This window comes from Chryseobacterium sp. WX, assembly GCF_029542485.1.
Classification (GTDB): domain Bacteria; phylum Bacteroidota; class Bacteroidia; order Flavobacteriales; family Weeksellaceae; genus Chryseobacterium; species Chryseobacterium cucumeris.
Genome location: NZ_CP120710.1, coordinates 1095759 through 1211101 on the forward strand (window position 1 = coordinate 1095759; position 115343 = coordinate 1211101).

Genomic DNA, 115343 nt, shown 5'->3' on the forward strand with positions numbered 1-115343 from the left:
GGAGTCATTAAAACAAATTGCTCAAAAGGCATTCGATTATCTTAAGACACATTCGGCTTTTGATACGGTTGCTTATGCCGTTTCATTACTTGAAGATGATCCTTTATACAATGCAGGAATCGGTTCTCAGATCCAGAGTGATGGTGTTATCCGTATGAGTGCTGCCATTATGAACGGAAATACTCAGAAACTCAGTGGTGTGATTAATATTCAAAATGTACAGAACCCTATTTTTGTGGCTAAAGATCTTATCAATGAAGACGATAGGGTTTTAGGAGGAAATGGTGCTAAAATTTATGCTACGGAAAATGGTTTTGAAAGTTTTTCTACAGAAATTCCCCAGAGAAGAAAAGAATACGAAGCCAAACTGGCCAATGGAGGGAAAGGAACTGTAGGCTGTGTAGCGATTGACCGGGAAGGAAAACTAGCTGTTGCCACGTCTACTGGAGGAAAAGGTTTTGAAATCCCCGGGAGAATTTCGGATTCTGCCACTGTAGCTGGAAATTATGCCAATGCTTTTTGTGCAGTAAGCTGTACCGGTGTAGGTGAAGATATTGTCAGTAATGCTACTGCAGCAAAAATTGTAACGAGAGTTACCGATGGAATGAGCCTTCAACAGGCTTTCAGTAGGACATTTGATGAACTTGCAGTCATTGATGGGTTTGCAGGAGCCATCGCAATTGATAAAGAGGGAAATATATATCATCAGGATTCCTATCCTACTATGGTTTTCGCCAGTTTTGATGGTGAAAAACTTGAAGTCTTTTCCTAAATTTAACATTTATTTATAAGTCCATTTATTTTTTTGGCACGTATTTTACATTATTCATAACAACAAATTTTAATATTAATACTTAAAAAAATAGAAATCATGGGAAACAAGACAAAAGGCTTATTAGCTTTACTAGGATTAGGTGCATTAGCTTACTGGAAATATAAGAATTCAAGCCCTGAAGATCAACAAGCGGTAAAAGATAAGATCAATACAGCTAAAGATAATCTTAACAAATGGGGAAATGACCTTAAGAGCAAAGCAAATGATGTTGCTTCCCAGGTTCAGAATAAAGTAGACGAAGTAAAGACAAAAGCTGAGGATTCCCTAAGCTAATCAACACAGAGCAGTTTTTTTAACATTCATATATAGGAAAAAAGTCATCGTAGTAATACTTCGGTGACTTTTTATTGTAATGCAACCCTGAATGTTTTATTTTTTCTGTGCTATAAGCGCATATACAAGAGGTATTTTATTTCCGAACTGCGGTATTCTCCATTTTCCTGTTTCAAATTCTTCTACATGTCTGAAACAAGGATATGGAGACCAGTCAAATTCCCGAAAAACATTCAGTTGTAAATCTTTTTTTATTAAATTATCGAGAACTTCTGCTAAGGAGTGGTTCCACATGACATATTCCTGCACGATAGGTGCAGACTGATCTGCATAAGTACCTTCATAGGTTTCTACAATCGGTTTCTCATTGAAATAATTGTAAGCGACTTTTGTAAAGTCGTCATCAAACATCCAGACAACAGGGTGAAATTCTGCCATAATGAATTTACCTTCCGGTTTTAAGAAATGATTGATAATTCCAGCCCATTTTTCAAGATCGGGAAGCCATCCAATTGTACCGTAGCTTGTATACACAATATCAAATTTCTGATCCAGAACGTTCGGCAAATTATATACGTCTGAACATATAAATTCTGTATCTGTACTACATTTCTGTGCGAGCTCTCTGGCTGTATCAATCGCTTTATCAGAAAGGTCAATGCCGTTCACATTTGCTCCCATTCTTGACATGGAAATAGAATCCTGTCCGAAATGGCACTGCAAGTGCAGAATACTTTTTCCTTTTATATCTCCAAGAAGCTCCAGCTCTATGGAGTTCAGCGAAGCTCTGCCTTTTAAGAACTCATCTACAAAGTAAAAATCCGATTTCAGATGAGGTTCTACTTTTGCATTCCATGATTTTTTATTAATTTCTAAATAATTTTCCATTGCTTTAGTTTAAAAATGGGAGTTCCACCCATCAAGTAATTTCATTATTCAACACAATGATTACAATTTCTCCATTAATTTTTTCTTTTGATGCAGAAATTCTTCCTCACTTAGAACTCCGGATTCCTTTAATCTTCCCAATTGTTCCAGCTGATCTAAAATACTAGGTTCGGATTTACTCTGAAAATGTTGTTCCGGACGGGACATGAAATCTCTTACTTTTTCACAGAACAGTTCAGCATGGTACTTTCCTACTCCATCAATTTCTACCACGTCATCAGTCACCTGAATATCTATGGAAGCTAATAAAAATTCTGTTTCATATTGTATGGAGCTTATTTTGCTGTAAGAAAAGTCTTCTACTTTCAATCCGTACATGAACTCCTTATCCACAAAAATCAGTCTTCTGTCTGTGGCTACCAGGATGATATGATGGTTGTTCAGTTTATTTCTGCCTTCTACGAGATAGACAATTCGTTCGTCCGGTGAAAGGATATCCGGTAATTCACGAATTTCTTTCCGGGCAAATATGGTAGGGCTGATATCCAGTTTTTTAAGTTCTTCTTTTATTTCGTCAAGTCTTGATTTTTCACTCATAGCGTTAGTTTTTGGGTCTAAATTACTCTTTATAAGTAATTAAATTTAATTCAATAAAAATATTAGTCTTCTGATGGTATTACAATAGAAGTATGCAAACAGTATAGCTTCCAGCCTAAGGTTTCATACAACAGCTTTCCTTCTTCCGTTGCCACTAAAATATTCTTGTAAAAACCTTTGGATAAAGCGATCTTCTCCAGTTCTTTCAATAAAAAACGAGCAAGCCCTTTCCTTTGATGACTTTTTTCGGTAATAATCCTGTCATACACAGCAACATCATCTATAAGAGAGATACGTCCTATAGAAGCCTGCTCACCATTCTCCGCCACAATCGTGATAACAAAGGTTGTATTGTACTCAGAAAATTCCAGATGGTATCCTTCTGCAAGACTTGTATCCGGAAATTCCATTGGATGAAAACAGGTCATCATATATCCCTGCGATTGTAGTTGCCATCTTTCAGGGATTTTACTGATCAATTCATCAGGAGAAGTTGATACTTTCAGATAAATCCAGGGCTCATCAATTGAGTTGGTAAGTTGGAAAAAATCATCATTAAGCTCAGGAAATACAAAACGTTCTTTTTGTTTTTCATCTCCTACAACCACATGAAATCCGGATTTATAGGATACAGGAAAAGATGTTTCTCTTGACAGGCACCATCCTTTCAACCAGCTTTCTACAATTTTTGAAGATACTTTATCCTTCATGTTTCGGTGTTAAAAGTTTTATTTTAGTTGCTCCAATAATTTCTTTTTTTGCTCTGTAAATTCTGCATCGGTTAAGATTCCATTTTCTCTCAGTTTTCCTAACTTTTCAAGCTGATTAAAAATTTCTTCTGATGAAACTGAAACACTTCTCTTTGCAGAGCCGATTTGTTTTGAAGATTGTTCCTGTGGATTATTATAAATGTTTTTTATTGTATCATAGAACTTCTCAGCATCTTCCTTATCCATATAGCATTCAAACTCAACTGTTCTTTCTTCCAGATGCAGCTTAATAATGGGAGATCTAGGATGGGTTACAAAGCTCAACAACTTTATGGTTTCATTAGGGTAAATATTGATTTTTGCTGCACCAAACATGCCTTTTGATACAGAAATTAACCTCAATGGCGTTGCTACCAATACTCCGGCATCCAGTGTATTGACAAACTGAGCATCTGTAATCGCAATGATCTGTTCTTCTTCAGAGATAAGATAAGGAAGTTCCTTGATTTCTCCTTTGGTAAAGACGGAGAGATTAGCATGAAGCCTTTCCAGTTCATTCTTTATTTTTTGGTGTCTTCGCTTATAAACCTCTTTTGAGATTTGATGAGAACCGGAATCTATGGCTGCAGGAAGAGTCTTTCCTACCGTCATGACTGTCTGAGCTGCTTCAGTGTCTTCTGTATTCAGCATATTATTGATATCGTCAATGCTGAATGCATTAAGATTATAAAGCAACTCATCATTGATATCGCTTATTTTATTTAAACATTTATTGCATAAAACATTACCGTCTGAAAGCTTATTGGCTCCCAAAAGCGTATCCATGGATGTTAACTCTGTAGTACACAATGCACAATTATTAGTCATTCCTTTTTTATTCAAAAGTATTTAAATTCTCAACATCCATCAAAAAAAACAACCACAAAAGTAATTTTGCAGTTGTTCTGTTTTTAATATAATTAAGAAATTATTCTCCTAAAAACTCTTCTAAAGAAACCGTTTTCTGTATTCCGGCTTCAAGATCTTTAAAAGTAACGGTATTATTTTTAATTTCTTCTTCACCCAGGAAAACAAGATTTTTAATACCTTTCTTTTCTGCATAGGTAAACTGCTTGTTGATCTTTGCATTTTCAGGATATAATTCAGCTGAAATTCCTTTGGATCTTAGCTTCATGATCAGCTTTAAGGCATCAGTGATTTCTTCACCTCCAAAGTTAGCAAACAGATATTCTATTTTAGCTGATGCTTCTTCAGGGAAAAGGTTCAATTCTTCCATTACCAGATAAATTCTGTCTAATCCAAATGAAATTCCAATTCCAGGAATATTTTTCACTCCAAAAACTTCAGTAAGGTTATCATATCTACCGCCACCTCCGATGGACCCCATAGCAACTTCATCTGCTTTCACTTCGAAGATCGCTCCGGTGTAATAGTCCAGGCCTCTTGCCAAGGTTATATTGAAGACCAGGTTTTGAATATCAACACCAAGGTTCAGAGATTGTGTAAGAACAAATTCAAGTTCTTCTATTCCTTTCAGGCCGATTTCGTTCCCTGCAAATTTTTCTTTCAACTGAAGAAGGTTTTCAAGAGCATCGTCTGACTGGCTGAATAAGAAATCCAGTTTATCAATAGATTCCTGAGAGATTTCTCTTTCTAATAATTCTTTTACCACTCCGTCTTTCCCAATTTTATCCAGTTTATCCAATGCTACAGTAAAATCAATCAGTTTATCTGTGATTCCTGCATATTCTGCCAATCCGGAAAGAATCTTTCTGTTGTTCATATGAATGGTTACAGGAACTTTCAGATCAGCAAAAGACTTCAGATATAACTGAACCAGCTCCACTTCCTGTAATAAACTCTCACTTCCTACAACATCAGCATCACACTGATAAAACTCTCTGAATCTTCCTTTCTGAGGTCTGTCTGCTCTCCAAACCGGCTGGATCTGAGAACGTTTGAAGGGAAATGTCAGTTTACCATGATTCATTGCTACGAATCTTGCAAAAGGTACAGTAAGGTCATAACGAAGGGCTTTATCTGTAAGACTTTCCGCACTGAAAGGTTTGTCTAATGCTTTCTGAAAGTCATGAAGCATCTGATTCTTTTTCTCTTCTTTCGCTTCATTGATACTTGAATTTAAAATTTTAAAAATCAAGCGGTCACCTTCTTCTCCGTATTTTCCTGTCAACGTAGAAAGGTTTTCAAAACTTGGAGTTTCCAAAGGCTGAAACCCGAATAATTCAAAATTATTCTGTAAAATATTGATGATATATTTTCTTCTGGAAACTTCCTGTGCCGTAAAATCTCTCGTCCCTTTTGCTAAACTTGGCTTCATTTGTTGTATGTCATTTTGATAAATGCAAAAGTAAGGAATTGAAAGGAATTTTACATAGTATAAAAAGCTGAAGAAAGACTTCCCTCAGCTTTTCCTTTACTATTATCAATTATTCCAAAAAATCATACACTTTCAAGAATTTCAAGAATTTCTTCGCCATAATTTTCAATCTTATGCTTTCCAAACCCTTTGATTTCAAGCAACTCCTCTTTCCTTGCAGGTTTATACTTGGCTACAGATATCAATTCTTTGTTACTCGCAATGAAATAGGTGGGAAGATTCTGTTCTCTGGCTTTTTCTGATCTCCAGAGTTTCAGAGCATCCAGAATCTTTTCTTCATCTGTATTCAAAAGATCATTCTCTGCAGAATATTTAATTGCCTTAGGCTCTTTTACTGTATTTTTTGTCAATTTTAAGTCTTCAAAATACAATATTACAGACCAATATTTTTCTTCACTCACAAAAGCTGTTTCTACTTTCATGATCTCATTACCTTCCAGAAAATCATCCAGCATCTTCTGATCTTTGTAGAGAAATTCTTCAGGCAGCCTGATTTTAAAAATTTTCACTCTCATCATTTGTGTTTTTAAAGTTATTTTCCTCCTAGTAAAAGGATTTCATCTACACGAATTTCCGTGATATATCGCTTCACCCCATCCTTATCATCATAAGATCTGTAGGTAAGTTTTCCTTCAACAGCTATTTCTTTTCCTTTGGTAACATACTTTTCAAAGATTTCTGCTGTTTTCCCAAAGGCAATCAAATTGTGCCATTGTGTTTCTTCTACCTTTTCTCCTTTAGCATTCGTGTAATGATCGCTGGTCGCTAGAGATACACTTGCTTTTACGTTTCCGTTGTCGAAGTTTACCATTTCAACTTCTTTTCCTGTGTAACCAATTAATGTTACTTTGTTTCTTAGTGACATAACTTTTATATTTTAAAGATTAATAAATTCAGATAAGAGACGTTCACTGCTTTCTCAAATCTCTGTTGCAAAGATTGCTATGGTTTCTATTCACAGTCGGTTATAAACCATTTAAATCCATTTGTAGTCGTTTGTAAACGGATATGAAAATAAAAAGATTTCTTTATTGTATAGGATTTATAAGAATTAAAAGACATTAACTCCCACCAATGAATTAAAAATTTAATAAGATAAAACCTATGATAATTTTTTTTTCTTCTTTAAAAAAATATTCACATTTAAAAATTGCAATGTTATATAATATGTATAAAATACAATTTCTCATTGTAATTAAATAAGAATATAAATTTTAAATTATGTGGAAAATTTTCTGTTCTGGCTTTCATCTAAAAAAATCCAACAAAAAAGGCACTCAACAAAATTGTTGAGTACCTCCTACTTAATCATGCAACTAAAAATAAAATTGAAACTTATATTTTTTCACATTCAATACTGTCTTTTGCCTCCTTAATAATGAGATTAATCTTTAGCTTGAGAAATCCTGGTTATACTATTGATAGTGGCATCCAATGAAGTATCAGATTTTATTTTAATAAGATATCCGCTACCAATAGATAAAGGATCGGCAACACTCACAAGATAAAAAACAAGATCTCCTGAGGTTACCCCATTAGGAGCTACCGCGGTCTGATCTATGGAGAATGTTGAAGGAGGAACAGGATTTGAAAGATTCACTGTTACAAAGGCCATAGAACCATTATTCTTATTGGCATAACTTACAATAACCCTCCACATATGAACTTGCCCGGCAATAGGGTTTTCCAGAAATCGTCCCGTTGCCGGATCATATATATCTCCAGGCACCGGATTGATAATATTTTCAGGCCATGTGGTGGTAGGTGGTGCTGCAAAGTCTGTCACAATGTTCATCGGTGTCTGATAAACAATATTCTGATACGTCATCAAAGGAACTCCTCCTGAAGATTTGAATGCAAAGAAAGGCTTTACACCTGCTCCACTATTTAATTTAACGACTCCTTCGTTGGCTGTTGTTAATGTTACTGAAGAAATTACGGTACTCCATTGGGTTCCATTATAATATCTTAAAGTTTTATTGGTGGAATCATAGATGATCATTCCCGCAGTGGGTGTAGTTACATTAGCTGGAGGATTGGCATTTCTGGAGAGTACAACTGCTGAATTAGCTGAGGTAACGTCTAGAACTCCTTGTGGAGACGTTGTATTAATCCCTACCTGTCCAAAAATAAAAGGACAAAACAGAAAACTGAGTAATAAATTAGATTTTTTCATGGTTTGTTTTTTTGAATGTTGATATCAAAATTACAAAAAAACACAATACTGTGAAATAAAAATCAATTTATTTATATGAAAATAAGACAGTTATATTCAATAATATAACTTTATGAGTAATAATTTATTTTAAAATACTGATGAATATTATATTTTCCAAAACACAGAAAATTAAACAAACATAGACGTCGTGTTCTAAAAATTCATTTAGTTAATGAACCATCCCTTTTCTGTAAAATATATTGTAATACTGATTGGCATTTTCCCAATTATCCATTTACAAACGGATAATTCCTTATCTTTGTGAAAATTCATCTATGAAAAGGAACATCAATATTTTTGAGTTTCCTCTCAATTTGGGACTTACCAAAAAGGAATATGAGACAGAACCCGGAGTTCGGAAGCTTCCGGAATGGCTCAGAAAATTTGGTTTTCATAGCAGAATTAATCCTGCCAACGTTTTCAGACTGAAAGCTCCTGAATATTCTATGGACTTTGATGAGGAATCAAAAGTCAGAAATGCAGTTCAGATTATCGAATATGCTAAACAACAGGCCGATTGTATTCTCCGGAATTACGAAAAGAATTCATTCAATATTATTCTTGGAGGCGATTGCAGCATTCTTATAGGAAACGCAATGGCTCTGAAAAAAGTGGGAGATTTCGGGCTTTTTTATCTTGACGGGCACACAGACTTCATCCCACCCGAACTTTCTGAAACGGGAGGGGCGGCAGGAATGGATCTCGCCATCATTACCGGTACCGGACATGAAAAACTAACTGATATTGATGGTTTAAAACCTTATCTGTCAGAAGAAAATATCTTTTGCTGTGGGAATGCAGAAATTGATGATGAACAATATGTTGACCAGATTACCAACTCCGAGATTCATTATTTTGATTTATACCGTCTGAGACAAAATGGTTTCGGAAAAACAGCTGAAGACTTTTTGAAAATGGTGAATGATAAAGGGTTAGACGGGTTTTTCATTCATTTTGATGTAGATATTCTGAAAGATGAATTCATGCCCGCCGTAGACAGCAGGATGGAAGACGGAATCAGTTATGAGGATCTCAGGGAAATGCTGGAACCTTTGTTCGCAAACCCTTTGTGCTTTGGAATAGAGATTACCATTTTAGATCCTGATTATGATAAAAACGGAATATACACCCGTCCATTTGTAGATAACTTAATTCAAATTATAAAAAATAAAGAAGAGTAAATGAAGAAGACAATCAAAAGAACATTCAGGGTTTCAAAATATGTGATCTATAAGGAGACGCTTGTTGATTACAAGGAACATTTCTGGTCATTTTTAGGCGCATTTTTTGGGATTGGGATTATTGCATTTATCCAGTCTCACTCACTTACAGAAACGGAAAACATATTTCTGATCGGTTCTTTTGGAGCATCAAGTGTTCTTATTTATGGAGCAATACAGAGTCCTCTGGCACAACCGAGAAATCTTATCGGCGGACATGTTCTGTCGGCATTGGTAGGTGTTACTGTTTATCAGTTTGTTCCGGATATCATCTGGCTTTCTGCACCTTTAGCAGTAGCATTTTCTATAGTATTAATGCAGTATACAAAAACTTTGCATCCACCGGGCGGAGCTACAGCTCTGATTGCAGTAAGTTCTACAGGTAAAATTCCGGAATTGGGATATTGGTATGTTCTCTCCCCTGTTCTTTCCGGATGCATTATTCTTTTGATTGTTGCATTATTTTTTAATAATATTACACCCAACAGAAGCTATCCTACCCACAGCATGTTCAAAAGGCTGCTGAAAAAAAGACACAACCATCACTTAAAATAAAAATCATGAATTGTCTGGAATGTGGCGAGAAAATCATCGGAAGATCAGATAAAAAATTCTGCAACGATGCCTGTCGGAACGCCTATAACAATAAGCAGAATAAGGATTCCAGTAATCTGATGCGGAATGTTAATAACAAGCTTCGCAAAAATTACCGTATCCTGATGGAAATAAATACCGACGGTAAAACAAAAGTCCCAAAATCCAGACTGGATGGCTTAGGTTTTGATTTCGATTATTTTACCAACCTGAAAGTTTATAAAAACGGATCTGAATATAAATTCATTTATGATTACGGGTATAAACTTCTGGATGATGATTTTGTACTGATAGTAAAAAATCAGGCATAACCTACCCATCACAAATATAATATTATGAAAGAAGTTGTTCTGATCACCGGTGCCAGCGGCATGATTGCCAAAGAACTGGCAAAAAAAATAAGTTACGCATATGAAATCAGGTTTCTGACGCGAAAAAAAGTGCATGATCATGACTATGAATGGGATGTCCAAAAAAAAACTATAGATGAAAAAGCCCTTGACAATGTTTCTCATATCATTCATCTTGCAGGTGCCAATATTTCAGAAAAGCGCTGGACTTCGGAAAGAAAAAGAGAATTGATTTCCAGCCGTGTAGATTCTGCAGAATTACTTCGAACAACTTTAAGAAAAAACAAGATTAAGCTAAAGTCTTTTATTTCAGCCTCCGGAATTAATTTTTATGGTACTGAAACCTCAGAAAAAATTTATACCGAAACAGATCCACCAGGCAACGATTTTCTAAGTGAAGTGGTTGTCTTATGGGAAAGAGCTGCTGACGATTTTAAGGAACAGGATCTCGCAGAAAGAGTTGTGAAAATACGTACTGCTGTAGTACTTTCTGAAAAAGACGGAGCATTAAAGAAAATGATCCCTCCTATTCAATATTATATCGGCTCTCCACTGGGAAGCGGGCAGCAATATATGCCATGGGTTCATATTGAAGATATCTGCTCTATTTATGAATTTGCTTTAAAAAACCCAGCAATAGATGGCGCTTATAATGCTGTATCTCCACAACATGCCACCAATAAAGAACTTACAAAAAAGATTGCCCAGGTACTTAAAAAAACACTATTTATGCCTAATGTTCCCGGATTTGTGCTGAAACTCTTATTCGGAGAGCTGGCTACTGCTATATTGGAAGGTTCCAGAGCTTCCTCAAAGAAACTTCAGGATGCAGGTTTCCATTTTAAATTTCCGGATCTGGAGAACGCTTTAAAAGACTTACTAAAGAAGTAAATTCAGAAAAAATTAATTAAAAAAATATTTTAACACCTATTTATTATAACACAGAAAATATTCTCATGAAAAACCCGAATATCACCTTATTAAACACAGAAATCCTTTCAGATAACTGGTACACTTTAAACAAAGTCACCTACTCTGTTTTGAAAAAAGACGGAACTACAGAAACTCAGAGCAGAGAAGCCTATGACCGTGGAAACGGTGCAGTAATCCTTCTTTACAATACAGATTCAAACACCGTTATTCTCACCAGACAATTCAGATTACCTACTTATATCAACGGAAATTCTACAGGCATGCTCATTGAAGCCTGTGCAGGATTGTTGGATAATGATAATCCGGAAGACTGTATCAAAAGGGAAACAGAAGAAGAAACCGGATATAAAATTTCCAAGGTTGAGAAAATATTTGAAGCCTATATGTCGCCCGGATCTGTAACGGAAATTCTTTATTTCTTCATTGCAGAGTATTCAAATGAAATGAAAATCAACGACGGAGGTGGATTGGAAGAAGAAGGTGAAAATATCGAAGTTCTGGAATTATCGTTTGAAAAAAGTCTGAAAATGATTGATACAGGAGAAATCAAAGATGCAAAAACCATCATGCTTCTGCAACATTTGAGGATCAAAGGAATACTGTAGAAATAAGATATCAATGATGATTGATGATTGAAAACTGCATATCTAATAAAAACATTAACTTATAACTCATATTTAAACTATTAACAGATGATTGAACATGTGAAACTTGCCATTAATCCCAAATTTCAGGATTGGGTTCTTTTTGAAAATGGCACTTATATTATTTTCGATGACATCAGTATTATCGAAAATGTAAAAGAGAAAGCATTACAATTAATGAAAGAATTCGGTCCGGTTTATGCCGGAGGTCCTGCCGGAGATTTCAATGTAATTCATTTAAACCTTACTGAAGGATGGCTGGTTTCCGGACATGGTTATGGTATGTATACGTATGTACATCCTTCCGAACTGGACAGTGAATCCCCAAACGATCTTGAAATAGGACTTTATGGCAGATCTAAAAGAGATTCAGATGGCCAAAATCCTGAAATTATTCATATCAACAGGAGTGAAATTTCATAAGGCCTACCATTCATAATTTATTATTCATAATTAAATACAATGCTTCAAGATCATATTACGGTGGAGAACCGCCATAAAGACTTTATTAGAAAAATCACTGAAACAGAAACAGTATATGCTTTAAAAGATGGCAAAGGCTATGCAACTTCGTATTCCAACGAGTCAGAATATGAAGACGGTGAAGAGGTACAGATCATTTGTTTCTGGTCTGATGCTGCCAGAGCAAAATCATGCATAGAAAACGAATGGAATCATTATGAGCCTTCTTCTATTCCTCTCAACGAGTTTGTAGAAAACTGGTGTCTGGGAATGAATATCGACGGATTATTGGTAGGAACTAATTTCGACAGCAATCTGTTTGGTTACGAAGCTGAACCTTTAGAATTAATCCTTGATATTATTGAAGAGCTCAGATCTTCAGGAAAGTCACTGGAATTGAGAAAGTTTGAAAACATGGAAGATCTGGAAAAACAGATCAGAGCCGTGCTGGAAGATTAATAATTTAGCTCATATGAAGTCTTTGGGAATAAAGATCTTTAAAGCAAGTGCTTTATTTTTGGTCATTCTTTTCAGTATTCTTATGCTGAAAACTATTTCCCAGTATACTTCTCTTGAAAAAAATATAGGATTTCTGGCTTTTAAGCAGCAGGTTGTGGATAATCCGTACTGGATGATTTTTTTCTACATTCATATCTTTTCCATAACGCTTTGTCTTCTGGCAGGTCTGACCCAGTTTTCAAATCGGTTTTTGACTGAAAATAAAAGCCTTCATAAGATAATTGGGAAAATATATGTCTACAACATCCTTATTATCAATGTTCCGGCATGCTTTGTTCTGGGACTTTTTTCCAATGGTGGTATTATCGGAATCACAGGATTTCTGATACAGGATATCCTTTGGGCTTATTTCACTATTGCCGCCATACTTTTTATCAAAAAGGGAAATGTGAACAGACACAGGATGTATATGATCTTAAGCTATACGGTTACCACCACAGCCATTACGTTCAGAATTGTTAAAAATCTGTTTTATAATGAAACCCGTCATGACTACCAACTTTTTTATGGTTTGAATGTCTGGGCAGCCCTTTTTATCAATCTTTTTATAGCTTATCTGATTCTCAGAAAAGAATCATTACTACCTGGAAAAGTCAACGTTAGAAAAGAAGATTAAAAGACTTATAAATGACACCAGAAAAAATGATGCAATAAATATCAAAGTATTAAAAAATGCTTCATATTGAGTATTCCGGGTCCATTTGCCGAAAAAACGCATTATCAGATAAGAAATTCCTCCCAAAACGGCAATAATAAAAAGAAGAAAAAAATAATAAATCATGGTTTCGTGTTAATGTGTGTAAATCTATTATTTTAAATCTAAAAAAACAATCAATTACAGGACTACAATCTTCTGAATAGCCTTAATTTTGATCAACGTTATTATCTAAAAATTAATGTATGAAAATTAAAAGCCTTGACCATCTTGTTTTAACGGTGGCAGATATTGAAAAGACTATTGCATTTTACACTCATGTTATGGGCTTTGAAGTCGTTACTTTTGGAGAGGACAGAAAAGCACTCATCTTTGGAAATCAAAAGATTAATCTGCATCAGAAAGGATATGAATTGGAGCCTAAAGCAGAGACTCCAACCTGTGGCTCTGCTGATCTTTGTTTCGTTGCAGAGACAGGTCTTCATGAGATAATGGAAGAGCTCAGACAGAAAAATATAGAAATCATTGAAGGGATTGTAGACAGAACCGGAGCGGTAGGAAAAATCAAATCAGTTTACTTCCGTGATCCGGATTATAATCTTATTGAAGTAAGTAATTATTATTAACAAAAACAGCTCTGTATCAGTTTATTACTATCCATTTTTTAGAATTTAATGTTCCTGAATTTCTAAAACACAAAATTGTCAGTATAAAATTCATATAAAATTTGCAAAAACCATTGAGAAAATCTATTTAATCTTTTATATTTCGAATTTAAAGCCTTAATTTTGCATAGAAATTCAGAAAATTCGGATTCTTTCAACAGGTTATGTACATGAAAAAAATGATGATCGGGCTTGCTTTGGCCTTATCCATCACTATTTGGGGGCAAAAAACTCCTGCAAAAGCAAACAATCTGACCCCTTACAGCTATCAGACTTTTAACTGTGACAATAAAGGGTATTTTGACCCGGCTAAATATAAAAAAGAAGAAATAGACGGGGTAAATAAACTGTTGTATCAGTTCAATGGCGTGGTATTTGACACCCAACCTGTTTTTAAAATTGCCCAGCTTGAAGAAATCCGTAAAAACAGAGAAACGTATTTACAGGAACTGGAAAAGCAGTATGAAGAAAAGAAAAAGGAACTGTACAGCCTTAAAGTAATTGATCTTCCTCAATGGAAAAAATTAATGGAAGAAACTATTGATTCTTTTGAGAATGAATATCAGCTTAATAAAGAAGAAATCCTTGCGTATTCTGATCCCACCACACTGAGAAACAGTAAATATTACGATACCTGCAGAGAACAGATTGATGCTATCTCCTCTCCCGACAGAGAAAAGATGTTTGCAGCATGGAGAGCGTATACTGAACTTAAAAGCAAAAATAATGCTGATCCAAAGGGTGTAATGGCAAGATTTGATGCCAAAATGAATGACCCTCAAAAAGAAGATTATGCATTAATTGATATGATTGGTCTGGGTTTTCACAACTGTGCCAACAGCAGTTTCAGACAAAAGCGTAATAATGAAGAGACCTCTTATAAAGATTTTGATAAGATTTTCACCAAGCTGAAGAGAACTTGTGATCAGCCGTAGGCTTATTAAATAGTTTGAAAGATTTAATCCTAAAAAATAGAATAGCAACACTCAGATTGAGTGTTGTTTTTTTATTGGTAAAGTTTCACAGAACGGTTAAGGAATGGTTAAAAGTGGGTTAATGGCTTATGATTTCTTTGAGAAAGGCTTCGTTACCTCTATTTTCGTACTTCTAAAACTATTCCATGAAATACATTGTTGCTTTCCTGACGTTGCTACTTTGCATAGCAGCATCAGCTCAAAAACCTATCTCTGTTCTTCCTTTTTTTCTGGAAAACAATTCTGTGTATGTATATTGTAAAGTCAATAAAACGGACAGTATTAAGTTCCTTTTTGATACCGGTGCAGATGGCTCTGTCATTAATAGTAATTCTAAGAAAAAGATTCCGGTGAAAATTGACGGAAAGTCTGAGAACAGAGGTTCCAACGGAGTAAATACTGTAGATTACAGCAGCCACAACACAATACAGTTTGGGAATATTGAGAAAAAAGAAATACGATTTACGCTTATTCCTTATGAATCTGTTCATTTTGACGGGGTTTTCGGAACGGATCTGATGAAGGGCAAACTCATTGAAATAGATTATCATAGAAATGAAATCCGGTTTTATGACGAAGATGATCTGCTTATGGATTTAACAGGATATGAAAAGGTAAAACTTCATATGATCGACAACTACGCTGCTGTAGAAAGCATTATCATGGTCAATGACAAAGAATACTCAGGATTCTTTGGGCTCGACAGCGGAGCGGATGATGTACTTACGATTGCTTCTCCTTTTGCAAATAAGAATGTTCTGGTAACAGCCATGAAAACAATAGGTAAAGCCACAGCACAAGGCTCCGATGGATCTGTATATGAAATGTCTGTTGTTCTTTGCCCAGCTGTTCAATTCGCTCAGAAGTATCTTTATAATCTCCCGGTTACCCTTTCCGGTTCTACTGAAGGAATTGATTCTACAGAAAAAATGGTGGGATTTTTTGGTAATCAGTTTTTAAAAAGGTTCAATACAGTGATTGATTTCAAGAATGGATTTATTTATTTTAAACTGAATAAAAATTTGTACTCAGAGTTTAATTAGCTGTAAAAGTTAGTTTTACACATTCTACCTTCCTCTACATACTATAAATTCAACACAAAAAAACATCCAAATAAATTAATAATGAATAAGTTATGGTTTATCAGATTTAAATCCGTAATTTTGCACCCCGAAAATAAGGATTAGAGATATGAAAAAAATTGGTGAACACAGAACACTTCTTGGAGTTGATAAAAACGTTACTTTAAGAGAATTAAAGACGATTTACAGAAATGTGATGAAAGATACCCATCCTGACAAATTCATTAATGATGAAGCAGGAAAACAGGAAGCAGAAGAAAAAAGCAAGTCTGTGATTGAAGCCTACCACTTTTTGGTAAGTATTAATCCTGAAACACAGGAAAAATATAAAGAAGAATATACTGAAACCATTACAAAATCTAATATTCAGGATTTCTATCTGGAGAAATCAATTTTAACCGTTCAGCACTTAAACGGAAATATGTATGAATATATGGGGGTTCCAAGAAATACCTATATCAAAATGATCAATGCTGATTCACCAAGCCGTTTTGCAAGAAGACATATCTACGGAAACTTCGTTTACAGAAAGTCCGGAGAGGCTATGGCAGATTAATTTTTTCTACAACAATATAGAAGAGCTTCCAGTTTTACTGGGAGCTTTTTTGTTGCCCAAACCGCATGTTATGTTTTGGCTAAAGCCAATATTGGCTGTTATAAATTTAAGCGGGCTAAAGCCCACTCCTATTGAATATTTTCTTAATGCACAATAATCATCAATAGAAATAGGCTTTAGCCCATTTACAATAATAAAAATCATCCAATGGCTTTAGCCAAAACCTCTATAACTAAATTTTAAATCATCAAATATCAACAAAAAAGCGCCTCAGAAGATCTGAGGCGCTTTCGGTTAATTAAAGGTTTAATTTATTTATCTAAATGCTTCGGAGTAAATCCGTCTTCATTTAGTTCTCTGTGTACGTAATCTGCTTTCATTTCAGCTTCATAGTCTACTTTAGTATCTTTACCCATTCTTCTTAGAACGGAGTCAAATAAAGAGTATACTACCGGTACAATGATCAATGTAAGGAATAGTGATGATGTCAAACCACCGATTACTACCCATGCAAGACCTTTGTTCATCTCAGCTCCGGCCCCTGTTGCCAATGCGATCGGTAACATACCGAAGATCATCGCAATGGTAGTCATCAGGATCGGACGAAGACGGGCGTGGTTGGCTTGTACCAAGGCATCGTGAGTGTTTGCTCCGGCTGCTTTTCTTGCATTTGTAAAGTCAACGATAAGGATCGCATTCTTCGCTACCAGACCAATCAACATGATCATCCCTAACATGGTAAAGATGTTCAGTGAGTTGGCAGTTAAGGCAAGGATTACCATTACCCCGATCATCGCTAGCGGGATTGAGAACAATACCACGAAAGGATATACAAAACTGTCATATAGTGAAACCATTACCAGGTATACCAATACAATAGCAGCCAATAATGCAATTCCTAACGTACCGAAACCTTCCTGCTGGTTTTCCATATCTCCACTCCAGATGTAATCTACACCTACAGGTTTTTTGGTGCTGTTCATGAACTGGTTTGCCCACTCATTAGCTACGTCACCTACCGGTCTACCAACAGCTTTCGCTCTTACTTTTACGGAAGGAGACTTATCTCTACGTTCAAGCAAACTTGGTCCTGAACCCATTTCCACGTTAGCAAACTGGCTTAAACGAACCTGCTGTCCCTGAGGGTTTGTAAACATAAGGTTTTTAACATCATCAATAGACTGTCTGTTCACATCTCCGAAACGGATATTGATGTCATATTCATATTCTCCGGCTCTGAATTTTCCGTCAGTATTTCCGTTGAACGCGGTCTGCATCGTCTGTCCTACACTTGAAAGGTTTAAACCTAAAGCAGACATTTTATCTCTGTCAATACTTACCTGAACTTCCGGGCTACCTGTATCTGTTGACAATTCTGCATCTACTGCTCCAGGAACTTTTTTCAACAGCTCAAGGATTCTTGTTGCTTCTTTTACCGCGGTAGCGTTATCCGGAGCGGTTACAACCATTTCAATAGGAGCATTTTCAGCACCCATGATACCGATTGGAGCTGTTTTAAACTCAACTCCTGTGAATTTCTCTTCCAGCTGTCTTTTTATTTTTGCAGCTTTGATATTGGTACTTTCAGAACGTTCAGATTTATCTGTTAAGTTCACCTGAACCTCGGATTGGTAAGTAGTTGCCTGAGCTCCACCAAAACCTGTAGACTGCTGTCCTACTGTTGTGATAAGATCTACAACATCTTTATCATTTCTTAAGAATTTCTCAACATCTAATGTTAATTGGTTTGTCTTTTCAACGGTTGCATCTTTTGACAATTCCATTTGTACCAGGAACTGGCCACGGTCGATTGGCGGGAAGAACTCACCTCCAATGAACCCGAATGCTACCAGCATGAATGAACTGATTAAAACAATAAATGTAATCACTACAGTTGAAATTCTTCTTAATGTCGTTTTCAGACACCATTCAAGAATTCCTGTGATCCAGTGTGTAAACCTGTCAATTAATCCTTCAAACCAAAGAATGAATTTCTCAAACCAGTTTTTACCTGTTAAATGTTCCAGTTTACCGAATCTTGATGATAACCAAGGAATGATGGTAAATGAAGCCAATAATGATAACAAGGTGGCAATAACTACCGTGACGCAGAACTGTGCCAGGATGTTGGCTACAAGACCTGAACTCATCGCAATCGGTAAGAATACCACCACAATTACCAAGGTAATCGCAGCAACGGTAAATCCGATCTCTGAAGCTCCGTCATACGCAGCTCTGATCTTACTTTTCCCCATCTCCATGTGACGGTAAATGTTTTCCAGAACTACAATCGCGTCATCCACCAGGATACCTACCACAAGGGATAGTCCCAGTAAACTCATTAAGTTCAAAGTATATCCCATAAGGTTCATTCCGATGAACGCTGCCACCAATGAAGCCGGGATAGAAACCATTACGATGAATGCGTTTCTGATACTGTGAAGGAATAGTAACATTACAATTGCCACGAGGATAATCGCTAAAAATAAGTCGAAAATAACGTGGTTGGCTGATTCAAGGGTAAATTCTGTCGTATCGTTTACGATTTTCACTTTTACTCCCTGAACTTTATAAGCTTCTTCTACTGTTTTAATGGTCTTCTGAACACTTTCAGATACTGCTACCGCATTGGCATCAGATTGTTTCTTAACCTGCATCAAAATCGTAGGAAACTGATTGAATCTCGCTACTTTTTCAACATCTTTCTGAGAGTCGAAAACTGTTGCAATATCAGATAAACGTACCTGAGCTCCATTTTTATTGGAAACAACAAGATTGTTCATTTCTTCAGTAGATTTATATTTTCCTGAAAGTCTGATCGTAGATTTTGTAGTTCTCGTTTTCAAACTTCCTGTAGGGAAATCTAAGTTTGATGAAAGAATGGCCTGTTGTACATCTCCAATTGAAAGTCCGTAACCCTGTAATTTTTTCTCATCAAGATTTACCTGAATCTCTCTCTCCTGTCCACCAACAAGGTCAACCTGAGCTACCCCATTTACACGGGAGAAAATAGGTTCAATCTTTTTATCCAATAAGTCATAAAGGTCCTTACTGTTCAGTTTATCCGATGAAATACTCATCGTGATAATCGGTAAGTCATCTAAAGAGAATTTATTCAGAGACGGTGCTTTTACATCTTCCGGAAGGTCTGCCAGAATCGCATTTACCTTTCTCTGTGCATCATTCAAAGCGTAGTCTACATCGGCTCCATCGTTCAGCTGAACCATGATTACGGATAAGCTTTCGTATGAAGAAGATTCTACTTTTTTAACGTTTTCCAAAGAACCTACGGCATCTTCAATCTTTCGGGTCACGGAGGTTTCCACCTCTGCAGGTGAAGCTCCAGGATAGACCGTAGAAATGGTTACCATGTTGGTTTCAAACTTTGGAATCAATTCGTATCCCATGAGCGTATAACTCAGGATACCTCCCAACGTCAGAATTGTAAATAATACAATTACAAGCGAGGGTCTTTTGATCGATATTTCTGCTAACTTCATAGATCTGCTACTTTATAATGTTCACTTTAGATCCGTTGTCCAGGTTGATCTGTCCGCTGGTAACCACCTGCTCTCCTCCATTCAATCCGCTTAAAATCTGAACTTTATCTCCGTAAACTTTTCCGATGGTTACTTTGATCAATTTAGCAACACCATTCTGAACAACGAATAATTGTCCTGAGCTTACTCCGTTAACAAAGGCTTCTGCAGGAACGGTCAGCATATTCTGAGTTTCTGCGCCGTTGTTTGTACTGAATTTAGCCGTTGCATACATACCAGCCTTAAGGTTTCCTCTGTTTTGTACTTCAATTTCAACAGGGAAATTAAGAGAAGCATCACTTTTAGGAGCAATAAAAGTAATTCTACCTACGAAAGAATCTTCCGGAAGAACATTTACTTTAATCGGAACTTCCTGACCTAACTGGATTTTTCCGATCTGGCTTTCATCTACCAAAACAGATAGTTTCAGACTGTTGATATTAACGATTTCAAACATCGATGTTCCAGGAGAAACCACCGTTCCGGGCTCAACCATTTTCTTGTTGATGGTACCGCTGATTCCTGCACGGATGCTTGTATCATTTACTTTTACACCTTGTGCTCTTACTGCAGCCTGAGCATTTTTCAGCTGTAGTCTTGAGTTGTCAAGCTGTTGTTTTGTAACTCCGCCTGTTTTATATGCGTTCTCATAGCGTTGGTTATCAATAATAGCATTCTGTAGATTGTTCTGAGCCTGGGTAACATCCACTTCGATAGCATCTTTTTTGATCGTTGCCAAAACCTGTCCTGCTCCTACCCTTGAACCCTCTTTTACCAGAACGCTTACGATACGTCCTGATATTTCAGAAGACTGGTTCATTTCCTGCTTAGGAATAAAAGTTCCGTTGGCTGAGTAGTCTGTATCAATATTTTCTCTTGTAACGGTTACAATATTAACATTGATTTTATCTACCTGTTTGGCAACTTCTTTTACTTCCTGCGTCTGTTTTTCTTTGTTACCGGCAATCTTGTAAGCTGCTAAACCAACCAGTACAGCTGCTACGATGATATATATTAAAGTTTTTTTCATTTTAGTTTATTATAAGTTTTGTAGTGTGTTTAGTTCACCCTTAGCTTTTATCAGCTTGATCTCTGCCTGTTTATAATCCAGCAATGCATTGGAATAGTTCTGTTTTGCCTGCGTAAGAGCATTTTCTGAATCCAGCACTTCCGTAAGTGTTGCCAGTCCATACTGGTAGTTTGACTGGGTATTTTTCTGAACTCTTTCTGCCAATCCTACATTATCTTTCATGCTTTCGAGATTGATCAATGCATTTTCCATATTGGTAACGGCATTTTTATAGTCTAAACTTAAGCTCAGCTGAGTGTTTTCAATATCAACATCAAGATCCTGAATATCTATTTCTGCCTGGTTGATTTTCGCTTTGGTAGCTCCACCCGTGAAAATAGGAATATTGACATTCAAACCAATTGCTGAAAAATCGCTCCAGAGAACGCCTCTACTAAGGCCATTGGTCAATGGGAATTTTGCTCCGTTAGCTCCCCATCCGTAGTTCGCCGTAAGATTTACTGATGGATAAAGATAAGCTTCAGTCGCTTTTTTATTGAAAACCAAAAGTTCCCTGTTTTTATTTAAAACTTTAAGCTCTGTACGATCATTAAGATTTACGTTGCTCGCAATCAGCTCAGGTTTTGGTTCGATTTCTTTTTCTTCAAGCTCGATGTCTGTAGAAATCGGGATTCCCATATAAAACTTAAGGGCATTTTTTGAAAGTTCAACAGAGTTGATTAAAGCCTGCTTATTGGAACCGATATTGGTAAGCTGAACATTGGTTCTGTCCAAATCGATTGCTTTTGCCAAACCGTTATCAACCAAACTTTTAATAACATTTCTTACTTTTTCAGTATTGGCATAGCTGGCTGTTACCGTTTTAAGATTTTCCTCCTGTACGAACACCTGATAATAAGCTGTTGCAACATTTTCAATAATCTGTTCATTGGTTAACTGAGCATTCAGTACATAAAACTCTCTAGTTGACTTTGCAGCTTTCAATCCTGTAAAGACTCTCTGATCAAAAATCGCCTGCTGAAGTTGTACAGAAGCTGTTGAACCCCAAGGCTGCCCAAACTGAGCTCTGATTTTCTCTCCTCCAAATTCCAGCAAAGATTCCTGAATAATCGGATTATAGGTTAAACCTGCCGTAGCACTGACCTGAGGAAGGGCACCGGCTCTGGCTTCATCAATCTTGTATTCGGCTTTTTTCACCTGTAAAGCAGCTTTTTTAGCTTCTGCTTTATTTTGAAGTGCCTGTTTAATCGCTTCCTGCAGGGAAACCTGCTGCTGGGCAGACATCAGTGTTGAGCCGAAAATCATAAATGCTGAAGCTATCCCAATTTTTAGCTTTGTAGCAGTTATACGTTTTCTATTCATAATTTTATACTTCGTTTATTTTTTTATTTAATTTTCATTCATTATTTATTTCTATTTGACGAATCATTTTCAGAAATACTTTAGTTTTTTTAGTTTTTGAACAACATATTGATAATAATCTCTTTTCTTTCAGAAATAATTTTATCATATTCTTCATCATTAATTAAAAGATTTTCCATAAATAATGGTCTTATTGCACTTGGAAATACCAGCAATGAAACCATATTCAGAATAAACTGAACCGGAGCCATTTTCTCAATATTTCCCAATTCCATTTCTTTTTCAATATCCTTGTACATATCGTTCAGGATATCCTCCTCAATTTCTCTGTGATGGCAGGTTCCTTTATTGATCTGTGACACGATATACGTTTCCAGATACGGATACTGAAGGCTTGTAGAAAGACTGCTTTCTATGAATTTGCTGATCTTCTCTTTAAAAGGAAGAGCTGAATTCTGAATAATCTTCGATTTTTCCTGTTCTACTCTTTGCGCTTCATCAAAGATGATCTGGATAAGCTTATCTCTTGAACGGAAATAGTAATTAATAAGCGTTCTGTTCACTCCTGCTTCATCTGCAATCTCCTGCGTAGTAGCATCAAACTTTCCTTTCACAAAGAATAAATTCTTCGCTGTCTCCTTGATCAATTCCTGTGTTTGGTCTTTTTTTGCTTGATTTGACATTTTTGTTAAACAAATTTGTGCAAATTTATAGTAAAAATTATTTTTGACAAAATTGTTAAACAAAAATATTAAACAAAAATGTCATGACATCCATCATGTTTGTGAATGAAAGTTTACGATTACTTATTATTCAATAAGAAAGCTATTTTTATATCTTTGCCGCAAAAAATTAATAACTGATGAAGAAAATTCTTTCGCTGTTCATGGTTTTGAATGCGGTACTTCTATTTTCACAAAATTTGCTTTGGCATTTTCAAACCAAAAGCTCTATTATAGAATCTCAGCATTATATTGCTTTTAGTGATACAGATTCTCAAGGAAATATTTATGTTGGAGGAAGATATGGACGTTTTGCATTTCCCAGCATTAATAGCATTACATTTGATAATATTACAAAAACCAGCAGTGCAGATGAAGATTCAAGAGCTGTTATTGCAAAACTTGACAAGAACAAAAATGTAATCTGGGTAAAAGAAATCAGATCAAAATATTCATCATCCTTAAATTCCTTAGTTGTAGATAAACAGGACAATCTTGTATTTACAGGATATACAGATGGGCATGATTTAAAACTGAACCCTAACTCAGAGACTATTTTTGATACAGGGATTAACTCCGGTAGTTCATTCATGGTAAAGCTAGATACTAACGGAAACTTTGTTTTTGGGAATATTTATAATTATGTTTATAATATGGCCTGTACAATTGATTTAGATAACAATATCATCTCTACAGGAAATTATACAAACTACCCTCCACAATTTCTTACTGATTTGGATCCTAATCCTAATGCAGTATTTTATCTGCCTCCTCCAAGTGGTTTATTTGTTATGAAGAATACTTCCGCTGGAGCTTTTTCATGGGCCCGCCCTCTCCATGCTCACAATACCCCATCAATACATGCAGTAAAAACTGATCATAACAAAAATATTATTATTCTTGGAAACTTTGAAGCGTATTTGAAAATAGATAATAACTCTTTTCCTTCTACCAGTGTTAATTACAATCAGGGTTTTTTGGCAAAATTCAATACTAACGGAAATTTCACGTGGTATCAACCATTAACCTATTTAAGTGCCTATCTTGGGACTGCGAACTCAAAGATTGAAATTGATAACGCTAATAATATTTATACTGCCAGTAATTATTACAATGCACAAAATATTACTTTTCCAAATACCACAATAAATGCTCCTGCTGATGGACGTACAATGATCTATAAAATAACCCCCAATGGTCATTTAGTATGGAACTCCCTCATCAAAGGAGACGTAAGCTATGACTTTCGTTCTATTAAGCTCAATGCTGACAATACTATAAATTTCTTTGTGCGTTATGCTGATAATATGATTAAGGTTATCAATGGAAATAATAATACAGAAGAAATTGTAAAAAGAATAGACCTAGGGCTTAATTACAGTTATTTATCAAATGATGCTCAGACATATTATTTAAAATTCAGAAATGATGGTAAACTAATATTCAATAAAAGTGATTTCTCTTCTTATACTTTTGACCAAAGTATAGATTATGAAGGAAATATGATTCTTGCCGGAAATTATGATGGATATCAGGACTTTAATCCTGATCAGGATATTAAAGAAATAAAATATACAAATAATGATATAAGCTCTTTTATTCAAAAGTTTGGCAAATGTTATAACGGAACTCCAGATGGAGATAAAATACAAACATTTTGTTCATCAATCAATCCAACAGTACATGATCTATACCCTAATACATCCTATACAACCTGGTATGATTCTTTAATATCCACTACACCTCTAAGCAGCACTACTCCTTTACAGAACAACATTATTTATTATGCTTCTGTTCAGGATGAATCTTGTCCTTTTAATAACAAGAGATTAGCTGTAAAAGTGATCATTAAAAATGCACCTCTCAAACTTACAGTAACTGACTTCTATTTTTGCAGTAACGTTAATCAGATGAGTTTGTATCAACTGAACATTAATAATAACCAAAATATTAGATTCTATGATGCAGCTGGCAACTTAATTAGCAGCTCATCCTATATTATTGAAGGAGCTCAATATTATGTTACTGAACAAAATACGGAATGCGAAAGTGAAAAAGCTCCTTTTAAAGTATTTTCAATACAAGGTGCTACCCCTACAGGAAACACTCCACAAACTTTCTGCACAACCAATAATCCTAAAATCTCTGACATCCAGATCACAGGTCAGAATATAAAATGGTATGATGCGGCAGGAAATATTGTACCTGCAACAACTGTTCTTATTAATGGACAAACCTATTATGCATCTCAGACTATTAATGGCTGTGAGAGTAATAAAACAGCCATTCAGGTAACGGTAAATACAACTCCTAAACCGACAGCCAATGTAAATCAGGATTTTTGTGCTTCTGCCAACCCTACTTTAGAAAAACTGGTTGTAACGGGAACTGCTCTTAAATTTTATAATGCAGCAGGAAATGTAATTCCAATGTCAACTCCTCTGATAAGCGGACAAATCTATTATGTAACGCAAACTTTAAACAACTGTGAATCTGAAAAACTGGCAATTACAGTAACTTTATCTACCAATAATGTGCCCGCAAAAGACATTACGCAGGTACAATGTAATACAACTACTGCTAATTCAATGGTTGTTAATCTTCACTCATATGAAGCAAGTATTATTAATAATCCAGGGAATTATATTTTCACTTATACTGACACTTCAGGAAACCCTATTTCTAATCCTTCTGCTTATATTTTGAATGTCGGGACAACCCTTATCCACGTAAGGGTTTCAACTCCTGACGGATGTTTTAAGGTGGTGAGATTAAACCTTACGCTTAATCCAAAACCTATTGTTCTGCTTCCTGATATGCTTGATTTCTGTGAAGGAAAATCGGTTGTTTTAGATCCAGGCCCTGGATTTAAGTCTTATGAATGGAGTACCGGAGCAACCACTCAAACGATTACAGTATCTACTCCAGGGACATATACTGTTAAAGTAACCAACGTTTTCGGATGTGAAAGTACAAGCTCTACCCAGGTAAGCTATTCTGTTTTAGCACATATTGTTTCTGTCAATATCACGAACAATACAGCGACCGTTATTCTTTCTCAGAGCGGAAACTTTGAATTTTCTTTAAATAATTTCACATGGCAGGATTCCAATATTTTCACCAATTTAAGTATGGGAGAATACACCGTTTATGTGAGAACAAAATCCGGATGTATTATCGGGCAGAAGAACTTCTCGATTTTCAATATACCCAATGCAATCAGTCCCAACGGTGATGGAATCAATGATGCGTGGAGAATAGCAGGATTGGAAAACTATCCGGGAACGGAGGTAAGTTTATATGACAGAAGAGGTGCTGTAATCTACAAAGAGATTATCAGAAATAAACCTTTCCAGTGGGACGGAAGATATGAATCCCATCCTATTTCTACAGGAAATTACTGGTATACCATAAAAGTTTCTGATGGAAGAATCTACAACGGATGGCTTCTGATTAAGAACAGATAGTAAAATAAAAACGAGCAGAAATTCTGCTCGTTTTTTGTTTTTATAATAATTTGATCTTATCGTCTGAAATATCGATGATTTTATCTTTATAAAGTCCTCCGATTGCTTTTTTAAAATTTTTCTTACTCATCTGAAGTTCATCTTTAATCTCTTCGGGAGATGATTTATCAGAAACATACAGAAGTCCGTAGTTTTCTTCCAGTTTGTTCAGAATCTTTTGTTTAAACTCGTCAATATTTTCAAATCCTTCCGGCTGTAAAGAAACATCTATTTTACCGTCTTCACGGATCGCTTTGATAAATCCTGTTTCTTCTGACAACGGATATAATTTTTTGAAAACATCGGAAGCATAGATCAAACCAATGTATTGTTTGTTGATGATCACATTCCAGCCCAGTTCACTTTCATTCATCATAATCAGATCTACCTTATCCCCTTTTGTGAACGGAAGCTCATCATACTGAGGATTTCTCTTGAACTTCGTGGTACCGGTAATCAGTTCCATATCTTCGTCAACATAAATATAAACCAGATATCTTTTGCCTTCGATGATTTTGGTTTTCTGCTGCTTGTAAGGAATAAATAAATCTTTAATGATTCCCCAGTCCATAAAAGCTCCGCTCGGAAGACTTTGCACACAGCTCATTACTGCAAATTCACCTACTTCCGCCAATGGGATCTCAGTAGTTGCTTTTAATTTATCGTCATCCTGATACACAAAAACTTCAACATCCTCACCTGTTTCTTTTTCATCCTGAATAAAGATTTTGGGTAGAAAAGCCTTTTCACCGGATTCATCTACGAGGATCCATCCTGAATTAATTTTTTCTGAAATTGTTAAAGTTTGAGTTTTTCCGAGTTGCATTGATGATAAAATTAGCTGACAAAGGTACGGAAATTTGAAGATGCTATCCTAGTCTATATAATTATAATTGTTTTAATTGCTTTACAAAAAGTTATGAAACTATGAAAAATGTAATGTTTTAAAGATATGTTTTGGCTGAAGCCAATGAATTGATTGTATAAAATAAATGGTCTAAAGCCCGTTTCTATTGAACATTATAAGTTCGAAATATAATCCATCAGCTCACGTTTGCTGCTTTCAAAATCAAAAGCATCATAAACCAAGAAATAACGGTCTTTATCTGCACAATTCTGGTACATTGATTTAGCGAGTGCCAATTTCTTATTATCAAAACTGAGCGCTTTCACCAGATCTCTTATTTGTACTGAAGTAAACATAGAGGTACGCATCTGCTGATTGATCATCTTAATTTTCCCTTCATCAAAACTCTCATTGTTCATCATCATATCAAAAAACTGACGGAAAGAATGATTATCCATCACATTTCCCTGAAGAGACCAGTCTCCGGAGTGATTTCCGTAAGGATTGTTCCAGATATCGTTCCAGTCATTAAATCCATATTGATTTTGCACAGGATAAGAATCCAGAAGATAGAGACCTTCGTTGGTAAAGAAATCCAGCACCATTCTGTTGTTATTACGAAGAATCAATGTTGTTCTATAGATCAGAAAGCCATTCTCATAGATTGAAATGGGCATTCTCCCTGATGATAAATCAAAGAACCTATACTTTCCTGAACCGTTTGCCATCATCTGATCACCAACTTCCACAGTAAAAAATCCCTGTTCAGGAATTCTCAGAAAAACTTCTGCATAACCGTAGTTTCTGTTCCATTGATAATTAGGATTTTTTATTCTATTTTCATTTCCTCTTTTCAGAGTTGTATTATTTCCAGATCTCGGTTGATCAAAAGTTTTATTTCTTTCATCCGGGCTTTTAAAGGTTCTCATTTCTGTAGTGGAAGCCTCATTTTTTAATAATTCTCCTGCCTTTCCTGCTTCCTGTGCCCATGAGCTGATTCCTGCCAAAAGCATCCAACTGATAAAAATCTTTTTCATACATGAAATTTTCAAATACGATCTCCATTTTCATGCCAAAAGCACCACAAAAAAAGCTGTTTCCATAAGAAACAGCCTTTAATTTTAAATATTTAAATGATTAAATCTTTTAATCAGATATTACATATGAATAGGTCTTTTTGCCGTAGCATCCAATGCAGCTTCTTTGATCGCTTCTGCATAGGTTGGGTGAGCGTGTGAACTTCTTGCGATGTCTTCAGCACTTGCACGGAATTCCATAGCAATTACTCCTTCAGCAATAAGGTCAGCAGCTCTTGCTCCTACGATGTGCATTCCTAAAACCTCATCTGTTTTTTCGTCTGCAATAATCTTCACAAGACCGTCGATATCACCACTTGCACGGCTTCTACCTAAAGCTCTCATCGGGAAAGATCCTACTTTGTAAGCAACACCTTCTTCTTTTAGCTGCTCTTCAGTTTTACCAACTCCAGCAACTTCCGGCCATGTATAAACAACACCAGGAATCAGGTTATAGTTGATGTGAGGCTTTTGTCCTGCCAATGTTTCAGCAACGAAAACTCCTTCTTCTTCAGCTTTGTGAGCCAGCATCGCACCTTTGATAACGTCACCAATTGCATAGATATTAGCAACATTCGTCTGTAAGTGGTCGTTTACTTTTACTCTTCCTCTTTCGTCAAGTTCAACACCTGCTTTTTCAAGACCAAGACCGTCTGTGTAAGGTTTTCTACCTACAGAAACCAAACAATAATCTCCTTCTACAACTACTTCTTCACCTTTTTTATCTTTAGCCGTGATCTTTACAGTATCTCCGTTTCTTTCAACTGCAGAAACCGCAGTAGAAAGCATAAATTTCATTCCTTGTTTCTTAAGAACTTTAGTCAATTCTTTGCTTAAAGCTCCATCCATTCCAGGGATGATTTTATCCATAAATTCAACAACAGTTACCTGAGCTCCTAATCTAAGGTATACAGAACCTAGTTCAAGACCGATAACTCCACCACCGATTACTACTAAGTGCTTAGGAATTTCTTTAAGGTTTAAAGCTTCCGTAGAAGTAATCACTCTTTCTTTGTCTAAAGAGATGAAAGGTAATGTAGATGGTTTAGAACCTGTTGCAATAATGGTATATTTAGACTCGATCGTTTCAGAAGAACCGTCGTTTTTTGTCACTTTAATCTGAGTAGCAGATTCGAAGCTTCCTACTCCTTCAAAAACAGTAATCTGATTTTTGTTCATCAGATAGCTGATTCCGTCTGTATTCTGCTTGATCACTTCGTTTTTACGCTCGATCATTCTCGCGATATCTGCTTGAGGCTCGTTAATGATGATTCCGTGACCTGCAAAATTGTGTTTTGCATTTTCGAAATGCTCAGAGCTGTCAAGAAGCGCTTTTGACGGAATACATCCAACGTTAAGACAAGTTCCGCCTAAAGTTGAATATTTTTCAATAATTGCTGTTTTGAAACCTAATTGTGCTGCACGGATAGCAGCAACATAACCACCGGGACCAGAACCTATTACGGTAACATCGAATTGACTCATGTTATTGTATGAATTTGTTTATTATTATCTATCTTAATTCTCACAAATTTACATATAAATTACCAAGCACCAAAGTGAGTTTTATCAATTTTAAAAATGATAATTATATGCTTTAGTTTGATGAAAAGTATTATTTTATGAACTTTATATTTTCTTCATTCCCTTTTTTGAGATAAATTGCGGTAAACACAAGAGGTTTGTCAGATGACGCATTGTCAAAATGAAGGATTTTCACATTTTTAGGTTCGTAAAAAGCATCTCCCTCATGAAGTACCACTTTTTCTTTTCCTTGGATCTGAAAAACAGCTTCACCGGAATTGATGATTCCCAAAACGGGACAGGGATGCAGATGTTCAGGAGCTCCTTGTCCGGCGGCCATTGTTATTTCCTGAATTTCGGTAGATTTCATTTTCTGATCAAGAGCTGTTTTTAACAATTCTTTTCTGGAAATGGCCTTCTGCTGAGCCGTCATTACAACAGTATTCAGCATCAAAATAACAATGATAAATGGTTTCATGGATTTGATATTATTAAATCAATACAAATATTACAGATTCAATTTTCCCTGTCCGAATTCGCCTGTACTTTCAAAAAATGAACCACCATACACATACCATTCAAGGCCTTCCAGAAATTCTACTGCATTTTCAGGAGTGATCTGAGGACGGTCTTTTTTCGAAACAATTCCTTTGTACCATCTCCCTGATTTAGGATAATGCTCATATTCCACAAAATAATGAATCCATATTCTTTGGCACAACTTGCACTGTTGAATCGTTACTTCTCCATATCTTCCGTTGGTATGATCAATTCCTAATGCTGAGCTTCTATATTCTGTATAGCTGGAGTTCGGTTTCTCGCAGGCGCATCCTAATTTTTGGATTTTATTCATGAATGAAAAAATTGGTTTTCAGATAAAATTTATAACTCCAAAAGTAAGAAATTAACAGCCTACAAAGCAAATGGAGTCATCAGGGTTTGATCAGATCCAATAAGACCTTTTCATATTTATCAAGGATAATATTTTTTGAGAACCTCGATTTAATGGAGTTTTTTACAGCATCCCGATTATAATTGCCCTGAAGTATCCTTACAATCTCCTGGGCAAACCTGTCATGGTTTTCAATATCTGCAATTTCTCCGTTTATATTATGCTGAATAATCTCATTAATTCCTCCGGGACAGTTGTTGGCTAAAGAATAGGTTCCGCACGCACCAGCTTCCAGGAGAACATTCGGAAAGCCTTCGTATCTTGAAGAAAGCACAAATAAATCTGCATATTTCAGATATTGGTAGGGATTTTCCTGTCTGCCGTGGAAAATCACTTTTTTCAATCCTAAAAGCTCTTTTGTCTGAAGCAGAAGATCTTTGTCTTTTCCATCTCCTAAAATATGAAGCATAATGTTTTCATTCTTCAGCCTTGAAAAAACTTTCAGCAAGTTATCAAACCCTTTTCTGGAAGATAGATTTCCAATGGCCACTACATTTTTATAATTGTATTTGAAGCATTCAGGTTTTAAAGAAACAGCCATTTTATCTTCAATAAAATCAAAGTCTACAGGATTATTGATTTTGATAATTTTTTTCTTTTTAATATTAAAATTATCCACAAGATCTTTCATCATATCATCACTTTGAGCAATGATTCTCTGATAGTTATTGTAAAAATTATAGAAAAACTTAATCTCTTTGCGGGTTACATGCTGAGTCACCACATTAGTTTCCCTTGCAATGAATTTTGTTCTTGGAAAAAGTTTTATGAACAGGGATAAATAAGCATTTACTTCACCAAAACCGGAGAATACAATATCTGGTTTTCTTCTATAGATTTCTCCTAAAATGGGTTTTAAAGAATGTCTTATTCTTTCGGTATTGATATCGATAATTTCTACATCTTTTTTCAGAAAATTCAAATATCCGCCTTGTTTACGTAACAGCAAAATCTTAGGCTCAAACCTATCTCTGGAAAGATGATTCGCTATTGTGGTAACAATCCTTTCTGCGCCCCCGGTTTCTAAGTCCGGCAGAATAAATATGACAGATATTTTTTTCATCTTATCAAAGTTACTAAAAAGTTTGGTTAAAAGTCAAATATCGGAAGGATGAAGATTACTGTTTTGATGGCAATTAACAGAAATTAACTTAGCTTTAAAATCTAATACGCTATAAAAATAAAGTAAGCCTTTCTAATGAAAGGCTTACTTTATTTAATTAATATTTTCTTAATTTGCTACGTCACTGATGAATTTAATTCTCAACATTCTTACTTCTTCATCAGATAATTCATCCCCGAATTCATCCAGCAATACTTTCATACTGTCGCTTTCAGATTCGTTCATGAATTCCATGAATCCGTCTACAATGTCTTCATCAAAATTATCTTCAATATAGTAATCGATATTCAGTTTTGTTCCCTGATAGACAATTCTTTCCATTTCTTTAAGAAGTTCATCCATAGAAAGGTTTTTAGCTCTTGCTATATCTTCAAGGTCAATCTTTTTATCAGTGCTCTGGATGATGAAAACTTTATGGCTGGATTTATTGGCCACCTGTTTCAATACCATATCCTGAGTACGTTCGATATTGTTATCTTCTACGTATGTTTTGATGTAATCTGCGAATTCTTTACCATATTTTTTGGCTTTTCCTTCACCTACACCATAGATTTTGGTGATCTCATCTACACTTATTGGATACTGAACCGTCATATCCTCCAAACTTGGATCCATAAATACTGTATATGGTGGAATTCCATGTTTTTTGGCTACTTTCTTTCTTAATTCTTTCAACAGGTTGAAAAGGTTCTGATCCAGCCCTCCTCCAGCCTGCTGCTGTACCTGGTCGCTCTCAGCTTTTGCCTGAGTAAGATCAAATTCACGGTCTTCAGCAATTAAAAAGATGTCTTTAGATTTACCATTCAGGACACTTTTTCCTTTCTCTGTAATTTTTAAAACCCCGTAGGTTTCAATATCTTTCTGTAAAAAATTCTGAACAGTGGCCTGTCTCAAAATTGTTTTCCAGTAATTATCTTTTTCGTCTTTCCCAAAACCAAAATGAGAACTTTGTTCGAGTTTATAAGATTTTGTTACCGCATTTTCTTTTCCTACGATAACGGAAATCAGGTCTTTAGATTTGAATTTTTCTCCTGTATCACTGATCAGCTCCAGCGCCTTTTTTAAATCTGCTGTAGCATCCTTTAATTTTGGTGGATTGGATGAATTGTCACACATTTTGGCTCCGTCTCCGTTTACCGGATCGAAACTTTCTCCAAAATAGTATAGAATATATTGTCTTCTGCTCATGGAAGTTTCGGCATAACCTACCACTTCATTCAAAAGCTGTAATCCGATCTCTCTTTCTGAAACGGGTTTTTGAGCCAGGAATTTCTCCAGTTTTTCAATGTCTTTCGGATCATAGAATGCCAGACAATGACCTTCGCCTCCATCTCTTCCCGCTCTTCCGGTTTCCTGATAATAGCTTTCCAATGATTTCGGGAAGTCGTAATGAATGACAAAACGGACATCCGGTTTATCAATTCCCATCCCGAAGGCAATGGTAGCCACAATTACATCTACTTCTTCCATCAGGAATTTATCCTGATTCGCTACTCTCACTTTTTGGTCAAGACCGGCATGATAAGGTAGAGCGTTGATGCCATTTACCTGCAGAAGCTGGGCAAATTCTTCCACTTTTCTACGGCTCAGACAATAAACAATTCCTGATTTCCCTTTATGCTGATTGATAAATTTAACGATTTCCTTATCTACATTGATTTTAGGACATACTTCATAATATAGATTAGGACGGTTAAAACTTTCTTTAAATACCAATGCATTGGTCATTCCTAAAGTTTTCTGGATATCATCCTGAACCTTAGGAGTAGCAGTAGCCGTTAAAGCAATCACCGGTACATTGGCGATTTTGTCAATAATCTGTTTCAGATTTCTGTATTCCGGTCTGAAATCATGTCCCCACTCTGAAATACAGTGAGCCTCGTCGATAGCAAAGAAAGAAATTTTCACTTCTTTCAAAAAATCCAGGTAATCATCTTTAATTAATGATTCAGGAGCTACATACAGAAGTTTGGTTTTGCCGCTTTTGATATCGTCAAAAACCTGTTTGGTCTGCGTTTTGTTTAATGATGAATTCAGTACGTGTGCTACCCCATCATCAGATGAAAGGCCGTTCACGGCATCTACCTGATTTTTCATCAACGCTATTAAGGGCGAAACTACTATTGCTGTTCCTTCCGAAATAAGAGCCGGAAGCTGGTAACATAATGATTTTCCGCCACCTGTAGGCATTAAAACAAATATATCCTTCCCATTCAATAGGTTATCTATAATCTGTTCCTGCTGGCCCTTAAATGTAGAAAACCCAAAATACTTTTTCAATTCGCCTGATAAATTGGCTTTTTTTGCGCTCATCTAATTTTCTATTGCTAAATTTGCATCTCACCCAAAGTTATAAAAATTCTGCTTAAAATAAAAGCGAACGAATTTATAAAAAATAAAATTTATATTAAATATTCTTTTTAAAATATAACGTTTTTTATAAACTTTTTTGTATACCTTATCATCGTAAAATGGATAGAACCAACATTATATCAATTGCAAAAAGCACTTTAGAAATAGAAATTTCTGAACTTGAAAAATTAAAAAACAGAATTGATGACCAATTTGCCCAGGCTGTAGAGATCATTCACTCGGCAAAAGGAAAGCTCATTGTAGTAGGAATAGGGAAATCTGCCCATGTGGGTAACAAAATTGTGGCTACCTTAAATTCTACAGGTACACCTTCTCAGTTTTTACATGCTTCGGAAGCTATTCATGGAGATCTTGGAGTTATTCAGAAACAGGATGTTGTTTTATGCATCTCCAATTCCGGAAATTCTCCTGAAATTGCCAATCTGGTTCCTTATTTAAAAGATTATTCTTCTGCTTTGATCGGAATGACGGGAAATAAATCCAGTAAACTGGCTGAGTTTTCAGAAGTTATTCTGGATACTCATGTGGATGTCGAAGCGTGCCCGAATAAACTGGCTCCTACAAGTTCTACAACTATACAAATGGCTTTGGGAGATGCTTTAGCTGTTGCTTTAATGGAACTGAACGATTTTAAAGCTAATGATTTCGCCAAATTTCACCCTGGAGGAAGCCTAGGAAAGAATCTTACGTCTAAAGTAGAACAGTTTCTTTCTTCCCAAAAACCTCAGGTAACAGAAGATTCTTCGATAAGAGATGTCATCATTTCCATCAGTGCTTCAAGCCACGGAATTACAGTCGTGACCAATGAAGATCAGATTATTGGTGTTATCACAGACGGAGATTTAAGAAGAATGCTGATGAAAGGAGAAGATATCAGTAAAGTATTGGCTAAAGATATCATGTCTGCCCGTCCAAGAACAATTGAAAAGGAAGCTCTGGCTAAAGAAGCCATGAAAGTTCTGAAAGAAAATAATATCGGCCAACTTGTAGTAACGGAAAACGGAAAATATTTCGGGATTATAGACCTGCATAAACTGCTGGACGAAGGGATTAACTAGAATTCAAATAATAGATTTCAGGCATTATACCTTCGGATCAGCATTTTAATTAAATATTTTTAAGGTATTATGATGATTATTCTTTACTTACTGATTCTATTCCCAATATTTTTGAAAAAATATCTTGACTATCAGGATTCACAAAGTAATAAGGTACATCATTTTCCGTTGGAACCTGATCATAGGCCTGAATATTCTACTCATGATAGAAATTTGTACTATGATCAAAAAAGTCAGGACTATTTTGATCGTGTCATACGATGCCTGATCTTCTGTACTTATGATGATAAAAAGTTTCATTCTGTTGCAGACTGCCTGTCTCTGACAGATATCGGAGATGATTTGCGTATATTCTCATACAGCGAAGAAATAGAATCGTTATTCAGGAATAAGTTCATCAACGAATCACTGAGACAGAAAATATCAGATTTTAAAAAGGTGTCGGATGAAGTCACAGAAGAAGAATGGGTTTTCGAATCAATAGATCTTAGCCATGATGAAAGGTGGAAAAAAATCAACGTAGCCGCAGAAGACCTTTTAACAGAAATGGATATTAAAGAAAGGGATTTTGATTTTGCTTTATATGTACCTCGATAATTTTAAAAACCAACATCCGTCATTTAATTAAATATTTTATAAATTTGCGCTTTAAAATTTTATTCTGTGAGTGATGGTAAAGACATGTCCTTCCTTGGACATATAGGAGAATTAAGAGGGCATCTGATCCGTTCGATTATTGCTATCATAATTGCGGCTTTTGTGGTTGGTTTTAATATCAACTGGATTATGGACCATATCTTTTTTGGGCCTACCAGAAATGATTTCCCGACTTTCAGAGTGGTTAATCATTTTTCAAGAATGATTTTGGGGGAAGACAGTATTCATCTTCCAAAGGACTTCCCTGTTCGTGTACAGAGGTTGTATCAGCAGTTCAATGTAATGATGGCTGTTTCAATTTTTGGAGGAATGGTGGCTGCATTTCCTTATATTGTTTGGGAACTGTGGCGTTTTATTGGCCCAGCTTTACATCCAAGAGAAAGAAAAAACTCTATTTATATTATTAATGCGGTATGGATTCTTTTCATGACCGGAGTATTATGCGGTTATTTCCTTATACTTCCGTTCGCCGTTAATTTCGGGGTTATTTTTAAAATCTCAGACATTATCGTTCCGCTTTATGATTTAAGTGATTATACCACTTTATTTTTACAGGTGGTTTTGGGTATGGGCGTTATTTTCCTTTTCCCGATTTTGATCTACTTCCTTACGAGCATCGGAATTCTGACGCCTACATTTATGAAAACCTACCGTCGTCATGCTATTGTTCTGATTATGGTAGTGGCTGCAATTATTACCCCGGCAGATGTTCTGAGTATGTTGATGGCCGCATTCCCGCTGCTTATTTTATATGAATTCAGTATTATGATGTGTACGTTCACTTATAAAAAAGTACAGAAGAGCAACGGAAATCTTCCTGCAGTACAGAAATAAAAGTATTTTTTACTAAGAAAGCTTAAGTGCTACTATTCAATTTGAATGGTAGCACTTTTTTTATTTAAAAAAATCAACCTTAATTATATTTATTCTTAATATAATTAAAAATAACGATAAAATTCAACTAAAATTATAAAGTTGGGAGTAATTAACAATCTATCACTAACTAAAGATTTAAAAAAATACACTATATTTAAAACTTCAATAACAACAATAAAAAAATATGAAAAAGAGAATTATTTTCGTCTGTGCATTGGCTTTAAGTCTAAGTGGTTTACAGGCACAACGCTGGGAACCAGTCTTGGAAAAAGTTACGCCCGTAAGAAAAGAAGTAAAAGTAGAATATGCCTACAAATTTGATCTTTCTGCATTAAGAAATCAACTAAAGAATGCTCCTGAAGCAGGAAAAGGAGGAAGCGCTGTAATCGTTTCTCTCCCTACAGCAGATGGAAGAATTGAAAGATTTTCAGTTTACAGTTCGCCGGTAGTAGAAAAATCTATGGCGGACAGATATGAATTGGGAGCATACTCAGGTATCGGGCTTGATAATCCGCATAAACAAATCCGGTTCAGTACAGCACCAAACGATTTTCAGTCTATGACATTCGATACTGATACAGGAAAATACGAATTCATAGAACCGATCAATAAAGAAAAAGATGTATATGGAGTCTTTTTCAAATCCAACAAATCTCATGAAGGTCCTTTTGAATGTAGAACTTCTGAGCCTGAAAAGGCAAAGAAAGAAATGAATAAACTGCTTAAAACAAAAAATGTTTTAAAGGGTTTAGGAAGCGCTAACAAAAGTAATGAACAAAAATACAGAACCTACAGAATTGCAATCTCTGTAAACGGTGAATATACGCAACTTGCCGGAAGTGTTCCTGCAGCAGCAGCCCGCATTAACGCTACAATGAACCGTGTAAATGGTGTTTTTGAAAAAGATTTTGGAATCCATATGATTGTACAGGATCTTCCACAACTTATATTTGCAGATCCGGCTACGGACCCTTATTCCAATGTAATCACCAATTCAAACGGAACTTATAGCGCTCCTGGAGCATGGAACCTGCAGCTTCAGCAAACGCTTACCAATACTGCCGGTGTAGGTAATGCCGCCTATGATATAGGACATTTCTTTGGCCACAGAGGTGGTGGTGGAAGCGCCGGAGATGTAGGAAATGTCTGCAGAAACCCTGCAAATAATAATGATGCAACTTCTAAAGGGGCAGGAATTACTTCTCCTTCTACTCCGGATCAGCCTTTTGGAGATAATTATGACATCGATTTTGTAGCGCATGAGATCGGCCACCAGTTCGGTGCAGCACACACTATGTCTATTGCTTTACATGGTGCCCATATGGAACCGGGATCCGGATCTTCCATTATGGGATATGCCGGTATTACAAACTACAATGTCCAGATGCATTCGGATGCTTATTTTCATACTAAAAATATTGAAGAAGTAGGTGCATATGTCAATGCTCAGGACTGTGGAATTATTACGAATGTAGCCAATACACCTCCTTCTATTCAGCCAATGGCTAATAAAATGATCCCTAAAGGAACAGCCTTTGTGTTAACAGCTTCTGCAACAGATACACAAAATGATCCAATGACTTATACCTGGGAACAATATGATCTGGCTACATCTGCTTTTGGGCCCGTAAGTGCAACCAGAAATAATGGAGCGAATTTCAGATCTCTAATGCCTACAACCTCCCCTACCCGTTATTTCCCTAAATTCACTAATGTTCTTAATGGTACTCTTACCAGTGCTTCTGATTGGGAGACAGTATCCAACATACCAAGAACAATGAATTTCAAAGTAACCGTGAGAGATAATAATCCGGATGCTGCACAACAACAGACACAAAGCAGTCTGATGAAAGTAGATATAGGAAATGAAGGTCCTTTCAAAGTAACATCAACTACGGTTTACAATAATACACCTGGAGCGGTTACATGGGATGTGGTAAACACCAATAACGCTCCTTATAATGTACAAAACGTTAAAATAGATTATACTACAGACAATGGAACTACATGGACCGTTATCAGTCCATCTACAGCGAATGACGGATCTGAGCCGTTCTCGTTCTCCTCTTTGGCAACAGGTGCCAGTGTAAAAATAAGAGTAAGCGCCATTGATAATGTATTCTACGCTATTGGAAATGCTACTGTATCCGCATCTGCGAGTGCTTGTACAACATCTGCTCCAACAGGAATTACTGTAACCGGTATTACAAGAACTTCAGCATCTGTAAACTGGACAGCGTTAGTAGGAGCAACATACTCTGTAATGTATAGAAAAGTAGGAACAGCAACATGGACTACAGTACCTGTTTCAACAAACTCCTATAACATTTCAGGACTTACTGAAGCTACTCAATATGAAGTACAGGTAGCTAATGTTTGTAGTGCTTCTGTTGGTTCTTATTCAGCATCAACGAATTTTACAACCTCTCCATTTGCTAAGTGTTCAATCACAGGAACAAATGCTGCTGACGAGTATATTTCCAATGTTACAGTAACCGGTGCGGGTATGAGCCCTGTTTCAAACAGCAGCAGCAATACACCTTATACAGACTATACTACAGATCCTTCAAAACTGATTACGCTGATGTCCGGATCTACAGGAAATAATGTAAGTATCACCAAAGGATGGACAGGTTCTCAGTATAACGACGGAGTAACAGCATGGATAGATTTTAACAAAGACGGAGTATTCTCTTCTTCTGAAGTCATCTATACCAGCGCACCTAGTATCGTATCACCTGTTTCCGGAACATTCTCTGTACCGGCAGACGCTTATACCGGAGGAAACGTAATTATGAGAGTTGTATTAGGATATGAAAGTCAACCAAGTAGCGGATGTAGCAACCAGCAGTATGGTGAAGTTGAGGATTATCCGGTATTGATTCAGCAACAGCTTTCTACCAGTGAGACAGTGAAAGATAAGAGTTCAATCCAGATCTACCCTAACCCGGCAAGTGATGTATTGAACGTAACTCAGATTTCATCTAAAGCTCAATTTATCATTACAAATATGGCTGGTCAAAAAGTAATGAATGGCCAGATTAATGATAATAAAATCTCTATATCAAACCTAAGTACAGGAGCTTATATTATTTCAATTGAAGATAAAGGAACGACTTCAAATCTGAAATTCATCAAAAAATAAACCTAATCAGTTTTAAAGCCCGGCAATGACCGGGCTTTTTTTATACCTTCTTAAAATCTGTATTTAATTTGATTTCCGGCATGTGCTATTAATTTAATTTTATACTTTTGAAAAGATTTAATATAAGTTTAAATGAAAAAATTGTCATATACACTCTTATTTGCATCAGGACTGGTTTTCGGACAGTTCTTTGAAAAGGATAAGGTTTTCACTAAACAGGATACTTTAAAAGGTTCTAATACTGAATTCAGAAATTTTTGGGATGTCAAAAAATATGATCTTTCTGTAGAACCTGATTTTGAACAGAAAAGCATTAAAGGAAATAATAAAATCAGTTTTGAGATCATAAAAGATGTTACCAATCCTGTTTTCCAGATTGACCTTCAACAGCCGATGAAAGCGGATAAGGTGGAAGGGAATTTTCCTATTGCCAATTATAAACAAGATGGAGACTTTATCTTCATTACAACGAATAAGAAATTCAAAAAAGGCGAAAAATATACCATTAACGTTACCTATTCCGGAAAGCCTACCATAGCAAAAAAAGCACCATGGGATGGCGGATGGGTTTTCACGAAAGATGAAAAAGGGAATCCATGGATGACTGCTGCTGACGAAGGAATAGGAGCTTCCATATGGCTTCCTACCAAAGATATCTGGAGTGATGAACCTGATAACGGGATCATTATGAAAATTGTAACGCCTAACGATCTGGTAGGTGTAGGTAATGGCAGACTAACCGATAAAAAAACAACCGGAAATAAAACTACTTATACCTGGGAGGTTAAAAATCCTATCAACGCCTACTCCATTATCCCAAGCATAGGAAAATATGTAAACTTCAAAGATACATTTGAGGGTGAAAAAGGAAAACTGGATCTGGATTATTGGGTAATTGACTATAATCTGGACAAGGCAAAGAAACAGTTTGAGCAGGTGAAACCTATGCTCTCCGCATTTGAATACTGGTTTGGTCCGTATCCATTCTATGAAGATTCATACAAGCTTGTAGAGTCTCCTCACCTTGGCATGGAACATCAGAGTAATGTAGCCTATGGAAACAAATATCAGAACGGCTATCTTGGAAGAGATCTTTCTGGGACAGGAGTTGGGTTAAACTGGGACTTCATTATTATTCATGAAAGCGGGCACGAATGGTTCGCCAATAATATTACCGCAAAAGACCAGGCTGATATGTGGATTCATGAAAGTTTCACCAACTATTCCGAGACTCTTTTCACCGAAAAATATATGGACAAAAAATCTGCTGACATCTATGTTCAGGGGATCAGGAAATTGATAGACAATGACATTCCTGTTATTGGCCAGTATGGTGTAAGAAATGAAGGCAGCGGAGATATGTATCCGAAAGGTGCCAACATGCTTCACACGATAAGACAGGTGATCAATAATGATGAAAAATTCAGACAAATCCTGAGAGGTCTAAATAAAGACTTTTATCATCAGACTGTTACCACACAGCAGATAGAAAATTATATCTCCTCAAAATCAGGAATCGATTTTTCAACAGTGTTTGATCAGTACCTGAGAACAATAAAAATTCCAACCCTTGAGTATGCCCAGGATGGTGATACTTTAAAGTTCCGGTATATCGATGTGGTAAAAAACCTGAAATTACCGATCATCATCAATGGTGATCAGACCATAACTCCAACGGAAGAATGGCAGACTGTAAAGCTTAAAAAGAGCACTCCGGTTGAGCTAAACCCGAATTATTATATCAATTATAAGGAAACCAAATAAAGAAAAAGGCAAATCCGCACATCAGCAGATTTGCCTTTTCGCTTTTTTAACCTTGAAATTTTAAGAAAAGTTTAATACTTTCTTCGTAACAAATTCAGAAAAAAAGCAACTATTTAACTATTAATTTAAACCTAATGAGAAAAACAGTACTTAGCCTTGGTATTTTTGCTGCTTTTTTAGCAAATGCTCAGTCTATAAAAACCACCATTGACCTTGTTAATGTAAAAGATGATAAAGTAGCCGTTACCATGGAGTTTCCAAAAATGAAATCCGGAGATATTAAATTTCATTTCCCCAAAACGGTTCCAGGGACTTATTCTGTAGACGACTATGGAAGATTCATCGAAGGAATCAAATTTTACGATAATAAAGGAAAGGAACTTACTTATACTAAAGTAAATGACAATACTTACTCCTTGAAAAATGCTCAGGCACTTTCCAAAATCTCATATCTTGTGAATGACAGTTTTGATGATGAATTGGATACATCAAAGCATAAAGCCGTATTTTCTCCTTCAGGAACTGATATTGAAGAAGGAAAAGTATACATGATCAATACTCATGGATTCATTGGATATATTGAGAATATGCAGGATGTTCCTTATCAGCTGGTGGTTCAGAAACCAACTGATTTTTACGGAACCACAGCGTTGGTGGATCAGGATAAATCCGAGAGTACAGATACGTTTACTCTGGCTAACTATGCTAAGGTGACAGATTCTCCGTTAATGTACACCAAACCGGACTATATTACCTTCAATGCAGGAGGAATGGATCTTGTACTGGGTGTATATTCTCCGACAGGAAAATATAAAGCAGCAGATTTCAAAGACAATCTTGAAAAAATGGTTGTTGCCCAAAAGAAATTCCTTGGGGATATGAACACCAATAAAAAGTATGCCATCATGCTTTATCTTTCTGGTGGTGACGGGCCTAAAGTAAAAGGTTTCGGAGCATTGGAACACCACGAATCTACAAGTGTGGTTCTTCCGGAAGCAATGCCGAAAGATGCTATTGACAATACCATTACTGATGTGGTTTCCCATGAATTTTTCCATACTGTAAACCCTTTGAAGACCCATTCAGAAGAGATTCACTATTTCGACTATGCAGATCCGAAAATGTCTCAGCACTTATGGATGTACGAAGGCGGAACGGAATATTTTGCCAACTTATTCCAGATTCAGGAAGGATTGATCAACAAAGATCAGTTCCTTGAAAGAATTGGTGAAAAAATTGCCAACTCCAAGAGCTATGATGATACGATGCCATTTACAGTAATGAGTAAAAATGTATTGGTAGATCCTTACAAAGATCAGTACAGAAACGTATATGAGAAAGGAGCTCTTTTAGCAATGTGCTTAGACATCGAGCTTAGAAAATTGTCCAACGGGGAAATGGGATACCGTGATATGATCAGAAAACTGTCTCAAAGATTTGGTGAAAACAAACCCTTCAAAGATGACAAACTGATTGACGAACTGGTAACGGTAACCGGATATCCTCAGGTAAAAGATTTCTATAACAAATATATTGCAGGAAACCAGCCAACACCTTATGCCCAGTATCTGAGCATGGTAGGTGTGGATATTAAAAAGCAGGAAAGCCAGCCTCTTTTCTGGTTTATCAAAGACCCGAACCAGACAGGTTTTGATGAAAAGACGAATGCTTTTGCTTTTGACGACCATTCTGCACTATCTCCATTTGCAAAAAGTATCGGATTTAAAATCACTGACCAGGTACTTGCTTTAGACGGAAGAACGGTAGACATAAAAAAAGTACAGGATTTTATTGGTTATACAAGAACCATTAAAGACGGACAGGAAGTTACGGTAACTATTTTAAGAGATAATGCCGGTAAGAAAGAGAAAATGACATTGAAAGGAAAAGCGATTCTGGATAAAATGACCATGGAAACCCCTTCATTCAAGGCGAATCCGACTCCGGAAGAACTGAAACTACAGACCCAGTGGCTTACTGGTAAAAAATAAAGAGAAAAGCGGGGAAATTTTCCCCGCTTTTTATTTTTCTTAGGCTGATCTTTATTATTTGATACAAACCTAACAGGTTTTGAAAACCTTTTAGGTTTATTGTTTGTAAAAGTAATTTGCAATTAAAGGTTTTCCTCTTTTCTGATTGTTATCCTGAAAGTACTCCCCTTTCCTACTTCAGTCTGAGAAATCCTGATATCTCCATTATGATATTCATGAATAACCCTTCTTGCCAGTGACAACCCTAATCCCCAGCCTCTTTTCTTGGTAGAATATCCCGGATTAAAAGCATTTCGGGCCTGCTGTTTGGTCATTCCGCTTCCATTATCTTTTACTTCAACTAAAATATTTTTATTTCTTTCAAAGACCGACATAGTAATGGAACCCTCACCTTTCATCGCATCCACTGCATTTTTCACCAGATTTTCAATCACCCAGCTCATCAGAATTTTGTTATGAGGAACCAGAACAGTATATGTTGGAAGATTAAGTGTAAAATTGATTTTCCTTGAAATTCTTGTTTTCAAATAGTCATAATTCTCCTGAATGGTTTCATTAAAATTTCTGTCGTTCAGCTCAGGAATAGAACCAATTTTTGAGAATCTCTCTGAAATTGTTCTCAGTCTTTCAATATCTTTTTCAATTTCATGTACGCCGTCTGAATCCGGATTATCCAGCTTCATTATTTCTATCCAGCCAATCATAGAAGACAAAGGTGTTCCAATCTGATGTGCTGTTTCTTTAGCCAAACCTGCCCAAAGATAGCCTTCATCTGTTTTCTTTATTGTTCTGAAAAACCAGAAAGAAAAACCAAAATACAGTAAAATAAACAGTCCTAAAATATAGGGCGAATACCGAAGATTATTAAGCAGACGTGAGTTGTCATAATAGACAAACTGATTATTTCCATCCGGCACTTTGATCTCAATAGGGTCATAATTTTTCTCCATATTCCGGATCAGATCCTGCAATTTCTCAGGATCCTTAATCGTACTTTCAGGAATATTTCTGTAGTATCCGAGATCAAGAATTGGATTTTTGAACTTATCTGTTACAATGAATGGAATGGTATTGTTAATATTCAGAATATCCGGCAGCAGATCCAACACATCGGTATCCGGAGTCTTTACCTCCTGCTGTATTCTAATTGCTTTGGAAAGAAGACTGATCCTTTTGATCTCCTCTTTTCTGAGAAAATTAATAAGCGATGTTGATGCTACTACAATAGCAATCACCAAAGTAGTCATCACAACAAAAATGATCCAGTTATTGAGTCTGGTGAGTATGGATTTTCTCAAAGTATTTTATTTTAAAACATTCAGGATTTTCTGCAGCTCTGTATTTCCACTTCCCTGATAATTGTTGATGATAATCGAAAATACATATTTTTTTCCATCTTTTGCGGTGTGATATCCTGCGAAAGATTTGGTATCTCTCATCGTCCCGCTTTTCATCTTCATTCCATTATCCTGAACCGGGAATCCGTCGTAATAAGCCTCAAACCATGATTGTTTTTTAGCATATAAAAGGGCCTGAACTTCTGCTTTTGCCGCTACATAATTCTGTGGAGAAAGCCCGCTTCCATCAGCAAAATTGATCATATTAGGATTAATTCCTTTAGATTTCCAGAATTCTTTCAGATAAGAAACTCCGCTTTTGAAACTTGAATTACCTTTTTTCTCTTTGCCTAAAGTTTTAATTAACGTTTCTCCGTACAGATTGACACTTTTTCTTAAAAACCAATAGACAATTTTATCTAAAGTTGGAGACTGATAAGTGAGGAGAATATTATTTTTCGGAGCTGTTACAGCCTGCTTTCCCTCTATTTCAAGTTGAGAATTCGTGATTGCTTTTCCTGAAATTTCAATTCCTGATTCTTTCAGCCATTGTTTTACTTCTGTTGCTAATTGGAGTGGTGGATTAGGAGTAGAACCGGAAACAGTAACGGTTTTTCCAGCAGGAAGCATACCGTTAATCAATGCCACATCAGAATGAGGAGCAGTAAAGATCAGGCTTTGATCTGAGTTCCCTCCTGCCTTAAGATCATTAAGCCACTTGACGCCTTCTAAAGGATAAGAAAAGTTTTTAAAATCAGTTCCGTTGATATTGATGTCAAACTGGTTTTCTTTCCAGTTGATTCCCCAAACTCCTGCTCCGTAGTAATTCCCAAGGTCGTCCCACGGCCAGCCTCCCGGAATCGTCTGATGGTCAAAATAAGAATCGTCAATAATAAGGTCTCCTGATATTTTTGTTATTCCTGAATTTTTAATGGCATCAATGAGTTTCCTTTTAAAATTTTCAGGTTTATACCCATCATACCTCCAGCTTCCTAATGTAGGATCACCGTTGGAGCTGATAAAAAGATTTCCGTTCAGCGTTCCTCCGGAGATATTTCCGGAATAGCTTGAAGTGGTGGTGAAGGTATAGTTTTTCCCTAATGTTTCAAGTGCTGCTCCTGCTGTAAAAATCTTTTGCGTAGAAGCAGTAGAAAGCCCCTTATTTCCTTGATATTCATATATAAAATTACCATTTTCATCGGAAACATAAAAAGATAAAGCGGAAGATACTGCTCCCGAAGAATCCATAAGATCCTTTGTTACTTTATCTAATTTTTGGGCTATATTCTGTGCAGCAACTATCTGTACAGAAAGCACAAGAACAGCAAGTGTTTTTTTCATTGCATTGTTGTTTGGATCTAAGCAAGCAGGTATCAGATACAGTTCGCAAAACTATTGATGCTGGCCGGTAGCTGAACCTTTTGCTCTATTTAATTCTAATCAAATATAGTTAAAATAAAAGCTTTTTATACTCAATAAGGTCATCGGAAGTGAAAAGAATCTGATGGTCAGGAGATTTTTCAAATGAACAATCATGTTTGAAATATTTCTCATAATCATCTTCATCTATGAAAATATCCATCTGGCATTCTTTGATATAATTTGATTGTTCTCCGTAATCCTGAATAAAATATCCGGAGTCATTCCACGGTTCATGATGACAGCGCAGACAATTTCTTTGGTACATAGCTTTATAACCGCATATTTCACAATCATTCAAGTGTTGAAACAATGTTGAAATTTCCCGCTGTCTGTCTTTCGGAAACAATGATAAAGGAATTGTTCTTAAAAGCAGATAATAATTAGGCTCCTGCCATGAAAAATACACCGACTCCGTTTTATTTATAAAAAGCCATAATCTCTGAAGATCATATTCTATCTCAGCTTTAACAATATTTTTAATATTCAGAACAGTCTCATTGTTTCTTTTGATATTCTGTTTGTCATCAATTTCAATAACGGGCTGCTGTTCCAGAAAGTGATTCAGGCATAATGTGGTCTGCCATGAGCCGATTGTTCTCATCTTGCCTTCTTCTCCACAGATCTCACACGTCCTGACAGAAAGTTCTGAATATTTACTTTTAATCTTTTTAAGTTTGGTATTGAGTATTTCATCTTCAGAATAGGTATAACATCTCAATTCACCAAACTTTTCTTTTCCAAAGACACGATGATCCATATTCCATCCTGCTACAGCGAATTCATACAGCAAGTTCCGGATCAGATCATTCCATCCGGTGCTGTTCACTGAAAAATTAATGAGATTATGTTCTATGAAATGGTTGATTTCTTCTTTATTCATTAAAGACTGCTTCCTGATTCTATTTCGTAAGGCTCTTTCCCTTTTTCAAAAATTCTTGTCAGTTCACTTCCTTCTACAGTAATGGAATCATTTGTTCGTCGGATCCAATTTCCTTCTCTAAGCCCTACCACTTTGATATCATTTTGAGTAAGAAATTCCTGAATACGGGTTTCTCTGGTTTCTCCATTATGTTTCAAATCCGGATTGGGATCAAGATAGTGTGGATTGATATTGAAAGGAACCAATCCCATACAGTCGAAACTTGGCGGATATACAATCGGCATATCATTCGTCGTTTTCATATTCTGACCTCCGATATTACTTCCTGCACTGCATCCAAGATAAGCTTTTCCTTCAGATACATTTTCTTTCAGGACAGACATCAGCCCTTCTTCATGTAAAGTTTTAACCAATAAAAAAGTATTTCCGCCTCCTGTAAAGAACCCTTTTGCCTGATGAATGGCTTCTTTTTTATCTTCAAATTCATGAAGCCCTTTTACTTTTATGTTGATGGTTTCAAAGAAAGAACGTGCTTTAGCCGTATAGTCATCGTGGGAAATCCCTCCTGGTCTTGCGAAAGGGATAAACACAATTTCGTCAATTCCCTTGTATAATTGGATTAATTCTTCTCTTAAGTATTCCAGATATTCTCCACCAAAAAGGGTGGATGTTGAAGCTAATATAATGTTCATATGGCGAAATTATAGGTATTAATAAAAAAAATGAATTACAAAGATAGCTTCAAAGATGAACGAATCAAAAATTAAACTAAAAAAAACATCAATCCCGTTAATATTTTCTAAAAAAACTTAAAGCCTCTAAAATTTTAGGTTTTGTGGAATTATTATTGAATTTTAGATTATGAATTTAAAATATAAGATTATGAAAATGAGTAAAATTAATAGCCTATTTTTAGGTTTAATACTAGCAGGAAGTGTAAGTCTTGTAAATGCACAAACGACTCAGCCGGAAACTTCGGCAACAACGAGTCAAACAGCGAATCCAACTATTGAAAGTCTTAAAAAACAGATCGAGGCCAATCCAAAGGACACAGAATCTTTAGCAAAATTAGCAGCAGCTTATCAGGATGCTTCAGACTGGCCTAATGCCATTGATACTTGGAAAAAAATATCTGTTTTATTACCGGACTGGGCTCCATCTTATTACAGCCAGGCCTACGCCTATCAGTCTGCAAAAGATGATGCCAATGCAAAAATTGCTTATGAAAAATATATTGCAACAGTAAAACCTGAAGAAGTAGAGCAAAATAAGAAGAATCTGGCATACGCTTATTTCTATCTTGCCTTTACAGAACAGAAGACTGATCCTAATAAAGCAAAAGAACACATTGCAAAATCTATACAGTATGACCCAACCAACGAAGATGCTGTAAAACTTAGCAAAACATTAAATTCTTAGTAAAAATAAAATGCCGGAAAGTTTTTTCGGCATTTTTGTTTATGTAAATATGTTTAAATATCAAAAATCATGGCCTGGATTTAACGCAAACATTAAGTAACTATTGTTAAATTTTTGAGGAAGCCAAGGATGAAATCAATTTCATTGATTCTTTCTAAGCGTATGATCATAAAGCTTCATCAGCAACATTGTGGCTTATTAACACATATATTTGAAATTTTGTCTGGCTATGATCCTACTCAATTATCTTTCCGAAAAAATCTGTTTCGCCATGCAGATGTCTGATAATTTTATCAATATTTCTCTGAATACTGGCTTCGGTTTTTAAATTATTGATATACCGGATCAGCTCATGTCTTCTTGAAGGAATCAGGTTCTCAAAATTTGCTGTTGCCACTGCACTTTCTTTAATCGCCTTTTCTAATTGGGGATGAATAGAAATACTTCTGTCAGAATCATCGTATTCCAGAACAACTTCAATAACTTCTCCTATTCTTTTCGGAGAGTTTTTCAGCATTATCAGGTTCACATACAGCCTCCATTCTCCCAGATATTTCATCAGATTTTGCTTAAATTCTTTCCCATTCACAGTCCCTTTTACAGCAATAGGACTTTTATTTCTCCCTGATTCATTAAAAATTTCTTCAAGAATCTCTTCCGGAACAAATACAAAGGGATTAATTCCTATGATTTCCAATGTGGCAGTGAAGCTTTTGTTTTTCATGGATGATAAATTTAAACCAGTTAGGCTAGAAGCTAGAAGCTAGAAGCTAGAAGCTAGAAGCTAGAAGCTAGAAGCTAGAAGCTAGAAGCTAGAAGCTAGAAGCTAGAAGCAAAAATAATAGTTTAAGGAATAGGTATAAAATTTCTTTTTTATTATTTTATAAAACAGTTACCCTCAAACTCACTTGCTCTCCCAACCCCAAACCCTCTAACCCAGTCACTCCGTAACTTAAAATTCATACCTCAGAACCCAATTAATTCCCTATATTTGTATCAATAAATCTATTTATCAAAATGAAATTTTTTATTGACACAGCTAATTTAGAGCAAATCAAGGAAGCAAGAGACCTTGGAATTTTAGATGGTGTAACAACCAATCCTTCATTAATGGCCAAAGAAGGAATTCAGGGAGCTGAAGCGATCAAAAACCATTATAAAACGATCTGCGAACTTGTAGACGGAGATATTTCTGCAGAAGTTCTTTCTACAACGTATGAAGAAATGATTAAGGAAGGAGACGAATTGGCTGCTATTCACCCGAATATCGTTGTAAAAATTCCGATGATCAAAGACGGAATCAAAGCTTTAAAATATTTTTCCGATAAAGGAATCAAAACAAACTGTACATTGATCTTCTCTCCGGGGCAGGCTCTTTTGGCGGCTAAAGCGGGAGCAACTTATGTTTCTCCTTTCTTAGGAAGATTAGATGATATTTCTACAGACGGCTTGAACCTTATTCAGGAAATCAGATTGATTTTCGATAACTATATGTACGAAACTGAAATCCTGGCAGCTTCTATCCGTCACTCAATGCATATCATCGACTGTGCTAAAATCGGAGCTGATGTTATCACATCTCCACTTCCTCCGATCTTGAGCTTATTGAAGCACCCATTAACAGACAGCGGATTGGCTCAGTTTGTTGCAGATTCTCAGAAATTAGCATAATCACTGATCCTTATTTAGATATAAAATATCCCGGAACAATGTAGCGTTTCGGGGTTTTATTTTTATGGTGGTCTGTATATTATTCTTTCAGGATATTTTTCACAATCTTACACGGATTCCCTACGGCCACTACATTCTCGGGGATATCTTTCGTTACCACGCTTCCAGCTCCAATCACCGAGTTATTTCCGATAGAAACACCTGGAAGTACAACCACATTTCCTCCCAACCACACATTATCACCAACTGTGATCGGATGTGCATATTCCAGACCTTCATTCCTTTGCTGTACATCAAGCGGATGGCCTGCAGTATAAAAACTGCAGTTGGGTCCGATAAAAACGTTATCACCAAACTCTACTTTAGCACAATCCAGAATAACGAGGTTATGATTGGCATAGAAGTTCTCCCCTGCTTTTATATTATATCCGTAGTCACACCAGAAATTAGGTTCTATACAGATATTCTCTTTTATACTGCCAATAATTTGCTTAAGAAGTCTGTATCTGTTTTCTGTATCTGAGTTTTTCAGACCGTTGTATTCCTGGCACAGATCTTTGCAGGCAATACGTTCCTGAATCAGTTCTTTATCATAATTGGCATTGTATAAAAGCCCCGCTGCACATTTTTCCTTTTCTGTCATGAGATATAACTTTGGTTGCTATTACTTATTGTTCATTGAAGATACTAAATATATCATAACATGATGAATTGATATTTATCATTTTTTTCTTCAATGTCTTTTGTTAAAATAAAAAACAGGATGACAAAAATGCCATCCTGCAGATATTAGAAAATATATAATTTTACTTGAACAAATCCGGTTCTATTTTATTGTTATTTTTTGTTTGGTCTTCTTTTGCTCTTTTTTCAATATTCCTGTACATTTCATTCATATCAATGCTTTTACCATCCTGATTCTTCATTTGCACTACAGCTCCTGCCGGAAGCGTGCTCATGGTTTGCTTCATATCTTTTGTAGGATCAGCAAGATAATCTTTCCAGGCTTTTTTAAACTGCTTTTTGCTGATCTCTATTTCTTTTCCTCCCAAACCTATTGTAATGAGACCAGGTATTTGAATATCTTCCTGCGATGCAGCTTCCGTTTTCTTATTACCGATCAGGGTTATTATATGTGAGCCTGTAATATCCTCAATTTTAACAATAAGTCCCGGCAATCCATAGAATTTATAAGGACCATCCTGAAAAGGAATATCTGTAGAAAACCATGCTACCCAACTTCTTCCTCCATAATTGGTAGTTGCTTTTTGGGTATTATACTCTCCGATTTTCTGCTTTTCAGGAAGTATTTTCCATTCAGGCTTTTGATCTTCCGGCATTTTATAGCTGGTATTCCCAATGTTTTCTGAGAATGAAACACTGTAATCCGGATACTTTTTTGTAACCGTTGAGGAAATTGTACCGGGTTTTATATTTTTTTTGATATTAATGCTGCTCCCAAATCCTCCTTTCATCTGCTTTGCAATATCTGCTTTTGTTGTTGAATCTGCAACAAACTTTTCGCGACTGTAATATTTAGATCCGTTTTTATCAATGTCCAGAAACATTATATCACTTTTCACATCTGCTTTATTGGTAGAATCAGCGATGTATTTATAGTCATAAAAGAATCTGTTGACTTGTGCATTGGCAAAAACCCCTAAAAATGCTAGTAAAATCAAATATTTTTTTCCCATAATCTATGCTAAATTGTATTAAAAAGGCTTTGCCAATCTGGAACTGACAAAGCCTGATGGAACTTTATTTCTTTGTTTCAATTCTTATTTCCCCTTCGGTCCCTTTTACAAGACTTCCTTTAATAACTCGCATACTTGCGATATTGTCAGGTTTCAAAGTATTAATATCTTCTTTGGAACTCTCTCTTCCGTCTATATAGTATTTGTATCTGGAATCGTCACCGGGGCTTATATTGAATTTTTTAACTCCATTCATTGAAATATTGCCATTCCCGTCTTTTTTAATAAAGTCAGCATGCATTACCATCACATTAGGAGAAGAACTTACCATCGTAAAATTACCTCCTCTGAAATTTTGTGCTGTTTTTTCTGCTTCCACGCGTGCTTTTTCAGCTTCTTTTCTGATTCTGTCCGCATCAATTCTGATTCTTTCACTCTGTACTCTGATTCTATCACCTTCAGCGCGTGCTCTGTCACCTTCTACCCGTGCTTTTTCTCCTTCTATTCTGGCCTTAGTGGCTTCTTTCATTGCTTTTTTAGCTTCGGCCATTGCTTTGCGTACCTCTTCTTTTTCCTGATCGCTCAGATCTTTATAATTAACAATTCTGTTTGTTTTAAAATAGGTTATTTTGGGTTCTTTTGGCGCTTTAGGTGGGGTTGGAGGAATGGGCAGTTCTCCTATTTTCGCAGCTGCTTTTTCCGCTTTTTTTGCTGCTCTTTCTATTTTCCGAAGCTCTTTTTTACTGAGAGGTTCCATATTCTCGAGCTCCTTCATCTGATTCTTCCATTCAACAGAATTGAAATACTTATCAACCTCAACTTTTGAAGCAATTTCTCCTATCTCTGAAGCCAGATTGCTTATTTCTTCTATTTTATCGCTGAAGAGATCACTTTCGGGATCCAAACCTTCCAGCTCTTTCTCTTTTTCTTTTATTTTCTTTTCAAGTCCTGAAATTTTTGTATGGTCTTCAGGCGATACGGTTTTTAGTTCTGCAATTTTTTCCTGACCTGATTTTTTAGGTCTTATCGTATCTTTCTTGATTTCTGAAACGACTTGTTTAATGGAAAGGTTTGTTTCTTCAATTTCTCTGTTTTTAGCATTTACCAGATAAGCAAAAGCGATAGAGAATACAACCGGCAAGGCAAAAATTCTTCGCGCATATCCGAACTTGGTTTTTGGTTTTTGTAACATCTTAAGTCTTTTTTTAAGGTTTGAACTTAGAAACGGACTGGTAACAGGCAACTGTGTTCCGGAAAAGTGGCTTGCTAAAAGCATCTGCGCAAATGCTTTGGTGTCCGATTGTTTTACGGCTTTTTTATCAGCCAGATATTCATGGATTAGATTAATTTCTCTTTTAATAAGATGAAAGAACGGATTGAACCAGAAAACAGAGGTTATAATCTCGATAAAGATCTTATCAAAAGAATGTTTCTGCTCAATATGTACCATTTCATGTTTTAAAATCTGTTTTCCGATATCAGAATTCAATGTGATTGTATTCTTCCAGAACAGGTTTTTAAAATAAGAAAATGGAGCTTCGGTAAGGTCTGTACGGTAAAAATTGATCCCGTCAAAACTTTCTTTCTGAAATTGGTTTTTAAACTGCTGGATTTTGAAAATCCCAAACAACAGCTTCCCTAAAAAATAGAGAGAAACCAGTCCCAGAGCTGAAAAAATAATGTTAAAATAAAGGTTACCATTGTCTATGTTTTTTTCTGTGTTAAAATTCTGAATCTTGTCAAGAAGCATATACATATCACTATTTACTTCTATCGTAAAATCATCTATTCTGATGAGTGGCAACAAAAGTGATATCACAATGGCACCCAAGAGATAAAATCTGTTATAATGATGGAATGTCTTGTCTTTTAATGACAACTGATAGTATAAAAATGTTACACCTGAACATAAAATAGTTTTCCCAAAGTATAAAAGTATTGCTTCCATAGGTCTTAGTCTTTCTTTTTGAGTTCATCTAATAACATCTCAAGATCTTCTACTGTCATTTCATTTTTTTCAACTAAAAATGAAACGGCACTTTTGTAAGAACCTTTAAAATAGTTTTTCACAAGGCTCTTCATGGTTTTCCCGGAATACTGTTCTTTTGAAACCAGCGGAAAGTATTCATGCTGCCTTCCGTATACATGATAGTCTACAAATTCTTTATCCTTCAATACTTTTAAAATGGTAGAAACAGTATTCGTGTGTGGTTTTGGCTCCGGAAAAAGATCAAGCACATCCTTCAGGAAGCCTTTTTCTAATTTCCATAAATACTGCATTACCTGTTCTTCTGCTTTTGTTAGAGTCTGAATTTTCATATTCCGTTCATTTATCAATTAAAGTGATATACAATCATCTCATTCTATATCACTAATAAATTAGTTATACAAATGTAGAAATAAAAATGAATCAAACAACTATTTTTTTAGTGATAAAACATTTTAAAAACTAACCGACTGAAAATCAATGTAATAAAAATAGTTAAAATTTATTAAATTTTGAATGGATGGAAATACTTGCTGTTTATTTTACAGAAAATCATTCAATTGTATTGCTTTTTTACACTAAACAGGTCCAATTGCTCAAAGATTTTCAACTCTTTTAGTAGCAATCCTTGTTAAGATTTAAAACCTTAACAAGGATAAGTACAGATCAAAAAATAAGGTTAAAAAAAATTCATAATCACAAATGTCAGATTCAAAGTAAAATTTGTCCGATTGATCAGATTTTAAGAAAAACATATCTCAAAAAGTCCTGAAATTTGAATAAAAAACAAAGAGATATGAATAGTTTTTTGAAAAAATTAAAAACAAAAAACATCCTGGTGATAGTACTGTTTGTCTTTATTGGGATTCAGTTTTACAGACCTGAAATTGTACAAAAGCCCATAACAGGAGAGATTCATGTGCCTACTGAAGTAAGAGCGATCCTGCAGCGTTCGTGTTTCGATTGTCATTCTAATCAGACAAATTTGAAGTGGTTTGATCAGATTGCACCTGCTTATTGGCTGGTGGCAGATCATATAAAAAAAGGAAAAGAAGGACTCAATTTTTCTGAATGGGATAAACTGGCTCCTCCTGCACAAAATGCAAAACTTTGGGAAGCTTTTAACCAGATTAATCTGAAAGCAATGCCTCTAAAAAGCTACGAATTACTTCATCCCGAAGCAAAACTTTCTGAAAATGATATCCGCATCCTGAAAAACTATGTGACTTCTCTTGCTCCAAAACAAAAACCAGATACTGCAAAGGTTTCGGCTTATAACAAACAGCTTCAGCAAGTCGTCCATACTCAGGCATCCAAAGTATCATTCCCTACTGCACCGAATGGGATCAGCTATATTCCTGATTATAAAAATTGGAAACCGATAAGTTCTACAGAAAGGTTTGATAATGGAACCATGCGTATCATATTCGGAAATGATATTGCTGTAAAAGCGGCAAAAGAACATAAAACAAATCCGTGGCCGGATGGAACCATAATTGCAAAAGTAGCATGGGACCAGATAATAGATAGTGATGGGAATGTCACTACCGGAGCCTTTAAACAAGTGGAATATATGATTAAGGATTCCAAAAAATTCGCTTCTACAAAAGGATGGGGATGGGCAAGATTTTTATCTCCCAAACTTGAACCCTATGGAAAGATAGCAGATTTCGCCAACGAGTGCATCAGCTGCCATCGCCCTATGAAAGACAATGATTTTGTATTTACCTCTCCTCTTAACCATTAAGCTATGAAGAATCTGATTGTTTATTTAATAATGTGCGTATTTGTTCTGAGCTGCAATTCCCAAAAAGAATATGAACCTGTGAATCAAAATGCGTCCCTTCCCGAAAGTTTTGATTTTAATGCCATGAACTTAAGGGTTGTAACCTCTTCGATCAATCATAAAAAACAGACTATGATGACGCTCTACGGCACCGATTCAGCAATTGATGATTTGAAGGAGAATGCTGGAAAAGTCAATAGTAAAGAAAGAATACTGGCATTGGTTACCTGGTCGCAAAAGGACGATCCTTATTGGTATGGGGCTAAAGTCCCCAATAACCTTCTGTCTGTAGAAGTTATCAAAAGTAAACTGCCTTTCTCAGAAAACTCAGAAATTCTATATCAAAAATATGAAGGGAAAGAATTGAAGAAGGTGAACGCAGATGTTACAAACAGAGTTTCTACAATTCTAAGTATGAAACCTTCAATCATGCCTTAACACAGGATTTTAAAATCACATATAAAAAATAGTATTCATTAAAAACTATTAAAAAAATGGAAAAATTTACATTCGGTTCAAGCCTGGTTACGGGATGTCTTTCTGCAGCGCTATTTTGTGTTTTTATAGAAATCTCAGTGCTAAATAACGGACGTGCTGCCGTGCCGTTATTTAGCTTTTGTATCTTTGTGACTGCTTAACTGCCTGATTTTTATTTATGATCTATGCAAAATATATAAATACCAACGGAAGAAAAGTATTCAGGATTGATCCGAGAATCATTCTCTTCAGTGCTCTTTTTATGGGGATTCTTGCTTCAGTGCCCAAAATACTGCGTATGCATATTACATTGGGAGAGCTGACAATAGATTTTTCCATCTCCTTTTTATTCTCACTGTTTGTATGGTATTTTAATATCTATAGTCTGCCGAAATTTTCTATTCAGAATATATCTACGAGATTTTTCAATAAAAAACTGGTGATCAGCTTATCCATCGGAGTAGTTGTCATGGCAGCCATAGTGCTCCTTCATCATATTATATTTCCCAAGTATGGATTTAATACCATGGTATTGATGTACGAATTCCGGGGCGTATTGATCAATCTGACGATTTATATGTTCCTGTATCTTTTGTATCAGACTTATAATTCTCAGCAGATTAAATTTGAACTTGAACAAATCAGAACGGATAATCTCAATGCCCAATATGAATTACTGAAGCAGCAGATTAACCCTCATTTTTTATTCAACAGTCTCAATACACTGAAGTCTATGATTGACATAAAAGATGAAAGTTCCGGAGATTTTGTGGTAAGGCTTGCGGATTTCTATCGCTTTACCTTAGACAACAGAAAAATGGATCTTATTCCCTTAAAAAAGGAACTCACAATTCTGGATGCCTATGTTTTCCTTCTGACATCGAGATTCGAAGATGGCATAGAGTTTAAAATAGATATTCCGGAAGAGATCTTAAATTCTTACATTCCTCCGTTTACGCTGCAGCTTTTGTGCGAAAATTGCATCAAACACAATATTGTATCGCTGGCCAATCCGTTAATCATAAAATTATACAGTGATAACGAATATATTATTATTGAAAATAATTTCCAGCCCAAGAATATTCCACAGGAATCCGCAGGAATAGGAATTGAAAATATCAGAGAACGTTACAAGCATTTTGCTGAAAAAGAACTTACCATATTGCATAATGATCATAATTTCACAGTAAAATTACCCATAGTAGATGAAAGTTTTAGTAATAGAAGATGAGATAAAAACCGCAAAGGCATTGGGACGGATGATCGCTGCAGTACAACCGGAAGCTACCATTGTACAGTATATTGAAAGTGTTGCTATGGCTGTTGAATATCTTTCTGGTACTGAAACTCCGGACATCATATTTATGGATATTCAACTGGCAGACGGAAACTGTTTTGAGATATTCAGCCAGGTCAGAGTAAAAGTGCCTGTCATTTTCTGTACGGCCTTTGACGAGTATGCAATAGAAGCTTTTAAAAGTAATGGAGTGGATTATATCTTGAAACCTTTTGAGAAAAAAGATATTCAGTCCGCTTTTGAAAAGATCAATAACCTTAAAAACTTCTTTCAAAACACTCCTTCTCCCGACCGGAAACTGGAAGATATTCTGAATAATCTGACAACAGGAAGAGGAAAAACCAATTTTCTGGTCTTTTCCAATAATAAATACAATAATATTCCTGTTGACAAAATTGCCTGCTTTTACAGCCAGTTTGGAAGTACTGTACTGGTGACTTTCGATCAGAAAGAATATTCAGTTCCACAGTCATTGGATGAGATCGGGCAGCTGGTTTCAGGAGCTCAGTTCTTCAGGATTAACAGACAATATCTGATCAACTTTACAGCTATTGTTGAAGTGGAACATTATTTTTCACGAAAACTTCTTGTCAGTCTGAAAATTACCACCCCGGAAAAGCCATTGGTCACCAAAGATAAAGCCTCCCGTTTTCTTCAGTGGCTGGAAGAGCGATAAAACAACTAACTAAAAGCAGTATATAAAATAATTTAATCTCGAAAGCTAATATTTTGCCAGATCAGAAATAGTTTTTGCACAGCAATAAAAAAACGAGCTCAACTACCGCTCAAAATAAAGAATAAATAAAATTGATCAAAAAAATATTATTGCAGACGAATTAATCGCTGTAAATTTGATTTTCTTGGTGAGGACTTTCTGGAAGGGCTTAAACCTCAAACACAGAGAAATAGCAGAAAGTTCGGGAACTTCACGGGAAGTGGTAAGCAAAGTCCTGAAAAAAATTGAAAATGAAGGAAAAATCTTTAAAGATGAAGAAGGTAAAATATAGGCTGCAGATCAAATGCTTTTACCATTAAATAAATAATAACATATACATTAATATTAAAATCTTTTCTAAATGAAAAAAATACTTTTTATCGGAATGGTGCTTATAGGGATTATAAGCCTTTCGTCATTTATTAAATCGGATGATTCAAGAGGTACAAAACCTGCAAAATCAATTTATGATTTTAAGATTGAATCTATCGACGGCGGAAAAATTGATTTTTCTGAATACAAAGGAAAATACATTCTTATTGTAAACACAGCCTCCAAGTGTGGATACACTCCTCAATACAAAGGATTGGAGCAACTCTACAAGGATTATGGTGATAAACTGGTTGTGGTAGGTTTCCCTTCTGATAATTTTGCAGATCAGGAATTTCATGACAATGTTGATATCAAATCTTTCTGCGAAAAGAACTATGGAGTCACTTTCCCACTTACCACTTCTGTGGATGTGAAAGGTTCAAAAATCACTCCTGTATTCGATTATCTTACTCACAAATCTCAAAATGGAGTAATGGACGCCACCATAAGCTGGAATTTCAACAAGTTTCTGATCAGCCCGGAAGGAAAATTACTGGAACATTTCGACTCTAAAGTGGTTCCTGAAAGTGATAAAATCACTCATTATTTCAAATAAATAATCTTTACAAAACACTACTATCATTATGAGTAGTGTTTTTTTATCCTTCTACAAAATATTTTTTCACACTAAATGTCCATTCGGATGCACGAATTGAGTTGCATTAACAATTTAAATTGCAAAAATCATGTCAATAAAGAACTTGAAGACGTCATTTTTACAACAATGGTTCATATACATTATAGAATTGTTAAATTTTATTAAATAAATATTAAAATGTATTTGTTTTAACCGGGAAATTATATTTATTTTAGTGCTTTAAAAATTTCTCATGAAAAGATATAATTTATTGATTGTACTATTACTGCTTATTTTCAATGTTACGACAGCACAAAAGAAAGGTTCTCCTGCTGCCGATCTTAGTATATTAAAAGATACAAAATCAAAAATCGAAGCTACCGTTCCATTGGTTATTCAGCATCTTCAAACGATCTCCACAAAAGAAGGCGATAATAATATTTTGAATAACGGAAAGATTGCTTTGGGTAGAGAATATGGCATTTTAGAGTCTGAATGGTTTTTATACAGAAACAATATGAAAAACTGTATCCTGAACAATTCTTCTAAAAAAGCTAAAAAATGTATGGAATACCACAACAATATGTTGAGAGGTACGATGATCAATTATAATAATTATATTACTAACCTTACAAGAAAGAACGGATATCTGGGTGTTGAAGGAGATACAAAATTTGAATTCAAACCTGCTGATATTGCTACAAAACTAAGTGAAGCTTACTTCAATGCAAACGATGCTGCGGGAAGAATGAAAGCGGATCAGAAAAGAGACTTTTTAGGGCAGACAATGTCTGATGACAACAAGCTTACTCCTTACGCTCAACTGGCACAATAATATCTAAATCATATTAAAAATAAAAAAGAGAACCGCAATTGTGGTTCTCTTTTTTGTTCAAAAGCAAAAAATCTCCGCCGGAAAAAGCAGTTTTGTGGTACTAATCATAAAACCCTTGGGGAAAAAGTAGAAAATTAGGCAGAGATTTTTTTGCATACACTCTACAGATCAACTGTCCTACCCATGATCTGTAAGAGCTTTACAAAAATAGGACTATAGCCTTCTGCTGGCTGAAAATACCTGTAGAATTAAATGTTCAAAACTGTAGAACTAATACTACTTCTCATTATAGAAGTAAAGCACCTCAAAAAAGGTGCTCTAAAATTACGTTTGACTTACTTTATTCTATTTCCACCAGTGGTAGTAATTATGCAGTCCGTCATATTCAAACCCGCAGCGTGGATACAGCGTGTTTCCTATATCATTTGTTTTTTCGGTTTCAAGCATCAGTCCACACGCTCCTGTTTCTTCACACCATTGTTTACTGCGGTCAATTAATGCCACAGAAAGCCCCTTCCCTCTATAATCAGGATGAACAAAAAGATCACTTAACAGCCATTGTTTTTGCAATCTGGTATAGTGAAATAATTTGTAAAGCTGTACGAATCCTACGGCTTTTCCGTCTGCTACAGCAAGGAAAATATCAGACTCACTGTTTAAAAACCGTTCTTTGAGAAAAGCCTTCCCTTTTTCAAGATCCGATTCCTGTCTGTAAAAAATACGGTAAAGATTGAACAATTCAGCCGTTTCATCAAGATCCTCAAGACTTGCCTTTTTAATCATGTAATTCATCGTTATATCTATTTTTATTAACACGGCAAAAATAACTTTAAACAGGACCAGTGATATCATCCAGAATCATATTAAAACCATAGTCCAGACAGACTTACCCTGATCTTTATTAAATTTCGCAATGAATACCGCATGTTTCGGATTGTATTGTTCTGAGGAACTATAGATTTTTGCAGAATAAAATCAAACCAATGAAAAACATTGTTCATACCATCAAAAATACAGACTGGCAACACATTACGGAAACAATACATCAAAACGGATATGCCATCATTCCTGATCTGCTGTCTGAGGAAGAATGTGAACTATTAAAATCAGATTACGATCATTCTTCTCTTTATCGTAAAACAGTCGTCATGGCCAGACATCGTTTTGGTTTGGGGGAATATAAATATTTTACTTATCCATTACCCGAAATTATTCAAACCATACGGACAACCATTTACCCATATCTGGCTTCTATTGCCAATGCATGGTTTAAAGCTTTACATATCGACACTCAATTTCCTTCAGATCATCAGGAGTTCTTAGATCAATGTCATCTTAACGGCCAGCAAAAAGCTACGGTTTTAATTTTGAAATATGGAAAAGGTGGATTTAACACCTTACATCAGGATCTATATGGAGATATCTACTTTCCTATTCAAATTGTATTAATGCTCAGTGAACCTGACAAAGATTTTACGGGTGGCGAGTTTGTGCTTACCCAACAGATTCCGAGAGCACAGTCAAAAGCCATTGTTTTAAAACCTAAAAAAGGGGATGTGCTTATTTTTACAACTCAATTTAAACCGGAAAAAGGAACAAAGGGGTACCACAGAGTCAATATGAAACATGGAGTAAGTGAAGTGAGAGAAGGAAATCGATATGCGTTAGGAATTATCTTCCATGATGCAACCAGCTAATTATTAAGTCAACTATGATTCAGCATTCTCAGATCACAGCCGAAAGTCTTAGAAGTAAAATCCACCACCGAGACATTTGTTATGGAGGGAATAAAAAATTGAAAATCTACGGATTACTCAGCTGTCGATCAGGAAAAAGAATGAAGATGGAAAACAGGGTTTTCTTTACAGGTGAGAAAGAAGCTTTAGAAAATGGCTATCGTCCGTGTGGTCATTGTATGAGAGAAGCTTATCAGCAATGGAAAAACAAATGAAACGATGAGAAATGAATAAAAAAAGAGAAGCAATACTTACTGCTTCTCTTTCGTTTAGTAGCGGGAACCGGACTCGAACCGATGACCTTCGGGTTATGAGCCCGACGAGCTACCTACTGCTCCATCCCGCGGTATATTTTTAGAGTGTTTACCGAAAACACTTGCTTAGTAGCGGGAACCGGACTCGAACCGATGACCTTCGGGTTATGAGCCCGACGAGCTACCTACTGCTCCATCCCGCGGTGTATTTTTAGAGTGCTTACCGAAAGCACTTGCTTAGTAGCGGGAACCGGACTCGAACCGATGACCTTCGGGTTATGAGCCCGACGAGCTACCTACTGCTCCATCCCGCGGTATATTTTTAGAGTACTTACCGAAAGTACTTACTTAGTAGCGGGAACCGGACTCGAACCGATGACCTTCGGGTTATGAGCCCGACGAGCTACCTACTGCTCCATCCCGCGATATTGGATTGCAAAGGTACGAATATTTTTTACAAATCCTAATTTTTCTTTTAAATAAAGGACTTTTATGAAAACTATTTTATTATTTGTATCTTTGTTTTATGGCAAAAATATTAAAAATTTATCCGGACAACCCACAGGAAAATCTTGTGAATGAGGTTATTAAAACTTTAAACAACGGCGGGCTGATTATCTATCCTTCTGATACGATTTATGCTTTAGGCTGTAATATTTTTGATATCAAAGCCATGGAAAAACTGGCTCAGCTCAAAAAAATGAAGCTTGAGAAGTCAAAATTCTCTATTATCTGTAATGATCTTAGCCATCTTTCGGATTTTACAAGACCTATCGATACCTCTGTCTTCAGATTTCTGAAAAGTCATCTTCCCGGACCGTTTACTTTCATTCTCGAAGCCAATAAAAGTTTACCTTTAGCATATAAAGGACATAAAACAATTGGTATCCGTGTTCCTGACCATCCGATCCCTCAGCTTATTGTTGAAAAACTAGGTCACCCGATTGCCTCTACTTCCATTAAAGATGATGATGAAATTATCGAATATTCTACCGATCCTGAACTTATTGCAGAAAAATATGATCATCTGGTAGATATTGTTATTGATTCAGGGTATGGAGATAATGTGGCTTCTACTATTGTAGACCTTACTTCAGGAGAACCGGAGATTATCCGTCAGGGAAAAGGGATCATTTAATTCAAAGTTCAAGGTTTAGGGTACTTAATGATGAGTCTTACCGGGAAATATGCTGTAGGGATTTTACTCACGTTTATTATTTTAGCTGCAGCAATGCTGCATGCTTTTCCGGCTGTCACAAGGATAACCGGAATAAAAGGAATTACAGAAGTCAATTTCTTTCTAAGCAGAATTACGTTATGGATAATTCTCATTCTCGTATTTCTCTACACTATTTTTATTGAAAAAAGTGCTTTTTTACTTAAGGAAGAGACAAAATATTCAGCTGCATTTTATGTCAAAGCTGTACTGAGCTTATATTTTATCTGTTTGATTGGCGGAGGAATTCTGAATGCAATCATCCTGTTTTTTATAGAGGAAAAAATAAGCAATAAGCTTCTCAACCTTGTTCCCATTTTTAGAAATAACTATTTTTTAGTTATTTTTACATGCCTTACCGCTGCTATTGTAGAGGAATTGCTGATGCGGGGCTATGTACAGTCCAGGCTTGAAAAAATCTACAACAACCCCACCGTTGCAATTGTTATTTCATCGGTGTTATTTGGAATTTTACATAGTACTTACGGTACCATAAGCCAGGTTCTCGGACCTTTCTTTATCGGAATCGTGTTTGCTATATTTTATAAACGCTATTCAAATATTAAAATTCTGATCATCTGTCATTTTATGATTGATTTTATTGCCATGATGATGATGAATTTTATTGATATGAAACACTTATCTGTATTTTAACATTATGAAAATTATAACATCTCCTGCCAAATTAATGAACGTGGAAAATTCAACAGATCTTTTGAAATCTTCTACTCCAGGATTCATTGAAGATGCAGCATTGATACAATCTTATTTAAAAGAAAAATCGCCTAAATATCTTTCTGAGTTGATGGAAATTTCACCTAAGCTTGCTGATGAAAACTGGGAAAGAAATCAAAAATGGAAATCCAAACCTACAGCAAAAGAATCTGCTCCCGCAATGTTTGCCTTTACAGGAGAGGTTTACAGAGGACTGGATGCCAAAACACTGGATAAGAATGCTGTAGATTACCTGCAGAAAAATTATAGAATACTTTCCGGGCTTTACGGTTTACTGAAACCCTCTGATAAAGTGATGCTTTACAGGCTTGAAATGGGTCGTCCTTTTGAATTTGAGCAATACAAAAACCTGTATGAATTCTGGAGAGAAAAGATTACGGAACAATTGAATTCTGAAATGAAAAAAGGAGAAGTCCTGCTTCAGCTTGCCAGCAATGAGTATGGAAAAGTAATCGACAGAAAGAAACTGAACCATACCGTGATCGATTTCGATTTCTATGAATTAAAAGATGGAAAACTGAAGACCATTGTTGTGTATACCAAGCATGCCAGAGGTCTTGTAGTGAGATTCTGTGCAGAAACCAATGCCAAAACACTGGAGGATGTAAAAGCATTCAACTATGAAGGATACAGAATTGATGAAGAAAAGTCTACAGATACAAAACTGGTTTTTACAAGATAAATGACAATTTCAGCATTTAAAAAATATTTCAAGACAGAACTTTCCGATCTTTATACAGAGTCGGAAAGTATGTTTTTATCATCTTTATTCATTCAGCAAATTGTAGGTTTTGATTCATTTCAGCAAAGAAGATTCGCTGAACAGGAACTTTTGATTGACGATGAAGAAAAATTGTATCACCTTGTTTCGGAACTTAAAACCGGAAGGCCTTATCAGCAGATATTGGGTGAAACAGAATTTTACGGAATGAAATTCTTTGTGGATGAAAATGTTCTGATTCCCCGCCCTGAAACTGAAGAGCTGTTGGAGATAGCTATCAGGGAGATTAAAAATTCAAAGTTTAAGGTTCAAGGTTTAAAGATTCTGGATATAGGAACCGGAAGCGGAATTATTCCTCTGGTTTTAAAGAAACATTTTCCGGAAGCTGAAGTTTCATCTATAGATTTTTCTGAAAAAGCATTGAAAACAGCCAAAAGAAATGCAGAGTACCACCAATTGGAAATCCAATTCATTCATGCTGATTATCTCAATTTTGAACTGGCTGAAAATTACGACATCATCATTTCAAATCCTCCCTACATCGGGATTGAAGAAGAGATCGAAATTGCTGATTCTGTAAAAGAGTTTGAACCTAAAATGGCTCTATTCTCTCCTACTTCAGATGCTTTGATCTTTTACAGAAAAATTGCGGAAGATGCTAAAAAGTATTTAAATGAGAATGGACTTCTGTTTCTGGAAATCAATCAGAAACTGGGTCCTGAAACGCTGGAATTATATCTGGATTTTTCTAACGCTCAATTATTAAAGGATTTATCTGAAAATGATAGATTCATTTATGGAAAGAAATAAATAATTACCCATACCATGTTCATCAAATCACACGAAATCAACACGATAAAAATTGCAGAAATTATATCTGATGACATCATTATCCAGTCTGCACAAGACGGACTGGATCTTATGGGAGATATCTATTATCAAGGGTTTGATAAAGTTATTCTTCATGAAAAAAACATTACCTCTGAATTCTTTGATTTAAAAACAAAAATGGCGGGAGAGATTCTTCAAAAGTTCTCAAACTATCGTATAGGATTAGCTATTATAGGTGATTTCAGTAAACATGAAAGTAAGAGCATGAAGGATTTTATTTTTGAAAGTAATAAAACAGGACATGTTAATTTTGTAAGCACTCTGAATGATGCATTGAATAATTTTTCAAAGTAGACTCTTTCTCAATCCTTTAATATTAAAAATACTAATATTTTTCGTTATTTTAAAATATCTACACTTCATTATCATCATATTTTAAGATTTCTTAGTAGAATAGAAAGATTTGCATAATAAAAACCATCTTATTGATTTGTAAATTATGTAAAAATTTAAACCAAAATATGTTAATTATTAAGAGAAGTTTAGAATTAATTCTATAAACACAAACACATGAATATTTCTTTGTATATTTGCAAAAAACACGAGGGAATATGAATCTTACTTATTTAAGAGCTTATACGGCTACATAATCAATTTATTTTTTCGACTAACCGCTCAGGTGGGCATAAGATATTTCTTTATGAAGTATTACTTGCTATATCTGTTGGTGAGCTTTTGAACAAAAGGTCTCATTTGGCTATTATTTGAGCAGAACAATTCATTGTTTTAATGAATGTGTCAGTAATAACTATTGCCTTTGTAGAATTAAGCCTAAAAATATTCTTTCCCAAAAAAACATACACACAGATAAAAAATTATTAAGACATCATGATTAAAAAATTATTTCTACCAATCATTTTCGCCAGTTCATTTTCTTTCGCTCAAGTAGGGATTAACATAGCCACACCTGATCAAAGTGCAATTCTGGATGTTTACAGCCAAAATAAAGGTATGCTGATACCCAGACTGACTACAGTACAAAGAGATGCTATTGCCAATCCTGCCAACTCGCTTCTTATCTACGATACAGATAAGAAATGTTTAAGTCAGAATATTGGTACTCCTCTCAAACCGGATTGGCTTTGTATCAGCAGCAATGCCGTAAAAATGTTTTATATGCCTAGTGTTTCTTTTGACACTTCCACAACAGCCAATGGTCGAACCAAAGATTTATATACATTGTATAAAACTCAGTTTGGATCTCCAAAAGCAAAGAGTACCAGTGCTCCCGCTTCAATTCCTTTTTTCCCATCCAGTAAAGATCTTTACTATTATGTAACAGATGCAGATCCTAATGTATTCAGTAATATTTCTATTTCTGATGATGGAGTAATGACTTATGATGTAAAAGCTGCAGCAACAGACTGTTCTTTTATCAATATTGTTTTCGTTGTTAAATAATTGAGTGATGATAAAAAACAGCTCAATTTTACGATACAAAAGATATCTGTTTATTTTTTCCTTATTTATTTTCTCACAAAATATTCAGGCACAAAATGAACAGGGAACCGGTTATCCGTACTTTGTTAATTTCACACAAGGATTACAGCCTCAGGAAGCCTATAAGGTGGCTACCAGCGGTGTTCAGAATGACGCTACCTTTACTACGGACGGATTAAGACTTACCCGAAGTGTCAATAATATTTCAGGAGGAGTGATACTTGCTGATAAAATTTTCAAAAGTGACCAGGGAATCAAGTTCGAGTTTGAATTTGCTATTTATGGAGGAAATACCAACGGAGGTGATGGTATTTCTATATTCTTAGTAGATGGATCTATTCCGAAAGACCAGCTTAATCTCGGATATTTTGGTGGAGGATTAGGATATAGTTTTGTACGTGGTGGAGAATCTACGGAAGGACTGAGAGGAGGCTATCTGGGAATAGGTCTGGATGAATTCGGAAATTTTAAGACAAGCTTTAACCAAGGTGAAAGGGTTAGAAACGGAATATTTGGAGTAGGCCTAGCCGATGGACGAAGCAATGTCTCTTTAAGAGGAAAACGTGGAAACCAGTATCTGTCTTCAGCTGAGCCCGCAGGATATAACGGTTATCCGCTGCTTTACAGTATCGCAACCAATGCTTTACCATCCAGCAGCAACAGATCTGCTTATCTGGATACGGCAACAGGAAAATATATAGGTATTAAAAATACAGCACTTCAACAGTTCAGCATTGAAAGTGGCGGAACTACAATTCCTCAGAATGAAAATGATGCAAGATTCCGGAAAGCATATGTTACCCTTGTTCCCAATCCGGCAGGCGGTTACAATATAACCCTGGAAATCCAGCACGGAACAGTGAAAGAAAAGGTGATTGACAATTATTACTACCCTACTTCACTGAAATATACCGAGACTACCATTTCCAACACTACGGTAAGGACTCTGGATACTTCGCCTCCTTCTACTTTCAGAATTGGATTTGCAGCATCTACCGGAGCTGCTAAAAATATACATTTACTGAAAAATTTAGGGGTTACAAGACCTTATGCTGCTGAAGTAACAGATGATTTGTTTGCAGGTTGCCCGGGGATAAAGTCAATCTACTACCCTTTACTTAATGATGCAGCTTATTCGTCTGCAAGTGGACAAAACCCGCCAACCCTTTCGTATAACAACCTTGATTTTAATTCATTCCGTTTTCTGGATAACAATGGAGCTGTAATTCCTAATATCACAGGAGGGGTTTATACCAACAGTCAGGGAACATGGACCTATTTCCCTACTACCGGAGCACTCTCTTTCAAACCTGCGGCAGGATTCACAGGAGTAGCCCAGGTACAATATGATATTAAAGGAGGTGGAAGCAGTGGTACTGAAGCGCCTTACAACAAGGAAGAGTACAGGTCATTGCCGGCATTGGTACAGGTTAATATTTCAAGTGCCAATAACTGCAGCAAAGCCTGTGTTATTTCCAATAAAAATGTAACTCAGAAAATCACAAGATAATTGGATAAACCAGCTTTTAGGAGCTGGTTTTTTTATTTTTAACAGGATTTTCAATAAAATACTGAACAGCATCTTTGATCGCTTTATCAATAGGCTGGTATTGAACTCCCAACTCTTCTATTGATTTCTGATTAGAATAATAATTACTAATCTGCAGAGCTTTCATATTGGAAGAACTCAGATCTGTTTTAATTTTAAATTTTCTCAAAACATCACCAATTAATCCAAGGAAACTTAAAAGTTTGTTGGGAATTGGGATCATGATTGGATTTTGCCTGGTAATCCGATTCACTTTCTTAAAAAACTCTCTGTAGCTTAAGTTTTCATTAGCTAGAAGATATTTTTCGCCATTCTTTCCTTTTTCAACGGCATTTACTACTCCGTTGGCTGCATCTTCCACATGCACAAAGTTCTTCCCTCCTTTCGGATAAAAAATCAGTTTTTTCTTCCATACCCAGAAGATGATTTTCCCGGAACTTGGCTTGCTGTCATATGCTCCGATCATAAAGGTGGGATTAACAATGATAACATCCGTATTCTTACTATTTTTTAAAAGATATTCTTCCGCTTCCAGCTTACTTTGTGCATACAAAGAATGGGTAAAAGGATAGATTTGGGGTGCTTTTTCACTTCCTAGAAATGCGGTGTTTCCAAATCCTAAGGTATTGGCTGTACTCACAAACAAAAACTTTTTTACGCCCATCAATTCTGCATGGGTAAACAGATTCACAACAGCTTCGTAATTCACTTTTCTGTATTCATCATAGCGGATAAGATTCTGGCGTGTTTCTGCCGCCACATGAATAATACAGTCAATATCGGTCAGGTAAACTGAAATATCGCACAGAAGGTCTGCTTCCACAAGCATCAGATTTTCGTTTTCTTCGCCCAGCCAGCTGCTTTTTTGGCGCACCAGAGCAGTAACAGAATAACCATTTTGTAATAATTTAAGGATAACATTAGTTCCCAGAAGCCCTGTTGCTCCGGTTACACACACTTTTTTCATGCTTCGATTTCTCTTTTTATGGCCTGGGTCATTAATGGTAACTTGATCCATATGGGTAAAATTTTCATCACCAGCCAGCTGATTGGGTTCACCATAATTACGGAATCTTTTTTAAATAATTGCCGGATGCAGTATGAAGCTACCTTATCAGGATTCAAAAGTGTTAATCTTCCCATAAAACCTTGTTTTTCTATTCTTTCACAAACATCTTTATTGGTTTTCATTGCTCCCGGATTAACAACGCTTACAAAAACATTGGTATCTTTCAATTCTTCATGCAGTCCTCTTGAAAATGAATGAATAAAGCTTTTAGAAGCAGGATATACAGTTTTAAAACCAATGGGAGAAAAAGCAGCCATACTTGACACATTCAGTATATAGCCTTTGGGTTGTTTTAAAAGGTTAGGAAGCAGCTGATGTGTCATCAGTGAGGTGGCCGCTACATTTACCTGTAAAATCGTGTTGATATAATCCGAAGAAGCTTCCGTAAATTTTTTCGTTCCTCCAAGCCCTGCATTATTTATCAGAATATGAACATCAAAAGAACAGTTGAGCCATTCTGTAAGCTTCATTACATTTTCATGCACAGAAAGGTCTGTTTCATAGTAATGAGCTTTTATATCATACTGTTTCTCGAGCTTTACAGATAATTCTTTGAGATTCTGATCCGGAAGACTTATAAGAATGACATTGATTTTTTGTTTTGCAAGATTTTCAGCAAATGATTTTCCAAGTCCCTGGCTTGCTCCCGTGACGACTGCATATGATTCTTTGGTATCCATAAGTTTAAATTGTATGGTACAAAGCTATCGTAAGGGGGATGTCTGAATGTTCCGGATTATCTGAACGAACTGATTTTAAGAACGGGAAGCTGAAATAAATAAATCACTGAAAATCAAAAATTTAAAACAAATAAAAAGTAAGAGTTTATAAACCTGAACTTATTTTCTGAATTCAGAAGGTGTTTGTCCGGTCACTTTTTTAAAAGTTGTATTAAAAGAGGTTTTAGAATTGAATCCGGATTCGTAGGCAATTCCCAAAATGGATAATTTGCTATTGGTTTCTTTCAGCAGTTTTTTGGCATAATCCACTCTATATTCATTCACATATTGGAAGAAGTTTTTTCCAAAGCCTGTGTTGATGACATAAGAAAGATGATGGGTAGAAACGGAAAGCATTTCAGCCAGTTTGATCAGGTTAAGTTCGCTGTCAAGATATGGCTTTTGTAAGCCCATAATCCCTTCCAGTGAAGTTTTAATCCTTACTAATTCTTCATCAGAAATAAGTTTTCTTTTAACTTCTTCCGGATCCGAATTTTCGTCCATAGAGATCAGTTCCTGTCTTTGTTTTTCTTCTAAAGGATAAATTTCCTTCTGTTTCAGAGAATAATATCCTACACAGTAAATAACCGACAAAAAGACGGCATTGATAAAGAAATTCAGTGATTTCGGATCATAGAACAGATTATAAATCACGTAGATGATATTCACAATAAGAAGTACAAGAATAATATATTCCAGCCAGTTCAGATTGATTCCTTCGGTATTGGAAGAAAACTGCTGGATCTTTTTCTGATGTTTCCTGATGGTAATATAGGAAAGAGCCGTATAGAAGAGGGCCTGAATCAGGATCAGAATTATACTGAGATATTGAAATGGCTTTTTATATCCCAGTTTGATCAATATAAGACAAACCAGAAAAGCAGCCGGAAGGATTAAAAACTTAACAACTGTAAGTTTAAAAGTAAAGGAAGGATTGGTATAAAACAGCACACTAAAGTAAAAAACAATAGGGGTAAAAAACTGAATAAGTCTAACCCAAAACAAGGAATGAAACTCAATGATTGAACCGGTGATGAGAAACAGTACTTCATCCAGCCAAAAAGTAGACCACAGAAAGAGAAATATCCCGAACCAGAAATTAGCTTTATGGTTTACTTTTAAAGGGTTGGCAAGCTTTAACAGAGAAAGCAAAACCAATGAACCATAGATAAGTATCACGATGAAACTGTTTAACTCTGATGTGTTCATTGGTTTTGATATTTTGATTAAAAATAGTCTTTTATCCTATTCGCTTCCTTACAAAAATTTCATATCCTAAATAGATAAGTGGAAGTGACATGATTCCTAAGAAAAGGATATTGCTCATGGCCAGCTGCGGATGCATGACAATAGAGTACACCAATCCGAAAAACGCTCCTCCAAGGTGAGCAGCATGCCCAAGATTATCCCATTGCTTAGGATTAAGCATCATGTATACTGAGTACCCGAAATATAGTGTTCCAAATAACCATCCTGGTAAGAAGTTGACACTGATCTCATTCGGAGCCATGGCTATGGAAGCAAAAATGATTCCCGAAACTGCACCAGATGCTCCAATTGCTGAATACCAAGGTTGGTTTTTATAAATCTGTAAGCTGAATAAATTCCCCAGAATCATTGATCCGAAATATAGAATCAAAAATCCTACTTCTCCAAAGAAACTAATAACGACTCCCTGGAAAAAATACAGAGAAAGCATATTAAAAAATAAGTGCATAAAGTCTGCATGCAAAAACGCAGAACTGATAAGTCTTACATATTCTTTACGATTCGCAATCGCTCCGACATTGAATTTATATTTTTCAAATAATGCTGTATTATTGAACCCCATGTAACTAAAAATACATGTGGCTGCAATGATAATGATAACAATTATATCCATTGTGTTCTTTTTATGTTATATCTGAACAGACATCTTAGTTTAGTCTATTCATTTTCATTATTTCCGTCACCCTGGAACAAATCTCCAATAATTCCTCCATCTTCATCCGTTTCGCCTGTTGGTTCCGGATCTTCGTATACTTCAGGCTCTTCTTCTACAGGTTCAGGAATGGTAATATTGATGGCTTTTACTTTGAATTTCGTAAACTGGTTTCCAATAGCTTTTATTCCTTTTACCGCAATAAACTCATCAATATTAATAGTTTCCGGATCGCGTTCTTTCCCTTTATCTTTTGCAAAAATAATTTCTGCAGTAACATCGTTGGCAACAATTACATTTTCGATGAATGATTTCGGGTGTTCAGAAGGCATGAAAGTCTGTACATTCACAGTATTTTCCAGTAAGAATCTCTTAATGAAATAAATATCTTTTTCTCCGTCGTAATAGATACAGGTAATCGGCTGTGCAGGTCTCCATTTTTCCAACACCAGATATTCATCATCAAAACGGTTACCCAAGTCAAAAGACACCAGCTTTACTTCACCATTGGTATTGATGGTCAGGATTTTATCATCTCCCTTGAAACTTCCCAATAATGTACCTCTTGCATCGGCATTTAGTCTTCTTACCGTATCATCAAACCAGATTTTTCTGGGAGCGAGCGTAGAAACTCCTTCTTCCTTCATATCTACTTTCTTTACAGCGTACTTAGTCACCAGATTTCCTTTGGAATCACGCCCTTTAATGGCAAGATCGGAGAAATTGATCTCCATTTTGTTTTTTCTGATTCTAGGGTTAGGTTTTAGAAGCACAGTTACGGTTTCTGCTTCTCCATTAGGATTGGCTGAGAAATATAATGTTTCTGATCCTTTTTTATCTGAAGCTAACGGGTAATCTGTATTTCGGGTTACTCCGGTTACAGAGAATCGTTTCATATAATAAGGTCCTTCCCTTCCTTCACGATAGATCATATTATAGACGGTTCTCTTATCGTTTTTCTTCCAAACGGCAACATGAAGAATGTCTTTACCAATGAAAGTTTTTGCTTCCACTTTTACCACCTTCATACTTCCGTCTTTTCTGAATGTGATGATATCATCAATGTCGGAACAGTCAAACAAATACTGGTCTTTCTTCAGGGATGTGCCGATGAAACCTTCTTCGAAATTTGCATAGAATTTTTCATTGGCTACGGCTACTTTTGTTGCATCAATCGTATCAAAGATTCTAAGCTCAGTCTTTCTTTGTTTGTCTTTACCGTATTTTTTCTGAATATTTAAATAATAATCAATAGCGTAAGCAATCAGGTTAGCCAGATTATACTTTACCTGTTCTATTTTACCTTCCAGCGATGCAATATTTTCTTTAAATTTATCTAAATCGAATCTTGAAATTCTCTTGATTCTGATCTCGGTCAGTTTTAAAATATCCTCTTCTGTAACGGTTCTTAAAAGATGTTTGGTATGAGGCTTTAATCCTGCATCAATAGTCTTTAATACATCTTCCCAGGTCTTCACTTCTTCAATATCATGATAAATCCTGTTCTCGATGAAAATTCTTTCCAATGAAGAGAAGTGCCAGCTTTCCTGCAGTTCATGAAGCTCAATTTCCAACTCTTTCTTCAGTAATGAAACGGTATGATCTGTATTCGTTTTTAAAATATCTGATACTGTAAGAAACATTGGTTTGTCACCTACAATCACACAGGCATTCGGAGAGATTGTCACCTGACAGTCTGTAAATGCATACAGCGCATCAATGGTCTTATCCGGTGAAACATCATTATGAATATGAATCAGGATTTCTACTTTATCTGAAGTATTGTCCTCAATCTTTTTGATTTTGATCTTCCCTTTCTCATTGGCTTTCAGAATAGAGTCAATAAGGTCCGTTGTTGTTTTGGAATAAGGAAGTTCAGAAATGACTAATGTATGCTTATCCGTCTGGGTAATTTTGGCTCTTGCTCTTACTTTTCCTCCTCTGTGACCATCGTTATATTCGGAAACGTCAAGATAACCGGCAGTTAAAAAGTCCGGAAACAGTTCAAATTTTTTACCTTTTAAGTAAGCTACAGAGGCATTGATAAGTTCATTAAAGTTATGAGGAAGTATTTTTGTGGAAAGCCCTACTCCGATACCTTCTACTCCCTGTGCAAGAAGCAAGGGAAATTTTACCGGTAAATCAATAGGTTCATTGTTTCTTCCGTCATAAGACTTTGTCCAATCTGTAGTTTTAGGATTAAAGACTACTTCCAGGGCAAAAGGTGTCAGTCTTGCTTCAATATATCTCGCAGCAGCTGCAGAGTCACCTGTATAAATATTTCCCCAGTTTCCCTGAGTATCTATTAACAGTTCTTTCTGCCCAATCTGCACCATGGCATCTGTAATGGAAGCATCACCGTGTGGGTGATATTTCATGGTATTTCCCACAATATTGGCCACTTTATTGTAACGGCCGTCTTCCAACTCCCGCATGGAGTGCATAATTCTTCGTTGAACAGGTTTTAAACCGTCATATATTGAAGGGATCGCTCTATCCAGAATTACATAGGAAGCATAATCAAGAAACCAGTCTTTATACAGCCCGGAAACTTTTTTTAAGCTTTCACCCTCATGCGAATATTCTTCTGTCGTCATCTGTTTTATCTTTTTTCTCTTTATTAGCTTTCACTACTTTGTTCAGAGAGAGTTTTAAATCGTTTACTTCTTTGTTGCTCAAATAAGAGATCTGGTATTTGAGTATGGTAGAACCATTATTTTTACTGGAAACGGTAATGTATAATCTTTTGAAAAAGAAAATACTGACCACATCATATTTTATCAGTTTGTATTTTGGAAATTCGTCATGAAGAGGTTTATTTAAAAAAGGAATAACATTCCTGTTTTTAAAATTCAAAGCTTCTCCATCACTGTCGTATTCAAAAATCTGTCTTCCGCTGATATAAAAGACAATCAGCAGCAACACAGGAATAATAATTAATAAATAACTTTCTTTATCCATCGCATGAAATCTGTATTCATTGGCTGCAAATACAGTTATCCCAAACACTGCAATCATTAAAAGCAGTGTACTCAAAGAGTTATAAACTGATGCTTTATTACGGTTACTTAGTCTCATTTTATTTTTTTGGCTGTGTAAGTATTATAATTTCCTACTTCATCCAAAATTGTGCTTTTTTTCCAGTCTGCAATAGCTCTTACAATCAGTTTTTTAAGTTATAAGTTTTTTTTTAATTTTCTACTTCATTCAGTATTTCTTTTTTATCAATATCAGTATCATCTTCCACCACTAGGTTTTCTAAGATGAAGGTTTGTCTGTCCGGTGTATTTTTCCCCATGTAGAATTCCAGAAGCTGATCAATCGTCTGGTCTTTTCCCACTACTACAGGTTCTAAACGGATATCTTTACCAATGAAGTGCTTAAATTCGTCCGGAGAAATTTCTCCCAATCCTTTAAATCGGGTGATTTCAGGATTTTTCCCCAGTTCGTTTAAGGCTGTTATTCTTTCTGTTTCAGTATAACAATATCTTGTTTCTTTTTTATTCCTTACTCTGAATAACGGAGTCTGAAGGATATACAGGTGTCCGTTTTTAATCAGATCCGGGAAGAACTGCAGGAAGAAAGTAATCATCAGCAAGCGGATGTGCATCCCATCCACATCGGCATCGGTAGCAATAATTACCTGATTGTATCTCAGGTCTTCCAGACTTTCTTCAATATTTAAAGCGGCCTGAAGAAGGTTAAATTCTTCATTTTCATACACCACTTTCTTGGTAAGACCATAACAGTTCAGTGGTTTACCCTTCAGTGAAAATACGGCCTGAGTTTCTACATCTCTGGATTTTGTGATAGATCCTGATGCGGAATCTCCTTCGGTAATGAAGATCTGCGTATCTCCTTTTCTTTCGGCTTTCTGATCGTTATAATGCTGTCTGCAGTCACGAAGTTTTTTATTGTGAAGAGATACTTTTTTTGCTCTTTCTCTGGCCAGTTTCTGAATTCCGGAAAGTTCTTTTCTTTCTCTTTCGGAAATTAATATTTTTCTCTGAATTGCTTCTGCTATTTCCGGATTTTTGTGCAGGAAATTGTCCAGTTTACTCTTCAGGAAATCAATAATGAATGTCCTTACGGTAGGTCCGTTCGGTCCCATGTCATTAGATCCTAATTTTGTTTTGGTCTGGGATTCAAAAACAGGTTCTTCTACATTGATCGAGATGGCAGCAATGATAGACTTTCTGATATCAGAAGCATCAAAACTTTTATTGAAAAATTCACGAATTGTTTTCACATACGCTTCACGGAATGCATTAAGGTGTGTTCCTCCCTGTGTTGTATTCTGTCCGTTTACGAATGAGAAATAGGTTTCTGTCTGTGATTTGTCAGAATGGGTAATCGCCACCTCAATATCATCATCCTTTAAATGGACGATCGGATAAAGGATATCGCTTTCCAGTTCTTCTTCCAATAAGTCTTTAAGACCGTTTTCAGAATAATAGGTTTCTCCGTTGAAAAGAATTTTAAGTCCTGGATTCAGGTAAGCATAGTTACGGAGCATTCTTTCAATATACTCTTTCCTGTATTTGAAATGCAGGAAGATTTCTCCGTCAGGAATAAAAGAAATTTCAGTACCGTTTCTGTCTGAGGTTTCTTTCTCATCAAAGTTTTCTGTAATCATTCCACGGGAGAATTCAGCAACTTTCATTTTTCCATCACGAAAAGAACGAACTCTGAAGTAATCTGACAGGGCATTTACCGCTTTAGTACCAACCCCATTCAAACCTACAGATTTTTTAAACGCTTTACTGTCGTACTTACCACCAGTATTCATTTTTGAGACAGCGTCTACCACTTTCCCTAGTGGAATTCCACGTCCAAAGTCACGGATGGTAACTTTGCCATCGTCCAGTTTTATTTCAATTCTTTTCCCTGATCTCATCCTGAATTCATCAATAGAGTTATCAAGGATTTCTTTTAACAGGATATAAATACCATCATCAGCGGAAGAACCGTCACCGAGCTTCCCGATGTACATACCGGGGCGTAAACGGATGTGTTCCTGCCAATCGAGGGTTCTGATATTATCTTCGGAGTAGGTTGGATTTATTTCTTGTGACATATTTGATTTCAGCAAACATACAAAAGTACAAAATTGTCCAAAATTATCCGAATTTTTTTCCTCTTGTTTTTTTTCAATATTCTACTACAACCATTGTATTATTCTTAATCAAATTATATATTTACGAAATTATCATTATCATGTGAAAAATTTATTTACTTTCCTCACATTATCTGTAATTTTATTCTTTCCCTCATTATTTCCTTCACAGATCCCCGGGATGGTGAACTATAGCGATGAGGAAGGATTAAATTGTTCTTATACGTATCATCTGAGACAAGATAAAAATGGTTTCATCTGGATAGGCAGCGATAATGGTTTATTCAGATTTGACGGAAAAGAATTTAAACAATACGGTAAGAAAGAAGGATTAAAGAATATTGATATTATCTCCTGTGAACCTTTGCCCAACGGAGAGGTATTCATTCTTCCCTTTCTGAATGATTTTGCTTATTTAAAAAACGGCCGCGTTATCAATCTGAATATTAATGAGTACGTAAAAAATCAATTTTCAAGCTCAATTCCGAAAGTTACCCGTGATGGAAACCGGCTTTATCTTTATGGCAATTTAAATCCTCAGAATATTTTCATCTATGAAAATGGAAAAGTTAAAAAGATCCCTATTCCATTAGAGTACGGGAAAAGATATTTTGCAACGCTCAGGTTTGAACCACACACCTACAATCTCTATTTGCATGATCCTCATCAGGAAGATATACTTGTCTACAACATCATTACCGGAAAAAAGCAGCATTTGAAAGCAGGAACCGGAAGTATGATCTGTGAAAAAGATGATCTTTTTGTCTTCTTAAATAAAAATACAATTGAAGTGTATCAGCTCTCTGCTCCTTCAGGTATAAAAAAGATCAGTTCTTATGATTGCAGCCCACAAGAGAATGTTTTCTACGGACTTATTGATAAAAACAATAAACTGTGGCTGAATATAAGTAATGGAGGGGTTTTATATTTCAACCAATCACTTACTGAAAAGAAGAGAAACCTTGGTACTCCCATCAAAATACTGGAACGCTATGTGATCAATAATGTTCTGGTAGACAAGGATGATAACGTATGGTTCAATTCAAGGAATAATGGTGTATTTTTCATCTCAAAATCCCTTTTTGCCAATCATATCAATTTGCCTGTAAAAAGTAATTCTGAGTATATAAAAGCCATTGCAAAAGATAATGGAAATATTATTCTCGGCTACAATCAATCTGCCGGAGCTCTTATCAGCAGAGACAATAGGATAAAAAATATCATCCTTGATAAAGGTGATAAAGATGAAAACATCTCTGTTTATTTAAAAGGGAATATTTCCATTTTCGGTTTATCAGGTAAAGTGATTGTTCACGATATAGCCAATAATACTTCTAACAAAATATACTGTTCCTTAAAAAACATTGTCCCTTACACCCAGGATTCCTTATTTTTCTGTACATCTGGAGGTTTATTGACCTACAGTTTAAAAAGTAAAAAAACAACTACCCTTTTTCCGGAACGGGTATACACCGTTTTCCCTTACGACAAAGATAATCTGTTTACCGGCAGCTTCAGCGATCTGTACAAATACAATATCAGAACCCGAAAAAAGACTTTATTCTTGAAAGGATATTATTTTACGGACATTAAAAAATTAGATGATCACACCTATTTGGGAGCTACTAACCTCAACGGGATTATTCTTTTTAATACTCAAGGAATTATAAGAAAAATCGGGAAAAATGATGGATTAATCAATGACCAGGTTAAAAAAATAGAAGTAGAAAATAACAATACGTTCTGGGCAAGCACCAATTCCGGGATATCCAGAGTTGAACTGACAGCAAAAAATCAATATATCAGTAACTTCACCCAGACAGACGGGCTTCCCTCTGATGCAGTGGCCGGCTGTGCAATAAAAAATGATACCATATTCATTGGAACTTCTAAAGGACTTGGAATATTTTCCATCAAAAAACTACTGACACAGGAAAAATTCATTCATAAAAAGGTCGTCATTAATTCGGTATCTATTGAAAATAATGAGCATTACGACCTGCAGAAAAGCCTGACTGCTTATCCCCACAATACTGTTATTTTCAATCTCAGCTTTCTTGATTATCCCTCACTGGGAAAAATAAGCTATAAATATAAGCTGGAAGGCCTTAATAACTCATGGCAGATCAATAATTCTTCTAAAGTCATCTTCAACTCTATTCCCCCAGGTAAATATACCTTCCGGGTTTATGGTTTGGGATATAACGGAAAACAATCCTACGCTTCTTCCGATCTCACTTTTCATATAAAACCTCTATTCTGGCAGACATGGTGGTTCAGGCTGATATTGGCCATCGTCATCATCGGAACTCTCTTGATGATCATCTCTTCTTATCTGCACAAAAAAAAGAATAAGAAAATGGAAAAAATGGAGTATGAAAAGAAGATTGCCGAACTTGAACTCCAGGCTATTAAGGCTCAGATCAACCCTCATTTTATTTATAACTGTCTGAATTCCATCCAATTTTTATTGTATAAAAAAGATTACCGCGAAACAGAAAACTATCTGGATATTTTCGCCAAGATGATCCGAAAAACGCTTTATTATTCAGAAAAAACCTTCATGCCTATAAAAGATGAAGTAGAATATCTCACATTGTATCTTGATATGGAAAAGCTTCGTGTAAAAGATCTTTTTGATTATAAAATTATTATTTCTGAACAGGTAGATCAAAACTGGACGATTCCTTCTTTACTGATCCAGCCTTTTGTGGAAAATGCAATAAAACATGGCATTTCAGGCTTAAAGGACAGAAAAGGAGAAATTCTTATCAGCTTTGATTATACGAATGTTTCTTTACGCATCACCATTGAAGATAATGGTATAGGAATTTCCAATCAGGAATCTTTGAAAAAAGACAACTCCTTTGGGGTAAAACTTTCTCATAAAAGAATTGAGACTTTCAAACAGCTTTTTGATACCAATATATTTTTAGAAATCAATGCGTTTCCGGAAAACAACAGACAGGGGACACAAATTAAACTTTATATACAACCTTATGAGAAATAAAATACAGGCATGCATTGTTGATGATGAACAAGATGGTAGAGATTATATTGCATTACTTATGGGAAATGAATTTCCTGAAATCAACATAGAATTCCAGGCTTCCTCCGTTGAAGAGGCTTATATTTATCTTATCAAAAACTCTCCTGACATTCTGTTTCTTGACATTCAGTTGGGTGACGGAACCACTTTCGATTTACTGTCAAAGTTTAATGAAGTCCATTCTCAGATTATTTTCATCACAGCACACGAAAATTTTGCTATTCAGGCGATTAAAAACGGGGCTACAGATTACCTTTTAAAGCCTATAAAAAAAATAGATTTTATTATTGCTGTCAATAAAGCCCTGGACAATATCAAAAAAATACAGACTCCTAATCATCCTCTTCTTAAAGATAACAAAATCGTTCTTTCTACTCTTCAGGGATTTAAGTTGGTAGAAATATCCAATATCATCCGCTGTGAAGCAGATTCAAGCTATACTCTTTTTTATCTTGCTGATAAATCAAAAATAATGGTATCCAGAACGCTTCATGAGTTTGAACCCATTCTGATGGAACACCATTTTTTCAGAATACATCATAAGCATCTTATTAATATTAACCATCTTCAGGAATATATTAAAGGCAGAGGCGGACAGGTAGTAATGAGCGATGGATCCGTTCTGGATGTCTCCTACCGCAAGAAGAATGACTTCCTTTCCACCATAGGAAAACCCGAATAAAAATATTTTCTTTCGCACTTACTTATTCAACCTCCGCACTTATTAGTTGGAGCTGTTTTTTGTTAAGGCTCTTCTCTACTTTCGTCATGTTAAACAAAAAAAATTATCATGAAAATCACTAGAAAAGTACTCAAGAGAAATCAAATGGGATCCATTGCCGGAGGAACAGCGTTTATTACCCCAAGTAACCCTGGAACAATCCCTCAACCCCAGCCTCCTATTGCGCCTAATCCGCAACCTATCGGAGGACTTCCCTTTATTTATACCATGCCATGGAATGGATTACCATGGATTGAGCCTAAATAATAATGATTTTAAAAATACATTCCAGTCTACCGATTGGAATGTGGTTTTTAAAAAGAAAAAGTTTCGGAACAGTCTTATTCCGGACAAGAAAATAATATAAAAACTAAAAATTAAAACATGAAAAAAATAATATTCTACATGGCTTTGGTTTCTCTTTTATCCGTATCCTGTTCTGATGTGATAGAACAATATGAAACTGAAGCTTCCAATTCCCAACTCATGAACAGGGATCTCACTTCAGAGGATGAAACAAAATATGCGGAAGAGGGAGAACCCACCGTATTAGGAGAACAGCTTCCTATTCCATACACAATTGAAAACATGATGACTGCTTACAAATCATTGCTGGCTGAGCCAAAAGCAGAAGGCAACAGATCATTAACAGCTGTAAATATTCGCTCTACACACAAATACATTAAATTCAATCCGGCAACGGAAGATGAACTGGAAACACTACAGCAATCCGATCTTATTCTTTATGATTATCCACTTGATAAAGAAGTATTGGTGGTCGGTAAATTCTATCATGATCCTGATGTTCCGGCCGATCAGCCTACACCGCAATATGCAACTGTGAGGAATGAAACAGCCTTACCTGCCGGTATTAGCTATGAAATTCTTCAGGAGGTGTACCTTCCTGAAGAGGATATTGAACTCTTAGGCACTGGTAATATGAATTATAAATTCGTCTATAGTCTGGTCAATAGAGCAGAAAACATATCCGGTTTCACTCCTTGGGAACCTAGCGACTATAAGCCCTGGGATAATATAGGAGAACCCGGGCAATGGTATCCCAATCCAAACCCGAATCCCGGAGGAGGCGGAGGTGGTGCCCCAATATATGGTACCATTCGAATCTTTGATACAAGGTTAAATACACTGATCCCTTTTGAAGGCGCCAAAGTTACCGCTAAAAGGGGTTTGAGAACAAGAGAAGGAATCACCAATGCAAATGGCCAGTACGGACTGGACGGTACACCTTTCCCAAACAACAAAAAAGTAGACTTCAAGCTGCATATGGATAGAAAGCATTTTGTAATTAAAGATAACCAGATTAGCCCTTCCAATGTGATCCGGAATAATATCAAAAGTAATCATTGGAGCCATGACATCATGCCTGGCTATGAAAATATGCAGGGCCATATGTTTAGAGCAGCCTACCGTTATTTTTATAAAGATATTGGAGGCTTACAAAGACCTGTCAGACCTAGTGGAAACCGTTCACATATTATAGCGAAGAATACAGCTAAAGATTGGCAGGGAATCAATTACGTGGTTTTTCCTTACCTGAAGATAGCAAGATTCCGACCTGGGTCAACGACAGAATATCAGTCTGATGATTATTTTTCAACGACTGTACATGAACTTGCCCATACTTCGCATGTTATCAAAATGAACACCGGGGCAGTTCAGTATTCACAGGTTAATTCGATGCTGCAAGAAAGCTGGCCATGCGCTGTAGAATGGTTTGTAACAGGAATAGAATATAGAGAAAGAGGTATTGCAAATTACGGAACTCCAAATTATAATCCCTCTAATCCACCTGTATTCCCTAATCGTTTCGGATATCAGTTCTGGAGTTTGAATACAAGTTCTGACTACACAAGCTTATTTATTAACTTAGTGGATAACTTCAACGAATTGGGACAGTCATTTAGCTCTCAGCCTATGGGAACAGTCAATGATCAGGTTACCGGCTATACTTTAGCCAATATTGAAACTAATCTTCTAAAATATTGTTATGGATTAAGCAGTTTAAGCACTCAGCTTAAAGCGAACAGACCGGCAGGAGTAAGCAATGCACAGATTGATTTACTATTGAGCTTTTATTAAGTTTATTCCATTAAAAATAACGACCATCCTTACAACAGGATGGTCGTTTTATATAACTAATTTATTTCAGTCCTACTTCATGTAAGGATTCAAAATATTACCTTTTATTTTCCAGCTGCCCAATCATATTTTTCAGCATCGCTGGTACAATCATTTTATGGAAAGGCCGAACGGGTAAAAAATACAGCACTCCCAGCCAGTTATGAAATTTTACAGTAGTGGATATGGTAAGGGAGTTTTTATTGATCTCTTTTTTATTCTTGTCTATGAAAAGAGAAACTCTGAAATCCAGATGCTTGTCATCTTCTCCCAGAACAATTTCGTTGTTGGTTTTATCAAACACCTTAAAAAGCCCTACACGCTCTCCTACTTCACATTGAAAATCCTTCTCTGTTGGTTGCTTTTCTGCTTCATTTCCGGTTTTTAATCCGAATAATCCCACTATTTTATTTCTGAAAGCAAACATTTTCTTTCCCCATTTTGGTCCGCTTGTAAAGAAAGCTTTTCCTATTTCCGAGATATCGATGTTTCCTCCGTCATTGGCAAGTTCTCCCTCAAAACTATCCATATAATCAAAATCTTTTTTCCCTTGAGATAAAATAGACTTTTCAGGAAACTCTGTCTTATTAATCCTCATTGTCATTGTTTTTATGGTTGTTGGCCTAACAAATGTAAGTATCTTTTCATTGATTTAAAAGGGAAATTTAAACAAATGTTTAGATTTGTTGTATATTCCGAAACTGACATTTAATTTTAAAATTTTTCATTATTCTTTTTAAAAATGCTATTTTCTAATTTTTATTACTATAAGTTCAATCTGTTTTAATTATTTCATTAAATTCGGTCAACAAAACTGTTTTTATGATACAACTTCCTTTATCAAAACTTTCCAATGTAGGAACTACTATTTTCAGCCAGATGACTCAGCTTGCCAATGAGAATGAAGCCATCAATCTGTCTCAGGGCTTTCCTGATTTTATGCCAGATTCAGAATTATTAAATCATGTAGATTATTTTATTAAAAAAGGCTTCAACCAATATGCTCCTCTTGGCGGAATGATTGGCTTAAAGGAAGAAATTGCACGAAAAATTGAAAACAGCCATAAGGCAGTTTACCATCCGGAATCTGAAATAACAGTTACTGCAGGCGGCACACAGGCCATTTTCACGGCTATTGCATCATTTATCAAAAAGGATGACGAAGTGATTATTTTTGAACCGGCGTATGATTGTTATGAACCTACGGTAGAACTTTTCGGAGGTATTGTAAAACGATTTGAAATGAAAGCTCCGGATTATGAAATCAACTGGGCGGAAGTAAAGAATCTTGTCAGTGAAAAAACCAGGATGATCATTCTTAATAATCCTAACAATCCTTCAGGAAAAATCCTGAAAGAAAATGACTTACAAGAACTTATTAATCTGGTAAAAGGCACTTCCATTCTTATTTTGAGTGATGAAGTGTATGAAAATATTGTTTTTGATGGAAAACAGCACTTAAGCATCTGTAAGTATCCGGAATTGAAAGAAAGAAGCCTTCTTGTAGCCTCTTTTGGGAAACTTTTCCATGTTACCGGATGGAAAGTGGGCTATTGTGCAGCACCTAAAAGTTTAACAGAAGAATTCAGGAAAGTGCATCAATTCAATGTTTTTTGTGTAAACACTCCTATTCAGCTGGCTTTGGCAGAATACATGAAGAATGACGAACATTATACTTATCTGAATCAGTTTTTCCAGGAAAAAAGAGACTTTCTGAGAAAAGGTCTTGCAGGTACATCATTCGAACTTATGGATTGTGAAGGAACTTATTTTCAGGCGTTGAAATATGATAAGATTTCTGATAAAAATGATTTTGATTTTGCTTCAGAACTTACCATCAATCATAAGGTGGCCAGCGTTCCCTTCTCTTCTTTCTATAAAAACAAGCTGAATGAGAATGTAATCAGGTTATGCTTTGCCAAGAAGCAGGAAACTCTGGAAAAAGCTCTTGAGAATTTATCAAAGATTTAATACTTCCTGATTAAAACAAAGAGGCAAAGAGATTATGCATACAACTCCGGAAATGTTTCCGGAGTTTTTATTTTCTATTCAAAGATGAATTTTAAATTAACGGAGAAAGCAGTCTGGCCAGGTGTTCAAAAAAAACTTTGAATTTTGACCTTTTCTTCCAGGTATCAAGGAAGATTTCTTCACAATCATTCATATCCTCAATAAAAAGATTTTTAAGCTTAAGGTTAATTTCAACATCAAAGATTAATGTATTCACCTCAAAATTAAGTTCCTGACTTCTGACATCCATATTCGCTGTTCCTACAGACGAAAAATGGTCATCAACAATCATTGTTTTGGCATGAATAAACCCTTTCTTGTAAAAGAACACCCTCACTTTGTTCTCCAGAAGTTCTTCGTAATAGGAATAGGCAGCGGCATTCACCACTACCGAATCTCCTGATTTTGGCACCATAAGCCTTACATCAATTCCCGAAAGACCAGCCTGCTTTATAGCATTCAATACCGTTTCAACAGGAATAAAATAAGGTGTTACAATATATACTCTTTTCTTCGCAGAAAGAATGGCCGAACTGGTGCTCAACATAATAGAAGGCCTGGTATCAGGTCCACTTGCAGCAACCTGAACGAGGGAACTTCCTGCTTCTGTTTTTTTATAACCGAAATAAGACGTTGAGATTTCAGGAAATTTTTCAGTGGCAAAAACCCAGTTGCTGAAAAACAAAAATTGAAAATAAAAAGCGGCTTCTCCTTTAATATAAAGGTGAACGTCTCTCCAGTACTGTTTGGGATTAGGATTGATGTATTTATCCGAAACATTAATGCCACCTGTAAAAACCTCAGTACCATCTACAATAATAATCTTTCTGTGATCTCTGTAATTCACTCTGTTGGCAAGAAGCCTGAAAGTAATTTTGTTAACAGGAGATACTTCTACCCCAGCTTTCTGTAATCCTTTTAAAAACTTCCGGCCTAATTTCCCACTTCCCAGATCATCATAAAGAAAACGTATTTTAACACCTTGCTTTGCTTTCTTCATCAATAGATCAGCAAGCCTGTTCCCTACTTCATCATTATCATAAATATAATATTCCAGATGGATATGATGGGTTGCCTTTTCAAGTACTTCGAAAACTTTTTCAAATTTAGCCTCACCATTGATCAGAACTTCAGTATGATTTCCCTGAGAAATGGGTGCATTTCCGGCATTATAAAGAAAATTAACTGTGAGTAGAAAATTCTGCAATTCTTCCTGATGACCATTCAGTGTTTTATGATGGGTTACTTCAATATATTGCTGTACTTTCTGATATATCTGCTCATTACGTTCTATTTTGAAGGTGTAAAATTTATTCTTCCTGAAGTTGACCCCAAAAACAAAATAAATAATGATTCCCACCACCGGAAGAAAAATAATAAGCAGAAGATAAGCCAGTGTTTTACTTGTATTTCTGGTATCCATAATAATCTTACCCGCAAGGAAAGTAACCCCGAGAAGATAAAGGGCCTCCAGTCCCAGCAGAAGGTATGGGTACTGATCAAGAAATTCTTTAATCATATAAACTGATCTCTAGATTAAAGATAATAAAAAAGGCCAAAAAGGAAATTAAAAACTTCGCTTTTTGGCCTTTAAAGTTCTATAGGAACATTCCTCCTGAAACTTCTATTCTTTGTCCATTGATCCACCTTGCATCTTCCGTACACAGGAATGCCACCACTCCACCAATATCATCCGGAAGACCTACTCTTCCCAGTGCCGTTGCACCTGCTACCATGGCATTGATCTCTTCATTGTCTCTTACTCTTCCGCCGCCAAAATCTGTTTCAATAGCTCCCGGCGCCACAACATTGGCTTTAATTTTTCTTGAACCGAGCTCTTTAGCCATGTATTTCGTAAGCATTTCTACTCCAGCTTTTATAGATCCATAAACAGAGGATCCAGGTGTTGCAAATCTCGCCAACCCTGAAGAGACATTAATAATACCTCCTCCATCGTTGATAAATGGCAATAATTTTTGAGTCAGGAAAAACACTCCTTTAAAATGAATATCTACCACATCGTCCAATTGTTCTTCCGTTACTTCCGTAATCGGGGAATATAAGGCTGTTCCTGCATTATTGATCAGGTAATCAATATGAGTACTTCCTGTATTTTGCTGCAAATGATCTGTTACGTTTTTTACAAAAGCATCAAAGCTTTTAATATCTTTTGTATCAAGCTGAAATGCTGTAGCATTTCTTCCCATTGATTTGATTTCAGAGACAACAGCATCAGCTTCTTCTTTGTTGCTTCTGTAGGTAATAATAACATCTAATCCTTTTTGAGCAATTTTAAGTGCTGAATTTTTCCCTAATCCACGGCTTCCTCCGGTTACCAGTGCAATATTTGTTTTTGTGTTCATTGTATTTTGATTATTTTGATGGTACAAAGTTGGGATATTTTCAGACTGTAGTATTTGCTTGAATCAATCTGAAATTTGCAAAATTCAAATCAGGAACGAAATTCCAATGGAGTAAACGTTGTTTTCCTTTTAAAAAAATTGGAAAAATGGGCAATCTCTTCAAATCCCAGGGCGTAAGATATTTCTGAAACATTCCATTTTGTCTGTTTTAAAAGTATTTTAGCTTCCTGAATAATCCGGTCCGAAATAAATTCTGTGGTTGTCTTTCCAGTGCTTTCCTTTAATCTTTTGTTTAAATAATTGACATGAACAGCCAATCGGTCTGCATAATCTTTTGCTGTTTTCAATTGCAGTCTCTGTTCCCATGATTCAATAGGGAACTGCCTTTCCAACAGCTCTATAAACAAGGAAACCACTCGCATGGATGCATCATTTGAAGCCGAAATTTTGGATGCAGGCTGTAATTTCTGCCCATAATGAATCAGCTCCAGAACATAGTTTCTGATCAGATCATATTTAAAGACATAATCTGAATCTATTTCTTTTTTTATCTTTTTAAAGAGGCTTTCAATCTCTTCTGCAAGCTCACCATCAATTTCAAAAACAGGAACTCCGCCTGGCTGAAAAATAGGAAGATCTTCCAGATTGTAATAAGACTTATCCTTAATAAAGAAATCTTCCGTAAAAACACAGAAACTTCCGGACTGATCCGGGGCTTCAGGAACCCAGTGATAGGGAACTTTAGGTGTAGCAAACAATAGAGCGTTTTGCTTTATTGAAATTACTTTGTCTGCGTATTCTGCTCTATTTCTTCCTTTTATAAAGCTTATTTTATAGTACTTTCTTCTATTATAAGGCATTTCAGAAATAGTCTTGGCTCTTTCTATCGTTTGGGCAATATCAAAAACATTAAAGTGACCAATGTCTTTATGAAGTCCTTTTGGAAAAATACTTTCAAGATCCTTGCCCAGTTTGGCAGCCATCTCCTTGTAAAAATCTTCCAGTGAGGTATGTGCAATTTTTTCCATCGCAGATGATTTGTAAAATTCAAATATACGAAGTTATCAATCAACCTTTTTTGAAATGATTACAGATTGCTCGTCCGATCTCAAGACTTTTTTAAATTTCAAAAAAACACACCATATGGATTTATTAAAAATTTCAATGGAATCACTTATTCTATTGAAAATTTATCACAAGATTACAGATGCAACATTATATTTTTTTCATTTTTTTCTATATACAGTGATATAACTCATTTATTTTTATTATTTTCGTTCAACTAACCCATTAAAAATCAAATCAATGAGAAATCAAATCAGTCAAATCGGAAAAAAATTAAACAAAAAAGAATTAAGAACCATTAAAGGTGGTCTTATCAACTGTATGGAACCGGTTCTTTGTCCTACCCCTTGTGAGCCTTCTTCTGATCCATATGGATGCACAATCATTTCTCCAAAATGTGCACAAAAAGAGTGCAGACCTCAATTATAAATAAAACATCATTTAATCAACAAAAAAATTATGAAAAAGGTAGAATTAAGCAAAGGTAAAAAGCTTGAAAAAAAACAATTAAAAACTATTTTAGGAGGTATGTTAGATTGTATGGAACCAAGACCATGTACAGAATTTCCTTGTGAAACTTATCCCCCTGACGATGTCAGAAACTGCACTAAAATTTCTGTGGGATGCGCCCAAAAAATCTGCAGACCACAACCATAAAGATAGAATTCTTCACTAAACCAAAAATTAAACATTATGAAAAATCAAGATTTAAATCACGGAAAAAAATTGAATAAAAAACAATTAAGAGTAATTACTGGTGGAAAAGAAATGTGCTTGCTTCCAGACCTTACTTGTAAGAAATATTCTTTTGCCTGTGCAGAAATTCAATGCCAGCCTGGTATTGAATTGTAAAAGCAAAAAAAAACTAAACCATAAAAAAAACTTAAACGAATGAGAAACCAACATTTAAATAATGGTAAAAAACTTAATAAAAAAGAGTTGAAAACCATTAAAGGAGGCGTAATGATATGTGCTGGAGGAGCTAACGGAGGATGTGCACAAATTCATCCATCATGCTATGAAAAGCAATGCCGTCCTGGGGTAACAGAAGTATGTATGCCAACATCAAATACTTGTATTAAAAAATCCTTTAGTTGTGTAGAACCACCATGTTGGCCAAACTTAGAGCCTCCAATATTATAATGATATTAAATGAATCGCTTCTTTAAAAAGAAGCGATTTTTAATTTGTATTCATTTAGCTCACAGTACCACCTAGATCTTTTAGCATCCATTTTCCCTTTATATACTCTGCAGCATAATCATTAATAAATCCACTTCCTGAAACATAGATATAGAATATATTCGGATCTTTATCATTGATTTGAATTTTGGAAATGTTCCTGTCTGTTACATCCGTAATCCTCAGATAAGGAGTTTGCTTATTTTTATCTTCCGAAACAAATAGCACTCTTGCCTCAGGGTTAATGTGATGAAAATAGTCACAATCAGTTTCATAAATCTGAAATGTATAATGTAGTTTTTTCATATTAATCATTCCATTATTGGGCTGTAAAAGCTCATAAAGCTGAGTAAATTTGTTCTTCTCAGATTTAAATAAAGGATTCATATCCTCAAAGTCATTAATGCCATCTCCATCTGTATCCTTATCCATCTGATTAAGTCCAAAACTTTTCTCAAAGATATCATTATAACCATCATGATCAGAATCCTTCGTTACATCTTTCAGGTTCATTTTAAAAAGTTTCCCGTCTTCCATTGCAGAATAATCATCATATCCGGGAAGCCCTCCTACCTTTACAATTTTCACAAGACTTCCTTCAAACTGAAGAAACCCATCTTTGATAATAGGCAATTCCTGAATTTCGTTGATGTAATAATGGCTGAAACTCAATCCAAGAAAATATGCTTTAGGTTTTTCATTTTCAATAGTCAGAAGCCAGAAGCCAAGTCTGTTTCGTCCTAAACCATACAAAACATTCCCTACCTGCTGCGAAGAATAAAACGCAAACTGATCTGAAAATTTCTCTCTGAATACTTTAAACTGACTTTCCAGCCTTTTTTCCATTTTTTCATATACTTCAGATCCTGCATGGGTAAAAGATTCAACACTGTCTTGCCTAAAACTGCGGTATTTCTTAAGGCTAGTAATTTCTAAATAATCAACCTTTTTATTCAGTATCTGCTTCACAGTATAAGGCTTCTGTTCCTTATAAACTTCAAACACCTGATCTCTTCTGTTGGTAAAACAGTTTTTCTCAACAGATTGAGAACATGAAAAAAATAAAATAAGAATTGTAAAATAACAGATTTTCATAGTTAAAGTTTGATGTATAAAAGCAAAAAACGCTCCCAAATTCATGGAAACGCTTTTTTTTATAACTAACTTTAATACTTTTCTTATACGTTGAATCTAAAGTGCATGATGTCGCCATCCTGTACGATATATTCTTTACCTTCTACAGAAAGCTTTCCAGCTTCTTTTACTTTTACTTCAGAACCATAGTTTACGTAATCGTTATACTTGATTACTTCTGCACGGATAAATCCTTTTTCAAAGTCTGTGTGGATTACTCCTGCAGCTTGTGGAGCAGTCCATCCCTGTCCGATAGTCCAGGCTCTTACTTCTTTTACCCCAGCTGTAAAATACGTCTGAAGTTTCAAAAGATCATACGCTTTTCTGATCAAACGGTTAACACCAGGTTCTGTAAGCCCTAGCTCATCAAGGAAAATTTCTCTTTCTTCGAAAGTTTCAAGCTCATTGATATCAGCTTCGATCTGAGCGGCTAATACGACTACTTCAGCACCTTCGCCTTTAGCCATTTCTTCAATCTTAGCAATCCACTCATTTCCGTTTTTGATAGAGTTTTCATCTACGTTACAAACGTAAAGAACCGGTTTATTTGTCAACAATTGAACTTCTCCGATGATTGATTTTGTAAAGTCATCAGTGGCAAATTCTCTTGCATTTTTACCATCTTCAAGGAATTTCTGTAAGTTCTGAAGAGTTTCGTAAGTAAGGATATCTTCTTTCTTCCCTGATTTGATGAATTTTTTAGCTTTCTCAACTGCTTTTCCTACGGTTTCAAGGTCTTTCAGCTGAAGCTCTATATCAATAATTTCTTTATCTCTTAATGGGTCTACTGAACCTTCTACGTGAACGATATTTCCGTTATCAAAACATCTTAAAACATGAATAATCGCTTCACACTCACGGATATTAGCTAAGAACTGGTTCCCCAATCCTTCTCCTTTGCTGGCTCCTTTTACAAGACCTGCAATATCAACAATCTCAACTACAGCGGGTAAAACTCTTTCAGGTTTTACGATTTTCTCCAGTTCAAACAATCTCTGATCCGGTACAGAAACCGTTCCAAGGTTCGGTTCAATCGTACAGAAAGGATAGTTTGCTGATTGAGCTTTTGCGTTGCTCAGACAGTTAAAAAGAGTTGATTTACCTACATTCGGTAAGCCTACGATTCCACATTTCATATTGTAAAATTCAAAGTTTAAGGTTTAGGAGCAACTCAAGGAATCTTCAACTTTAAACATTGAACTCAGAACCTTGAATTACGAGTGTGCAAAGATAGTGATTTTTGGCAGAGTTTCATAATAAAAAAATCTGCCAATATTCTGACAGATTTTCAAAAGGTTTGGATTCACCGGATGTTTATGGGTTGGCTCCCGTAGCGTTCTGGGCCAGCGGAACATCATTCGGTGCTTCCTCTAAAGTTTTATCTAAAGTAAATAAAGATTCGTCAGTAGCTCTGTCACCTCCTGCGATTTTCAATTTATCTATTAAGTTTTGAGCCAATGTTTCCTCTTCAATCTGTTCCTGAACAAACCATTGCATAAAATTCCATGTAGCCCAGTCTTTTTCTTCCATAGAAAGATCTACGATTCTGTAAATAGCAGTGGTATTGTCAACTTCATGTTTAAATACACCATCAAAGCAGGCAGTAAGGCTTTCGGGATCTGCGGGAGGAGCAGGAATAGCGTCTACCTTTGGTTTTCCTCCTCTGTTTAAAATATATTCCATGAATTTGATCGAGTGATTTCTTTCTTCCTGAGCATGGCGGTAAAGAAAGTTGGCAATTCCCTGATAACCTTTATCATCAGCCCAAATTCCGTAGGATAAAAAAACGTGTGATGCATGAATTTCCTTGTTCATCTGATCACTTAATGCCTTTTCCATGTTGGTGGAAAGTCTTTTAGTATTCATAATGTTATATTTTGGTGATTATAGAATGAATCATGCAAAAACAGTTCCGATAAGTTCATTATTTGCTATAAAATCCCATACCATGCTTAAAAATAATACTGGTTTACAATCATTTAAGCTAATAATTTATAGTTATTCTAAAATAAAACCGGTTCTCAGGCAGAACCGGTTTTATTAATTTATGATTGAGATTGCTTCACCTAAAGGTTCGCAATGACCAATTTATAATGGATTGTATTCCTACTATTTAATCTTTCTTGCTATATAATCACTTTCATTTCCTAATCTATCGATGGCTTTGATGGCCACTGCGTTCAGTTTTTTCCCATCTTTAGATTTAGGAATGTCTTTTGAAAGGGTATCAAGCGTTAAAATTTCTGTTTGCCATACTCCGTTATATTGAGTAAAAAGCACCCATAGAAAGACATCGGCAGCATTTTTTGTACTCCAGCTTGTCTGAGCAAAGCTTCCGTTATCAGCAATAAATAAGGTAGGCGTCTGCAATGGAACAGCTTTTATCCATGGAGATTTCGGAACTAGTGCTTTCTCATTGTATGGACCGTTTTTCAAAGCGGGAAGCATATTGGGATTTTTAGTAAGCCCTGCAATGCTCCAGTGAATTTCTCCTGCATCATTTTTAAGGATATTTCTGGAAATAGCAATCTGGTTTTTGATTTCTGTTGGACGGTCTGATACTTTAATCTCAACAGTATTCAATCCCGGCCATAAATGACGATTCATTGTATTTTCGGACTGCCACCAGCTTAACAGAGCTTCAAAGCTTTGTCCTTTAGAATCTATGGGCCAGTAAAGCTGTGGAGAGAAATAATCTACCCAGCCTTTATTTAACCATAATTTAGCATCTGCATAAAGCTCGTCATATTGAGAGGAACCTATAATTCCCATCGGATATCCGGGTTTCCAAATTCCGAACGGGCTGATCCCGAATCTTACATTATTTTTTTCTGCATGAATTTCTTTATAGATACGTTCTACAAATTTATTCACATTATCTCTTCTCCAATCTGCTCTGGATAAAGTCCCTCCGTTGCTTAAGTAAGCATTCCAACTGGCGTTATCTGGAAAATCTGCTCCTTTATTGTAAGTAGCATAAGGATAGAAATAATCATCGAAATGCACAGCATCAATATCATATCTTTTTACAATATCTTTTACTACATTGGACACATGGCCTTGTGTTTTCGGATTAGCCGGATCAAACCAATACATTCCATTCTTTAGTCTGACAACTATATCAGAAAGTTTGTTTGCCATTGACAGCTTATTCACAGCTCCTCCGTTGGTATGATGTGCTCGGTAAGGATTCAACCAGACATGAAGTTCCAATCCTCTTTTATGAGCTTCTTCGATCCAAAACTGAAGCGGATCATAATTGGGATATGGTGCAGTTCCTGTTTCTCCAGTCAGAAAGTAAGACCATGGTTCTATATTACTTGTATAAAGTGCATCTGCAGAAGGTCTGATCTGGAAAATAGCAGCGTTGAAATTATTATCTTTCAGCATATCAAGCATGCTGATTGCTTCTGCTTTCTGCTGTTCCACTGTAAGATCATTTCTTGAAGGCCAGTTGATATTGGCAACACTGGCAATCCATGCTCCGCGGAATTCTCTTTTGATTTCCGGAAGATTGGTTCTGAAATTTTCTTCCGTTGAAGCTGCTGTTCCTGTTGTTGGTTTTGTTGCTACCGGAATTACTTTTGGAGGATTTGTATTGTTGATTGGTTTTGTCGGATTCTTCGTGGAGGGTGTTTTTACAACATTGTTCTGAACGGAACATGAGGTAGTATACGATGCAAAAACGCCCAATAAAACGATAAGTTTTAATTTATTCATTCTCATAGTCACAAAACTACATTAAAATTTATTTTTTATTCTTAGAGATTATTATGCCAAAATAAGCATTTTAATGGGTAGGTATAGAAAAAAAGCCTCGAAAATCGAGGCTTTGATTTTATGTATAAGATTTTTACTATGCTTTCGCAGATCTTTCTACTCTTTTTCTTTCTTCTTCAGAAAGGATTTTCTTTCTCATTCTGATGAAGTTCGGAGTTACCTCAATCGCTTCATCACCCTGGATGTATTCCATACATTCTTCAAGTGAGAATAAGATTTTCGGAGCAACACCGGTATCTTTATCTTTTCCTGAAGCTCTCATGTTGTTCAGCTGTTTTGCTTCTACGATGTTTACTACCAGGTCTCCAGGTTTGTTTTGTTCACCGATGATCATTCCTGTGTAGATTTCCTCACCCGGATCAACGAAGAACTTACCTCTATCCTGAAGTTTAGCAATAGAATATTCTGTAGCAGGACCAGTTGTTTTGCTGATCAAAACACCATTGTTTCTTCCCGGAATAGCACCTTTGAAAGGCTTATATTCTGTGAAACGGTGTGCCATAATAGCTTCACCAGCCGTAGCTGTCAACATCTGAGAACGTAATCCGATCAAACCTCTTGAAGGAATTTCGAATTCCATGTGCTGCATTTCACCTTTAGTTTCCATAATGTGAAGGTCACCTTTTCTCTGAGTTGCCAAGTCAATAACTCTTGAAGCAAATTCTTCAGGAACGTCAACAACCAAAGATTCATAAGGCTCACATTTCTCACCATCAATTTCTCTGAAGATAACCTGTGGCTGACCAATTGTCATTTCGTAACCTTCTCTTCTCATTGTTTCGATCAAAACTGATAAGTGAAGAATACCTCTACCGAATACAAGGAATGTATTGGCATCATCAGTCTGCTGAACTCTTAAGGCAAGGTTTTTCTCTAATTCTTTTGTTAATCTTTCTTTCAGGTGATTAGAAGTAACATATTTACCGTCTTTACCAAAGAAAGGTGAATTGTTGATAGAGAACGTCATATTCAGCGTAGGCTCATCAATTGCAGTTCTTTCCAATGGCTCAGGATTTTCAAGATCTACGAAAGAATCTCCGATCTGGAAAGCATCAAATCCTACTACAGCACAGATATCACCTGCCTGTACTTCAGTTACTTTTTTCTTTCCTAATCCTTCGAAAACGTAAAGTTCTTTTACTTTTCCTTTTACAATTTTACCATCTGCCTGAGCAAGACCAATCCATTGAGATTCTTTGATCTCACCTCTTGTCACTTTCCCGATTGCAATTCTTCCTAAGAAAGAAGAGAAGTCTAGCGAAGTAATCTGCATCTGAAGATTACCTTCTGTTACTTTCGGTTCAGGAACATATTGTAAAATACCATCCAATAATGGTAAGATATCTTCAGTTTGCTCTAATGAAGTGTTGAACCATCCTTGTTTTGAAGATCCGTAGAATGTAGGGAAATCCAATTGCTCTTCTGTAGCATCAAGGTTGAAGAACAGGTCAAATACTTTATCATGAACTTCGTCAGGACGACAGTTTGGTTTATCTACTTTATTGATAACCACTAATGGTCTCAATCCTAATTCCAAAGCTTTCTGAAGTACGAATCTTGTTTGCGGCATTGGTCCTTCGAACGCATCCACCAACAAAATAACCCCATCAGCCATTTTCAATACTCTTTCTACTTCTCCACCAAAATCGGCGTGACCAGGAGTATCGATTACGTTAATTTTTGTGTCTTTATAAGTAACAGAAATATTCTTGGATAAGATCGTGATCCCTCTTTCTCTTTCAAGATCGTTGTTATCCATAATTAACTCCCCACTCTCCTGATTTTCTCTGAAAATGTTGGTAGCGTGAATGATCTTGTCAACCAAAGTCGTCTTTCCGTGGTCAACGTGTGCGATAATCGCAATATTTCTAATGTTTTGCATAAAAGATTTTTACGGGTGCAAAAGTAGTGATTTTTAATGAAAAAATATTTAGTTATACAAATATTTAATATTTTGTTTAAAATACTTATTTACAAGACAATAAAAAAGAGTGTCCGAAAAACACTCTTTAAATTATTTATACACAAGCTTGTATTTCGCATGGATCTATTACAGGCGGTTCACCGCATATGATGTCAAATTCTGCGCAATTACTGGAGAATCCGGTTGCCCATCCCCATCTTACGGCGCATGTGTCGGCATCTTTGCATCTTACCATTCCTTTAACGATTCCTCCCTGAACTGATTTCATTTCAGTTCTGGAAATTTTTCTAAGATTTCTCATGTTGTTTTGTTTATGTTATTAGCATAATAAAAATATAAAAAAAACACAATAATTAATATATTATTCAAATATTTAACATTTCGGAGAACTATTTTAACATTCACACTCAGAGCCTTAGCAACCTGTAAAACATAACAAGATCAATTAAAACAACCAGTATAAATTTCATGAGAAAAGATTTCTTGGAAACTTTATGATTGAAGAAAATCATTCCCGCAGCGGCTCCTATAATTCCGCCAAGTAGAGAAATTCCTAAAAGGGTATTTTCGGAAATTCTCCATTGATGCTTTTTGGCTTGCCATTTATCAAAACCAAAAGCACATAATGCGAGCACGTTTATTATCAACAGAAAAGGAATCATTCTTCATTTAATTTGCCGCAAAAATAGAGCTTAATTTATAAAAATATACTTACACCTTCACTATTTTTAAACCATTAAGGAAGATTTACAAAGTAAAGAATATTTACTCTAGTAAGGGTCGATCATTCTAATTTTTAAGTGTACAATGAATATTATTCAATATGATCTTAATGTTTTAAATTTGCTCTCAAAAAATAAATCAATGACAGTACACGATCTGGCGGGAAGCTACTCTATTGAAGGAAGCAATCAGGAGGAATCTTTCCTGCCAACTTATCATGGTATATTGACCTTATCTGTTGATGAAAATAATCGCATTATTGCTCAATGGATGATTGGCGACCATCAGCAAAACGGGACAGGATTTTATAAAGACCAAATTTTAGTGATTAATTTCAACTACGAAGGAGAAGATGACAAAACCTATAAAGGAGTTGCTGTGTACCGGTGCCTGAATAAAGACGTACTGGATGGATTCTGGTCTGAGAAGCACGGAAATCCTTTATATCTGGGAAGTGAATATTGTGTAAGAATCCAGAACTCCAAGATTGTAAATTAATTTCCTTTTCCATTTGAGCAAAAAAATTTTCAAATAAAAAGAGCTGTCTTCATGAAGACAGCTCTTGTAGTTATAAATGTTTAAATAACTTATTTTTTAGCTTTTACGTCAATTGCAATCTCGATGTCTTTGCTGATCATCCATTCTGCAGGATCTGCTTCAGAAGTACCGAATTTAAGTCCCCAATCGGCTCTGTTTACAGTGAATTTAGCCTGAATCGCTGCTGAATTTTCTGTCACCTCTACTTTCGCAGGGAACGTAACATTCATTGTTTTTCCTGATAAAGTAAGGTTTCCGCTTACCGTTTTATTAGCTCCTGCTACAGCATCTTTTGGTGCTTCTTTCAAATCTGTAACACTTGTAATTTTGAAATCTGAAGTAGGGTTTTTAGCCACATCAAAGAAATCAGGATTTTTTAAGTGCGCCTCAAGATCAGCCGGTTTTTTATCTTTTTCTGTTACTGAAGCCGGATCTACCTTGATAGAATTCATATCAATTACAAAGTTTCCTGCAGAAACCTGACCTGCATCAACACTAATATCTCCTGACTTCACTGTAAGTGTTCCCCAACGAGGTGCCATTCCTCCTTTGTGGAAAGCTTTCCAGTTTACTACAGAACCTACTGTATCTACTGCCAGTGTTTCTCCTTTGCTCTCTGCTACAGTTTGTTCCTGAGCCGTAGCTGCTGTTTCTGCTGTTTTTCCTTTATCACATGATGCCAAAAGCAATCCTACTCCTACTAATGCAATTACGCTAATTTTTTTCATATTGAACTGTTTTAAAAAAGTTTATTGAAATTTTGTTGTTTTCGGGTACAAAAATAGAAAAACCTGCTTTGCATCATCTTAACATATATCAAGAAATATAAATTTATTCAAATTATTTGCAATCATACACCCATTTACGATATACATCCCATCTGTATTGAGAATCGTAACTACTGTAGAATTCCGTATCCTTTTGAGTTCCATTTCTTGAGCATCCAGCAGAATTATCTTTCTGTGGGTTTCCCTTAACTACCCATCCTGTGTCAGAATAATCACTATAAGTACCGTCATTGCCGTTTTTTAAAATCACGGTCCGCTCATATTTCTGAACTGTGCAATTACACTTTTTAGGCTCCTCATATTCCGTGACTGTACAAGATATTATAAAAGAATAACAGATGAATAATGTAAATATTTTTTTCATGTTTATTATTGCGGTTATTAGATTTTAGCAAACATAAATAAGTAAATATTTAAACATGATCACATCGCAAACAAAAAATTAAACATTAGTTTTCTATTATTTAAAACTATATTAATAGATTCTACTATAACTATCTATTCCATATCTAAAAATTATTATTTCTACCATTTTAAATGAATATATTTTTTCTGTTTTCATATAGCATAAAAAATGTAATTTTACTGCCTCATAACAAAAACACAAGTTTTCATACAAACATGTCAAAAAAACTAATAACAGCATTTGCAATAAGCACAATGTATTGTATCAATGCACAAACAAAAGCTGAAGAAGCAATTAAAACTCTTGAACAGAAATATCCTCAGGAAAAAATACATTTATTATTAAATAAAAAAAGTTTTGTTGCAGGAGATAATTTATGGTTTAAAGCTTTCGTATTTGATGGATATACTACTACAAACACATCAAGCTCTCTATTTATAGAACTGTATGACAAAAATAAGACTCAAATTAGTAAAAAACTTTTTCCATTAATAAACGGAGAAGGAAATGGAAGCATTTCTTTACCGGATTCTTTAAAGGAAGATGTATATTACATCAGAGCCTACACTACCTGGATGGCAAACTTCAGTGAAGATTTTCAGCTCGTAAAACCTATCCCCATATACAATCCCACTTCTCCCGAAAAATTAATTGTAAACGGTGATTCTCATTGGACAGCATCTGTGCATCCTGAAAGTGGAAGCTTCATAGATGGAATCAACACCAAATTTGCAGTAAGACTACAGTCAAATGGAGAAGCTCCTTTCAAATGGGAAGGATATATAACTGATACAGACAATCCAAATGTAAAGATTTCTACATTCAAAGGGCTGGACCAAAATGTCGGTTTATTCAGTCTTACCCCAAAGATTGGAAAAAAATATCAGTTGATTGTTCAGGATAGTCAGGGACAAACTCAAAACATTTCTCTTCCAGATGTTTCACCATCAGGAATCAACCTTCAAGTAACCAGCGATAAAAACCAGCTTACTTATTCTTTAAAATCAAAAAACTTACCGGAAGGTTCTAAATATTTTAAAATAATAGGAACAATGGCTAATCAATTGGTCTATAAAGCTAAAATTAGCAAGATTTCAAATGATGCTCAATACCCTATTTCTTACAATCAACTTGTTAATGGTATTTTACAACTTACCGTTTTTGATGATAAAGAAAATATTATAGCGAGCAGATTATCTTTTGTTCAGCCGCACTCTTTACAAGTCAAAAAACCTGCTTTAGAATCTCTTTCTCTAAACAGCACCCCCCGTGGTAAGAGCTCATTTGATATTTCTAAAAATTTAAATCATCCCAATTATACTGTCTTAATAACTGAGGCCGAGGCTAGCAATACTGAGGAGGATCAAAACTTGTTGAGTTCTTTTTGGCTTACTGGAGATATTACATCAAAAATTTCCAAACCTGCTCAGTATTTCTCCCCCCAGTGCAATACAGATGCTTTGGATGCCCTTCTAATTTCAGAAAAATGGAAAAGATTTGACTGGCAATCCATTATGTCTGGAAAATACCCTGTTATTAAATATGAACCACAAAATTTCCTTTCTTATAAAGGAAAGATTAATGTTCAGGGAAAACCTTCTCCTAATACAGATTTAAATTTAATTTTCGATACCAACTCAGGTCCTCAGATTTTTCAGATAAAATCTGACAGCAATGGTTTTTTTACATTGAATAATCTGCTTTTTGAAGATTCAATGAAATTTTCCTATCAATTAAATACCAAGCAGCCTGACCCTAATTATACTGTTTTTTTTCAACCTAGTTATGAGTTTATCCCTTATCAAAAGAGTTTACCTTTAACATCCTATCAATTAACACCTCGCTCTGCCAATGAACAACCCTCGAATGAAGTTGCCAGAGCTGTCACAGCCCTTAATACCCAAAAAGCCATCAGCGATAAAGTTATCAATATTACAGAAGTAAAGTTAAAGGGTGAATTAAAAGATAAAACAAAAAAATTAAATAAGCAGTTAAGTAGTTCTCTTTTCACAAGTATTAACGAAAGCGTCTTTGATTTTGTTAACAATCCTAATCTCCAAGGTTCAACTAATATCTTGCAGTGGTTGCAGGGTAAAGTTGCCGGACTTAATGTTCAATTCCAGAATGGAGATTATATACCTTACATCAGAGGGAGTGTAGCCGGTGTATTCCTAGACGAGGTAAATGTTGACCCGGGACAAATATCCAGTTTACCTATGTCAGAAATTGCAATGGTAAAAGTAAGCAAAGGGTCTATTGTGGGAGTCTTTGGAGGAGAATTAGGTATTATCGCAATTTACACCAAAAGAAACGGTCCTTCAGGAAAAACAATCGATAAAAGTTTACCTTCACAGTTAAGAAAAATAACGTTAAACGGATATAATAAAGAGATTCCTTTTGACAATCCTATTTATGAAAATGACAGTTTTAAAAGTATTCCCCAAGATACCAGAAGTATTCTTTACTGGAACCCTTTTTTAGAAGATCAATCTCCAGAACCTTCACATATCCAGTTTTATAACAATGATGATGCTAAGAAATACAAAATCATTATAATGGGATATGATAAAAATAATGAAACACCTCTTTACTATAATGAAATTCTGCCTTAATTGATTTAAAAATTATCATACAGCCTGGTTACATTTTCTGTAATCAGGCTTTTTTATATTTCAACTTCATTTTTTCCATTCCAAAACCCTATTTTAGCTTTCCGAAAACAGAACAATGACGACCGTAGAATTTATACAGAAACAGCTCAATATTTCTGAAAAGAGCATCAACAATACCTTACAACTATTATCTGAAGACTGTACCATTCCTTTTATTTCCCGTTATCGAAAAGATAAAACCGGAAACCTTGATGAAACACAAATCGAACAGATCTCAAAAATCAGTAAGCAATTTGATGAAATTGTTAAGAGAAAAGAATCTATTTTAAAATCAATAGAAGAACAGAATGGATTGACTCCTGAACTTCAACAGAGAATAGAAGAAAGCTTTGACATCCAGGAGCTAGAAGACCTTTATCTGCCTTATAAAAAGCGTAAGAAAACCAAAGCTGATACAGCCAAGGAAAAAGGCCTGGAACCTTTAGCTAAAATCATTATGAGCCAGAAAAGTAATGACATTCAGTTTCTGGCTTCAAAATACCTGAACAATGAAGTTGCTTCTGAAGAAGAAGCGCTTCAAGGCGCAAGAGATATCATGGCAGAATGGATTAACGAAAACATGTATGTCCGTAAAAACCTTCGCAGACTATTTCAGCGCAAAGCAGTAGTTACCTCCAAGGTTGTAAAAGCTAAAAAAGACGAAGAAGAAGCCCAGAAATTCTCCCAATATTTTGAATGGGAAGAAAGCCTTAGCAGAACTCCTTCTCACAGGCTTTTAGCCATGCTTAGAGCAGAAGCAGAAGGTTTTGTAAAAACAAATGTAGGAATAGACAAGGAAGAAGCCATTGATTTTATTGAAAAGGCCATTATCAAATCTAATAATGAAAGTTCTGAACAAATTGCACTGGCCATAAAAGATAGTTATAAAAGACTTCTGGAACCTGCTATTTCAAATGAATCCTTACAGGAAGCTAAAGAAAAAGCAGACAAAAAAGCCATTGAAATTTTCTCTGAGAACTTAAGCCAACTCCTTCTTGCTCCGCCTTTAGGAGAAAAGAGGATTCTGGCAATAGATCCCGGATACCGAAGCGGATGCAAAGTAGTATGCCTGGATGAAAAGGGAGATCTATTACACAACGAAACCCTCTATCCTCATGCTCCGCAAAATGAAAGCGGAATGGCTATGAAAAAGATCCGTTCTATGGTGAATGCGTATCATATCGAAGCGATTTCTATTGGTAATGGAACAGCAAGCCGCGAAACAGAATTCTTCATAAAAAAAATTGCTTTTGATAAACCTTTGCAGGTTTTTGTAGTTTCAGAAGCAGGAGCATCCGTTTATTCTGCAAGTAAAATTGCAAGAGATGAATTTCCATCATATGATGTAACAGTACGTGGAGCAGTTTCTATCGGAAGAAGGCTTTCTGATCCGTTGGCGGAATTGGTAAAAATTGATGCCAAATCCATCGGGGTTGGACAGTATCAGCATGATGTAGACCAGACCCAGTTGAAAAATGAGCTGGATTCTACCGTGATGAAATGTGTAAATTCCGTGGGAATTAATCTAAATACTGCTAGCAAATCACTATTAAGTTATGTTTCCGGAATCGGAGAAAAAATGGCAGAAAACATTGTGAATTACCGTACTGAAAACGGAGCTTTTGAAGATAGAAAACAGCTAAAGAAAGTTCCAAGACTTGGAGAAAAGGCTTTCCAGCAAGCCGCAGCTTTCGTGAGAATCACCAATGCCAAAAACCCACTGGATAACTCTGCAGTACATCCGGAAGCGTATGGAATTGTAGAGAAAATGGCAAAAGATTTGGGTATTAAAACCAATGAACTGATAGCCAATAAAGAAAAAATAGCCCTGATAAAACCCGAAAACTACATTACAGGTGAAGTTGGAATCTTAGGAATTAAGGATATTTTAAAAGAACTTGAAAAACCGGGACTAGATCCAAGAAAAGCAGCAAAAGTATTTGAATTCGACCCGAATGTCAAAAGCATTAAAGATTTAAAAGCAGGAATGATTCTTCCGGGAATTGTCATTAATATTACCGCTTTTGGATGTTTCGTGGATCTTGGAATCAAAGAAAGCGGACTGGTTCATATTTCCCAGCTGAAAGAAGGATTCGTATCAGATGTAAATGAGGTTGTAAAACTTCATCAACATGTTCGTGTAAAAGTAACAGAAGTAGATGAAGCAAGAAAAAGAGTCCAGCTGACTATGATTTTGTAATTTTTAAACGTTACCCTACTTAAATTTAAACCACAAATTAATCATTTTGAAAACAAAGAATCTAATTTTCGATCTGGATGGAACATTATGGGATTCCAGAGCTACGATCATCAAAATATGGAATAAGGTATTGATCAAACATGAGTTAATCCAAAGAGAACTGAAACCCGAAGACATGGATCAGTATATGGGACTGTTAGCCCATGATATTGTAAAAGATATTATTCCCGGCATTTCGGATCTGCAAGCTAAAGAAATTCTTTCTGAAATTGTAGCCGAAGAAAATAAAACACTTCACTTAGAAGGCGGGACTTTATACGATGGTGTAGAAGAAACTTTAAAGAATCTGGCCAACACTTATGCACTTTTCATAGTGAGCAACTGTCAGGATGGATATATTGAATCATTTTTAGATTATTATCAATTCAATGATCTGTTTGTTGATTTTGAGTCTCACGGACGAACCCAAAAAAATAAATCTGAAAACATACAGTTTCTTATGGAAAGAAATCAGTTATCTACCAAAGATTCCGTTTACATTGGCGATACTCAAACCGATTATGATTCAGCAACATCCAATGGACTATCATTTATTTTCTGCAAATATGGGTTTGGAAAACTGGCTGATCCATTATATGAACCGGCAATTCTTACCTTTTCACAACTGAAAGTTCATATTTAAATTATAACACAAAGGCTTCTTTTCATGGAAGCCTTTTTATTTTCAGATAAGCTGCTGTAAAGATACCGTATGTACTGTTAAAAGCATCATTTTGAATTTAAATTTTGTAAGAAAAAATATATATCCACGTCGGATGGAATATGTAATTTTTTTCGTAACCTGTTTTTCTTTGTTTGTACCGATCTGTGCTGCATAAATCCATATTGAGCAATTTCTTTAGAAGAAAAGCCCAGTTGTATCATAGCACAAAATGAAAGTTCGTTGGTTGATAGTTTCGGGTTAATTTCTAAAAGTCTTCCAACTAGCTCAGAATAAGCATTTTGATATTCATTAAAAAATAAAGGATCATTTTTTCTGGCCAAAGACACAAGCCTTTCATCATCAACAGACATTTTTTTCATTAAAAGTTCTGTCTCTAATTCTTTCTCCTCTATGATTTTACGTTTTTTAGTAATCCTTTTATTATAGACATAATATACAATAATAATAATGAAAAATAATGAAAAAATGATTACGTTATACAGTATGGTTGAGTTCTGTTGGTCTACATCATCTTTCTCCTTTTCCCGAGTTATTTTATCAACAGAATTATTTATGGATTCATCCCTCACCCTTCCCAGACTATCGTTTAATTTAGCATATCTCTCCAGATAATCTTTTTCCTTGGAGGCATTGTTCAATTTTTTGTAGGTCTTGGCAATAGTTTGATATAACATAGGAATCTGATAAACTCTTCGTGTTTTTTTGAGTATTTCCACTGATTTAATGTAATAGTCTAAAGCCAAAGTATAATCCTGTCTTTCAAATAAAAAATTGCCATAATAGAAATAAGTAAGAGCTCTTTGAGGATCCCAGTACTCTCTTTGTTTTAAAAGAGAAAACGCTCTGTTAAAATACATTTGTGCTGAATCTTCATTTTTAGCAAAAAGCATATAGTGATTAGCAATCGTGGAATTGATAACCGGTGTAGGCTTTATCTCTAACGCTTTATGTAAATAGATTAAAGAAGAATCAATTGAGTTACTTTCTCTTAAAAAGTCAGCCCTGTTAGCATAAACCAGAGATAAAATTTCTCGATCATGTTGATCTTTTATTTGCTTACCATAATAAATGGATTTCGAATTATACTTAACTGCTTTTTTATAAAGTCCTATTACATAATTAGCCTGACCATACTCCTGATATAATTTCGTATGCAAATAATAATCATCAATCCCTTCAAGGTTTTCTTCAGCAACCTGTAGATATTTGAATGCTTTTTCATACATTCCAACAGTAGCATAAATATTACCCAAATTAATATATGAAAGTATCTCCCCTTTTTTGTAATCTTGTTTTTTACTGATATTGCAAAATTTATTATTAAGGTCAATCAATTCCTTTTTTCTGCCGCTTATTCTTAAATCCTCATTAACTTTTGTCAGCATACTGTCTATATACTTATGTGTATATGCCTGAGAATAGAGCAACGTAGAAAATGAAAGGTATATCAGAATGCTTACCAATATTTTCAAAAATTGATTAAGCTTTAGTGTTTGCATAGTAAATTAATAATAAGTTTCAAAGGGACAAAAAAATAATATCAATCCTTAACATTAACAGAATATGATAATAAATTTCCCATCCAAATTATACAATTACAATTTCGTTGCGACAAAATTAAATAAAATAAAAATATTAACAAAAACAATCATAAATTATTCCCAAATTTAGTTAAAATACAAATATATTCTCTAAAATAAACACTATATAATAATTAATATAAAAATCATTAATGAAATAATATTCAAATATATAAAATTCACTATATTTTGATTTACACAATACAAACTATTTGATATTGGAAACAATCTGATAAATTTCTCTCTTGTATAAAACTCTATGATCATTCTCAGGAAAGATCTTTCATCATCTAGAATCCCTCTATTATCAAGTCAAAAATTAATTGATGTACCTTTGATGTATCTAAAATTTTGTTTACTTAAAATATCAGACATAAATTTAAACCAGGAAAATTTATTAACACTATTTGACACATAAACACAAATACATATTGTTAGATTAACAACCTGGCTAAAGTGTTTGATTCCCACAAAAAAACAAACTCTTTTAATATTTTAATAACACAATCAGTTTTCATTTTTGATTTTATAGAGATCTATAATACTGATCAAAGTTGCTACTCCCGTTTTTCGGGAGTTTTTTTGATCCATAAACATTTGATAAAAAATGATGTACTTATGTTGTATGACTATTTGATAAAAGAAAAATAATCCATGCTAAATTTGAACAAAACAAAAATGATGAAAAATTTTACTCTTATTTATCTTCTCAAGTAGGAATTAAGATTGTCTATCTATAATTATGATGATATTCATTATAATTCAGACTCTTTTTAACATCGACACAATAAATTCCCTAAGGTTTACAATTTTGCGAAAATAATTTTAATCATATAATACCGTTTATTTTGAACTTTAAACAAATACATATTGGCAGCATTATTAAAGCTAAGTTTCTGGAAGAAGCATTGGACATGCAGAGAGCATGTAATTTTATGAAATGCACTGAATCTGAAATTGAAAAAATGTTCCTTGAAGAAGATCTGACAACTGATAAATTATTGAGATGGAGCAAACTATTAGAGTATGATTTTTTCCGGGCCTACTCACAACATCTTATCCTCTTTTCTCCACCTAAAAAGGAATTTTCGCCTAATGCTTCTCATAAAAAAATATCGTCTTTACCTGAATTCAGGAAAAATATCTACACTAAGGAAATTATAGAATTTATCCTGGAACAAATTGAAACAGGAAAGAAAACAAAGCTGGAAATAATAAATGATTATAAAATTCCCAAAACGACACTCTATAAATGGATTGCAAAGTATGCAGATAAAAACAAGTAAGAACTCAATTTTTGTGTAATTATATTGTACTTTAATGCCAATTTATCATAGATAAATTAAATCTATCATTTATGCTTATGCAATAAATTGTTAAAAAAGCAATGAATGAAAAAAAAAGAATAAGATATATAAAAAAACAGACTAAATTTTTTAGTCTGTTTTTTTATATTATATAGTAATAGTAATTTAAATAAAAGACTCTACTTCAATCTTCGTAAAGACATTTGCGTAACAGGACCAGAACCTGTAGAACCAGAGCTTAAATACTTAATCGTTACATTATCTGAATTGCTAACCCTGAATGAATAAGTATGAGCAGCCAGCATAGGAATAGAAGTAAGCAGCGTATAGGTTTGCAAACCCGGCGTGGTTGCTGTAAACAGATCATTAACACGGGCCACCCAGTTACCGGCTGTATTATCCCAGATACCTATTACAGGAGATGATCCATTAACTGTTGATAACTGTGCATTCATTGTTATCTGGTACACTCCGTCAGCAGATATATTAAATGAATTACCTGCTGCTGAACCCGTATACTGGTTTTCATTATCCACAACCTCATTAGTAAGGTTTCCTACAGCCGTTGGAACGTCTGGGCCAGAGGTAAAATCAGCGGTCATTTGTACAATAATTTCCTGAGCCACCAGAAATTGTCCATTTACTACAATAACTGTCCCTGTAGAAGTGGGAACCCCTGCAAGATTCTGCCATGTGGGAGCAGCTCCTGGTCCGTTAGACTTAAGAACCTGTCCGGCAACTCCTGCCGAACCGGCAGTAGAAGCAGTCCCTCCCACATTCAGTTCATTTACAACCTGCAAAGCTCCGTTGACATGCAGTGCTTTCATAGGTGTAGATGTGTTAATTCCAACCTGGGAATAATAACATAAGGAACAAAAAATACTTGTAACAAGTATAACCTTCTTTTTCATAATTAGTATTGTATTTTAAACTTTTGCAAAAATATAACACAATACTGCTTTTGCGGCAAAACCCACCTACATCACAAATACATCATTTAGAAACAACAGCTATAAAGCTAAAAAACAGTGTTTACATATTTTATTTTAAAGAAATAACACATCATGTTGATATACTATTTTCAGCGTGACCATCAGAAAGATTTTTAAAGAAAAGGTACAGATCAACATCTGAAGAAATATTTAATTTTTTTCTAAGCCTGTTCTTTTTATTCTGAACAGATCGATGTTCCACAAAAGTATATTGTGCAATTTCTTTTGATGAAAATCCCAACCATATCATTGCACAAAACGTTAAATCAGATTTCGACAAATTAGAATTTATTGCAAACAACTTTTTAACAAAGTCCGGATATGCTTCCTGAAATTTATTGAGAAAATTAGGATCATTTTTTTTAGCCAGATCAATAATACAATCGTAAGAGTGAGTGAGTTTTTCTTTTAAAACATGAGCCTCAAATTCCTTCTGTTTTATAATGCTTTTATTCTTCTGATAACGGATATAAACAAAAAGCAAAATAACAATAAGACAAAACACCACAATATTATAAAATAAAAACAAATTCTTTTTTGAAGTATTTTCAGATTCTTTTTCTCTTATAATTTCATCAATTGAAGTGTTAACACTTTCGTTGCAGACTCTACTCAAACTATCTTTTAGTTTAGTATACTTTTCAAGATATTCCTTTTCTTTCTCCTCATCATTTAATTCACTATAAGTACTTGAAATTGTCTTATAAAGCAGAGGAATATTATATACTCTCTTGGTTTTCTCTAGAATGGCAACAGATTTTTCATAATACAACAATGCTTTTTCAGGCTCTTTATTCTTATTTAAAAAATTTCCATAATAGTAATAGGTCTGTCCTCTTTGAATATTCCAGTAATTCATTTTCTGCAATAGCTTCAATGCATTATTTAAATAATATGAAGAAGAATCTATATTTTTTTTATAAACCATATAATGATCTGCTATCAATGAATTAATTACCGGGCTTGATTTTATTTTTAATGCTTTGTGCAAATAAATGAGTGAGGAATCATCCTGGTGAACATTATGCAGAAAATCTGCCCTATTTGCATAAATTCCTGATAATATTTCCTTTTCGCTATGATTAGAAATCATCTTACCATAATAAATAGACTGCGCATTGTATTTCAAAGCTTTTACGTATAAACCAATAACATAATTCACCTGTCCATACTCCTGGTAAAGCTTTGCAGATAAATAAGCACTATTAATCTTTTTAATTTTCTTTTCAGCTTTCTGTAAATAATAAAAAGAATTTTTGTAATCACCTATAGTTCCATAAATATTAGCAATATTGATATAACCTAAAATCTCCCCTTTTAGATAATTCTGATTTTTGGAAATAGTAATATATTTTTCATTTAAAGAAATTAATTCTTTTTTCTGACCTCTTATTCTAAGATTCTCTGATTTAATTATTAATGCATTGTCTATTTGCCCTGGAGTATAATTTTGCGAATATAAGACAGTGAAAATAGACAGACAGGTAAATACCATCATTAAAAATTGAAATATTCTTTTTATACTCGCTCTGATCATATTGTATATTCAAATACTGTTCTGTCAATACTAGATTGAATTGATACGGAAATATTTCCCGTTATCATTCTTTTATTTTATGAAAAATTATTTTTTGAATTTGGTTCTTGAATGATAATAATTGTGTTGGGAATAGTGATAAAACCATTTGGAGCACCTTCAAGCACTTTATAAGAATACAATGTATTCTGCTTATTTTCCTGAAGACTTACAGGAATAATTTTCACTTCCAAATTGGTTTTAGGGTAAATGAGAGCAAGTACATCTTCTTTTGAAAAATCAATAGGCGTTGGTTTCCCATCGGTACCCATTGTTGCTGCAGCCCCAAAAAGTCGTTCGAACTCCTCCTGTGAACTCATTATTTTTTCAGTAAAATCTTTATTATCATAGGTATTTTTAGCAAAATACTTCCTTGCTGATTTATAAGAAATATTTTTTTGCGTATTATTTACAGTACACGAAGAGATTAGTAGTGTACTTATTAAAATTATGATGATATTTTTCATTGTTTATTTGTTATATGTAAAAGCCCGTACTACTCACATATCAAAACTTTAGATAACATTATTCTGATCAACAAATTTGGATTTTGCTGTCTACATGGTGGAGCCATTGGAATTAACTCCGAGTTTTACTCTTGCATTGGAAAAGGGATTAACCAGTATAGCTGGTTGTGTAGGAGCTCCTGCTATATCCAGAGTAATTCTAGCATCAGTAGTATTAATACCGATTTGGGAATACGTATCAGGAGAATACAATACTAACAAGGTTAATACATTCTTTTTTTCCATACTATACTGCTTTTTGTTTCGTCGTAAAAGTATAAAATAAGCATTGCGATGTATTAAATAACACATACATCACAGATACAGCACAATGAAACATGCATGATTTCAAGTAAATACCTTTGAATTATTCTAGGAATTAATTAGCTTATACTGGTGATAGATTTTGGTCTGTTTTTGCCATTAAAAAAAAGATGTATAAATGATGTATATAAAATTTTGCAATATTTAGAATAGAAATATACATTTACATTAAAACACAAATGTTATACACTTTTTATTGTTGAGTTAATATTAAGACCAAATACTAGAGTCGTAAGCAGCATTAAAGAATAAAGCTATTGTAAAGCTGAAAAGCAGTTTACTTTATTATTTTCAAATATTGAAGGCATTCTTATGATTGGTTGAGACACCCTCTTTAATTAATTTATGAACTCTAGTATTTATTTGTATTCAAAAAACAGCTTACTAAAAAAAGGACTATAAATTGATAAATCTACATCATGAATCATCACAAACAATCGCCCTCAATGACGCCTGATTACAAAAGAATTTACAGTGATCTTGTTGACATGAAATATCCGGAAAAAAAGCAGGAATGCGCAAAAATTTTATCAAAGAAGAATCTGTCAGCGTTTGATGTAATAGAAATTAACAGCATCATATTTAACTATAGCCAAAACATTAAGGCTAATCAGTCACACCGCTCTTACAATAAGGAAACAATCTATAAAATTCTTGAATATCAAAAAAAGAATTATCTTAATAATACGCAATTGGCTCTACATTTTAAGCTGAGTCGCAATACCGTTGCAAAATGGAAAAATTTATTTAATATTTAATCAATTCGCATCCTCTATACATTTATTATGAAATCCATTTCTGATTAAAACAATATACTTCTTATAGCCCGTTTAAAGTATATCTCATATTAAAGATAACAAAATCTTATCACTATTAGGTTTAGGTTATGAGAAACATTCTATTTCTTAGAAAATTCATAATAAAAAAACCGTTATTGGCTAACAACAGATATTATTTAACTATAAAATAAATGTTTTAGCTAATAACGGTCAAAAAAGAATAGTATATCAGAATATCACATCTATTCTTTTCGTGTTTTCAAATAAAGAAAACTATTTATAATCTTTAGAGCTTCTTCTAGGCTCTTTTACTTCCGGCCATTTTACAGTCTCTCCTTTTTCATCCTGCGGCATTACTCTTTTTTCTCGGTTGCTGAATTCAGGGTCTTCGGATGCCATATAAGCTAATGCCGCAGTTAAAATCACATTATTTTTGACCTCATCAAAAACGATCTTGTCATAAGTATCTTTCGTTGTATGCCAGGTATATCCAAAATAGCCCCAGTTCAGAGAACCTAAAGAAATTCCTGGTACTCCTGCTGCCACGAACGAAGCATGATCAGAACCTCCTCCGCCAGGCATACCCGGAAAGTCAGTTTTAATATGACTTCTTACAGCTTTTGGAACGCCATCAAGCCATCTTCCTACATAATCGTAAGCCTTTACAAATCCCTGCCCGCTGATATTGACAACGCGCCCTGTTCCGTTATCCTGATTAAAGGCAGCCTGTACCCCTTTAATAATCTGAGGATTATCGGCTACAAAACCTCTTGAACCGTTTAATCCCTGCTCCTCACTTCCCCAAAGTCCGATGACAATAGTTCTTTTATTATTCGGATAATATTTTTTTAGAATTCTCATGGTTTCCAGCATGGTGATTGTGCCGGTTCCATTATCTGTAGCTCCCTGAGCTCCGTCCCATGAGTCAAGGTGAGCTGAAAGAATCACATATTCATCAGGCTTTTCCTTTCCTTTGATCATTCCGATTGTATTAAAGCTTTTGGCTTCAGGAAGCACTTTTGACTGAGCATCAATTTTGATTTTAGGCTGAGTCCCTTTTTCCGCCATTCTATAAAGCATTCCATAGTCTTCCACGTCGATATCAATCATTGGAATTCTGGTTGTTTTCGCTCCAAAGATCCTGTTAGCTCCCATAATACCGGTCCAGTTTGAAATAGCAATACCTGCCGCCCCTGCTTTTTCCAATGCCTCCGGCAGCGTGTTATTATCATAACCTATGTTCTTTATAAAAGCGGTAAAATCTTTGGTAGCCTGTTCTTTTTCAGCTTTAAGTTTTTCATACAATTCAGGAGTGGCAAATTCTTTAATCTGCTCATCAGAGCGTCCTATTTTCTGATATTGTGCCATCAATACAATTTTCCCTTTCACAGAAGGAAGCCATTGATCAAATTCAGCTTTAGAAGATACTTTTGGAAGGATAATCACTTCCGCCTCAATTGCTTTTTTAGTAGCCGGACTCCATGCCAGCTGCGTTGCGGAAAGGGATTTTATGCGCGGATATGTCATATCAACATGAGTCGTCCCTCTTTGCCATCCTTTCCAGGTTCCGAATTGTTGAAGATTGGCATCTACTCCCCAGGAACGAAGTTTATTGGCACTCCATTCATTTGCGGCCAGCATTTCGGGAGTTCCTACAAGGCGAGGTCCGATCCCATCCAGCAGTTCAGAGGCCATATTTTCCAGCTGGGAATTATTATTTACTTCATCTACAAAACTCTTTACGATAGGGCTAAGCCTTTCTTTTGGGTCAACCTTTACCTGAGCCCATGAAAACTGAGCGGCCAGCATTACCGCAGGCACTGCAAAAAATCTATTTATCCTCATACTATTTATTGATTGGTTTAAAGATAAAAGAAATTAGGGAGATAGTGAAGGATTAAGCCTAAAAAAGAGGTTTTTTAATTATATAATCAATGTTTTTGTTCAAAAGAAATAATAAAATTCCGAAAGAAGCTATAATTAATAAAAAAGGCCATCAATATGACAGTCTTATGACCTTTAGAGATGACACTTTATTTTTCATTGAGAAACGCCTGTTCCTCCTTGGAAAGGATTGTTGTTCCAGCTTTTTCTTCTTTTACAGGAACATTACTCCAGATACTGATATTAAAATCAACCTTCGGATTAAGTCCTTTCTTATCGGTTTTGGTAAAAGTAGTAAAGATAATTTCACGACTGAATTTCCTTACATGGGTCTCATCTTTATAAAAAACGGTAAAACCATCTCCTTCCAACTTCGTCAATGCAGGTACATAGACACCGTCTTTCTTATAAAAATCAAAAATCAGCGTGGCATCCCCAAGTTTGTACTGAAATTCTCTTCCATCTGTGGTCATTTTCTTCATGGTAGGAAAATCTGTCTGAAAATAATGCGTTTCAAAATAAGTAATCACTTTGTCTGCTTTATTATATTTAAATTCCCCGTTCATCTGAATTCCCCTTCCCGACTCTATTTTAAAGGTAATCAACTGTTCATCACCTTCCTCAAAAATCAACCTTCCGTTATATTTACAGTCCTTCATTCTTAAATGCTGGAGTGTTCTGTAAAGTTCATAATTCAGGAAAAGGTTTCCTAGGTATTCATGAGAAAACTCATTGGTTTTTCCCGTGAAAACACTATCAGTATTTACTTTCTTCAGATATTTAACGTTATTCAGCTGCATCTGGAGGATTTCATCATAGTTTTTACGAAAACCATCTTTAAAATTATATTGGTTATTTTTACTCCAGAACTTCGCTTCTGCAATGACCAGAAAGTAGAGTTTATTGTTATCAAAACCTTTTTCCTTGTATACAACGTCATAAAGAGAAGGATCATCATAATATTTTTTATGGTAATTTTTATTGATGTCTTCAAATATTTTCTTAATGTCTACATTGATGATTTTGATCTCATCGATATTTT

The 115343-nt window shown here is 35.3% G+C and carries 110 protein-coding genes and 4 tRNA genes (2 of these 114 cut by a window edge); 54 read left to right on the forward strand and 60 right to left on the reverse strand.

All coding sequences use genetic code 11. The features are described from left to right. Nucleotides 1-772, forward strand: partial view of an isoaspartyl peptidase/L-asparaginase gene (locus tag PZ898_RS04940; RefSeq protein WP_277694934.1) — the 3' portion only. It extends 71 nt beyond the left edge of the window; only the last 772 of its 843 coding nucleotides appear in the window; its start codon lies off the left edge, out of view; it ends in the stop codon at nt 770-772. Between the two features lie 99 nt (nt 773-871). Continuing rightward, on the forward strand, nt 872-1108 hold the full coding sequence (locus PZ898_RS04945) for a YtxH domain-containing protein (RefSeq protein ID WP_034695510.1): 237 nt from the start codon (nt 872-874) through the stop codon (nt 1106-1108). Between the two features lie 96 nt (nt 1109-1204). Here the strand turns inward: PZ898_RS04945 and PZ898_RS04950 are convergent, their stop codons facing one another. From PZ898_RS04950 to PZ898_RS04985, 8 genes are all read right to left on the reverse strand, one after another. Further along, nucleotides 1205-1996 carry a class I SAM-dependent methyltransferase gene (locus PZ898_RS04950; protein WP_277694935.1) on the reverse strand — a complete coding sequence of 264 codons (792 nt, stop codon included), beginning with the start codon at nt 1994-1996 and terminating at the stop codon, nt 1205-1207. Between the two features lie 60 nt (nt 1997-2056). Then, nucleotides 2057-2593, reverse strand: coding sequence for a PH domain-containing protein (locus PZ898_RS04955; protein WP_277694936.1), 537 nt, complete (start codon nt 2591-2593; stop codon nt 2057-2059). A 62-nt stretch (nt 2594-2655) separates the two neighbouring features. Beyond that, nucleotides 2656-3303, reverse strand: a complete 648-nt coding sequence (locus PZ898_RS04960) for a GNAT family N-acetyltransferase (protein WP_277694937.1) — start codon at nt 3301-3303, stop codon at nt 2656-2658. Nucleotides 3304-3321: 18 nt separating this feature from the next. Then, on the reverse strand, nt 3322-4170 hold the full coding sequence (locus PZ898_RS04965; protein ID WP_148045416.1) for a PH domain-containing protein: 849 nt from the start codon (nt 4168-4170) through the stop codon (nt 3322-3324). A 100-nt stretch (nt 4171-4270) separates the two neighbouring features. Beyond that, on the reverse strand, nt 4271-5641 hold the full coding sequence (hisS, locus tag PZ898_RS04970) for a histidine--tRNA ligase (RefSeq protein WP_277694939.1): 1371 nt from the start codon (nt 5639-5641) through the stop codon (nt 4271-4273). Nucleotides 5642-5763: 122 nt separating this feature from the next. Then, nucleotides 5764-6216, reverse strand: coding sequence for an HRDC domain-containing protein (locus PZ898_RS04975; protein ID WP_277695597.1), 453 nt, complete (start codon nt 6214-6216; stop codon nt 5764-5766). Nucleotides 6217-6233: 17 nt separating this feature from the next. After that, the gene (gene ssb, locus PZ898_RS04980; protein ID WP_062675086.1) at nt 6234-6566 is read right to left on the reverse strand and encodes a single-stranded DNA-binding protein; all 333 of its coding nucleotides are present in this window, start codon (nt 6564-6566) and stop codon (nt 6234-6236) included. A gap of 519 nt (nt 6567-7085) precedes the next feature. Beyond that, complete coding sequence (locus tag PZ898_RS04985; protein WP_277694941.1) at nt 7086-7877, reverse strand: hypothetical protein; 792 nt, start codon at nt 7875-7877, stop codon at nt 7086-7088. Between the two features lie 317 nt (nt 7878-8194). Between PZ898_RS04985 and PZ898_RS04990 the strand changes: the two genes are divergently transcribed. The 12 genes from PZ898_RS04990 to PZ898_RS05045 all read left to right on the forward strand — a co-directional run bounded on the left by PZ898_RS04990 (nt 8195) and on the right by PZ898_RS05045 (nt 16573). Next, nucleotides 8195-9100, forward strand: a complete 906-nt coding sequence (locus PZ898_RS04990; RefSeq protein WP_120231397.1) for an arginase family protein — start codon at nt 8195-8197, stop codon at nt 9098-9100. Beyond that, on the forward strand, nt 9101-9694 hold the full coding sequence (locus PZ898_RS04995; protein ID WP_277694942.1) for an HPP family protein: 594 nt from the start codon (nt 9101-9103) through the stop codon (nt 9692-9694). It begins immediately after the preceding gene. A gap of 5 nt (nt 9695-9699) precedes the next feature. Further along, a complete protein-coding gene (locus PZ898_RS05000; RefSeq protein ID WP_062675090.1) occupies nt 9700-10044 on the forward strand; it encodes a hypothetical protein in 345 nt (114 codons plus the stop codon). 24 nt (nt 10045-10068) lie between these two features. Further along, nucleotides 10069-10974 carry a TIGR01777 family oxidoreductase gene (locus PZ898_RS05005; RefSeq protein ID WP_277694943.1) on the forward strand — a complete coding sequence of 302 codons (906 nt, stop codon included), beginning with the start codon at nt 10069-10071 and terminating at the stop codon, nt 10972-10974. A gap of 65 nt (nt 10975-11039) precedes the next feature. After that, nucleotides 11040-11621, forward strand: coding sequence for a GDP-mannose pyrophosphatase NudK (nudK, locus tag PZ898_RS05010; RefSeq protein WP_062675092.1), 582 nt, complete (start codon nt 11040-11042; stop codon nt 11619-11621). Nucleotides 11622-11708: 87 nt separating this feature from the next. Further along, complete coding sequence (locus PZ898_RS05015; protein WP_228432523.1) at nt 11709-12083, forward strand: hypothetical protein; 375 nt, start codon at nt 11709-11711, stop codon at nt 12081-12083. 39 nt (nt 12084-12122) lie between these two features. Beyond that, entirely contained in the window at nt 12123-12581 is a 459-nt protein-coding gene (locus PZ898_RS05020; protein WP_277694944.1) for a DUF2750 domain-containing protein, read from the forward strand. A gap of 13 nt (nt 12582-12594) precedes the next feature. Then, the gene (locus PZ898_RS05025; RefSeq protein ID WP_082798799.1) at nt 12595-13257 is read left to right on the forward strand and encodes a DUF2306 domain-containing protein; all 663 of its coding nucleotides are present in this window, start codon (nt 12595-12597) and stop codon (nt 13255-13257) included. Between the two features lie 284 nt (nt 13258-13541). Next, nucleotides 13542-13922 (forward strand): VOC family protein, encoded by a 381-nt coding sequence (locus tag PZ898_RS05030; RefSeq protein WP_277694945.1) that lies wholly within the window; start codon nt 13542-13544, stop codon nt 13920-13922. A 209-nt stretch (nt 13923-14131) separates the two neighbouring features. Beyond that, nucleotides 14132-14896 carry a hypothetical protein gene (locus PZ898_RS05035; RefSeq protein WP_120231402.1) on the forward strand — a complete coding sequence of 255 codons (765 nt, stop codon included), beginning with the start codon at nt 14132-14134 and terminating at the stop codon, nt 14894-14896. 185 nt (nt 14897-15081) lie between these two features. Further along, a complete protein-coding gene (locus tag PZ898_RS05040) occupies nt 15082-15978 on the forward strand; it encodes a retropepsin-like aspartic protease (RefSeq protein WP_277694946.1) in 897 nt (298 codons plus the stop codon). Nucleotides 15979-16126: 148 nt separating this feature from the next. Continuing rightward, the gene (locus tag PZ898_RS05045) at nt 16127-16573 is read left to right on the forward strand and encodes a KTSC domain-containing protein (protein WP_047429652.1); all 447 of its coding nucleotides are present in this window, start codon (nt 16127-16129) and stop codon (nt 16571-16573) included. Between the two features lie 311 nt (nt 16574-16884). Here the strand turns inward: PZ898_RS05045 and PZ898_RS05050 are convergent, their stop codons facing one another. From PZ898_RS05050 to PZ898_RS05065, 4 genes are all read right to left on the reverse strand, one after another. Beyond that, entirely contained in the window at nt 16885-20073 is a 3189-nt protein-coding gene (locus PZ898_RS05050; RefSeq protein ID WP_277694947.1) for an efflux RND transporter permease subunit, read from the reverse strand. Nucleotides 20074-20080: 7 nt separating this feature from the next. After that, on the reverse strand, nt 20081-21142 hold the full coding sequence (locus PZ898_RS05055; RefSeq protein WP_062675100.1) for an efflux RND transporter periplasmic adaptor subunit: 1062 nt from the start codon (nt 21140-21142) through the stop codon (nt 20081-20083). 9 nt (nt 21143-21151) lie between these two features. Continuing rightward, entirely contained in the window at nt 21152-22504 is a 1353-nt protein-coding gene (locus PZ898_RS05060; protein WP_110010949.1) for a TolC family protein, read from the reverse strand. Nucleotides 22505-22593: 89 nt separating this feature from the next. Beyond that, nucleotides 22594-23187, reverse strand: a complete 594-nt coding sequence (locus PZ898_RS05065) for a TetR/AcrR family transcriptional regulator (protein WP_062675102.1) — start codon at nt 23185-23187, stop codon at nt 22594-22596. A 179-nt stretch (nt 23188-23366) separates the two neighbouring features. Between PZ898_RS05065 and PZ898_RS05070 the strand changes: the two genes are divergently transcribed. Beyond that, nucleotides 23367-26693, forward strand: a complete 3327-nt coding sequence (locus PZ898_RS05070) for a T9SS type B sorting domain-containing protein (RefSeq protein ID WP_277694948.1) — start codon at nt 23367-23369, stop codon at nt 26691-26693. A gap of 40 nt (nt 26694-26733) precedes the next feature. Here the strand turns inward: PZ898_RS05070 and PZ898_RS05075 are convergent, their stop codons facing one another. The 7 genes from PZ898_RS05075 to recQ all read right to left on the reverse strand — a co-directional run bounded on the left by PZ898_RS05075 (nt 26734) and on the right by recQ (nt 34567). Further along, nucleotides 26734-27558, reverse strand: a complete 825-nt coding sequence (locus PZ898_RS05075) for a S1-like domain-containing RNA-binding protein (RefSeq protein WP_062675104.1) — start codon at nt 27556-27558, stop codon at nt 26734-26736. 194 nt (nt 27559-27752) lie between these two features. Further along, the gene (locus tag PZ898_RS05080) at nt 27753-28616 is read right to left on the reverse strand and encodes a DUF4476 domain-containing protein (RefSeq protein ID WP_277694949.1); all 864 of its coding nucleotides are present in this window, start codon (nt 28614-28616) and stop codon (nt 27753-27755) included. A gap of 120 nt (nt 28617-28736) precedes the next feature. Next, nucleotides 28737-30140, reverse strand: a complete 1404-nt coding sequence (lpdA, locus tag PZ898_RS05085) for a dihydrolipoyl dehydrogenase (protein ID WP_047429636.1) — start codon at nt 30138-30140, stop codon at nt 28737-28739. A 130-nt stretch (nt 30141-30270) separates the two neighbouring features. Further along, complete coding sequence (locus PZ898_RS05090) at nt 30271-30657, reverse strand: cupin domain-containing protein (RefSeq protein ID WP_062675106.1); 387 nt, start codon at nt 30655-30657, stop codon at nt 30271-30273. A 30-nt stretch (nt 30658-30687) separates the two neighbouring features. Further along, entirely contained in the window at nt 30688-31032 is a 345-nt protein-coding gene (locus PZ898_RS05095; RefSeq protein WP_062675107.1) for a hypothetical protein, read from the reverse strand. Between the two features lie 79 nt (nt 31033-31111). Further along, nucleotides 31112-32194 (reverse strand): glycosyltransferase, encoded by a 1083-nt coding sequence (locus PZ898_RS05100; RefSeq protein ID WP_277694950.1) that lies wholly within the window; start codon nt 32192-32194, stop codon nt 31112-31114. A 168-nt stretch (nt 32195-32362) separates the two neighbouring features. Further along, the gene (gene recQ, locus PZ898_RS05105) at nt 32363-34567 is read right to left on the reverse strand and encodes a DNA helicase RecQ (RefSeq protein ID WP_120231409.1); all 2205 of its coding nucleotides are present in this window, start codon (nt 34565-34567) and stop codon (nt 32363-32365) included. A 158-nt stretch (nt 34568-34725) separates the two neighbouring features. Between recQ and PZ898_RS05110 the strand changes: the two genes are divergently transcribed. The 6 genes from PZ898_RS05110 to PZ898_RS05135 all read left to right on the forward strand — a co-directional run bounded on the left by PZ898_RS05110 (nt 34726) and on the right by PZ898_RS05135 (nt 44118). Continuing rightward, nucleotides 34726-35685 (forward strand): KpsF/GutQ family sugar-phosphate isomerase, encoded by a 960-nt coding sequence (locus PZ898_RS05110; protein ID WP_062675110.1) that lies wholly within the window; start codon nt 34726-34728, stop codon nt 35683-35685. Nucleotides 35686-35754: 69 nt separating this feature from the next. Then, entirely contained in the window at nt 35755-36282 is a 528-nt protein-coding gene (locus PZ898_RS05115; protein ID WP_277694951.1) for a hypothetical protein, read from the forward strand. Between the two features lie 66 nt (nt 36283-36348). Then, the gene (tatC, locus tag PZ898_RS05120) at nt 36349-37176 is read left to right on the forward strand and encodes a twin-arginine translocase subunit TatC (RefSeq protein WP_183037386.1); all 828 of its coding nucleotides are present in this window, start codon (nt 36349-36351) and stop codon (nt 37174-37176) included. Between the two features lie 226 nt (nt 37177-37402). Further along, nucleotides 37403-40363: a reprolysin-like metallopeptidase gene (locus PZ898_RS05125; RefSeq protein WP_277694952.1), complete on the forward strand. Its 2961-nt coding sequence runs from the start codon at nt 37403-37405 to the stop codon at nt 40361-40363. Nucleotides 40364-40495: 132 nt separating this feature from the next. Continuing rightward, a complete protein-coding gene (locus tag PZ898_RS05130; protein ID WP_123279903.1) occupies nt 40496-42127 on the forward strand; it encodes a M1 family metallopeptidase in 1632 nt (543 codons plus the stop codon). A 134-nt stretch (nt 42128-42261) separates the two neighbouring features. Then, nucleotides 42262-44118 carry a peptidase M61 gene (locus PZ898_RS05135; protein ID WP_277694953.1) on the forward strand — a complete coding sequence of 619 codons (1857 nt, stop codon included), beginning with the start codon at nt 42262-42264 and terminating at the stop codon, nt 44116-44118. A gap of 122 nt (nt 44119-44240) precedes the next feature. On the opposite strand, the gene PZ898_RS05140 is transcribed toward PZ898_RS05135, so the two are convergent. The 4 genes from PZ898_RS05140 to pepE all read right to left on the reverse strand — a co-directional run bounded on the left by PZ898_RS05140 (nt 44241) and on the right by pepE (nt 48449). Further along, on the reverse strand, nt 44241-45416 hold the full coding sequence (locus tag PZ898_RS05140) for a HAMP domain-containing sensor histidine kinase (protein WP_253297155.1): 1176 nt from the start codon (nt 45414-45416) through the stop codon (nt 44241-44243). Nucleotides 45417-45422: 6 nt separating this feature from the next. Beyond that, nucleotides 45423-46796: a D-alanyl-D-alanine carboxypeptidase/D-alanyl-D-alanine-endopeptidase gene (gene dacB, locus PZ898_RS05145; RefSeq protein WP_277694954.1), complete on the reverse strand. Its 1374-nt coding sequence runs from the start codon at nt 46794-46796 to the stop codon at nt 45423-45425. 109 nt (nt 46797-46905) lie between these two features. Then, the gene (locus PZ898_RS05150; RefSeq protein ID WP_277694955.1) at nt 46906-47757 is read right to left on the reverse strand and encodes a hypothetical protein; all 852 of its coding nucleotides are present in this window, start codon (nt 47755-47757) and stop codon (nt 46906-46908) included. After that, the gene (gene pepE / locus PZ898_RS05155; RefSeq protein ID WP_120231417.1) at nt 47757-48449 is read right to left on the reverse strand and encodes a dipeptidase PepE; all 693 of its coding nucleotides are present in this window, start codon (nt 48447-48449) and stop codon (nt 47757-47759) included. The genes PZ898_RS05150 and pepE overlap by 1 nt, the downstream gene beginning before the upstream one ends. Nucleotides 48450-48645: 196 nt before the next feature. Here pepE and PZ898_RS05160 point away from each other — a divergent pair, with 196 nt between their 5' ends. Further along, on the forward strand, nt 48646-49176 hold the full coding sequence (locus PZ898_RS05160; protein ID WP_238590631.1) for a hypothetical protein: 531 nt from the start codon (nt 48646-48648) through the stop codon (nt 49174-49176). Nucleotides 49177-49411: 235 nt separating this feature from the next. On the opposite strand, the gene PZ898_RS05165 is transcribed toward PZ898_RS05160, so the two are convergent. Beyond that, nucleotides 49412-49900, reverse strand: a complete 489-nt coding sequence (locus tag PZ898_RS05165; RefSeq protein WP_277694956.1) for a YdeI/OmpD-associated family protein — start codon at nt 49898-49900, stop codon at nt 49412-49414. A 293-nt stretch (nt 49901-50193) separates the two neighbouring features. On the opposite strand from PZ898_RS05165, the gene fsa reads away from it, so the two are divergent. Further along, nucleotides 50194-50847 carry a fructose-6-phosphate aldolase gene (gene fsa / locus PZ898_RS05170; RefSeq protein WP_002978975.1) on the forward strand — a complete coding sequence of 218 codons (654 nt, stop codon included), beginning with the start codon at nt 50194-50196 and terminating at the stop codon, nt 50845-50847. A gap of 79 nt (nt 50848-50926) precedes the next feature. Here fsa and PZ898_RS05175 read toward each other — a convergent pair whose 3' ends face one another. From PZ898_RS05175 to PZ898_RS05190, 4 genes are all read right to left on the reverse strand, one after another. Continuing rightward, nucleotides 50927-51490: a sugar O-acetyltransferase gene (locus PZ898_RS05175; protein WP_120231420.1), complete on the reverse strand. Its 564-nt coding sequence runs from the start codon at nt 51488-51490 to the stop codon at nt 50927-50929. 163 nt (nt 51491-51653) lie between these two features. Next, nucleotides 51654-52544, reverse strand: coding sequence for a GLPGLI family protein (locus PZ898_RS05180; RefSeq protein WP_277694957.1), 891 nt, complete (start codon nt 52542-52544; stop codon nt 51654-51656). Between the two features lie 64 nt (nt 52545-52608). Beyond that, complete coding sequence (locus PZ898_RS05185) at nt 52609-54492, reverse strand: M56 family metallopeptidase (RefSeq protein WP_277694958.1); 1884 nt, start codon at nt 54490-54492, stop codon at nt 52609-52611. Nucleotides 54493-54497: 5 nt separating this feature from the next. After that, the gene (locus PZ898_RS05190) at nt 54498-54863 is read right to left on the reverse strand and encodes a BlaI/MecI/CopY family transcriptional regulator (protein WP_034695620.1); all 366 of its coding nucleotides are present in this window, start codon (nt 54861-54863) and stop codon (nt 54498-54500) included. A 506-nt stretch (nt 54864-55369) separates the two neighbouring features. Here PZ898_RS05190 and PZ898_RS05195 point away from each other — a divergent pair. The 7 genes from PZ898_RS05195 (at nt 55370) to PZ898_RS05225 (ending at nt 60590) form a co-directional block, all read left to right on the forward strand. Then, on the forward strand, nt 55370-56278 hold the full coding sequence (locus PZ898_RS05195; protein WP_253297154.1) for a heme-binding domain-containing protein: 909 nt from the start codon (nt 55370-55372) through the stop codon (nt 56276-56278). A gap of 3 nt (nt 56279-56281) precedes the next feature. Beyond that, a complete protein-coding gene (locus PZ898_RS05200; RefSeq protein ID WP_216444457.1) occupies nt 56282-56755 on the forward strand; it encodes a cytochrome P460 family protein in 474 nt (157 codons plus the stop codon). 217 nt (nt 56756-56972) lie between these two features. Beyond that, nucleotides 56973-58025: a histidine kinase gene (locus PZ898_RS05205; RefSeq protein ID WP_062675127.1), complete on the forward strand. Its 1053-nt coding sequence runs from the start codon at nt 56973-56975 to the stop codon at nt 58023-58025. Further along, nucleotides 58000-58767: a LytTR family DNA-binding domain-containing protein gene (locus PZ898_RS05210; protein ID WP_123279912.1), complete on the forward strand. Its 768-nt coding sequence runs from the start codon at nt 58000-58002 to the stop codon at nt 58765-58767. The genes PZ898_RS05205 and PZ898_RS05210 overlap by 26 nt, the downstream gene beginning before the upstream one ends. Before the next feature lie 187 nt (nt 58768-58954). After that, nucleotides 58955-59098, forward strand: a complete 144-nt coding sequence (locus PZ898_RS05215) for a helix-turn-helix domain-containing protein (RefSeq protein ID WP_228432531.1) — start codon at nt 58955-58957, stop codon at nt 59096-59098. Between the two features lie 69 nt (nt 59099-59167). Further along, nucleotides 59168-59734 (forward strand): glutathione peroxidase, encoded by a 567-nt coding sequence (locus tag PZ898_RS05220; protein WP_034695630.1) that lies wholly within the window; start codon nt 59168-59170, stop codon nt 59732-59734. 274 nt (nt 59735-60008) lie between these two features. Beyond that, complete coding sequence (locus tag PZ898_RS05225) at nt 60009-60590, forward strand: hypothetical protein (protein WP_062675130.1); 582 nt, start codon at nt 60009-60011, stop codon at nt 60588-60590. Between the two features lie 345 nt (nt 60591-60935). On the opposite strand, the gene PZ898_RS05230 is transcribed toward PZ898_RS05225, so the two are convergent. Then, the gene (locus PZ898_RS05230) at nt 60936-61382 is read right to left on the reverse strand and encodes a GNAT family N-acetyltransferase (protein ID WP_123279914.1); all 447 of its coding nucleotides are present in this window, start codon (nt 61380-61382) and stop codon (nt 60936-60938) included. A 191-nt stretch (nt 61383-61573) separates the two neighbouring features. Between PZ898_RS05230 and PZ898_RS05235 the strand changes: the two genes are divergently transcribed. Both PZ898_RS05235 and PZ898_RS05240 read left to right on the forward strand, forming a co-directional pair. After that, a complete protein-coding gene (locus PZ898_RS05235) occupies nt 61574-62287 on the forward strand; it encodes a 2OG-Fe(II) oxygenase (RefSeq protein ID WP_062675132.1) in 714 nt (237 codons plus the stop codon). A 14-nt stretch (nt 62288-62301) separates the two neighbouring features. Then, nucleotides 62302-62541 carry an Ada metal-binding domain-containing protein gene (locus tag PZ898_RS05240; protein WP_123279916.1) on the forward strand — a complete coding sequence of 80 codons (240 nt, stop codon included), beginning with the start codon at nt 62302-62304 and terminating at the stop codon, nt 62539-62541. A 58-nt stretch (nt 62542-62599) separates the two neighbouring features. On the opposite strand, the gene PZ898_RS05245 is transcribed toward PZ898_RS05240, so the two are convergent. The 4 genes from PZ898_RS05245 to PZ898_RS05260 all read right to left on the reverse strand — a co-directional run bounded on the left by PZ898_RS05245 (nt 62600) and on the right by PZ898_RS05260 (nt 63005). Continuing rightward, nucleotides 62600-62672 (reverse strand) — tRNA-Met (locus PZ898_RS05245). Nucleotides 62673-62710: 38 nt separating this feature from the next. Next, nucleotides 62711-62783: transfer RNA gene (locus PZ898_RS05250), tRNA-Met, on the reverse strand. A gap of 38 nt (nt 62784-62821) precedes the next feature. Next, nucleotides 62822-62894 (reverse strand) — tRNA-Met (locus PZ898_RS05255). 38 nt (nt 62895-62932) lie between these two features. Then, a tRNA-Met gene (locus tag PZ898_RS05260) sits at nt 62933-63005 on the reverse strand. 101 nt (nt 63006-63106) lie between these two features. Between PZ898_RS05260 and PZ898_RS05265 the strand changes: the two genes are divergently transcribed. The 7 genes from PZ898_RS05265 (at nt 63107) to PZ898_RS05295 (ending at nt 69093) form a co-directional block, all read left to right on the forward strand. Further along, nucleotides 63107-63718: an L-threonylcarbamoyladenylate synthase gene (locus tag PZ898_RS05265; RefSeq protein ID WP_034696488.1), complete on the forward strand. Its 612-nt coding sequence runs from the start codon at nt 63107-63109 to the stop codon at nt 63716-63718. A gap of 27 nt (nt 63719-63745) precedes the next feature. Further along, nucleotides 63746-64450: a type II CAAX endopeptidase family protein gene (locus PZ898_RS05270; protein ID WP_277694959.1), complete on the forward strand. Its 705-nt coding sequence runs from the start codon at nt 63746-63748 to the stop codon at nt 64448-64450. 4 nt (nt 64451-64454) lie between these two features. Further along, the gene (yaaA, locus tag PZ898_RS05275) at nt 64455-65213 is read left to right on the forward strand and encodes a peroxide stress protein YaaA (RefSeq protein WP_120231432.1); all 759 of its coding nucleotides are present in this window, start codon (nt 64455-64457) and stop codon (nt 65211-65213) included. Next, nucleotides 65214-66062, forward strand: a complete 849-nt coding sequence (prmC, locus tag PZ898_RS05280; protein WP_277694960.1) for a peptide chain release factor N(5)-glutamine methyltransferase — start codon at nt 65214-65216, stop codon at nt 66060-66062. Nucleotides 66063-66077: 15 nt separating this feature from the next. Further along, nucleotides 66078-66437: a DUF4180 domain-containing protein gene (locus tag PZ898_RS05285; RefSeq protein WP_062675137.1), complete on the forward strand. Its 360-nt coding sequence runs from the start codon at nt 66078-66080 to the stop codon at nt 66435-66437. Between the two features lie 534 nt (nt 66438-66971). Beyond that, nucleotides 66972-67544 carry a hypothetical protein gene (locus PZ898_RS05290; RefSeq protein WP_062675138.1) on the forward strand — a complete coding sequence of 191 codons (573 nt, stop codon included), beginning with the start codon at nt 66972-66974 and terminating at the stop codon, nt 67542-67544. Between the two features lie 7 nt (nt 67545-67551). Then, nucleotides 67552-69093: a hypothetical protein gene (locus tag PZ898_RS05295; protein ID WP_062675139.1), complete on the forward strand. Its 1542-nt coding sequence runs from the start codon at nt 67552-67554 to the stop codon at nt 69091-69093. Nucleotides 69094-69109: 16 nt separating this feature from the next. Here PZ898_RS05295 and PZ898_RS05300 read toward each other — a convergent pair whose 3' ends face one another. The 7 genes from PZ898_RS05300 to PZ898_RS05330 form a co-directional block, all read right to left on the reverse strand. Then, a complete protein-coding gene (locus tag PZ898_RS05300) occupies nt 69110-70099 on the reverse strand; it encodes an NAD-dependent epimerase/dehydratase family protein (protein ID WP_277694961.1) in 990 nt (329 codons plus the stop codon). Then, nucleotides 70096-70881 carry an SDR family NAD(P)-dependent oxidoreductase gene (locus PZ898_RS05305; RefSeq protein WP_277694962.1) on the reverse strand — a complete coding sequence of 262 codons (786 nt, stop codon included), beginning with the start codon at nt 70879-70881 and terminating at the stop codon, nt 70096-70098. The genes PZ898_RS05300 and PZ898_RS05305 overlap by 4 nt, the downstream gene beginning before the upstream one ends. A gap of 159 nt (nt 70882-71040) precedes the next feature. After that, nucleotides 71041-72129, reverse strand: coding sequence for a helix-turn-helix domain-containing protein (locus PZ898_RS05310; RefSeq protein WP_277694963.1), 1089 nt, complete (start codon nt 72127-72129; stop codon nt 71041-71043). A gap of 31 nt (nt 72130-72160) precedes the next feature. Next, nucleotides 72161-72802, reverse strand: coding sequence for a rhomboid family intramembrane serine protease (locus PZ898_RS05315; protein ID WP_277694964.1), 642 nt, complete (start codon nt 72800-72802; stop codon nt 72161-72163). A gap of 44 nt (nt 72803-72846) precedes the next feature. Further along, the gene (locus PZ898_RS05320; protein ID WP_120231437.1) at nt 72847-75438 is read right to left on the reverse strand and encodes a DNA gyrase/topoisomerase IV subunit A; all 2592 of its coding nucleotides are present in this window, start codon (nt 75436-75438) and stop codon (nt 72847-72849) included. Continuing rightward, the gene (locus PZ898_RS05325; protein ID WP_065119656.1) at nt 75413-75919 is read right to left on the reverse strand and encodes a hypothetical protein; all 507 of its coding nucleotides are present in this window, start codon (nt 75917-75919) and stop codon (nt 75413-75415) included. The genes PZ898_RS05320 and PZ898_RS05325 overlap by 26 nt, the downstream gene beginning before the upstream one ends. Before the next feature lie 112 nt (nt 75920-76031). Next, complete coding sequence (locus PZ898_RS05330; RefSeq protein WP_277694965.1) at nt 76032-77918, reverse strand: DNA topoisomerase IV subunit B; 1887 nt, start codon at nt 77916-77918, stop codon at nt 76032-76034. Between the two features lie 142 nt (nt 77919-78060). On the opposite strand from PZ898_RS05330, the gene PZ898_RS05335 reads away from it, so the two are divergent. The 4 genes from PZ898_RS05335 (at nt 78061) to PZ898_RS05350 (ending at nt 83827) form a co-directional block, all read left to right on the forward strand. Beyond that, nucleotides 78061-80967 carry a histidine kinase gene (locus tag PZ898_RS05335; RefSeq protein ID WP_277694966.1) on the forward strand — a complete coding sequence of 969 codons (2907 nt, stop codon included), beginning with the start codon at nt 78061-78063 and terminating at the stop codon, nt 80965-80967. Next, nucleotides 80957-81688, forward strand: coding sequence for a LytTR family DNA-binding domain-containing protein (locus PZ898_RS05340; RefSeq protein ID WP_277694967.1), 732 nt, complete (start codon nt 80957-80959; stop codon nt 81686-81688). Before PZ898_RS05335 ends, PZ898_RS05340 begins: the two co-directional genes overlap by 11 nt. Before the next feature lie 108 nt (nt 81689-81796). After that, nucleotides 81797-81994, forward strand: coding sequence for a hypothetical protein (locus PZ898_RS05345; protein WP_131797524.1), 198 nt, complete (start codon nt 81797-81799; stop codon nt 81992-81994). 117 nt (nt 81995-82111) lie between these two features. Next, nucleotides 82112-83827, forward strand: a complete 1716-nt coding sequence (locus tag PZ898_RS05350; protein ID WP_277694968.1) for a hypothetical protein — start codon at nt 82112-82114, stop codon at nt 83825-83827. Between the two features lie 97 nt (nt 83828-83924). Here the strand turns inward: PZ898_RS05350 and PZ898_RS05355 are convergent, their stop codons facing one another. Further along, nucleotides 83925-84464: a DUF2867 domain-containing protein gene (locus tag PZ898_RS05355; RefSeq protein WP_216444442.1), complete on the reverse strand. Its 540-nt coding sequence runs from the start codon at nt 84462-84464 to the stop codon at nt 83925-83927. Between the two features lie 224 nt (nt 84465-84688). On the opposite strand from PZ898_RS05355, the gene PZ898_RS05360 reads away from it, so the two are divergent. Next, complete coding sequence (locus tag PZ898_RS05360) at nt 84689-85837, forward strand: methionine aminotransferase (protein WP_120231443.1); 1149 nt, start codon at nt 84689-84691, stop codon at nt 85835-85837. Nucleotides 85838-85928: 91 nt separating this feature from the next. On the opposite strand, the gene cls is transcribed toward PZ898_RS05360, so the two are convergent. The 3 genes from cls to PZ898_RS05375 form a co-directional block, all read right to left on the reverse strand. Continuing rightward, nucleotides 85929-87395, reverse strand: a complete 1467-nt coding sequence (gene cls / locus PZ898_RS05365; RefSeq protein ID WP_277694969.1) for a cardiolipin synthase — start codon at nt 87393-87395, stop codon at nt 85929-85931. A 79-nt stretch (nt 87396-87474) separates the two neighbouring features. After that, nucleotides 87475-88239 (reverse strand): SDR family oxidoreductase, encoded by a 765-nt coding sequence (locus PZ898_RS05370; protein ID WP_123279977.1) that lies wholly within the window; start codon nt 88237-88239, stop codon nt 87475-87477. An 89-nt stretch (nt 88240-88328) separates the two neighbouring features. Next, nucleotides 88329-89267: an AraC family transcriptional regulator gene (locus tag PZ898_RS05375; RefSeq protein WP_277694971.1), complete on the reverse strand. Its 939-nt coding sequence runs from the start codon at nt 89265-89267 to the stop codon at nt 88329-88331. 277 nt (nt 89268-89544) lie between these two features. Here PZ898_RS05375 and PZ898_RS05380 point away from each other — a divergent pair, with 277 nt between their 5' ends. The 4 genes from PZ898_RS05380 to PZ898_RS05395 are packed head-to-tail and all read left to right on the forward strand — an operon-like array spanning nt 89545 to nt 90447. Continuing rightward, nucleotides 89545-89733: a hypothetical protein gene (locus PZ898_RS05380; RefSeq protein ID WP_062675156.1), complete on the forward strand. Its 189-nt coding sequence runs from the start codon at nt 89545-89547 to the stop codon at nt 89731-89733. Between the two features lie 30 nt (nt 89734-89763). After that, entirely contained in the window at nt 89764-89961 is a 198-nt protein-coding gene (locus PZ898_RS05385) for a hypothetical protein (protein ID WP_062675157.1), read from the forward strand. Nucleotides 89962-89997: 36 nt separating this feature from the next. Beyond that, entirely contained in the window at nt 89998-90156 is a 159-nt protein-coding gene (locus PZ898_RS05390; RefSeq protein ID WP_167348781.1) for a hypothetical protein, read from the forward strand. Between the two features lie 39 nt (nt 90157-90195). Further along, nucleotides 90196-90447 carry a bacteriocin gene (locus tag PZ898_RS05395; RefSeq protein ID WP_277694972.1) on the forward strand — a complete coding sequence of 84 codons (252 nt, stop codon included), beginning with the start codon at nt 90196-90198 and terminating at the stop codon, nt 90445-90447. A gap of 54 nt (nt 90448-90501) precedes the next feature. Here the strand turns inward: PZ898_RS05395 and PZ898_RS05400 are convergent, their stop codons facing one another. The 7 genes from PZ898_RS05400 to PZ898_RS05430 form a co-directional block, all read right to left on the reverse strand. After that, entirely contained in the window at nt 90502-91581 is a 1080-nt protein-coding gene (locus PZ898_RS05400; RefSeq protein ID WP_277694973.1) for a hypothetical protein, read from the reverse strand. A gap of 83 nt (nt 91582-91664) precedes the next feature. Continuing rightward, on the reverse strand, nt 91665-92756 hold the full coding sequence (gene ychF, locus PZ898_RS05405) for a redox-regulated ATPase YchF (protein WP_062675159.1): 1092 nt from the start codon (nt 92754-92756) through the stop codon (nt 91665-91667). 178 nt (nt 92757-92934) lie between these two features. Next, entirely contained in the window at nt 92935-93486 is a 552-nt protein-coding gene (locus PZ898_RS05410; protein ID WP_062675160.1) for a ferritin, read from the reverse strand. Between the two features lie 243 nt (nt 93487-93729). After that, nucleotides 93730-95346, reverse strand: coding sequence for a family 10 glycosylhydrolase (locus tag PZ898_RS05415; protein WP_277694974.1), 1617 nt, complete (start codon nt 95344-95346; stop codon nt 93730-93732). A gap of 130 nt (nt 95347-95476) precedes the next feature. Next, nucleotides 95477-97282, reverse strand: coding sequence for a translational GTPase TypA (gene typA, locus PZ898_RS05420; RefSeq protein ID WP_062675162.1), 1806 nt, complete (start codon nt 97280-97282; stop codon nt 95477-95479). A 136-nt stretch (nt 97283-97418) separates the two neighbouring features. Further along, on the reverse strand, nt 97419-97625 hold the full coding sequence (locus tag PZ898_RS05425) for a hypothetical protein (protein WP_062675163.1): 207 nt from the start codon (nt 97623-97625) through the stop codon (nt 97419-97421). A gap of 106 nt (nt 97626-97731) precedes the next feature. Next, nucleotides 97732-97986 carry a DUF1294 domain-containing protein gene (locus tag PZ898_RS05430; protein WP_062675164.1) on the reverse strand — a complete coding sequence of 85 codons (255 nt, stop codon included), beginning with the start codon at nt 97984-97986 and terminating at the stop codon, nt 97732-97734. 202 nt (nt 97987-98188) lie between these two features. Here PZ898_RS05430 and PZ898_RS05435 point away from each other — a divergent pair, with 202 nt between their 5' ends. Further along, nucleotides 98189-98545 (forward strand): hypothetical protein, encoded by a 357-nt coding sequence (locus PZ898_RS05435; RefSeq protein ID WP_216444438.1) that lies wholly within the window; start codon nt 98189-98191, stop codon nt 98543-98545. Nucleotides 98546-98634: 89 nt separating this feature from the next. Here PZ898_RS05435 and PZ898_RS05440 read toward each other — a convergent pair whose 3' ends face one another. Both PZ898_RS05440 and PZ898_RS05445 read right to left on the reverse strand, forming a co-directional pair. Beyond that, nucleotides 98635-99312 (reverse strand): YceI family protein, encoded by a 678-nt coding sequence (locus PZ898_RS05440; RefSeq protein ID WP_120231453.1) that lies wholly within the window; start codon nt 99310-99312, stop codon nt 98635-98637. A gap of 112 nt (nt 99313-99424) precedes the next feature. Beyond that, nucleotides 99425-99622 (reverse strand): hypothetical protein, encoded by a 198-nt coding sequence (locus PZ898_RS05445; RefSeq protein WP_062675167.1) that lies wholly within the window; start codon nt 99620-99622, stop codon nt 99425-99427. A gap of 371 nt (nt 99623-99993) precedes the next feature. Here PZ898_RS05445 and PZ898_RS05450 point away from each other — a divergent pair, with 371 nt between their 5' ends. From PZ898_RS05450 to PZ898_RS05460, 3 genes are all read left to right on the forward strand, one after another. Beyond that, nucleotides 99994-102390, forward strand: coding sequence for a hypothetical protein (locus tag PZ898_RS05450; RefSeq protein ID WP_277694975.1), 2397 nt, complete (start codon nt 99994-99996; stop codon nt 102388-102390). A gap of 115 nt (nt 102391-102505) precedes the next feature. After that, nucleotides 102506-104629, forward strand: a complete 2124-nt coding sequence (locus PZ898_RS05455; protein WP_277694976.1) for a Tex family protein — start codon at nt 102506-102508, stop codon at nt 104627-104629. Nucleotides 104630-104675: 46 nt separating this feature from the next. Beyond that, a complete protein-coding gene (locus tag PZ898_RS05460) occupies nt 104676-105311 on the forward strand; it encodes an HAD family hydrolase (RefSeq protein WP_277694977.1) in 636 nt (211 codons plus the stop codon). An 86-nt stretch (nt 105312-105397) separates the two neighbouring features. Here the strand turns inward: PZ898_RS05460 and PZ898_RS05465 are convergent, their stop codons facing one another. Continuing rightward, nucleotides 105398-106738: a hypothetical protein gene (locus tag PZ898_RS05465; RefSeq protein WP_277694978.1), complete on the reverse strand. Its 1341-nt coding sequence runs from the start codon at nt 106736-106738 to the stop codon at nt 105398-105400. 1043 nt (nt 106739-107781) lie between these two features. Here PZ898_RS05465 and PZ898_RS05470 point away from each other — a divergent pair. Next, nucleotides 107782-108219: a hypothetical protein gene (locus PZ898_RS05470; RefSeq protein WP_062675172.1), complete on the forward strand. Its 438-nt coding sequence runs from the start codon at nt 107782-107784 to the stop codon at nt 108217-108219. A 200-nt stretch (nt 108220-108419) separates the two neighbouring features. On the opposite strand, the gene PZ898_RS05475 is transcribed toward PZ898_RS05470, so the two are convergent. The 4 genes from PZ898_RS05475 to PZ898_RS05490 all read right to left on the reverse strand — a co-directional run bounded on the left by PZ898_RS05475 (nt 108420) and on the right by PZ898_RS05490 (nt 111536). Continuing rightward, nucleotides 108420-109151 carry a hypothetical protein gene (locus tag PZ898_RS05475; RefSeq protein ID WP_062675173.1) on the reverse strand — a complete coding sequence of 244 codons (732 nt, stop codon included), beginning with the start codon at nt 109149-109151 and terminating at the stop codon, nt 108420-108422. A gap of 151 nt (nt 109152-109302) precedes the next feature. Then, a complete protein-coding gene (locus PZ898_RS05480) occupies nt 109303-110730 on the reverse strand; it encodes a LuxR C-terminal-related transcriptional regulator (RefSeq protein WP_162268228.1) in 1428 nt (475 codons plus the stop codon). Between the two features lie 116 nt (nt 110731-110846). Continuing rightward, nucleotides 110847-111275, reverse strand: a complete 429-nt coding sequence (locus PZ898_RS05485) for a hypothetical protein (RefSeq protein ID WP_277694979.1) — start codon at nt 111273-111275, stop codon at nt 110847-110849. A gap of 90 nt (nt 111276-111365) precedes the next feature. After that, nucleotides 111366-111536, reverse strand: a complete 171-nt coding sequence (locus PZ898_RS05490; RefSeq protein ID WP_277694980.1) for a hypothetical protein — start codon at nt 111534-111536, stop codon at nt 111366-111368. Between the two features lie 521 nt (nt 111537-112057). Between PZ898_RS05490 and PZ898_RS05495 the strand changes: the two genes are divergently transcribed. Next, a complete protein-coding gene (locus PZ898_RS05495) occupies nt 112058-112396 on the forward strand; it encodes a hypothetical protein (protein ID WP_062675177.1) in 339 nt (112 codons plus the stop codon). 294 nt (nt 112397-112690) lie between these two features. On the opposite strand, the gene PZ898_RS05500 is transcribed toward PZ898_RS05495, so the two are convergent. Together PZ898_RS05500 and PZ898_RS05505 are read right to left on the reverse strand one after the other, a co-directional pair. Next, nucleotides 112691-114262 (reverse strand): M20/M25/M40 family metallo-hydrolase, encoded by a 1572-nt coding sequence (locus PZ898_RS05500; protein ID WP_277694981.1) that lies wholly within the window; start codon nt 114260-114262, stop codon nt 112691-112693. Between the two features lie 188 nt (nt 114263-114450). Further along, nucleotides 114451-115343, reverse strand: partial view of a carboxypeptidase-like regulatory domain-containing protein gene (locus PZ898_RS05505; protein ID WP_120231512.1) — the 3' portion only. 256 nt of this gene lie beyond the right edge of the window; only the last 893 of its 1149 coding nucleotides appear in the window; its start codon lies off the right edge, out of view; it ends in the stop codon at nt 114451-114453.

Excerpts from the sequence above, each read along its gene's own strand:
- PZ898_RS05060 (WP_110010949.1), bottom strand. The coding sequence starts at position 22,504 with ATGAATAGAAAACGTATAACTGCTACAAAGCTAAAAATTGGGATAGCT.
- PZ898_RS05100 (WP_277694950.1), bottom strand. The coding sequence starts at position 32,194 with ATGAAAAAAATATCTGTCATATTTATTCTGCCGGACTTAGAAACCGGG.
- PZ898_RS05210 (WP_123279912.1), top strand. The coding sequence starts at position 58,000 with ATGAAAGTTTTAGTAATAGAAGATGAGATAAAAACCGCAAAGGCATTG.
- PZ898_RS04955 (WP_277694936.1), bottom strand. The coding sequence starts at position 2,593 with ATGAGTGAAAAATCAAGACTTGACGAAATAAAAGAAGAACTTAAAAAA.
- PZ898_RS05340 (WP_277694967.1), top strand. The coding sequence starts at position 80,957 with ATGAGAAATAAAATACAGGCATGCATTGTTGATGATGAACAAGATGGT.
- PZ898_RS05415 (WP_277694974.1), bottom strand. The coding sequence starts at position 95,346 with ATGAGAATGAATAAATTAAAACTTATCGTTTTATTGGGCGTTTTTGCA.
- PZ898_RS05315 (WP_277694964.1), bottom strand. The coding sequence starts at position 72,802 with ATGGATATAATTGTTATCATTATCATTGCAGCCACATGTATTTTTAGT.
- hisS (WP_277694939.1), bottom strand. The coding sequence starts at position 5,641 with ATGAAGCCAAGTTTAGCAAAAGGGACGAGAGATTTTACGGCACAGGAA.
- PZ898_RS05265 (WP_034696488.1), top strand. The coding sequence starts at position 63,107 with ATGGCAAAAATATTAAAAATTTATCCGGACAACCCACAGGAAAATCTT.
- yaaA (WP_120231432.1), top strand. The coding sequence starts at position 64,455 with ATGAAAATTATAACATCTCCTGCCAAATTAATGAACGTGGAAAATTCA.
- PZ898_RS05475 (WP_062675173.1), bottom strand. The coding sequence starts at position 109,151 with ATGAAAAAGAAGGTTATACTTGTTACAAGTATTTTTTGTTCCTTATGT.
- PZ898_RS05065 (WP_062675102.1), bottom strand. The coding sequence starts at position 23,187 with ATGTCAAATCAAGCAAAAAAAGACCAAACACAGGAATTGATCAAGGAG.
- PZ898_RS05135 (WP_277694953.1), top strand. The coding sequence starts at position 42,262 with ATGAGAAAAACAGTACTTAGCCTTGGTATTTTTGCTGCTTTTTTAGCA.
- PZ898_RS05115 (WP_277694951.1), top strand. The coding sequence starts at position 35,755 with ATGATGATTATTCTTTACTTACTGATTCTATTCCCAATATTTTTGAAA.
- ychF (WP_062675159.1), bottom strand. The coding sequence starts at position 92,756 with ATGAAATGTGGAATCGTAGGCTTACCGAATGTAGGTAAATCAACTCTT.
- PZ898_RS05465 (WP_277694978.1), bottom strand. The coding sequence starts at position 106,738 with ATGCTGACAAAAGTTAATGAGGATTTAAGAATAAGCGGCAGAAAAAAG.
- PZ898_RS05075 (WP_062675104.1), bottom strand. The coding sequence starts at position 27,558 with ATGCAACTCGGAAAAACTCAAACTTTAACAATTTCAGAAAAAATTAAT.
- typA (WP_062675162.1), bottom strand. The coding sequence starts at position 97,282 with ATGCAAAACATTAGAAATATTGCGATTATCGCACACGTTGACCACGGA.
- recQ (WP_120231409.1), bottom strand. The coding sequence starts at position 34,567 with ATGAGCGCAAAAAAAGCCAATTTATCAGGCGAATTGAAAAAGTATTTT.
- PZ898_RS05370 (WP_123279977.1), bottom strand. The coding sequence starts at position 88,239 with ATGAACACAAAAACAAATATTGCACTGGTAACCGGAGGAAGCCGTGGA.
- PZ898_RS05225 (WP_062675130.1), top strand. The coding sequence starts at position 60,009 with ATGAAAAGATATAATTTATTGATTGTACTATTACTGCTTATTTTCAAT.
- nudK (WP_062675092.1), top strand. The coding sequence starts at position 11,040 with ATGAAAAACCCGAATATCACCTTATTAAACACAGAAATCCTTTCAGAT.
- PZ898_RS04990 (WP_120231397.1), top strand. The coding sequence starts at position 8,195 with ATGAAAAGGAACATCAATATTTTTGAGTTTCCTCTCAATTTGGGACTT.
- PZ898_RS04965 (WP_148045416.1), bottom strand. The coding sequence starts at position 4,170 with ATGACTAATAATTGTGCATTGTGTACTACAGAGTTAACATCCATGGAT.
- PZ898_RS05290 (WP_062675138.1), top strand. The coding sequence starts at position 66,972 with ATGATTAAAAAATTATTTCTACCAATCATTTTCGCCAGTTCATTTTCT.
- PZ898_RS05235 (WP_062675132.1), top strand. The coding sequence starts at position 61,574 with ATGAAAAACATTGTTCATACCATCAAAAATACAGACTGGCAACACATT.
- PZ898_RS05175 (WP_120231420.1), bottom strand. The coding sequence starts at position 51,490 with ATGACAGAAAAGGAAAAATGTGCAGCGGGGCTTTTATACAATGCCAAT.
- PZ898_RS05160 (WP_238590631.1), top strand. The coding sequence starts at position 48,646 with ATGAGTAAAATTAATAGCCTATTTTTAGGTTTAATACTAGCAGGAAGT.
- PZ898_RS05425 (WP_062675163.1), bottom strand. The coding sequence starts at position 97,625 with ATGAGAAATCTTAGAAAAATTTCCAGAACTGAAATGAAATCAGTTCAG.
- PZ898_RS05410 (WP_062675160.1), bottom strand. The coding sequence starts at position 93,486 with ATGAATACTAAAAGACTTTCCACCAACATGGAAAAGGCATTAAGTGAT.
- PZ898_RS05205 (WP_062675127.1), top strand. The coding sequence starts at position 56,973 with ATGATCTATGCAAAATATATAAATACCAACGGAAGAAAAGTATTCAGG.
- PZ898_RS05045 (WP_047429652.1), top strand. The coding sequence starts at position 16,127 with ATGAAAAAAATTGGTGAACACAGAACACTTCTTGGAGTTGATAAAAAC.
- PZ898_RS05330 (WP_277694965.1), bottom strand. The coding sequence starts at position 77,918 with ATGTCACAAGAAATAAATCCAACCTACTCCGAAGATAATATCAGAACC.
- PZ898_RS04995 (WP_277694942.1), top strand. The coding sequence starts at position 9,101 with ATGAAGAAGACAATCAAAAGAACATTCAGGGTTTCAAAATATGTGATC.
- PZ898_RS05165 (WP_277694956.1), bottom strand. The coding sequence starts at position 49,900 with ATGAAAAACAAAAGCTTCACTGCCACATTGGAAATCATAGGAATTAAT.
- PZ898_RS05090 (WP_062675106.1), bottom strand. The coding sequence starts at position 30,657 with ATGAAACCATTTATCATTGTTATTTTGATGCTGAATACTGTTGTAATG.
- PZ898_RS05015 (WP_228432523.1), top strand. The coding sequence starts at position 11,709 with ATGATTGAACATGTGAAACTTGCCATTAATCCCAAATTTCAGGATTGG.
- PZ898_RS05310 (WP_277694963.1), bottom strand. The coding sequence starts at position 72,129 with ATGAACACATCAGAGTTAAACAGTTTCATCGTGATACTTATCTATGGT.
- PZ898_RS05110 (WP_062675110.1), top strand. The coding sequence starts at position 34,726 with ATGGATAGAACCAACATTATATCAATTGCAAAAAGCACTTTAGAAATA.
- prmC (WP_277694960.1), top strand. The coding sequence starts at position 65,214 with ATGACAATTTCAGCATTTAAAAAATATTTCAAGACAGAACTTTCCGAT.
- PZ898_RS04975 (WP_277695597.1), bottom strand. The coding sequence starts at position 6,216 with ATGAGAGTGAAAATTTTTAAAATCAGGCTGCCTGAAGAATTTCTCTAC.
- PZ898_RS05435 (WP_216444438.1), top strand. The coding sequence starts at position 98,189 with ATGACAGTACACGATCTGGCGGGAAGCTACTCTATTGAAGGAAGCAAT.
- PZ898_RS05200 (WP_216444457.1), top strand. The coding sequence starts at position 56,282 with ATGAAGAATCTGATTGTTTATTTAATAATGTGCGTATTTGTTCTGAGC.
- dacB (WP_277694954.1), bottom strand. The coding sequence starts at position 46,796 with ATGAAAAAAACACTTGCTGTTCTTGTGCTTTCTGTACAGATAGTTGCT.
- PZ898_RS05150 (WP_277694955.1), bottom strand. The coding sequence starts at position 47,757 with ATGAATAAAGAAGAAATCAACCATTTCATAGAACATAATCTCATTAAT.
- PZ898_RS04985 (WP_277694941.1), bottom strand. The coding sequence starts at position 7,877 with ATGAAAAAATCTAATTTATTACTCAGTTTTCTGTTTTGTCCTTTTATT.
- PZ898_RS05345 (WP_131797524.1), top strand. The coding sequence starts at position 81,797 with ATGAAAATCACTAGAAAAGTACTCAAGAGAAATCAAATGGGATCCATT.
- PZ898_RS05325 (WP_065119656.1), bottom strand. The coding sequence starts at position 75,919 with ATGAGACTAAGTAACCGTAATAAAGCATCAGTTTATAACTCTTTGAGT.
- PZ898_RS04960 (WP_277694937.1), bottom strand. The coding sequence starts at position 3,303 with ATGAAGGATAAAGTATCTTCAAAAATTGTAGAAAGCTGGTTGAAAGGA.
- PZ898_RS05395 (WP_277694972.1), top strand. The coding sequence starts at position 90,196 with ATGAGAAACCAACATTTAAATAATGGTAAAAAACTTAATAAAAAAGAG.
- fsa (WP_002978975.1), top strand. The coding sequence starts at position 50,194 with ATGAAATTTTTTATTGACACAGCTAATTTAGAGCAAATCAAGGAAGCA.
- PZ898_RS05020 (WP_277694944.1), top strand. The coding sequence starts at position 12,123 with ATGCTTCAAGATCATATTACGGTGGAGAACCGCCATAAAGACTTTATT.
- PZ898_RS05320 (WP_120231437.1), bottom strand. The coding sequence starts at position 75,438 with ATGACGACAGAAGAATATTCGCATGAGGGTGAAAGCTTAAAAAAAGTT.
- PZ898_RS05390 (WP_167348781.1), top strand. The coding sequence starts at position 89,998 with ATGAAAAATCAAGATTTAAATCACGGAAAAAAATTGAATAAAAAACAA.
- PZ898_RS05500 (WP_277694981.1), bottom strand. The coding sequence starts at position 114,262 with ATGAGGATAAATAGATTTTTTGCAGTGCCTGCGGTAATGCTGGCCGCT.
- PZ898_RS05385 (WP_062675157.1), top strand. The coding sequence starts at position 89,764 with ATGAAAAAGGTAGAATTAAGCAAAGGTAAAAAGCTTGAAAAAAAACAA.
- PZ898_RS05220 (WP_034695630.1), top strand. The coding sequence starts at position 59,168 with ATGAAAAAAATACTTTTTATCGGAATGGTGCTTATAGGGATTATAAGC.
- PZ898_RS05070 (WP_277694948.1), top strand. The coding sequence starts at position 23,367 with ATGAAGAAAATTCTTTCGCTGTTCATGGTTTTGAATGCGGTACTTCTA.
- PZ898_RS05190 (WP_034695620.1), bottom strand. The coding sequence starts at position 54,863 with ATGAAAATTCAGACTCTAACAAAAGCAGAAGAACAGGTAATGCAGTAT.
- PZ898_RS05095 (WP_062675107.1), bottom strand. The coding sequence starts at position 31,032 with ATGAATAAAATCCAAAAATTAGGATGCGCCTGCGAGAAACCGAACTCC.
- PZ898_RS05485 (WP_277694979.1), bottom strand. The coding sequence starts at position 111,275 with ATGAAAAATATCATCATAATTTTAATAAGTACACTACTAATCTCTTCG.
- PZ898_RS05040 (WP_277694946.1), top strand. The coding sequence starts at position 15,082 with ATGAAATACATTGTTGCTTTCCTGACGTTGCTACTTTGCATAGCAGCA.
- PZ898_RS05050 (WP_277694947.1), bottom strand. The coding sequence starts at position 20,073 with ATGAAGTTAGCAGAAATATCGATCAAAAGACCCTCGCTTGTAATTGTA.
- PZ898_RS05295 (WP_062675139.1), top strand. The coding sequence starts at position 67,552 with ATGATAAAAAACAGCTCAATTTTACGATACAAAAGATATCTGTTTATT.
- cls (WP_277694969.1), bottom strand. The coding sequence starts at position 87,395 with ATGATTAAAGAATTTCTTGATCAGTACCCATACCTTCTGCTGGGACTG.
- PZ898_RS05055 (WP_062675100.1), bottom strand. The coding sequence starts at position 21,142 with ATGAAAAAAACTTTAATATATATCATCGTAGCAGCTGTACTGGTTGGT.
- PZ898_RS04950 (WP_277694935.1), bottom strand. The coding sequence starts at position 1,996 with ATGGAAAATTATTTAGAAATTAATAAAAAATCATGGAATGCAAAAGTA.
- PZ898_RS05185 (WP_277694958.1), bottom strand. The coding sequence starts at position 54,492 with ATGGAAGCAATACTTTTATACTTTGGGAAAACTATTTTATGTTCAGGT.
- ssb (WP_062675086.1), bottom strand. The coding sequence starts at position 6,566 with ATGTCACTAAGAAACAAAGTAACATTAATTGGTTACACAGGAAAAGAA.
- PZ898_RS05035 (WP_120231402.1), top strand. The coding sequence starts at position 14,132 with ATGAAAAAAATGATGATCGGGCTTGCTTTGGCCTTATCCATCACTATT.
- PZ898_RS05180 (WP_277694957.1), bottom strand. The coding sequence starts at position 52,544 with ATGGGAAAAAAATATTTGATTTTACTAGCATTTTTAGGGGTTTTTGCC.
- PZ898_RS05360 (WP_120231443.1), top strand. The coding sequence starts at position 84,689 with ATGATACAACTTCCTTTATCAAAACTTTCCAATGTAGGAACTACTATT.
- PZ898_RS05495 (WP_062675177.1), top strand. The coding sequence starts at position 112,058 with ATGAATCATCACAAACAATCGCCCTCAATGACGCCTGATTACAAAAGA.
- PZ898_RS05285 (WP_062675137.1), top strand. The coding sequence starts at position 66,078 with ATGTTCATCAAATCACACGAAATCAACACGATAAAAATTGCAGAAATT.
- PZ898_RS05000 (WP_062675090.1), top strand. The coding sequence starts at position 9,700 with ATGAATTGTCTGGAATGTGGCGAGAAAATCATCGGAAGATCAGATAAA.
- PZ898_RS05400 (WP_277694973.1), bottom strand. The coding sequence starts at position 91,581 with ATGAAAATCTGTTATTTTACAATTCTTATTTTATTTTTTTCATGTTCT.
- PZ898_RS05270 (WP_277694959.1), top strand. The coding sequence starts at position 63,746 with ATGATGAGTCTTACCGGGAAATATGCTGTAGGGATTTTACTCACGTTT.
- PZ898_RS05440 (WP_120231453.1), bottom strand. The coding sequence starts at position 99,312 with ATGAAAAAAATTAGCGTAATTGCATTAGTAGGAGTAGGATTGCTTTTG.
- PZ898_RS05430 (WP_062675164.1), bottom strand. The coding sequence starts at position 97,986 with ATGATTCCTTTTCTGTTGATAATAAACGTGCTCGCATTATGTGCTTTT.
- lpdA (WP_047429636.1), bottom strand. The coding sequence starts at position 30,140 with ATGAGTCAATTCGATGTTACCGTAATAGGTTCTGGTCCCGGTGGTTAT.
- PZ898_RS05355 (WP_216444442.1), bottom strand. The coding sequence starts at position 84,464 with ATGAGGATTAATAAGACAGAGTTTCCTGAAAAGTCTATTTTATCTCAA.
- PZ898_RS05230 (WP_123279914.1), bottom strand. The coding sequence starts at position 61,382 with ATGAATTACATGATTAAAAAGGCAAGTCTTGAGGATCTTGATGAAACG.
- PZ898_RS05080 (WP_277694949.1), bottom strand. The coding sequence starts at position 28,616 with ATGAAAAAGATTTTTATCAGTTGGATGCTTTTGGCAGGAATCAGCTCA.
- PZ898_RS05480 (WP_162268228.1), bottom strand. The coding sequence starts at position 110,730 with ATGATGGTATTTACCTGTCTGTCTATTTTCACTGTCTTATATTCGCAA.
- PZ898_RS05455 (WP_277694976.1), top strand. The coding sequence starts at position 102,506 with ATGACGACCGTAGAATTTATACAGAAACAGCTCAATATTTCTGAAAAG.
- PZ898_RS05300 (WP_277694961.1), bottom strand. The coding sequence starts at position 70,099 with ATGAAAAAAGTGTGTGTAACCGGAGCAACAGGGCTTCTGGGAACTAAT.
- PZ898_RS04945 (WP_034695510.1), top strand. The coding sequence starts at position 872 with ATGGGAAACAAGACAAAAGGCTTATTAGCTTTACTAGGATTAGGTGCA.
- PZ898_RS05240 (WP_123279916.1), top strand. The coding sequence starts at position 62,302 with ATGATTCAGCATTCTCAGATCACAGCCGAAAGTCTTAGAAGTAAAATC.
- PZ898_RS05450 (WP_277694975.1), top strand. The coding sequence starts at position 99,994 with ATGTCAAAAAAACTAATAACAGCATTTGCAATAAGCACAATGTATTGT.
- PZ898_RS05350 (WP_277694968.1), top strand. The coding sequence starts at position 82,112 with ATGAAAAAAATAATATTCTACATGGCTTTGGTTTCTCTTTTATCCGTA.
- PZ898_RS05125 (WP_277694952.1), top strand. The coding sequence starts at position 37,403 with ATGAAAAAGAGAATTATTTTCGTCTGTGCATTGGCTTTAAGTCTAAGT.
- PZ898_RS05380 (WP_062675156.1), top strand. The coding sequence starts at position 89,545 with ATGAGAAATCAAATCAGTCAAATCGGAAAAAAATTAAACAAAAAAGAA.
- PZ898_RS05030 (WP_277694945.1), top strand. The coding sequence starts at position 13,542 with ATGAAAATTAAAAGCCTTGACCATCTTGTTTTAACGGTGGCAGATATT.
- PZ898_RS05005 (WP_277694943.1), top strand. The coding sequence starts at position 10,069 with ATGAAAGAAGTTGTTCTGATCACCGGTGCCAGCGGCATGATTGCCAAA.
- PZ898_RS05375 (WP_277694971.1), bottom strand. The coding sequence starts at position 89,267 with ATGGAAAAAATTGCACATACCTCACTGGAAGATTTTTACAAGGAGATG.
- PZ898_RS05025 (WP_082798799.1), top strand. The coding sequence starts at position 12,595 with ATGAAGTCTTTGGGAATAAAGATCTTTAAAGCAAGTGCTTTATTTTTG.
- PZ898_RS05130 (WP_123279903.1), top strand. The coding sequence starts at position 40,496 with ATGAAAAAATTGTCATATACACTCTTATTTGCATCAGGACTGGTTTTC.
- PZ898_RS05305 (WP_277694962.1), bottom strand. The coding sequence starts at position 70,881 with ATGGATACCAAAGAATCATATGCAGTCGTCACGGGAGCAAGCCAGGGA.
- pepE (WP_120231417.1), bottom strand. The coding sequence starts at position 48,449 with ATGAACATTATATTAGCTTCAACATCCACCCTTTTTGGTGGAGAATAT.